Genomic DNA, 115,343 nt, shown 5'->3' on the forward strand with positions numbered 1-115,343 from the left:
GACGCCTTCAATATGCAGATATCTGGCCTGGGCGAATGTATAGCTGGAGAGCGGACGCAGATGCGCGTCATACGTGTGGGTAGAGATCGCAATCGGGTCGGTTCCCGTAACTAAAAGCGAGTGGTACCACCTGTCATCCTCATTTCCAAGCTGGATAACGTCTCCCAATTGGATATTGTCGGCATTTACTACGCTGGCAAATGGGCCGACCGACCGGTTTTGCGTCAGAAACCGATACAAAAACGGGACGCCGCTCCATGCGGCAGATCTGTCACGTGAGTTATTAAAGTACCAGCCGGTATCTTTTTGATAGTTCATAATGCCGCTTCCGGCGTAGATGCACTGGGAAATAAAATTCGTGCAGTCTCCGCCCATGCCGTCGAATGAAAAAAATCTTGGGTTGCGGTCAAACGCCCAGTGTTCCGCATATTGGACAGCGCTGTCACGGCGATAAGGGACAATCGTCATTTTGCTTCCTCCTTCAAATCGTGTTACTGCATCCTACGCAGTTCACTTGACTTTTGCAAGTGATTCGATTAAAATTTGAATAGTACTTTTAGCAAGTTTTAGTAAACGAGTATCATGGATTGTTTATAACTGTACGTGAAGTGGGGAAGCGGGTGAAAATCCCGCGCAGGGACGCTGCTGTGAGTGTGGAGTGAAGGCTTGTGATGCCACTGGGATGTTCTCGGGAAGGCTAGCCCGAGCAGAGAAGCATAAGCCAGAATACCCGTCCGTATGATGCAAGCGAGGCTCTGCGTTTCCCCGGAGCGTTGATTTTTCAGGCATGCAGCCGTTTTTTGTGTTGCATGCCGGCAGGTGAGAAATTTCAGCCATTCGGGAATTGATTCCGAATGGCTTTTTGATTGCGCGGAAGGGGTGTGAGACGCTTTGCCGGACAGATTTGTGGTAAACGGGGGGAAAAAACTGCGCTGCGGTTATACCACCGGCTCATGCGCCGCAGCTGCCGCAAAAGCCGCGGCGCTGATGCTTGCGACAGGTGCGGCGGTAGACCATGTTTCTATCAGAACGCCAAAAGGCGTTTGTCTGCGGCTCGAAGTCGAGGATGCGCACATACACTCTGACAGTGCGAGCTGCGCTGTCCGGAAAGACGGCGGGGATGACATTGACGCAACGGACGGCGCGCTGATTTACGTGAGAGTTTCACTGAACAGCAGCGGAGAAATTTTGGTGGACGGCGGAGAGGGAGTGGGCCGCGTTACGCGTGCGGGCCTTGACCAGCCTGTCGGCGCCGCCGCAATCAACCGCGTTCCAAGGCAGATGATCGTGCAAAGCGTCCGGGAAGTGCTCGCCGGGGCGTTTGGGCAGGACACCCGCCGAGGCGCGGATGTGACGGTATCTGTGCCGCGCGGGAAAGAAATTGCGCGGCAGACGTATAATCCCCGCCTTGGCATCGAGGGCGGAATCTCGATTCTCGGGACGACCGGTATCGTGGAGCCAATGAGCGAAGCGGCTCTGCTTGATACGATCCGAACGGAACTGAACATGCTCAGGGCGGCGTCGGATGCGCCGGTCCTTGTTACGCCGGGCAATTATGGAGAAGAATTTGCGAAGAAGATGCTCGGCCTGAATTTGTCCCGCTCGGTGCTGTGCAGCAACTTTTTGGGCGATACGCTGGACTACGCGGCCTACTTGGGTTTTCAGGGAGTGCTGCTGGTTGGCCATATCGGAAAACTGGTCAAGCTGGCAGGCGGTATCTTTCAAACCCATTCCCGTGCCGCCGATGCAAGGATGGAGATCCTCGCGGCGCACGCGGCGATGGCCGGCGCTCCTCAGACACTGGTGCGGGGGCTGATGGACGCGCCGACAACCGACCGCGCGCTGGAACTCTTAAAACAGCAGGGCCTGGCCGAACCTGTAGTCCGCACCTTGCTTCAAAAAATGGAAGAACATCTGAAACACCGGGCGGGGCAGATGCAGACAGGAGTGATCCTGTTTTCCAGTCAATCCGGCATGCTGGGGCAAACATCCGAAGCGCCGGAACTGCTGAAACAATTCAAAAAGTCGGAGGAACCTGAATGAGTGGTATTTTATACGGTGTGAGCGTAGGGCCGGGAGATCCGGAGCTGATGACTTTGCAGGCGGTCAGGACCCTCAAAACCTGCGATGTGCTTGCAGTCCCGCGCTCCTCCGATGAGAATGACAGGGTGGCTTATGAGATTGCCAGACATGCCGTACCGGAGATCGTTGAATGTGAAGTGGTTGAACTTTACATGCCGATGACGCGCGATCAGGAAGAACTTCGCCGTACCCGCGCGGCTGCTGTGGGGCTCCTGACGGGGCTGCTCTCTGCTGGGAAGAATGTTGCTTTCCTGACTTTGGGAGATAGTTCAATCTATTCGACCTATAACTACCTGCACAACGCTGTAAAGGAACAAGGCTTTACTGCAAAGATGCTGCCCGGCGTCCCCTCCTTCTGCGCGGCGGCAGCCTGTCTGGGGGAGGGGCTGACCCAGCCCCATCTGCCGCTGCATATCCTGCCCGCCTCTTACAGCGGACTGGAAGAAGGGCTGGACTGCCCCGGTACAAAAGTCCTGATGAAAGCCGGAAAATCTCTGCCCGCGGTGATGGAGGAACTGCGTAAACGCGGCCTGCTCTCTCATACCAAAATGGTACAGCGGTGCGGGATGGAAGGCGAGCGGGTGTTCCAGTCGCTGGAAGACGCTGATTTTTCTTCCGACTATTTTTCGATTGTAGTTGTAAAAGATGGGGAGGCACGCTGATGGTACATTTTGTAGGAGCAGGCTGCGGCGCGCCTGATTTGATCACTGTGCGGGGGCAGCAGCTCCTGCGGGAGGCCGACGTCATCATTTACGCGGGTTCGTTGGTAAACCCCGCGCTGCTGGAAAATGCGAAACCCGGCTGTGAAATTTACAACAGTGCGCAAATGACACTGGAACAGGTCATAGATACCATGAGAAAGGCGGAAGCTGACCATAAAACAACCGTCCGCCTGCATACAGGCGACCCCTCCATTTATGGGGCCATCCGGGAACAGATGGACCTGCTGGACGAACTCGCAGTCAGCTGGGACGTCACCCCCGGCGTCAGCTCCTTCTGCGGGGCGGCTGCCTCGCTGGGCGCGGAATATACGCTTCCGGATGTTTCCCAGACCGTGGTTATCACGCGCATGGAGGGCAGGACACCGGTGCCGGAAAAGGAAAAAATCAGAAGCCTGTCTGCGCATCAATCCACTATGGTGGTCTTTTTAAGCGCGGGCATGACGGAGCAGCTCAGCGCACAGCTGATTGAGGGCGGATACAGCCCGGAAACCCCGGCGGCCATCGTCTATAAGGCATCGTGGCCGGATGAAAAGCGGATTCTCTGTACGGTTGCACAGCTTCCGCAAAAAGCAAAAGAACACGGGATTTCCAAAACTGCACTGATTCTGGTGGGGGATTTTTTAGGCAGGAGCTATGGGCGTTCTAAATTGTATGATCCCGCGTTTTCCACCGAATTTAGGGAGGCGGGCCGATGACGGTATCACTGATTGCGTTTTCCAGAAACGGTGCGGCCATTATGGACGCCATAGCCGGCCGCCTGTCCGATCGCGGGGAAACAATATTGGAAGCCTGCCTTCTGCATGGGAATTCAGCCGCGCAGACTTCCCTTCAGGAATGGACAACACATGCGTTCCGCGGGGACGCCGTCATTTTTGTAGGGGCGTGCGGGATTGCGGTCAGGGCGATTGCCCCATTGATTAGGGACAAGCTGGAAGATCCCGCGGTGATTTGTGTGGATGAGCGTGGGCAGTTTGTGATTTCGCTCCTGTCCGGTCATGTCGGCGGGGCGAACGCCTTGGCGGCCACGGTTGCGAAAGCGGTCGGGGGAACGCCGGTCATTACGACCGCCACCGATGTGCAGGGCAGGTTCGCGGTCGATGTTTGGGCGAAGGATTGCGGCCTGCGTCTGTGTGAACGGCAATATGCCAAGGAACTTTCCGCCGCGCTTCTGGATGGCAAAACGGTGGGAGTTTTCAGCGATTTCCTGATCGACGGGAGCCTGCCGGACGGAATGGCCGCCGCGGATTCCGGGGACCTCGGGCTTTGCATCTCCTGGGATACGCGGGTTCAGCCGTTTCTCCATACGCTGCACGCGGTTCCTCAAACGGTGACTGTGGGGGTCGGCTGCCGCAGAAATGTTTCGGCAGAGGCATTTGAACACACTGTTCTTGACTTCCTGAGGCAGAACCGTATCGCGATAGAGGCAGTAGCGTCGCTGGCGACGATCGATCTCAAATCGAATGAGCCGTGTATCCGTGCATTCTGCGAGAAATACCGGCTGCCGCTTGTGACGGCTTCTGCGGAAACGCTGGCGGCTGTCGAAGGGGAGTTTACAGCCTCTGAATTTGTGGGGAAAATTACGGGCGTGGATAATGTCTGTGAGCGGGCCGCAGTGCTTGCCGGGGGAGGTACGCTCCTTTTCCGCAAGCAAAGCCGGGACGCGGTTACCGTGGCGGCTTCGTCACCCGATTGGAGGGTTTGTTTTGAAGGCAAGCCGGAAGGGATCTATCCATGAAAAAAATCTATGTTGTGGGACTTGGGCCGGGCAGACTGGAAGAAATGACCCGGCACGCGATGGCTGCGCTGGAGGAAAGCGAAGTGATTGCAGGCTATGATGTGTATGTCGATCTGATCCGGATACATTTCCCGGGGAAAACGTTTCTTTCCACGCCGATGCGGCAGGAAACCGAACGATGCCGCCTTGCGCTGGAACACGCGGCGGCGGGCGAGACCGTATCGATGGTGTGCAGCGGCGACGCGGGGGTCTATGGGATGGCGGGCCTGATTTATGAAACGGCGCAGCAGTTCCCCCCTGTCGAAATTGAAGTGGTGCCGGGCATTACCGCGGCATGCAGCGGCGCGGCGCTTCTGGGCGCCCCGCTGATTCATGATTTTGCCGTGATCAGCTTAAGCGACCTGCTGACGCCGTGGGAACTGATTGAGCGGCGGCTTGACGCGGCGGGGGCGGCGGATTTTTGTATTTGCCTTTATAATCCGTCAAGCAAAAAACGGCAGGATTATTTAAAAAGGGCCTGTGAGATTCTGCTGCGCCACCGCTCGCCGGATACAATTGCGGGCATTGTGCGCAATATCGGCAGGGAGGGCGAAACCGCACAGGTAACCGCCCTGTCACAGCTCTTAACGATACAGACGGATATGTTTACGACCGTATTTGTTGGAAATTCACAAACCAGAAACATAAACGGAAAGATGGTAACACCAAGGGGTTACCAGGGAGAGTAATCATGCCGAATTTTCTAGTGTTTGCAGGGACTTCCGAGGGCAGACGGATTGTGGAATGGCTGGCAGGCTGCGATGTGCACGTGTGTGCATGCGTGGCGACAGATTACGGGAAAAGCCTGCTGCCGGAGAATGTCGAGGTGCTCGCGGAAAGGCTCGATGAAGAACAGATGACCGCCCTTCTGCAGGCGTTCCAGTTTGACTGCGTCATAGACGCGACCCACCCTTACGCAGCGGTCGCGACAAAGAATATCCGCGCGGCCTGCGCCGCCGCGGATACGCGGTATGTACGGCTGCTCCGGCCCGCCGGAGTGACCGGTGACTGCGTATATGTGGAAAATATACAGCAGGCGGCCGACGTGCTCAACGTGACTACCGGGAAGGTTCTGCTGACAACGGGCAGCAAGGACCTGCATATCTTTACACAGATTCCAAATTATCAGGAACGGATTTTTCCGCGCGTGCTTCCGACGGTGGAATCGATTGAACGCTGCCTTGCGCTGGGCTACCCCGTCAAAAATATCATTGCCATGCAGGGCCCGTTTACAAGGGAAATGAACGGGGCGATGATGCGCCAGATCGGCGCCGGTGTGCTTGTCACAAAAGAGTCGGGGGACGCGGGCGGCATTTCGGAAAAGCTGGGCGCGGTACAGGACGCCGGCGCAATCGCAATTGTGGTGGGACGCCCGCGAGAAGAAACCGGGATGCTGTATGAGGATTTGGTGGAGCTGCTGGCTTATGATTTTGCGCTCCGGCCAAAACCTCGGCCCCAAAGGGAGACGGCGTATTTTCCCGTATTTGTTGACTGGTCAGCCAGCAGAGTTATTTTGTTTGGAGGCAGCGCAAAAGCGGCGCACTGGGCAGCTACCCTGCTGCCGTTCTGCGGCAGCCTGACAGTTGTTTCTCCCCAGACCGTACCCGAGCTGGAAACACTGGAAGCCATCATGATTCGCCGCCCCTACCGGCGCGGGGACTGCGCGGGATACGACATGGTTCTGGCCGCTGCCGACAACCGGGACGTCAACCATGCAATCTACGAAGAATGCACGCTGGAAAACGTACCGGTTCATGTTGCGGACGCGCCGGAAGAATGCAGTTTTCATCTGCCGGAGCTTGTTCGCATGGGGAGTGTTATCGTAGGAATCTCCGCCAGCGGGAAGGATCAGAAACAGGCTAAGGCTCTGATCAAAGAAATTCGTTCGCGGATAGAAGCGGCCACGCCGCAGCCTGAAAAAGAATGAACTGCAGACAGATCAGAGGGGGATTTGCTTGAAAATCTATATGGTTGGCGTCGGCATGGGAAATCCGAAGCTGCTGACAGCCCAGGCGGCGGAAGCCGTTGCTGCAAGTAACTGCCTGATCGGCGCTCAAAGAATGCTGGACTGTTTTCGGGAAAGCCGTGCGCGGAAAATTGCCGCCGCAACCCCTGAAAAAATAGCGGAAGCGATCTTTTCCCAGAAAGAACCGGAGCCGGTAGCAGTGCTGGTGTCAGGGGACTGCGGATTTTACAGCGCAGCAAAGGGCCTTTCGCGGCCGCTTGAATGCGAGGACGTGGAATATCTGCCGGGCATCAGCAGCCTGCAGTATTTCTGCGCAAAACTGCGGATTGCATGGGATGATGTCAAACCGATCAGCCTGCACGCGGGGGAACAGGATTTATTAGGAACGGTAACCACCTCTGAAAAAACATTTGTGCTTTCGGGAGGCAGCCGCAGCGCCCGGGAAATCTGTACCCGCCTGTGTGAAAACGGGTTCGGGGACTGCGCAGTGCATATAGGCGAACGGCTGTCCTATCCGGATGAAACCATCACGAGCGGAACAGCGAAGGCACTTTCTTCTCAGGAATTTGACCCGCTGTCGGTGCTGTTGATTCAGAATGCGGGCGCTTTGCGCAGGCTGCCGCCGGTCACTCACGGGATACCTGACGACCGTTTTTTGCGTGGGGATGTGCCTATGACCAAGGAAGAGGTGCGCGCGGTCTGCATCGCCAAGATGCGCCTTCGGCCGGGGCAGACCGTCTGGGACATCGGGGCGGGTACAGGCTCCGTTTCGGTGGAAATCGCGCGGGTCCTGCCGGGCGGCGTAGTCTATGCGGTGGAAAAAGAGGCGGATGCCATTGCTCTGCTCAAACAGAATCAAATGAAATTTGGCGTCCCCAATCTCAAAATCGTACAGGGGATGGCCCCCTGGGCATTGTCTGACTTGTCCGCACCGGACGCGGTGTTCATCGGCGGAAGTTCAGGGGGAATTTCACCGGTGATCGATTTGGCTTTGCAGAAAAACCCTGCGGCGCGGATTGTTGCGAATGCGATTACGCTGGAAACGGTGGGCGCGGTATTGAATTGTTTTAACCGTCTGGAAATGGAGCAACAGGAGATTGTGCAGCTTTCGGTTGCAAAATCCAAAACGGTGGGTGGCAATCATATGATGATGGGGCAGAACCCCATTTATATCCTCAGCGCGGGAGGAGAACGGCGATGAGCAGGCTTCAGCCGCTGCCAAGGATTCTGTTCGCGGCACCGTCCAGCGCAAGCGGCAAAACAACGGTGACCTGCGCGGTTCTGCGCGCACTGGCAAGGCGCGGCCTGAAAGTGGCCTCGTTTAAGTGCGGACCTGATTATATTGACCCGATGTTCCACCGCAAAAGTGTGGGGACGGCAGTTTCCTCCAATCTGGATTTGTTTTTTTCGGACAGCAATACGGTGAAACGCCTGATGGGGGAACAGGCACGGAATGCCGACCTGGCGGTGCTGGAAGGGGTCATGGGGTATTATGACGGCTTAGCGGGCAAAAGCGTGGAAGCGTCGACCTACGCGGTTGCCGAAGCGACGCAGACTCCGGCTGTGTTGGTGGTCAACTGCCGCGGCCAGTCGGTTTCAATTGCCGCGCTGGTCAAAGGATTTCTGGAATTCCGGAAAGACAGCCGGATTTCAGCAGTCGTTTTTAATCGTCTTTCGCCGATGCTTTATCCGGAACTGAAAGCGCTGGTGGAACAGGAGTGCGGTGTTGCTGTTGCGGGCTTTTTGCCGCCCATGACGGACTGTACCCTCGAAAGCCGGCACTTGGGGCTTGTTACCGCCGATGAAACGGAAGATATCCAAAGGAAGCTTGATTTGCTTGCCGCGCAGGCGGAGAAGACCATAGACCTTGATCTGCTGCTGAAACTGGCGGATTCCGCTCCGGCGCTGGAATACGAAAAGCCCCGAATTCCGCAGCTATCGGAACCGGTGCGCATCGCGGTTGCCGATGACCGTGCCTTCTGCTTCTACTATCAGGACACCCTGCGTCTGCTGGAAGAGGAGGGAGCCGAACTTGTAACGTTCAGCCCGTTAAGGGACAGCGCTTTGCCGGAGCAGATCGGCGGGCTTTATCTGGGCGGCGGATATCCCGAACTTTATGCAAGGCAGCTTTCGGAAAACGCCGCCATGCGGGGTGCTGTCAAACATGCCATAGAGCAGGGAATGCCGACGATTGCGGAATGCGGGGGATTTTTGTATCTGCACCGCACCTTGCAGGACGTGGACGGAATCCCATTTCCGATGGCCGGGGTACTCCCCGCCGACGCATTCAAAACGGAGAAATTGTCTCGCTTTGGCTATGTAACGCTGACAGCGGCGCGGGACAACCTGCTTTGCCTGGCGGGGGAGTTCCTTCCGGCTCACGAGTTTCATTATTGGGACAGCAACAACTGCGGGAATGATTTTACCGCGCAAAAGCCGCTGCGCAATACGAGCTGGAAATGTGTCCATGCAAAAGGGAACCTTTGGGCCGGCTTTCCGCATCTTTACCTTCCCGCTGTGCCAAAGGCGGCTTACCGGTTCCTGAAAGCCGCTGAAACCTATCGAAAGGATCTGCAAAATGACGCTGAATGAACTGACATCACAAATTAAACCGCTGGACATGCGGTACTGCGAAGCGGCCAAACGGCGCTGGGACAGCATTGCAAAACCCCTGAACAGCCTTGGCGCTATGGAACAGATCATCTGCAAAATCGCAGGGATAACCGGCAGTGCGGATGTGGACATCAGCCGCCGCTGTGTAACAGTTTTCTGCGCGGATAACGGCGTTGTGGAAGAAGGCGTCACCCAGACAGGCAGCGAAGTGACGGCAGTTGTCACCGAGAATTTTACAAAAGGCAAAGCCAGCGTCAACGCGATGGCACGGGCCGCTCACTGCGAGGTCATTCCGGTGGATATCGGGGTGGAGCGGGATGTGCATGGGGACGGGCTTTTGATCCATAAAATTTCGCGGGGGACCCAAAACATGGTGCGGGGGCCCGCCATGACCCGTGATCAGGCGATCGAAGCGATTGAATTCGGGGCAAGTCTGGCGAAAAGTTTAAAAGAACAGGGGTTCCAACTGATTCTGACGGGTGAAATGGGCATCGGGAATACGACGACCAGCTCGGCTGTCGCGTCGGTTCTGCTTGGAAAAGCGCCTGCGGAGGTTACGGGGCGGGGAGCCGGGCTGAGCCGGGAAGGCCTCATGCGCAAAATCGCCGCAATTGAAGCCGCGATCGCAAAGAACAAACCGGACCCCGCCGATGCGGTGGATGTGCTTGCCAAGATAGGCGGATACGACCTTGCGGGGCTGTGCGGTATCTTTTTAGGGGGCGCCGCTGTGCGCCTGCCGGTTATGATAGACGGCTTTATCTCCGCAACGGCGGCGCTGGCGGCATCCCGCATCTGTCCTGCGGTTACCGACAGCCTGCTGCCTTCTCACTGCTCCAAAGAACCTGCCTCGGCGATGCTGATGCAGGCACTTGGCCTGCGCCCCTTCCTCTATGCCGACATGTGCCTCGGGGAGGGAACCGGCGCGGTTGCGAGCCTGCCGTTTCTGGATATGGGGCTTGCCGTCTACCGCGAAATGAGCACGTTTGAAGAAATCAAAGTGGAACAATATCAGCCGCTGAATTAGGAGAACAAGATGCTGACACTGGTAACCGGAGGTTCGGCAAGCGGAAAATCCGAATTCGCCGAACAGCTCCTTTTGACATCCAAGGCAAGAAACCGTGTCTATCTGGCTACGATGGACCCCTGCGACAGGGAATGCCAAGCCCGGATTTTACGGCACCGTGCCGCGAGGGCGGGCCGTGGATTTCTGACGATCGAGCGCGCCGTCGGACTTTCCGGGACAGTGCTTCCGGAAGACAGCGCGGTTTTGCTGGAATGCCTTTCAAACCTTGCCGCCAATGAGCTTTTTTCCAAAGCGGGCGCGCACGAGCTGGCGTTTGAAGAAATTACAGGCGGTTTGGACGTTATTTGCGGCCAGGCAAAAGAGATTGTCGTTGTATCAGGTGAGGTGTTTTCGGACGGAGAGCCCTATGACCCGGAAACCCTGCGTTATCTGGAACTGCTGGGCCGCCTGAATGCCGCGATTGCCCAAAGGGCTGACCGGGTGGTGGAAGTGGTCTGTTCCATCCCGGTCTATCATAAGGGGGCAAAACTGTGAAAACATGGTGCCGTTCTTTTGCAGTCGCGTTTGCAATGTATTCCAGGATTCCCATGCCGCAGGTCGAATGGGCACCTCAAAGTATGCGGTATGCGCTTTGCTTTTTTCCCCTCGTCGGGGCGGTGAACGGAGCCCTGCTGTATCTCTGGCTTCTGTTTTGTACCCGTTTGGGTATCTCGCAGGTGACTGCCGCCGCCATAGCAGTGGTTCTGCCGGTTGCCGTGACGGGAGGAATCCATCTGGACGGCTTCTGCGACACGGTTGACGCGCTAGCTTCTCATCAGCCGCCCGCCCGCAAGCTGGAAATTCTCAAAGACCCGCACATCGGGGCATTCGCGCTGATCGGCTGCTGTGTCTATTTTTTATTGCAGTTTGGTCTGTGGGCGGAGTACCGCTTCCGGCCTGAAACTGCGTGGGTGCTGTCGCTTGGGTTTGTGCTGTCCCGCTCGATGAGCGGTTTTTCGGTGGTTACATTTCCTTGCGCGAAGACCAGCGGTCTGGCCGCGGGATTTTCCAATGCCGCGCAGAAAAACGCGGTGCGAGCGGCAATGGCGGGATACGCACTTGTCAGCACAGCTCTAATGCTGTACCTTTCGCCATTTGCCGGCGGTGCGGCAGTTTTGGGTGCTGCTGCGGTTTTTATTTGGTATCAACGCCTGTCGATGAAGGAGTTCGGCGGGATTACGGGCGATCTGGCGGGCTGGTTTTTGCAGGTCTGCGAACTTGTGATGCTGTTCGCGGTCGTCGTCATGGGGGAATGGAAATGAAATTGATTCTTGGGGGCAGGCAGCAGGGAAAGCTGGAACTGGTCAAAGCAGAATATGCCTTAAAACCGGAAGAAGTCTGTGACGGCGCGCTCTGCCCGCTCGACCGGATACCGCAGGCTCGCGCTGTCAACCATCTGCATCGTTTGGTCAGGCGGCTGATGGAGGCGGGGAAAGACCCCGCTGAATGGGTGGAACAGGCTTGCCTGCAAAACCCGGAGATTATTTGGATCACCGATGAAATCGGCTGCGGAATTGTGCCCGTTGACCCTTTGGAACGGGAGTGGCGGGAAACCACCGGCCGCATCTGTTGCAATCTTGCGCAGCGCAGCGACCGAGTGGAACGGGTATTCTGTGGAATACCAACTGTGCTGAAAGGATGACGCGAAAGATGGACATTTACCTGATCCGGCATGCACAAACGCAGGGCAACCTGGAGCGGCGCTATATCGGGCGTACGGATGAGCCGCTGTCCGACGCGGGGATAGCGTGCTTCTGCAACCTTGCGTATCCGGCGGTCAGCCGCGTGATTACGAGTCCGATGAAACGCTGTCTGCAAACCGCTCAGATTTTATACCCGATGCAGGAGCCGGTGATTGAAGAAGATTTCAGGGAATGCGATTTCGGTGATTTTGAAGGGAAAAACCACGCGGAGCTGGAAAACGATCTGGCATATCGCAGTTGGATTGCCGGCGGCGGGACACAGGCTCCGCCGAACGGCGAATCGATGGGGGCGTTTAAGCGCCGCTGCTGCGATGCATTTGCCGCTGCGGTGGAACAGGCGTTTTCGGACCGCTTGCTCGGTATCGCGTTTGTCACGCATGGGGGAACGATTATGGCGATTCTCGAGCGGTTCGCCGTTCCCGCAAGGCCGTTTTATGACTGGCAGATTGAGAACCTCGGCTGCTGGAAAGCAAAGGCATCCGAACCGGAATGGATGGATCGGCATATACTGACAGATTTGGAACGATTTTATGCGGGGGAATAAGCAATGTTTTATGCTGTTTCGGCGGTAGTGCTGGGCTTTTTGCTGGATCTGGCCCTTGGCGATCCGCACTGGCTGCCGCACCCGGTCCGGCTGATCGGCTGGCTGATTGCCCGCCTGGAACAGCTGATCCGCCCCGTGCTGCCGAAAACGCCGCGGGGGGAGCTTCTGGGCGGCATCCTGCTGACACTGATTGTGGTGGGCCTGTCCGGAGGCGTCAGCTGGTGCATGCTCCATTTTGCCGCCGTTTATCTGGGAAAACTGCCCGCGTATCTGCTCGAAGTAGTTATGTGCTACCAGCTCATTGCCGTCAGATCGCTGAAAGCGGAAAGCATGAGGGTTTACCGGGAACTGCAAAAAGGCGACCTTGCTTCCGCGCGAATCGCGGTTTCTATGATCGTGGGGCGGGACACGGAAAAACTATCCCCGGCGGGGGTCGCGAAAGCGGCAGTGGAAACCGTGGCCGAAAACACCTCGGACGGCGTCGCTGCGCCTCTGTTTTATCTTTTGATTGGAGGAGCACCGCTTGGCTTCTGCTATAAAGCAATCAACACGCTGGATTCCATGATCGGCTACCGCAATGAGCAGTATCTCTCTTTCGGGAAGTTTGCAGCGAAACTGGATGACGCGGTGAATTTTATCCCTGCGCGCTTGTGCGCACTGCTGATGATTGCCGCCGCGTTTTTTACCGGGCTGGACGGCCCGGGAGCATTCCGCATCTGGAAGTGCGACCGGAAAAACCATAAAAGCCCCAACAGCGCCCAGACCGAAGCGGCGTGTGCCGGGGCGCTTGGCGTTCAGCTTGCGGGCAATGCCTTTTACGGCGGTGTCCTGTTTGAAAAGCCGACCATCGGGGACGCGCGGCGCATGGTGATTCCGAATGACATCCGGCTCGCCAACCGGCTGATGGTTGTTACCTCCCTGCTGTCACTTGCCGCCTTTTCCCTGATGAAGTTATTGATCATCTTCCTTTTGCACTGATAGGAGAACATTATGACCGATTTCGCTCACGGCGGAGATATTTACGCCTATCCCGATAAACTGCTGGATTTTTCCGCCAATATCAGCCCGCTGGGGCTTCCGGACAGCGTACAATCCGCACTGACTGCTTCCATTGAAAGTTGGTCGGGATATCCCGACCCTTATTGCCGGAAGCTGAAAGCCGCGATTGCCAGACACCATACGATTCCGGAAGCGTATATTACATGCGGCAACGGGGCGGCGGAATTGATCTACAAGGTCGTGCAGGCGCTGAAGCCCCGCCGTGCTCTGGTCACCGCGCCGTCCTTTTCCGAATACCGGCAGGCGCTCTCTCTGATGGGATGCGGGATTCTCGATTATTTTCTGGATGCGAAGGACGGCTTTTGCGTGACGGAGAAGCTGCTGACCGTACTGAACCCGCCGCTGGAACTGCTGATCCTATGCAATCCGAACAACCCTACGGGGCAGACGATGGAACCGGGTCTGCTGAATAAAATCATCAAAACCTGCGCGGAGAAAAAAATTCATATTTTGCTGGATGAATGCTTTATTCCGTTTTTGGAGGATGCGGACGCACATACGAAAATCCCCCTGCTTTCGGAATATCCGAATCTGCTCATTCTGCGGGCGTTCACAAAATTCTACGCGATGGCGGGCCTGCGTTTGGGGTACCTGCTGTGTTCCGATGAAGAGCTGCTTCAAAGAATTTCGGTCTGCGGGCAGCCGTGGAGCGTTTCGGCTCCGGCACAGATCGCGGGCGTGGCGGCGCTGGCGGACAGGGAATATGCGGACAGGCTTCGGCATGTGATTCGAAAGGAACGCGCCTATCTGACCGGTGCCTTAAAACAATTGGGGCTGTGCGTGATCGGATCTCAGGCAAATTATCTGTTCTTTCAATATAATGGAATGAATCATTTGAAGGAACGGCTGCTGAAAGACAAAATCCTGATCCGTTCCTGCGGGAACTATCTTGGGTTGGATCTGGATTTTTACAGGGTGTCGGTCCGGACACATGTAGAGAATCAGCGGCTGATAGAGGCTATTGCAGGAATCATCGGAGAGGAGGGGTAAGAGGATATGGCAAAAACCATTATGGTGCAGGGGACGATGTCCAATGCTGGGAAAAGCCTGCTGGCGGCGGCGCTCTGCCGGATTTTCCGGCAGGACGGCTATTCGGTCGCCCCGTTTAAATCGCAGAACATGGCGCTGAACTCCTATATTACGCGCGAGGGGCTGGAGATGGGGCGCGCGCAGGTCATGCAGGCGCAGGCGGCCGGAATCGAACCGTCTGTGCGGATGAATCCGATTCTGCTCAAGCCGTCCAGTGATACCGGCTCGCAGGTCATTGTAAACGGTGAAGTGTTGGGGAACATGAGCGCCGCCGAATATTTTAAAATGAAAGGCAGTCTTGTCCCGCAGATCATGCAGGCGTTTCACAGCCTTGCGGAACAATATGAGATCCTTGTGCTTGAGGGGGCGGGAAGCCCGGCGGAAATCAATCTGAAAAGCGACGACATTGTCAATATGGGGATGGCGAGGCTGGCCAAAGCTCCGGTCCTGCTTGCGGGGGATATTGACCGTGGGGGCGTTTTCGCGTCCCTTGCCGGCACGATGATGCTGCTGGAACCGGATGAGCGCGCGATGGTAAAGGGACTGGTGATCAATAAGTTTCGCGGAGACAAGGCGATCCTGCAGCCCGGGCTGGATATGATTGCAAAGATTACCGGTGTGCCCGTCCTGGGAGTCATCCCATATCTGCATCTGGATATTGACGATGAAGACAGCCTTTCCGAGCGTTTGGAGAAAACCGACTCTTCGGGACTGGTGGACATCGCGGTCATCCGACTCCCGAGGCTTTCGAATTTTACGGATTTTAACGCGCTTTCCGCAATCAAAGGGGTCTCCGTGCGTTATGTGAAAACGGTTTTTGCATTGAAATCACCGGATTTGATTATCCTGCCCGGCACAAAAAATACAATGGAGGACCTGATGTGGCTGCGGCAGTGCGGGCTGGAGTCCGCAATTCAGAAATTCGCGGCGGCGGGCGGCGCAGTATTCGGCATCTGCGGCGGATTCCAAATGCTTGGCGAAACCCTCAGCGACCCGGAGCATGTGGAACACGGAGGCATCATGAAGGGCATGGGGCTGCTCCCGGTTGCAACTGTCTTTGAACCGCAGAAAACCCGCACCAGAGTGACAGGCTGGTTTGGAAAGATGGAGGGAGTGCTCAAAGGACTTTCAGAAGTTCCAATTGAAGGATATGAGATCCACATGGGCAGGACAGAATGCGCTGACACAATCAGCAGCCTGCTGACCGAGGATGGCGAGACTAAGCAGGACGGCGCTGCTTCCGGTAATATTTACGGAAGCTATGTGCATGGAATTTTTGACCGCCCCGAGAGCGCAAAAGCCCTGGTGATTGCCCTTTGCAAAGCAAGAGGGGTCGATTGGGGCAATCTGGAGACCTTTGATCCGGTTGCTTACAGGGAACAGCAGTACGACCTGCTCGCGCAGTCTGTGAGGGAAAGTTTGGATATGGAAAAAATCTATGAGATTTTGGAGGCGGGTATATGAATCAGGGGCTTGTTCATGTCTACTGCGGAGACGGGAAAGGAAAGACAACCGCGGCAATAGGGCTGGCGGTCCGCGCCGCGGGATGCGGAAAACAGGTGCTGATCGTGCAGTTCCTGAAAGGGCAGGAGACGGGGGAACTCCAATCTCTTGCGCGGATTCCTGAGATCACTGTTTTGCGGGGAAAGGCAAGCAGCAAATTTACTTTTCAGATGGACGAACGGGAATTGCAGCAAACCTACGACCTCAACTCCAAAAATCTTCTGACAGCGGTGGAAACAGCGCGGGAAGGCAAATGCGACCTGCTGATTCTGGACGAAATCCTTGGGGCCTTAAGCTGTGATTTGATCGACAGCGATCTTCTGCGCAGCCTGGTTGAGAAGAAGCCGGAAGCGCTGGAGCTTGTGCTGACCGGACGCAACCCTCCTCGATGGCTGCTTGACCATGCGGATTATGTCACCGAGATGGTAAAGCGCAAGCATCCGTTTGATCAGGGAATACCGGCGCGTAAAGGAATTGAACTGTAAAGGGGAATTGCCATGAAGGTGCAGCTGCAAAATGTGCTTCCGGCCGACATCGAACGGCGCAGTATGGAAATCATCGGGGAACTTCTCTGCGAGCGGGGCATTACGCTGGACCCGGTGCAGGAACCGGTCATCAAGCGGGTCATCCATACAACAGCGGACTTTGACTATGTAGAAAATCTGATCTTTTCACAGGACGCTGTAAGAAAGGCGCAGAAAACCATCCGTGAGGGCGCTTCGATCGTAACGGATACGCAGATGGCAAAATCCGGAATCAATAAGAAGGAGCTTGCACGCTATGGGGGAGAGGTGCTTTGCTTTATGTCGGACGAAGATGTTGCCGTCGCTGCCAGGCAAAACGGGACGACGAGGGCTAGTGCCAGCATGGATAAAGCGCTGTCTGTTGGCAAGCCGCTGATTTTCGCGATCGGGAACGCTCCGACCGCGCTTGTCAGGCTGTATGAACTGATCCAGGAAAAAAAGCTGTTTCCGGAGCTGGTCATTGGGGTGCCGGTCGGGTTCGTCAATGTGGTCGAGTCCAAGGAACTTATTTTGCAGGCTCCCGTACCCCATATCGTGGCGCGCGGGCGCAAAGGCGGCAGCAATGTCGCGGCGGCAATCATGAACGCGATTTTATATAGCATGCAATAAGAAAGCCGGTGTGCAGTCTGCACACCGGCTTTTTGTACGAGAAAATCCCGTGTTAGACGCGGGGTTCCGTGGAGCTTTTGCGATGAAAAAACTCCTTTTGACGATGATGGGTATTTTTTGGAATATCTGAAATAATAAACCTATAGTTCAGAGTTTAAAGGAGACTGCTTATGTCGGATAATACAAAGGATCTTAACGCTTTGTCTGCAAGAGCGGCATATCAGCTTGCAGATGTTGTCAAAACTGTACCGCAGTTTGAATCGATTACTCCAAGATGGCTTTGCAGGCTGATGGAGTTCAAGCCGCTGAAAACGGGTGTGTTTCGGCTGAATAAGGTTACGGAAGGGCATACGCCGCTGGATATGCTGTGCAACCGGACCGGAAATGATAACATTCCGGAAGGATTTGTAGATTATGTTACCAAGCCGCGGGAGTATATTTTAGATTCGATTTCCACGATCATCAATATCAACACGCGGGTATCGGATATCTACAATCATCCGTATGACCAGATTCATGAACAGATTCGATTGGCGGTCGAAAGCATCCATGAAAGACAGGAAAGCCAGTTTATCAATGATGAGGATTACGGGCTATTGCATAATGTTGCGGATTCCCAGCGTCTGAAAGCGCGGGGCGGATTCCCTACGCCGGACGATCTGGATGAGCTGATTACGAAAGTATGGAAAGAACCCTCGTTTTTTCTGGCGCATCCCAAAGCAATCGCCGCGTTCGGACGGGAATGTACAAAGCGTGGGGTCCCTCCCGTAACGGTAACCTTATTTGGATCCCCTTTTATATCCTGGCGTGGGATTCCGTTAATACCGACAGATAAGCTGTTCGTGGATGGGCAAAGAAATCCCGGGAACGGCAAGGGCAAAACGAATATTCTGCTCGTCAGGACGGGCGAAAAGAAACAAGGCGTGATTGGCCTCTATCAAACCGGACTGCAGGGCGAACAGTCTAATGGGCTGTCGGTTCGATTTATGGGAATTGATAACAAAGGAATCGGAATCTATCTGTTATCCCTGTACTGTTCGGCAGCCGTATTGGCGGATGATGCCCTCGCAGTATTGGAAGATGTGGAAATCGGGAATTATTATGACAATGAATAATACTGGATTGTTTGTCAGCGATGAGCAAATCGATGCTTGCGTGGGGGCTTTCAAAGAAAACAATATTGCGGATACAAAACTGATTGAACAAATTGCCAACACGTATTTTTCGGCCTTTAAGACAAGCGGTGAAGGCCCCGACCAGGTGCAGGATGAACTTAGCAATACCATTTCCGCTGTATTTACGCAATCGGGCCTCCTTCCGGAAGGGTGGTCGCTGCCCGATTTATGGAACTCCCGGTATGATATTGATGCAATCCGGGCTGATTTTCCCATCCTGTCCGAAAAGGTAAATGGAAAAGACCTCGTTTGGCTGGATAATGCAGCGACGACACAAAAGCCAAAGTGCGTCATTGACAGGCTCACCTATTTTTATGAGCATGAAAATTCCAACGTCCATCGGGGAGCGCACACACTGGCGGCACGCGCGACAGACGCATATGAAGAAGCACGGGAAAAGATACGGTACTTTCTGAACGCGCCGTCATCATCGGAACTTATATTTTTGCGCGGAGCAACCGAAGCAATCAATTTAATTGCGCAGACATATGGAAAAGCGAATATTGGGGAAGGCGACGAGGTACTGATCTCGTGCCTCGAACATCACGCAAACATCGTTCCGTGGCAGATGTTATGCGCCGAAAAAGGCGCCAGTCTGCGTGTAATTCCGATAGATGAGAGCGGGCAGGTTAATTTGAACGAATATGCTCGGATGCTCGGACCGAAAACAAAGATCGTGTCGCTTGCGCATGTATCGAACGCGCTTGGTACAATTGTGCCGGTTGGAGAGATGATATCCGCCGCCCACCGGTCCGGGGCGAAAGTGGTGGTAGACGGCGCACAGGCAATTTCCCATATCAAGGTGGACGTACAGGCGCTTGACGCTGATTTTTATGTCTTCTCCGGGCATAAGGTTTATGGACCGACCGGGATCGGCGTACTGTACGGAAAATTGGATATCTTAAATCAAATGGCGCCGTATCATGGCGGAGGCAACATGATACGCGATGTTACTTTTGAAAAAACGCAGTATCAGGCCGCCCCGCACCGGTTTGAGGCAGGTACAGGAAATATCGCCGACGCGGTGGCGCTTGGAACTGCGATTGATTATGTTTCCCGGACAGGAATGGATGCCATCCGAGAACATGAACATTCCCTTCTGGAATACGGACAGGAAGAGCTGCTGAAAGTCCCCGGAATAAGGCTGGTCGGCTGTGCTAAACAAAAGACGAGTATTCTTTCTTTTGTCGTACAGGGGATATCCAATGAGAAAATCGGTCAGGCGCTGAATGCGGAGGGCATAGCCGTCCGTGCAGGCCACCATTGTGCTCAACCGGTTTTGAGACGGCTGGGAACAGAAGGCACGGTTCGGGCATCGCTGGGAATGTATAATACAAAAGAAGAAATTGATAAAATGGCCTGGGTTTTAAAAAGTGAACTATCAGGCCGTTTATAAAAGGGCAAACAAATCTGAAAAACAGAAAGGAAAAACCCGCAGAGCAGCTTGTCAAGCCGACCTGCGGGTTTTTCCTTTCGTACTCCAAGAGATAATGAGTTTGCTTACCGAATCTTACGTTTCAATATCGAGATGATCCACCTTGTACTTCCATAGCTTTGAGCGGCAGCGACGGTGCTTACTAACTCCCATCCCTGCAACCCTAACTCATTCAATTCATTCTGAAACACACCTTGGTCGACTTTCCCTCCAAACACTCCTTTGGCGTCAGTAAACAGTGTTTTGTATTCAAATTGCTCCATATTCTCATGCTCCAATCGATATCATTGATAGTGTCAGATTCCGTAATTGGCATATCGTATTGATCATTGCTTTCCGGTTCTCATTACAGGCATATCCGACCGGTGCAAAACTCCCTTTGAAAACGCGAAACAGCCGAATGCGGCAAAGAGCTCCCATAATGCCAGTATCCCGCACCCAAGCAAAACGCCAATGTCGCCGAACATGCTGCCAATGACAATCGCGGCGATCAGGCCGGGCAGCATAATGACCAAAACTGCAATGGTATAAATGACCATCAAAAGCCCGGCGCTGATGTCCGCGCCCGTCCAGCGCAGCGAAAGATAGTTGATGCCCAGGAGCAAAAAGGAAAACAGTACGTAAACCGCGATGGCCGCAACAATCAGCAGAACGGACGCGCCCGTAATAAGTCCCGCAGTGAAGAAGATGAAAATGGCTTCCACCAATACCTTGAACGCGATCTCCACGTTGCTCCAGACGATTTTACGAAAAGAGCTCTCAGGGATCAGATAGATATAATGCACATAAAGCTCCTTCAGGCCCCGTCCCGTCCCGATCAGGAATATCTGCATCCACATCAGAACCTGCAGAAGCGTGATAATCCCCCCGCCTCCGTCCTTCAGCAACAGGGAAAACAAAGCCGCGCCCAATACCGTGATGACGGATGACAGTCCCCAAAGGCCAAGCCGGTTTGCACGGAAGGATTCCCGCAAATGCTTATAAAAAAGGGCGCTTGCTCCCAAACCTCCGATGCCGGTTCTGGAAACCTTCACTTTTTTCGTCGAGGCGGCTTCCGTATTCATGTTCCCTTGGGATATGACACGTTTTTTCTCAAACGCGGTTTCCGTAGCAACCAGCACGTCTTCATAATAATCGGGATTGCTCAGGGCGATATAAAGGATCAGCAGTGCCGCTGAAAGCAGAATTAGCCCGAAAAACAAAAGTCCGTTCCCCACATCGCCGGAAATCAATGAAATGACACCTTCCGACGCCCAGCCCGCCACCGGAGCCCAGGCGATGAAAGGGGAACGCAGCGTGTTTTCCAGCGCCAAAAGCGGATTGCCGGTTTTAAAAAACTGCACGCCGGCATAAACGATCAACGGAAGAAAGACCAGGACGGAAATCACCTTGACCATAAGCTTGCGCGAAGGGTTTCCGTTTGTCAGGCTGTATATCAAAAGCGACAGGATCTGGAGCAGACAGACGGCCAGAATAAATCCGAGCAGTAAAAGCAGCACTGCGTCAAAGCCAATGCCAAAGCTGGTGCCGAGGGAATTGCTTTGGAACAGAATAAAAAAGCCTGCCCCAAATGCCATCTTTGCCATGCGGATGATTCCATACATCAATATCAGGCGGGGGCTGACTGGGGAGACGAACAGGAAATTGACGTCGTTCATGTCGAAAATGACGTCGCCGTTTGACAGCCCCTTTTGTATGGCAATCGCAACAAACAGCAGAGTGAACAAGAAAAAAATGCCCTTGAGCCAGATGATGTCAAGCGTGCTGTCTGCGCTTTGGCGCGTAAACATTGAAAGGATAAGGACCCCGCCGAGCATTGCAATGACAAAGATCCATAATATCAGTTTTGCAGGTTTTCGCAAAAGCTCCAGAAAGCTGTTTTTTACGCTCCTTGCCAGCAGAAAAACGAGGCTGCTCATGACTTGCCCTCCTGGCTGTTACCTTCCGTAATGGCAAAATAAACGTCCTCAAGGCTCTGGTTTGCATCAAGGTCCGCGCGGCGGCAGACGCGTTCTATTCTCCCCTTAACCATAATATAGGTTACATCCCAGTTTTCTTCCATACTTTCGATCATATGGGTGCTGACGAGCAGGGCGCAGCCGCTCTCCCGCAGCTCCGAAATGACCGCTTTCAGCTCGCGGATACCATGCGGGTCAAGGCCGATAAGAGGCTCATCCAAAATAATGGCCTTGGGCTGCGGAAGGAGCGCGCAGCACACGCTTACCTTTTGCTGCATTCCTTTTGAAAGTTCTTTGCCTAACTTCATCTTTTTGTCGTCCAGTTCAAATCTTTGGAGCAGTTTTTCCGCGTTTTCCTCCCAGGTGCTCAGCCGATACGCTTTAGCAATGAATTCAAGATGCTCCGCCACCGTCAGCATCGGGTACAGCACGGGAAACTCCGGCACATACCCCAAAAGCCGCTTTGCCTCTGTTGTATGGTTTTCATACCCGCCGATAGTAACCGAGCCGTCAAAACGCAGAAGTCCGCAAACTGACTTTATCAGAGTTGACTTTCCCGCGCCGTTTGGCCCGAGGAGCACGGCAAGCTCGCCGCTGCCCACCGACAGGGTAATGTTGTCGTTGGCCTTGAACCTGCCGTATTTTTTCGTCATGCCAAGAACATCAATCATAAAATCTCCCTTATCAATCAAGAAAAGTAATTTTTTTATTAGTATAGCACAATTGAACGCCCGAATTCAAATCACTGAGAGCAGAACCGTAAAACGATGCCGGCCGCCAACTTTGAAACCGGTAAAACTCATTGCCGTCCCGAAAAATAAATTGTTTCCTGCTCTATCTTTGCGCCGTCCCGCATATGCCTGTAATAGATGCATCATGTCAGGAGGCGTAGTATGAAAGATTTGATTTCACCGGAACGATTCCGGTCGAATGCTCCTTACCCTGCGGTAACCATTCGCGACGGCGACCAGCGTTATGCCCGGATGATTTCCGATGCCTACACTGGAAAAGGGTCTGAAACGACCGCAATTGCCCAATATAGATTTCACCGGTTACTCCTGAATGAACTGCCGGATATCTATACGGCTTATCAGCATATAGCGGCGACAGAGATGATTCATCAGGATTTACTCGGAAACCTTCTTAAAAATTTGGGCATGGCGCCAAAATTATGCTCGGGAACAGTCAATCAGTTCTGGAGCGGAAAATTTCCCGACTACAGATGTAAATTGCCCGATATTTATGAGGCCGACGCGCAGGGGGAGAGGAACGCCATCGCTCATTACTCCATGTTGGCTGAACGGATCAAAAATGAAAGTATGCAGGCGTTGTTCCGCCGTATCATCCTGGATGAAGAACTTCATCTGTCTTTTTTAAATTCTCTGATTGCTGAATTCAGATAGAATCCCAACCCTTTTTTCGTTCGAAGCACAAAAAATGAGGCGGCGGAACTTCGTACGTACCGCCGCCAACTTAAAAGATCATGTTAGCTGCAACTTTTATCATTTTATAAAATACGCCGGATTAAAAAAGCGGAGATCAACATTTACAAGATCCGAGTAATAAACAAAGCAGCCCGGCGAATTTTGAGCAAACATAAGGGTAGAGCTGTCAACCAGGAGCAGGCTGTGGTTGAACCCGTCACCGCCTGAGTTTCTGGTGTGAACTTGGACAAGGCCGCCGGTTTTGAGCTGTTTAATGGAGTTGACAAGATATCCCCGAAGCCCTTTTTGCTTTTGAAGTATCGCGTAGTTCCAAAAATGCTGAACATTTTCCCATGCGGGTGAGCCTCCTCCTGCCCCCGCATACCATTCGGAAGTCATAAACGAGGGCTCGTTTTCCCCCTCACCGAATCCATTCAAAATACATTGCGAAGTGAAATTGGCGCAATTGCCCATCCAGTCTCCGATGTCATAAAACAAAGGGTTCGGAGATTGACAATAGGCTTTGGCATATTCCGCCGCTTTTGCACCATGATAGGAAAAAGCGCCGTTGGGTATGTCGATTTGATTGTCTGAGGGGATTTCCCGGAACTCTCTGGACAACTCCTCCAGCATTTTCTCTTCAGACGGCAGTTCAAGCTTCGCGTTTCGCCCATATCTGCGCACAGAACCGGGGAAATAATGAAACGTAATGATCCAGAAATCATCGACTTGCTTCAGCCTCATGGTGTGCTGTGCGTTCATTGCAAATACAGGAGGGTAAGCCCGGCTTTTTTCCCCGGTAATCGTAAAATGAATGGTCAGTTCATCTTCATTCGAAATTCCACGGTTTTTCCAGAATTCCATACGGATGTCTTCCGGTTCCTGGTCATAAGTGATTGTATAAGGATATGCCTGCCTTTCAACATAGCAATCATGATTTTCAGCAAGCAGTCTCCTGCGCTGAATCAGTGTTTTTAGCCATACGGCAGAATTTTGATTGGCTGTTATGCTCATGTCCATCAAATGGCTCATGTCGATATAGTCCAAATCTATATATGCTTTATATTGCAGCTCAAAAAATTTTTCAATGGTCTCCTGTGCAGTCAGGCCTGCCGTTTTAATTGCCTGATATGACAGTTCGCTTGGATCGGAGGAACTGCTCATAACAGATGAACCGGCTGATGAGTCGGCGGCGCTTTCTGCACCATGCGGGATCTCATTTTCAGAGGCACATCCTGCGAACAGCAGGCAGAAACATAAAAAACAGATATATTTCATCATGTAAATACCCTCGACGACGTTACAAAATTTTGATAAATACTATTATATCAAAAAGACGTACGTAAGTCATGAATGAAAATTGTCGATTTGATACGATCTTTTATTGTGTTGATTTCTACAATCAATAGCGAACACATGGTATTAAAATAGCCAGACGCGTGATGACGCGTCTGGCAGTATCATCATTTGACTTCTTAAATTTTTACAGCCAGCCTGGCGGCTTCCTCAATGGCATCCACAATTCTCCGCGGTTTTTCCGCATCGCCGATCACATGGAGGGATGGCACTTTTCCTTCCAGCGCGGCCTGAAGCGGGTTGTACGCTTTTGAACCGACCGCCAGAACCACCATATCGTAACCTGAAAGTGTTAGCTCACCGGAACCGGTGGAGCATATCGCGCCGTCGGCGAGGAATTTTTCTACCTTGGTATTGGTGAGAATATCAACACCGCCCTCTTTCAGCGCCCTGAAAACAAAAAACTGAATACTCGGGTGCAGCCCCGCGCCCGCCTGATCCAGCATTTCGACAACGGTTACCTGACGGTTCTGTGTCAGCAGGTATTCCGCGGTTTCAAGCCCGACCAGCCCGCCGCCGACAATCAATACGCGTTTGCCCACCATGACCTGACCATTCAACACATCAACAGCCTGCACGACCGGTATACCTTCGTTGGGGATGGCCGGCGCGGCCGGCGTTGCGCCGGTTACAAGAATTACCTCATCGGGCTTCAGGCCGAGAACAGCCTGCGCATCCGCCTCGGTGCCAAGCCTCATATCGACGCCGTATTTTTTGCACATTGTGGCATAAAAGCGGATTGCCCTGGTCAGTTCATGCTTGAAGGGCGGCACACTTCCGGGGATAACCTGCCCGCCGACCTTTTTATTTTTCTCAAACAGCGTGACCTGATGCCCTCTGGCCGCACAGACCCAGGCGGCCTCCAGACCACCCATGCCGCCGCCAACGACGACGATGTTTTTGGTCTTTTCAGCTTTGTTAATCTGCATGAACCGCTCATGCCCGGTGAAGGGATTGATCATACAGGAAACGCCGTGGTCATTCGGGTCAATACCGGGCGCGCCGTTGCAGCGCGTTAAACAGCCGACACAGGGGGAAATCTCGTCCGCTTTGCCTTCCTGAACCTTGTTGGGAAATTCCGGGTCGGCCAGACACGCCCGCCCGAGCGCAACGAAGTCTGCAATACCGCTTGCGATCACATCCTCCGCCATAACGGGATCGATGATGCGGCCGACGGCAATTACGGGGATATGAACCGCCTGCTTGACTGCCTGCGCTGCATCCAGATTAAATCCCTGTGGTACATTAGCCGGCGGGACCATGTATGGCATGCTGGCGTAAACGCCTGTGGATACATGGATTGCGTCCGCGCCTGCCTCCTCCAGCAGTTTGGCAATCAATACGGTTTCCTTCAGTTTTCTCCCGCTTTCCACCCGCTCGTCACCGCTGATGCGGAAGATAACGGGAAACTCCTTACCGCATTTTTGTTTGATCTTCTGGATCAGCTCTATGGAAAAACGCGCCCTTCCCATCAAATCGCCGCCGTATTCGTCAATGCGCTTGTTGCTGTAGCTGGACATGAACTGCGCGGGCAGGTAACCGTGCGCGCCGTGAATTTCCACGCCATCAAAGCCTGCGGTTTTCGCGCGGAGCGCTCCGTCGCCGAATTTTTCAACAATCTCATGAATCTCATCGACGGTCAGTTCCCGCGGCGGCTCCATATTCACGGGGCATGGGATAGGTGACGGAGCAACCGGCTGCAAACCGGTAAAGTGGGAAGTGGTCTGCCGTCCGGAATGCTGAAGCTGCATGAAAATTTTGCTTTCCTGTGTGTGAATGGCATCCGCCAGCCTTTTAAAGCCGGGGATGCAGTCGTCGGAATAGTTCACGAGTTGCCCGGGAAGCGCCTTTCCCTCCGGTGAAATGGCTGTGAACTCCGTAATCAGCAGACCGAAGCCGCCCTTTGCGCGCGCGGTGTAGTAAGCAATCAATTCATCGCCCACGCTTCCGTCTTCTTGCCCGTGGTGGGAGCCCATGGCGGGCATGATGAAGCGGTTTTTCAGTTCAACCCGACCGATTTTTCCTACGCTTAAAACCTTCTCGTACATACGATACCTCCAATTAGCAGTAATATGAATTACACTATGGCAAACCAATCTACTATATTATGCCATATCATACGTTTCCCATCAAGAAAACAGGGAAACGCTTTCCTTTTTAAGGATTTCCCTATTTGAACGGTTTATCCTTTGAGCAATCTGTACAGTCTGTGCCGAAACTGTGGTTAGAAAAAGCAATCTATGGTATGATGATGGCACTAACAAGTGAAATTTCAGTGGAAAAGAACGCATAATCCCGCGTTAGAATGATCTTCTAAATCGTAAAAGGAGACCGCAGAATATTAGCGGTCTCCTTTCTTCTACTTACATTAATGAAACTGAAAAGTTTAGGCTGTTCTGTCACAAACAGGAACGACTTGTTGAATTAAAGCAGGCAGTCGTGTATAATTCTCTTGTGCCAATAAGCTGAAAGACTTATCCTGCTGTAAAAACAATCTCAATGTGGTTTTACGGGGAAATATAATAAGGTCGTAACCAAAAGGGGGCAAAATGTCATTAAACAAATTTGTATTATGATTAAGCCGGCTTCATCGCTATGCAATTTGAGATGTAAATATTGCTTTTACGCTGATGTAAGCAACCTGCGGCAGATACACAGCTTCGGAGTGATGCAGCCTGCCACTACACAAAAAGTGCTCGAAAACATCTATTGTGATCTGCAGCCGGGTGACCGCATCACTTTTGCCTTTCAGGGCGGGGAGCCGACCTTGGCGGGGCTGGATTATTTCCGTGATTTTGTTTCTCAGGCAGCAAAACAGGACCGTCGTGTGCAGGTAAGCTATGCGCTGCAGACCAACGCGATACTGCTGGATGAAGCGTGGTGTTCGTTTTTAGGGGAAAATCATTTCCTTGTGGGGATTTCTCTGGATATGGCTGCGGTATACCATGACGCAAATCGGGTAGACGCGCAGGGAAAGGGAACTTATAACCGGGTAATAGCGGCAAAGAGAATGCTGGAACAGTACCGCGTGGATTATAATGTGCTTGCTGTGCTTACCTCCAAGTTGGCGCGCCATCCCACGCAGGTATGGAATTATCTGCTGAAAGAACAGATTCATTATGTACAGTTTATTCCCTGTCTGGACGATTTGCAGGAGAGCGGTGCTCCCTATGCACTGACTCCGAAACGGTTTGCGGAATTTTATAAAGGGCTTTTTCCGCTGTGGAAGCGCGCATACGAAAACGGAACTTATATCAGCATCAAGCTGTTTGACGATATCATGAACCTGTTGGCAAGCGGGCAATCTACGGCCTGCGGCATGACCGGAGAATGCCAGCATCAGTTTATAGTGGAGGCAGACGGCGGTGTATATCCCTGCGATTTTTTTGTTCTGGATGAATACAAGCTGGGAAATTTGACTGAAAATACATTGCGTGAACTGTATGAAAGTCGGACAGCGGCAGATTTTATAGGCCGACCGCATAGAAAACCTCAGCTTTGTGCTGACTGCCGTTTCGAGCCAATCTGCCATGGAGGCTGCAAGCGGCAGCAAAGTGCGGTTTGCTGTCAGGGAAAGGATTCCTATTGCGGATATCGTGATTTTCTAGAGGCAGTATGGCCTTCTCTGGCGCAGCTGGCAAACAGAATGAGATAATAAGAGTTAAAAAGAAGTCCCTGTCGTTGCCTTTTTAAACCCGACGGTTGAGGAATATCTTTGCCGCTTAATAGAGGAAAACAACGCTCCGGAAGAACAGTTTGAACGGATGCAGCTGCAGGCATATCGCTAAAGGGGACAGCCGACGGTATTATCCGTCGGCTGTTTTAACATGCGAGCAGATCGCAATCATATCTTTAGCGCTCTGAGTCAGAAATTTATTTTTATGATAAATGATACTGAAATGACGTTTGAAAGAAACATCTTTCAGCTGGAATTTACTGATTTCTTTTCTGTCGAGGCTGTCTTTTACCAGGAGAAACGGCAAAACAGAGATTCCTAAATTGGCCTGTACCGCCTTTATAATGGCCTGCGTACTGATACTTTCCCAGGAAGGGATGATTTCCATGCCGTGTGCGGTTATAACACTGTCAAACAATTCCCGCCCTGCGCTTCCTACTTCCCTTAAGAGGAAAGGCTGGTCATCCAGTTCCCTGATATCAATATCTGTCCTATTGGCAAATGGGTGAACGTTGGAACAGATCATAACCAACTCATCATCATGGAATGTTTGGGTTATGATATAATTGCTGTGAGTAATCCCTTCTATTAAGCCAAGGTCAACTTTATTCTCGTAGACATATTGCTGGATTTTATCTGAATTGTCTATCATTGCTTTTACTTCCATATGCGGATGAAGTTTTTTAAAAGCAGTAACATACTGCGGCAGAAGATAATTGCCGATGGTAATGCTTGCACCGACCCGGATTATGCCGATAGCATCAAAATTTTTGACCTCTTTTTCCAATTCTTCAAATGCTCCGACGATATGGGTGGCATATTGCAAAAAATATTTACCTGTCTCTGTTATATACAGCCTCTTTGCAATCCTGTCGAATAATTTGATCCCATAATAGTTTTCCAACTCCGATATAGCAAGGCTGACAGCGGGCTGTGCAAGGAACAGCTTTTCACCCGCAGCGGTTGCGCTGCCTGTTTCACAAACTGTTACAAAAATCTTTAAATGGCGAAGCGTCATGACAGTCTCCTGTTATATCGAATATATTATGAACTACATAATATAATACTATTTTACTTATATAATTGCAACCGATATACTAAACTATACAGGGAGGATTGATTTTGTGGAGAATAAAGCACATATCTATAGAAAGCTGTTTAGTTCCACTTTGTACTTAAGCACTTTTACCTTTGGCGGAGGATATGTCATTATTTCGCTGATGAAGAAAAAATTTGTGGATGAGTTAAAGTGGATGGAAGAAGAAGAGATGCTGAATCTTGCGGCAATTGCGCAATCTTCTCCCGGAGCGGTTGCTGTGAATGCGTCTATTTTGCTCGGCTATCGTATTGCCGGTATATTGGGAGCTGTGGTTACGATTCTGGGTACCGTGCTTCCGCCTCTGATTATCATTTCAGTGATTTCATTTTTTTATGCGGCCTTCCGTGATAATGCTGTGGTCAATGCGGTTCTGAAAGGAATGCAGTCCGGGGTAGCGGCAGTCATCGCTGATGTGGTATATAGTCTCGGGAAAAATATTTCAAAAGAGAAAGATGTGGTATCTGTCCTTGTGATGATTGTGGCTTTTGCCGCGACCTTTTTCTTCAAAATAAACGTTATGTATATCATTTTATGCTGTGGCTGTATCGGAGCCGCAAAAGTGATCCTGCACGAGAAAAAAGCGAAAAAGGGTGGCCAGGTACAATGATATTTTTAAAACTGTTTTGGAGCTTCTTTCAAGTTGGATTATGCAGTATCGGCGGCGGTTTGGCAGCAATGCCCTTAATTCAAAGCCAGATCGTGGACCTGCACCATTGGCTGACGCTTACAGAGTTTACAGATTTGATCACCATCGCGGAAATGACCCCCGGTCCTATTGCAATTAACTCGGCGACATTCGTCGGGATTCGTATCGCCGGTATTCCCGGGGCGCTAATTGCTACCTTTGGCTGCCTTCTTCCTTCCTGCGCAATCGTTTCGCTGTTGGCTTGGCTCTATTTCAAATATAGCAATTTAACAGTTATACAGGGTATTCTGGCGGGATTGAGACCGGCTGTAGTCGCTTTGATTGCGGCGGCAGGGCTTACCATTTTTATTTTATCTGTCTGGGGCGAACAAGGTATTTCCTGGAATATGGCTTCCATTAATTACACTGCGGTTCTTCTGTTTGCTGCGGCTGTGTTCATTTTGAGAAAGTGGAAGCCGAATCCTATTTTTGTGATGTTGGGTTCGGGAATTGTTGGAGGTGTACTCTATTTATTGATATAGGAGATATTGGAGCACCAGTTAAACCGGGATTTTTTATCTGTAATAGCACTGTCCGGCGATGCACAAGCAACACCGGACAGTGTTTTTTCTGTCTACTTTCTATTGACCAGTTCACTATGCAGGTGGATTTTCTTTGTACAATAAAATATGCAAATTAAAATGGGCAAGGTTGCAGCATTTCGGTAGAATATGGTTGCTACATACAAGTTCAGCGAAAGGAAGACTGCAAATGTGTCCAAGAAGATTGTACACATTTATCCTGGCGGTTCTTAGCTCAAACAATTATCAGGTTATCCCATTGACATGTCTGATGCCTGCAGTAAAATGTAATCAAAGGCTCCTCCGCCGTTTGTATTTTAATCGGTTTTGGTGCCATGTTTCGGCAGGTTTGTGCACTGCGCAAAAGGGAGGAAGCTGGCATCATTGCTGTCGCATGTCTTTGCAAACCCGGAGACAGTCGGACGCAATGTCTGATGCAGGCGAAGCGCCTGGGGCAAAAAGTTTGAAGACAAAGGGGTATTCTGTATGAACGTAATAGAAGCAATGAACGCCCGGCACTCCATCAGGGCATTCCTTTCAACGCCCGTTGAGAAGGAGAAACTGGGTGCCGTATTGGAGGCGGCCGCCCGCACCCCCTCCTGGGCCAACTCGCAGCCGTGGGAGGTATTTGTCGCCACAGGCGACACCTTGGTTAGAATAAAAAACGCTTATCAGCAAAAGTATGCTGGAAAGGTCGCTGCCACGCCGGAAACGCCGCGGCCTACCGGGTGGACGGAGGCTGCGAAAAAACGCCAGCAGCTGCGCCCCGACATGGTGCGCGACTGCGGCGATGCTGCGGAGCAGTTCGGTGCACTCAATCAATCCATGTTCAACGCGCCCGCAGTCATCTATGTTTGCATGGATAAGGTTTTGTCCCATTGGTCGCTCTATGATATCGGCGCGTATGCGCAGAGCCTGATGCTGGCGGCGATGGAGCAGGGCCTTTCCACCATTCCGGCGATAACTCTTGTGCAGTATCCTGACGTATTGCGGCACGAGTTGGAAATTCCCGATAATCTCAAGCTCACGATCGGCATTGCAATCGGGTACGCCGATAAGAACAATAAGATCAACAACTTTGTCAGCGGCAGAAGTTCCGTCGGTGAGACTGTACATTTCTGCGGCTAATGGCTGGGAGATATGCTGTACAATCCCTGTCAGATATCGATATTATCCAACAAAATAAGTTTTGAAGGAGTCTGCTGATAATGGCGAAGCTCTTATATCAGGGGCACGGAAGTTGCCGAATCACCACCCAAAGCGGGACAGTAATCTATCTTGATCCGTATGCGGGGGAAGGTTATGACCGTCCGGCGGATTTGATCCTGATTACACATGAGCATTCGGATCATAATAAAGTGTCGATTGTTACAAAAAAGCCAGGCACTCGCATTATCCGTGCGGCTGACGCGCTGAAAAACGGCGCGTACAGGTCTTTTATAATCGGCGACATAAAGATTGAAGCTGTAGAGGCTTATAATAGCAACCACAGAAAAGACGAGTGCGTCGGTTATATTTTGACGATGGATTTCGTGTCGCTATATGCAGCGGGCGATACTTCAGAGACAGAGCAGATGAAAGACATGAAATCCCGCTGTCTGGATTGGGTACTGTTGCCGATAGACGGGATTTATAATATGGGTGCCGCGGAGGCTTCACGATGCGCAGCTTTAATAGGTGCAAAGCATACCGTTCCGATTCATATGAAGCCAGGAGGGCTTTTCAACAGGTCGGCAGCCGAAGCTTTGCATTCTTCCGGAAGGGTTATCGTTGAGCCGGGGGAAATCATTGAGCTTTAAGCGGATGATACTTGAGGCATCCCTCACGCATGAAGAGTAATCTTGTCGAGGGACCAATTGAGATCCCCGCCATTATCCGCAATACTCATGTCCGCACCGACCACTGTGTTTGGTATGTTGCCAGTGGCACTTGAAGTTGGCTCCGGAACGGAAATGATGCAAGGCATGGCGGTCATTATCATCGGCGGCTTGTTGGCAGGAACAATTCTTACATTGCTTGTATTACCTGGTTTCTGTCTGCTATTTAATAAAAAACAGCGTTCTCAAGAGAAAAGCTTGCTTAATGATTGGGTGATTTTTTAAAGTCCCATCTCCAAAGAAGATGGGACTTTAATATTTTATAGGACATCATGGGGTTTTTAGTCCATTATTAATGGGTTCGTGCTATGGATTGATTATTAATTTGTGCACACTTAAGCAGTGACAAATTAAAACAGATGGCAATCAGACCCGATAAAACGGGCAAGTTCAAAATGCAACACAGGGCAGTGCTGCATTTACTTCGAACCGAAAGTTCTCCGCTTTCAGTTTATGTATCGACTTCTGAGACCTGCCAATTACTCCGGATTCATAAAAGCATAGTCGCGCCATTTGCTTGGCGCACATTTTTTTTGTTTTATGAACGCACGATAAAAAGACGATACGTCCAGATATCCGACTTCAAATGCGATGTCGTTAATCGTTCGGTTGGTATCCAGCATCATCTGACAAGCCTGTTCTATACGAAGTTTTGTGAGATACTGATGTGGAGTAATATGCAGCTGCTGGCGAAATAGTCTCGTAATGTATACCTTTGATAGATGGAAATCACTGGCCATTTGTTCCAGTGTTTGCGAGAACATATAGTGATGGGATAGATAATGTTCCATCTTTCGCAATAGACGCTGAGAGTGAGATCCCGTGTTTTGCGAGTTGTACAATCGAGACAACACTGAAAAAAACAATGCGTTGCAGGCGACTTGATTGCAATAAAAAGACCGCTCAACACTAAACAATTCCTGCAGAACCGGCAGTAGCTGCTCAATCTCTATCCTTCCCTTTAACGGCAGTGCTGCATTGCCGTTCTCAGCGAAGGCACCGTAAAAATGTATGAAGTAATAGGAAGGGGCACGGCTGGCCTCTCTTCCCTCCTGGAATAGACCGCTGCGCTGGATATACCATTGGCCGCGTTGCAAAATAACGCGCCTTCCGTCCTCATAAAAAATCAATTCTCCGTCCAGCATAATGATTAATACATGAAAATTGCATGTCCGGGTGATGTGAACTTCGCCCGGAGAAAAAGTACGTATATTTGTTTTAATAAATTCCGGCAATGTATTCATATCCAATCTAAGTAAGCGCTTATCTTCCATGATACGCCCCCCTCGTTGCTGATTTTATCAAATCGTAAGCAAAATAGCAAGAAACTATTTCGTTTTGGCATTGTTTTTGTACTATTTACACTGTATTTAACCCTCGGTTTTCTATATAATACAGGAAAACATGGATTTAACTGGGGGTCATTTGATGCTGAGGCAGCTTTTCTTTTCGCAATATACATCATCGGAATTATCCGCAACGGGCTGGTTGCGTAAACAGCTGGAGATTCAGGCTCGTGGGCTTGGAGGCAATCTGGATAAAATCTGGCCGGATGTCCGTGACAGCAAATGGGTTGGAGGCAATAAAGAAGGGTGGGAGCGGGTGCCGTATTGGCTGGATGGTTTTATCCCTCTGGCGTGGCTCTTGAACGATGAAAAAATGAAAGCCCGTGCAAAGAAATACATAGATGCCATTTTGCAGGGGCAAAAAGAAGACGGTTGGCTGTGCCCATGTGCTGACGATGACAGGGGACAATACGATATGTGGGCGTTTTTCCTAATCTGCAAGGTACTCGTCGTTTACCATGACTGTACGAGCGACGAACGGATTGAAGGAGCGATCTATCGGGGAATGAAGCAGCTTAACCGACATATCGAACGTCATACATTGTTTAAATGGGCTGCCACACGATGGTACGAGTGTCTGATCCCACTGTTTTGGCTGTATGAGCGCCGACCGGAGTGTTGGATGGAGGACCTCGCATTCAAATTACATGCACAAGGAGTTGATTTTGAAAAAGTATTTACCTTTTGGCGATTTGAACAGCCCTATAAGCGGGATCGTTGGAGTCAGATGACACATGTGGTAAACATTGCCATGTGTCTAAAATCCAAGGCGCTGATTTCCAGATTGACCGGAGAAGATCCCAATGCATTTGCACAAAAAGCGATAAAGATTCTGCTAAAGGATCATGGCATGGCAGTAGGGCACTTCACCGGAGATGAATGTCTTGCCGGCAGATCTCCGCTGCAAGGCTCGGAATTATGCTCCGTTGTAGAGGCGATGTATTCGTACGAGTGGCTTTTGATGCTGACTGGAGACAGCACATGGGCCGAGCGGCTGGAAAATGCGGCCTACAATGCTCTGCCTGCCGCCATTAGCCCGGATATGTGGACACATCAGTATGATCAGATGACAAATCAGATCGAATGCAGCAGATTTGCAGAGGAGACGCGTCCGTTTTTAACCAACTGCGGAGAATCCCACCTGTTTGGGTTAGAACCGGAGTATGGCTGCTGCACCGCTAATTTCAGTCAGGGATGGCCGAAATTTGCACTTTCCACATTTATGCGGGCATCGGACGGCATCGCTGTCGGTGCAATTGCTCCATCTATTCTGCACACAACGTATAATAACGCCTCAGTCGTTGTCGAAAACATTACAGAATATCCGTTCAGGGATGGATATTCTATCCGGATAACCACGGACCGCCCTGTCGTATTTACGTTGCACTTGCGCATCGTATCATTTGCAAAATCCGCTGCCGTGGATGGAAAAAAGATTAAAATTCCAGCGGACGGCTGGTTTCAACTGCGTCAGAATTGGCAAGGAGAACAAACCATATCCATTGCTTTTGAATTTGTGCCGGTTCTCAGCAGCTGGAATGAAGGGCTCCACTGTGTGCGCAGAGGACCGTTACTGTACGCGCTTCCCATAGGGGAACGTTGGGAGCGAAACCAATACATAAAAAATGGAGTTGAGCGAAAGCATCCATACTGCGATTATGAAATATTTCCAACATCCAAATGGAACTATGGATTCGTTGGGGATAAATTCCGATTTGAGCCCTATCCGATTGATGATATTCCATTCAACCCTGATACGCCACCCACCGGATTGTATGCTGATTTGGCGGAAGTTGAGTGGCCGTATGAAAATGGCCATTGTGCATCGCTCCCTACGGGACACACAGCTCTTTCGGCCGCGCACTCCAAACGGTTGATCCCTTATGGCTGTACAAACCTGCGTATGACCGAGATGCCGCTGATTCAGATGGGTGCTGGGATTAAGAATGAAAAGGAGGAATCACAATGAGCCAAAAACCAATTCTCGCTATTTTGCTGGGAGACGCGGCAGGCATTGCTCCGGAACTGGTTGCGAAGCTGCTGGCCAGACGCTACTTTCAGCAGCATTGCAGACCGGTACTGATTGGAGATCACCGGGTACTGGAGATGGGATTCCATCAGGCGAAACAGAGCTCGCCCTACTACTGTGTCGAGAGTGTAGAGGAAATCGACTGGACACAAGACAGCGTCGCATTATTGGATACTGCAGATCTGAACCCGGCAGATATCCGGCTGTGCCAAGTGAATGCCAACTGCGGCGCGGCATGTATCTCGATGATTCGCCGTGCGATTGAGCTATCCAGGCGCAACCAGATTCACGGCATATGTTATGCGCCGCTTAATAAGGCCGCTATGCACCTCGGGGGTAATACCGCAGGCAGTGAACTGGAATTGATCGCACAGCTTTTAGGCCAAAAATCATATGGCGAAATCAATATGCTGGATGATGTGTGGACCACGCGGGTGACCAGCCATATTCCGATTGAACAGATATGCAGCCAGCTGAGCAAGCAGCGGATTCTTGATTCGATTAATCTGGCGCAAAAAACGCTGTTGATGGCGGGTATTGAACGTCCACGGATCGCCGTATGCGCGCTGAATCCGCACGGTGGGGAAGGCGAGCTATTTGGAAGCCAGGAACAGGAGATTATTGAGCCTGCAGTGTCCGCCGCCAGGGAAGCCGGGCTGAATGTGTTTGGCCCGTTTTCGGCAGACACAGTGTTTCACAGAGCGTTTAGCGGCGAGTTTGATGTGGTAGTCACTATGTATCATGACCAGGGCCAAATCGCTATGAAGATGCGCGGCTTTGAACGGGGAATCACCATCTGCGGCGGATTGGATTTGCCGATTACCACCTGTGGTCACGGCACTGCCTATGATATTGCCGGTAAAGGTATTGCGGGAACAGGTTCGTTTGAAAATGCCGTCGCAATGGCCAGCCGGATGGCGCGGCATCTCCAGGCAAAATCCAGTGATTAAATCTTATGTACCAGGAGGAATCGGATATGAGAAAGGTCAACAGCCGTACCATGATTGCGCTGTGCATGGTCATACTGTCCCTGATTTGGCTTTACCTTGGCATCTTCCAATACGGGATTTGGGATGACCGGCACGGTCCGATGCCGGGACTGTTTCCCACCGGAATCGCATCGGTGCTGCTTATTGTCGGCATCATTGGAACTGTTCGAAGTCTGAACGAAAAAAGTGCTGTCTACAAACGTGCTGCATTCGAGGTAATGATTTCCCTTGTTCTGCTTCTGATTGCGTCGTTTACCATTGGAATGCTCCCGTCACTGCTGATATACTTTGTGCTGTGGCAGATTGTAATTGAGAAGTCCTCAAAGCGCACGATCATATTATCTACCCTTGTTGTCAGTGCGATTGTACTGGGGGTATTTGTGTTTTGGCTGAAGGTCCCTTTTGAAAAAGGGATTCTTTACGAACTAATTTTGTATTAGGAGAATATGCGTATGCTAGAGACATTGCAGATGTTGTTCATGGGCTTTTCTGTGGCGACCAGTATCGAAAACATTCTGGCGGCGGCTCTCGGTGCAATACTTGGAATTTTGGTCGGCGCCATGCCCGGAATCGGTTCCTTGGCCGGCTGTGCTCTGCTGTTGCCAATCACTTTCAAGTTTAACCCGGTTACAGCGATTATCATGTTGGGCGCAATTTACTACTCCAACATGTTTGGCGGTGCATACAGTGCTATCCTGATTAATGTTCCAGGGGATTCCCCCGCTATTATGACAGCATTGGACGGCTATCCGCTGGCACGTAAAGGTAAGGCTGGAAAAGCACTGATGACTGCCAATTTTTCCTCGTTTGTCGGCGGTATTATCGGAATGATCATACTGGTCTTTATGGGACCCGCGCTCGCCACACTGGGATTAAAATTCGGCCCCTCAGAAATGGCAGCGTTAATGTTAGTGGCAATGACCTCTATCAGCTGGCTGGTGGGAGAGAATCCTTTAAAAGGCATCGCCGCCACTTGTTTAGGCATGATGATTGCCACCATGGGTGTTGATAAAATATCCGGTAATATGCGTTACGATTTCGGCAACATTTATCTCTTGGGAGGTATCAGTTTCATTCCTCTTGTGATAGGTTTTATCGGGCTGGCCCAGGTATTTGAACTGGCGGAAACCCGCAACGAGAAAGCGCCTATGCCAATTGAGGAAAAGATGGATATTCGAAGTGGCCTTCTCACACGCAAAGAATTTGGCAGAATTTTCAGACCGATTCTGCGCTCCAGCTTACTGGGAACATTCGTCGGCTTTTTACCTGGCGCGGGCGCAACCACCGGTTCCTTCCTCGGCTACGCAATGCAAAAGAAATTCGGCAAAAGTGAAGAAGAATTGGGGACGGGGGCCATCGAGGGTATCGCTGCTTCAGAGGCAGCCAACAACGCTGCCGCCGCAGGGGCATTCGGACCATTACTTTCGTTGGGTATTCCCGGAAGCGGGACCACTGCCGTTCTGCTGGGCGGTTTGATGATGTGGGGGTTGAACCCGGGGCCGATGCTGTTTGCCTCTGAACCGGAGTTTGCCTGGGGCCTGATTGCTTCGCTGTTTATTTCCAACTTGATAGCATTGTTTATTGCCATGGTCAGCATCCCGTGGATGGCGAAAATTATTCGGATACCGGTTGGAGTAATGATTCCAGCAATTATCGCAATCTGTTTTGTGGGTGCATATGCCACTACCAATTCCATGTTCGGTGTTGTAATTATGGTGTTGGGTGGAATTATAGGATATTTGTTCCAGAAAAATGACTATCCTGTGGCTCCGTTGCTATTAGCGTATGTGCTATCCTCCAATCTGGAAATCAATGTCCGCCGTGCACTTGTGATTTCCGAAGGCAGTCTTTCCATTTTCTTTACTAAGCCCATCTCGTTGGTGCTCATGCTGGTCTTTTTTATCATTGTACTTACTCCGATGGTGCGTGGAGCTCTCTCCAAGATGCGGACAAAACAAATATAAGGTTGTAATAGCATGTCCATTTATACAGAAAATTTGGAAACGAGGTTACGTTAAATGAAAAAGATGCTTACGCTAATGCTTGTTCTTTCCATGCTATGCCTGGGTGCCTGTTCCACAGGTGGTTCCCAGTCTCCTGCGCCCAGCACAGCTCCGGCTGACACTGTGTCAGAGACTGGTTCCGGTTCATCAGGCGCGCCCGCATATACCCTCTCAAGAAACGTAGAATTTATGGTCAGTTCCAAAGCGGGTGGAAACAGTGATCTGTTCTCCCGTACAATTGCCGATATTATCACACAAAACGGGTGGGCAAACCAGCCTGTCATCGTTCAGAACAACGAAGACGGCAACGGACAGGTCTCTCGACGCAATGTGTCTGCCAGTAAAACTCCCGATGAATCCCTTCTGTGCCTCAGCAGCGGCGACTTAACCGTAATGGTGACCCTGGGCGGAGGACTTTCGATCGACAATTTTCGTCCTATCGCTATAATGGGTGCTGACAAGCATCTGGTACTGGCGGGTAAAGACGGGCGTTACAAAACCATGCAGGAAGCCATTGAGGCGGCAAAAAACGGAGAACAGGTTACGATTGGCGGAACGCCGGGCGACGAGTTGACAGTTCTGAATATGATGCTGGAAGAACTGGATCTTGTGGACAAATTTGACTTTGTATCGTTTGGCTCTTCCGCTGAAACTGTTACCGCATTGATGGGCGGACACATAGACCTCGGTATGGGCAAACCGGCAGCCGCAAAGGAATACGTGGTTTCCGGTGACATTGTGCCACTGGTCGCATTGAGCACAACCCGTTTTCCGGAACCGTTTGACACCGCACCTACCCTATCTGAGCTGGGATACAACGATGTGGAGTTTCCATTGTATCGTGGTGTTGTGGGCGCGAAAAACATGTCCGATGAGGCCCTGGCTTATTGGGACAATGTAATGGGACAGGTTGCACAAAGTCCGGAATGGAAAGATTATCTGGATAAGAGCCTGTTGATAGGCGAATATAAAAATGCAGCTCAGACCACAGAGGAATATAAGCTTGTTGAGCAGCGTGCTCTGGAGGCGAAATAAACAGGGCATGTCTCTGAAAGAGGCCGGTTTCCGGCCTCTTTTCTGTCTTGCAACCATATTGAATAGGGGAATGGAAATGCATAAAATAAAACAGCCTGAAGTTTTAAGTGCAGCAATTCTGAAGAACTATGCCGGGATTGCTTCCAATCAAGCGTCGCGTCTGCTGGATGAAGCCTATTGCGGATTTGACCGCAAAATTATTGTGCTGGATGATGATCCCACTGGTGTGCAAACGGTTCATGGTGTCAGTGTCTACACAGAGTGGTCGAAAGAGACTATCGAACAGGGTTTCCGAGGACCTGACAGCATGTTTTTTATCCTGACTAACTCCCGCAGCTTCCAACGCGAAGAAACAGAACATGTGCACCGTGTGATTGGTCACACCATTGCGGAAGTTTCCCGTGCAACCGGCAAAAGATATGTCATTGTCAGCCGCGGAGATTCAACGCTGCGGGGACATTATCCGCTGGAGACCGAGGCGTTGCGCAACGCGGTGGAGCAAGTAAATGGAATGACATTTGATGGCGAAATTCTGTGTCCATTTTTCTTGGAGGGCGGGCGTTATACGTTACAGGCTACCCACTATGTACGGGAGGGAGATTGGCTGATTCCTGTTGGTGATACTGAATTTGCCAAAGATGCATCATTTGGGTACAAGTCTTCCAATCTGGTAAATTGGTGCCTGGAGAAATATAAGGGCTCGCTTAAATCCGAACAAATTATATGCATCCCGCTGGAGCTGCTGCAAATCGGAGATGTCGGTGCGGTTACCCGGATGCTGATGCAGGTCAGCGGTTTCGGCAAAGTCATTGTTGACGCTGTGTGCTACAATGATATCAAAGTATTTTGTGCCGGATATCTGGCAGCGCTGAGACAGGGAAAAGAGTTTCTCCTGCGCAGTGCCGCCTCGTTACCGAAAATACTGGGAAGAGTTCCTGATAGGCCGTTGCTGTCAAAGTCGGATTTAGTGGCTGAGGATTGTAAAACCGGCGGAATAATATTAGTAGGTTCTCACGTAGAAAAAACCACGCAACAGCTGGAAGCTTTGAAAAATTGTCAGATACCAATCCATATGATTGAATTTGATCAGCATAGAGTATTGCAGAAAAATGGATTATTGCTGGAAAAGCAAAGGGTTGTAGAAGAAGCCAATCACGCTATTGCGCATGGCGATACCGTCGTCGTTTATACCCGCAGAGAACGCCTTGATATAGACAGCGACAATCCGGATGACCAATTACAAATTTCAGTAGAAATTTCAAATGCACTGACCGGAGTAATTGGTGATTTGCAGGTTAGACCCAGATTTATCATTGCCAAGGGGGGGATAACCTCCAGTGATGTAGGCACTAAAGCACTAAGAGTTAAGAAAGCAATCGCTATGGGTCAGATTTGCCCCGGGGTTCCCGTGTGGATGACTGGAGAAGAAAGTAAGTTTCCAGGCATGCCTTATATTATCTTTCCCGGAAATGTGGGTACCGCCGATACTCTGCGTGAAGCAGTGGAGATCCTCACGAAGAGCAGGGGGGAAGATGAATGCTAATAAACAGCAGGGAGCTTCTTTTGGAATATCGCGCAAAAGGCGCATGTTTGCCTGCTTTTAATATCTGCAATCCAGATATCTATGAAGCAGTAAAAATTTCCTTGCTTCTTGCTATTGTTCGTTCAAACGTATTATAATATCATTATAGACGTTTATGGGGGAGGACGGGAATCATGGATTACATTTCTGTTCAGGATGCGGCCATTAAATGGGGCATCTCGGAGCGCCGCATACAAAAACTGTGTGAGGAAAACCGTATCAAGGGAGCGGTTCGGTTCAGCAGAGTTTGGGCTATTCCAAAGGATGCGGAGAAGCCGGCTGACGGGCGCACTTTGAGAGGAGGTGGACGCGATGGCCGAAAAGCAAAAGAGTGAACGGGTAAGGTCAATACATTATGTACTGACGTTATTTCTCTGTATCGCCGCCGTGACGGGTGTCGGCTGGCTATTCCGGTATTTGCGTTTTCCGGAAACGAACATTGTTGTAGTATATATTTTATCCGTCTTGCTTACCGCACGTCTCACACGGGGGTATACTTACGGCATTGCGTCGTCTGTTATTGCAACCGGTGCTTTCAATTACTTTTTCACAGAACCTTATTTTACTCTTTCGGTTAACGACCCGACTTACCTTATCACATTTGCAATCATGACGTTCACCGCAATCATTACGAGTGCCTTGACCTCAAAGGTCAAACAAAATGCACTGAAAGCGCAGGAACAGGAAATGGAGGCAAGCGCACTCTACCGTCTGACGAACCGTTTGACTGATGCGGCGGACATATCTGATATTGCAAGTATTACGATCAGAACAATCAGTGATATTATGGATTGCCGGGCGGCCTGTTTGTGCTTTGATGAAAACGGGTACCCGGAACAGAGTTTTATTCAACAGCGAAATGCTAACGAACAGGTGCGCCGCAATGTTGACGACAGTGCCGCAATTAAGCACCGTATTGAAAATCTGCGGACAGCGTATGATCTGGGAACAGAGTTCTACGATTGGCCTATTTATGGCAGAGACGCGATCCTTGGAATTCTGCGCATACCAAAAGATACCGCAGTAAAAATGAGTGAGGCCCAAATGCGTCTGCTGCGTTCCATGATAGAAAGCACGGCGCTGGCGATGGATAGGTTTCGCAGCGCACAGGAGCGCATCAAGTCAAGAGAAGCTATTGTGCAGGAACGCTATCGCGGCAATCTGCTTCGCGCTATTTCCCACGATCTGCGCACTCCGCTGTCTGGCATCATGGGAACGAGTGAAATGCTCATGGGAATGACTGACAAAAAAGATAACCGCTATGCCTTGGCTGAGGGTATTTATAAGGATGCTAATTGGCTTCATTCTCTTGTTGAGAATATTTTAAGCCTTACCCGCTTAAATGACGGGAAACTTGTTTTGAATAAACAAATGGAAGCGGTTGAGGAAGTGATAGGTGTTGCGGTGGCGGCAATTGGGAAAAGAACGCCGGAACGTGAAATCGCAGTTCATATTCCTGACGACGTGATGCTTGTCCCGATGGACGCCAAATTGATTGAGCAGGTGCTTGTCAATCTGTTGGACAACGCCGTTAAACATACACCGATGGAAAAGGAAATCAGTATCAACGTAAATGAAGATCGGGAAAAGAACCTTGCCGTATTTTCCGTTATTGATCGCGGCAGTGGAATTGCCGCAGCAGATTTACCACATATTTTTCAAATGTTTTATACAACCCATGGAAAAGAACCGGACGCACAACGCGGTGTCGGTTTGGGACTTGCGATCTGCGAGTCAATCGTAACGGCGCACGGCGGGACGATTGAAGCGCGCAACAGAGGCGACGGTATAGGTGCAGAATTCATATTTACGCTGCCTATGGAGGTGTACGATCATGCAGAATAGAAATGAAAATATTATCGTTGTAGAAGATGACACACAAATACGGAACTTCATCTGCTACGCGCTTAAGCAGGAGGGCTTCCCCTATACAACGGCAGGCACCGCGCAGGACGCGCTTTCGCAGCTTGTTTCCGGGCAGATAGATCTTATGCTGCTTGATCTTGGCTTGCCTGATTTCGACGGTATGGAGGTCATCAAAAAGGTGCGTGAATGGTCTGAAATGCCGATTATCGTCGTATCTGCCCGCGATCAAGATAAGGAAAAGGCAACGGCGCTGGACAATGGCGCGGATGACTATTTGACAAAACCATTCTCTGCAACCGAGTTAATGGCTCGCATCCGTGTTGCGCTTCGTCATTTGTATAAAGTGGGGGGCATTAAAGCGCAGGCGATTCTTTCCGTCGGAGGGCTGACGATAGACTTTGACAAGCGTTTGGTTTATCTTGATGATGCGGAACTGCATGTTACACCTTTGGAGTACAATCTGCTGGCGCTGCTTTTTAAGAATATAGGCAAGGTGCTAACAACAAAGTATATCCTCAAAGAAATCTACGGTGTCGGATACGGTACGGATACGCAGGCTTTACGGGCGCTGATGGCTGGATTACGGCGAAAGATTGAGCAAAATCCGACCAAACCCCGTTATATCCTCACTGAAATCGGTGTCGGGTATAGGCTTGTAGACGAATAAATAACGTATGGTTTAGGCCGCTTCGGGATATTCCCGAGGCGGTTTTTTAGTATTCTCACAGCTTTCTCACAGGAAATCGCGCGCTCTCACACCGAGGTCACGGGATACACGCTAAGATGAGAATGCAAAGATACTTCGGACTTCAGAGGAGGGTTGATCTATGAAAACAGTGGATGCTACTAATTTCAATAAGCGAAAATCCAGAGTTAATACATACAGGAACAGGTCAATGTTTCGATGTCCGTTTGTCACGCTCCTCGTGATTTTCGCCGGTATTCCACTATTAACACTTTCAGTGGTCTTTGTGGTGGTGTATATGATTACATTGCCACTTGGCTTCATGATCGGATATTATTAAGCATTGAAAAGCAAGGAGGCTTTGACCCATGGAAGCGAATGAAATATCTGAAAGTAAAAAAGAACTGAATGAACTTTGCGCTGCCGTCAGGGAGTGCGCCTACACGGGAGAATATCAAAAATGTAAAAACCTTATTTTCGACGCTATGGGAAAACACCCCCACGCGCCGGAACCGCACAACCTGCTTGGTGTGTTGCTTGAAAAGGAAGGCGATCATCTCACGGCAATGAAGCATTTCCGTGCCGCGTGGGCGCTTGACCCGACCTATTTACCGGCACGGCAAAATCTCGACAGCTTCGGGACGTTTTTTTCAAAGGGCAAATACGCTTTTGACGAAAGCGACTGCACGGAAGAAAGACATGAGGAATACACAACCGAACACGATGCGCATGGCATTGGTCATATTGTCAGGGGGGTATAAAGATGGGACTGTTCACGACAAAGAAAACTGCCGATTATACGATCATAATCGGCTGCGGCAGATTAGGTGCTAATCTTGCGAACACACTGTCTGATGGGGGCGGTAATGTTCTGATTATGGATAAAGATAAGGATGCTTTCCGCAAATTGTCACCGTCCTTCGGCGGGCTCGCCGTGGTTGGTGACGGCACGGATTTTGATGCCTTACAGGATGCTCAAATTGGCAAGGCAAGCGTTGTTGTCGTCGTAACGAACAATGACAATGCAAACGTCATGATCGCGCAGCTTGCGCGGGAGGTTTTCAAGGTTAAGCGCGTAATTGCCCGCCTGTACGATCCCGAACGTGAGTATATCTATCATGAATTCGGCATTGACACCATCTGTCCCGCTGTTCTGTCCGCAAAGGAAATAGATAAGATTTTATCTAAAACAAACGAGGCTGCGGGGACGGGTATGGCGGTCTCTGCTTGTGAGGTGGAAGCAAAATGAAAAAGATAGTATTGCTCGTTGGAGGCAGAAGCAAGACCAAATCCCTTGCCATGTCGCTTTTGAAAAGAGGCTATCAGGTTACTGCCATTAACGATACATATGAAGACTGTTTGAAGTTGGCGGAAATAGATAAACTGACCGTTATCAACGGTGACGGAACCAAGCCTTTTGTTTTGGAGGATGCAAGCGCCGGGAGCGCAGATATTGCAATCGCCTTGACATCGAAGGATGAAGACAATCTGGTGATCTGTGAGCTATGCAAGAAACGTTTCTCTGTAGGGAAAACGGTGGCGTTGGTATCGGACCCGAAAAAAACGGACTTTTTCTATAAGATGGGCATTGACAGTGTGGTATGTGCGATTTCTGCCGTGACAAGCATCATTGAACAGCAGGCGTTTGTGGAGGAAATGGCAAACATCGTTCCCATAGGAGAGGGGCGTGTCCAGATCGCCGAAGTGCCTGTTTATGGAAACGCGCCTGTCGTCGGTAAAAAGCTGTGGGAAATTAACCTGCCTAAAGAGGTCATTATTGGATGCATTCTGCGCGGCGACACGACCATGATACCGCGCGGCGATACTAGAATACTAGCGGGCGATATGCTGGTGCTGATTTCCGGCAATGGGCAGGAAATCGCCGCTATCAAGGAATTGACGGGACGGTGATACCAATGAAACGCAGGTTTTCCGATTGTTCAAGCTGCGGAAAGCTCATGCTTCTTGTCGGCGTGCTTGTGGCAATGCCGCTGCTTGTTTTGTTTTTTTATCCCGACGATAGGATTTACGCGTGGTCTTTTGCGGTACCCTCGCTTGGCTCCGTCCTTTTGGGCACTATCATTTGCCTGATCGGAAGACGTGACGCCGACAGCGGCTTTGAATGGCAATCATCCATGCAGCGCAGCAGCTTAACGGTGCTGTTTGCATGGATCTGGGGGATTTTAGTCGGTGCTATTCCGTTTATTATTAGCGGTCAACTTACAGTTCTTCAAGCCTTATTTGAATCAGTCAGCGGTTGGACAACCACCGGCTTGTCCGTCATGGACGTGGCCGTGACGCCGCATATTTTTCTGTTCCATAGGAGTTTCATGCAGTTCTGCGGAGGTCTTGGATTTGTAATGATGATGGTAATGCTTGTTTTGGGGAAACAGTCTATGAACCTGTATAACGCCGAGGGACACCCCGATAAGCTAATGCCTAATCTCAAAAAGACCGCCCAGACAATTTTTGTGATGTACAACAGCTTTCTTGTTGTCGGTATAGCTGCTTATCGATTTGCAGGGATGAAGTTGTTTGATAGCGTTTTGCATACGATGTGCGCCCTCTCCACCGGCGGTTTTTCTACAAGGCTAAACAGCATCGGAGAATATAACAGCTTAGCAATCGAAATCATTACCATTATTTTGATGCTGATAGGAACAACAAATTTCGCTGTATTGCTGCTTTTTACAAAGCGGAAATGGCGGCAGGTTGCCCGTGTGAGCGAAGTTGGATTTATGTTTTTACTGCTTGCCATTTTTGTTCCGCTGACGGCAGTATCATTATCTGCCGGTCTGGGTATGAACATTGGCGAAAGTTTTCGGCGGGCATCGTTTGACGTTGTATCAGCGCTGTCTACAACGGGGTACTCTACCATGAGCTATATGTCGTGGCCGCCGTTTGCAATCGGTGTTCTCATTCTGATGATGCTGATCGGCGGCGGGATCGGCTCTACTGCGGGCGGTATTAAAATGTCCCGTGTTTATATCATGCTGCGGTTGGCACTGCTGAACATACGCAAGAGGCTTTCCCCTTCACGGAAAATCGAGACTCCCTATTATGTCAAAGCGCAGGGCAAAACACCTATTGATGATTCACTTGCATCGGATACCACGGGATTTGTCGTTTGTTATCTTGGTCTGTTCATTGTCGGTGCGCTATTGACGACGATCACCGCAGGTTGCAGCTTAACAGAAGGGATGTTTGAATTTGCTTCCGCGCTTGGCACTGTAGGGCTTTCTATCGGCCTTACAGGCCCGACCACTGGCGCGGGAACGTTGATCATTGAAATGTTCGGGATGATGCTGGGACGGCTTGAAATCTTTATCATATTAATTGGAATCTATTCCGGTATCAGTATTATCAGACAGCATATTAAAACTGGAACCTCGCGAGAGGAAATTTGAGCATAAGCCAATTTCTATTCGGAGACGGGCGTGAATTTTCCAACGCGCTGAGCTTAAAACAAGCCCGTCCTCTGTGGAAGATGGTGGAACTGTCCTGCCTATATCAGATATCCAGTGTTGTGTCGCGGGGGAAAGCCAAATCCAACGGATTTGTGACTCTGCGGTTTGCACTGAAGGATTCTGAAAAGGCGGCCCGGATATGGCGGCTGTAGTTTACGTTATAAAAGTTAAAAACAGGAAGACATGGCGGATAACCGACGTGCCTTCCTGTTTTATTTTCACGGATACGGCTGAATGCGTAAAAACCAGGCTTTGGACAAGGGTATTTGCAATTGAACAACACCCTGTCAAACCGCATATAGTGAAGAAGTTGGCTATTTTGCTTTTATTACGGAAGTTTGATTTTATCAATGGAAATAGGAGGATAGCTCATAAAATTTAAGGGTGGTGCTACCATGAAAATAGTCATACTTTGCGGAGGCAAGGGTACGAGGATGCGCGAGGAGACCGAGTTTCGTCCCAAACCGCTGGTGCGCATTGGGGAAAAACCGATTATCTGGCACATCATGAAACTATATTCCTATTACGGTTTTTACGATTTTGTGCTGTGTGTCGGCTATAAGGGCGATATGATCAAGCATTATTTTATGGAAATGCCATGGCTGAACAATGATTTTACGATTACTACGGGAGTACAATCCAAGGTTCAATTCCACACGGAAAATAATGAAAACTGGAACGTAACCATTGTAGATACCGGGCTGGAAACGCAGACCGGAAAGCGGATCCGGCAGATTGAAAAATATATTGACACTGATGATTTTATGCTGACCTATGGCGACGGGCTCAGCAATGTGAATATTCCGAAACTGTATGAAACGCATAAAAAATCCGGGAAGATTGCGACACTGACAGGGGTGAACCCCAATTCGCCGTTCGGCGTGTTCAAAACGCAGGATGGTGTTGTGACCTCCTTTAAGGAAAAGCCGGTCTTGGAGGATACCATCAACGGGGGATATATGGTACTGAACAAACGGGTATTCGATTATATCCCCGATACCGATTGCTCGTTTGAGCAGGAGCCGCTGCATCGTCTGGCGCTTGACGGCGAGATATCCATTTTTAAGCACGATGGTTTTTGGATGGCGATCGATACCTATAAAGATATCGAAAAGGTCAACGGGCTCTGGAATACGGGGGAATCTCCATGGAAACTGTGGGATTAAATTTTGCCCGGCTGTTTGACGGCGCTTTTTATGGAAAAAAGGTGCTCGTGACAGGAGACACCGGGTTCAAAGGCTCGTGGCTTTCCCTGTGGCTTTATTTGATGGGCGCCCGGGTGTACGGCTACGCGCTTGCACCTGTTTGTGCCGCTGACAATTTTACCCTGTGCGCGCTGGATCAAAAAATAACCGATATACGCGGAGATATCAGGGACCGGGAACACCTGAAAGCGGTGTTTGACACTTATCAGCCGGAACTGGTATTCCATCTCGCCGCCCAGCCGATTGTCCGGCTTTCGTATGAACTTCCGGCTGAGACGCTGGAAACCAACATCATGGGTACCGTGAACGTGCTCGAGTGCATCCGGACATCTGAGAGCGTCCTTGCCGGAGTGATCGTCACTTCAGACAAATGTTACGAAAACAGGGAACAACTCTGGGGTTACCGGGAGGACGACGCCATGGGCGGCTTCGACCCGTACAGCGCCAGCAAGGGCTGCGCCGAGCTGGTGACAGCGGCATACCGGAACTCCTTTCCCCGGAAGGCGCTTTCTTCCGCAAGGGCGGGCAATGTGGTTGGCGGAGGGGATTGGTCGGCGGACAGAATTCTCCCCGACTGCGTACGCGCGTTGGAGAGCGGAAGAGCGGTGGACGTGAGAAATCCGTATGCCGTGCGGCCCTGGCAATTTGTGCTGGAACCCCTATACGGATACCTGCTGCTTGCGTCTAAGCTGCTCAGGGATTCCAAAAAATATGCGGGCGCCTGGAATTTCGGCCCGGAATCCGATTCGATTGTCCCCGTAAAAGAGCTTGTCGAATCGGCAGTCCGGATTTGGGGGAGCGGGAAATGGAACGATCTGTCCGCTAAAGGCGGCGTGCATGAAGCGTCGCTGCTGAATCTTGACTGCACCAAGGCGAAAATCCTGCTGGGATGGAAACCGAGGCTTACTCTGGACGAAACGCTGGAGTGGACACTGGAGTGGTATAAAGCTTATAAAAGCGAAGATGTCTGCCAGCTTTGCGAGAGGCAGATTAAAGACTATTGTTTAAAGGGCCATATGTAATTTTTATGTATGTTAGTGGGAAAGGTTGGCTCGAAGGATGAAATTATCGGATTATATTGCCGAATTTCTAATAAAAAACGGTTGTACCCATGTTTTTGGCTATCAGGGCGGCGCGGTAACTCATATCGTTGATTCGCTGTACCGGTATCCCAAGATCAAATTTGTGGGAACCTATCACGAACAGGCGGCGGCTTTCGCGGCGGAAGGGTATGCGCGTGTAAAAAACAGTATCGGTGTGGCGGTCGCTACCAGCGGCCCCGGCGCGACGAACCTGATTACCGGGATCGGCAGCGCCTATTTCGATTCGGTTCCCTGCCTTTATTTGACGGGGCAGGTGAACACCTATGAGTATAAGGGTGAACTCAAGGTGAGGCAATTAGGCTTCCAGGAAACCGATATTGTAAGCATCGTAAAACCCATTACGAAATATGCGGTTCAGATCACAGATCCTTCTACGATCAGATATGAACTGGAAAAAGCAGTAGCAATCGCGTCATCGGGCAGAAAGGGGCCGGTGCTGCTGGATATCCCCATGGATATTCAGCGTGCGCAGGTAGACGAACCCAGCCTGCCGCCATACCATTTACAGGAGGCGCCGCATAGCGAAATTAACATCGACCGGATTGTGGAGCTGCTCAACGGCTCGCAGCGACCGGTTATCCTTGTGGGGGGCGGCGTCAGGCTGTCGGGCGCAGCGGAGCTTTTCGGCAAGGTTTCCGCCCGGTTTCAAGTTCCTGTCGTCAGCTCGCTGATGGGGCTTGACGCGGCAAGCCGCGCCGGGGACCGTTATTTTGGGATGATCGGTGTTTACGGCAGCCGCTGCGCCAATTTCACAATCGCAAACAGCGACCTGATACTCGCACTCGGCACAAGGCTGGACACGAGACAGACGGGAACAAACCCGGAGAGCTTTGCGCGTGCCGCGAAACTGATCCGGATAGATATCGACTCGGATGAGCTTTCAAGAAAAGTAAAGCCGGACGAATACGCGGTGCGGGCCGATGCCGGGGAGTTTCTTGCGGCGCTTTATGAACATCTTGACCGTGTTTCTGTCTGTCCGCAAGCTTGGCTGGAAAAAGCGCGGGAATATCGAAACAGGTATCCCTCGTTTTCCGAACAGGAGATCACAGATCCGAATTTCGCGGTGGCGAAGCTTTCGGAGCTTATGGATAGGGATACAGTCATTTGCCTGGATGTCGGGCAAAACCAGATGTGGGGCGCGCAGTCGCTGGGACTCGCGGACGGTCGAAGGCTGCTGACTTCCGGAGGGATGGGCTCGATGGGCTTTGCACTGCCCTGTGCAATCGGCGCGTACTACGCCGGAAACCGCAAAACTGTGTATGCGGTTGCGGGCGACGGCGGCATCCAGATGAATGTGCAGGAGCTGGAGCTCCTCAAAAGAAACCGTATACCGGTCAAGGTTATCATCCTGAATAATCGCAGTCTCGGCATGATCCGGCATTTCCAGGAAATGTATTTTGAAAGCCGGTATGTCGCCACCGTTACGGATTACGCCGCCCCGGATTTTTGCAGCCTTGCGAAAGCATACGGCATCGAAAGCATGCGGGTGGAAAACAGCGGGGAGTTTGAAAAAATGAGAAGTCTGCTGGCGGATGCAGAGCCCGCTGTCATCGAGATCATGCTTCCGCAAATAACCCATGTCATTCCCAAGCTCGCGGTGGGCAGGCCGATAGAGGAACAGGAACCGCTGCTGGACCGCGCGGAATTTCTCAGCAATATGCTGATCGAACCATTCGAAGCTGATAATGGGTGAATCAGTGCTTGAAAGAAGGGAACAAAACTGAACAGTTATCAAATGTTTATTGAAAATACCTTCAACAGTTTTAAATGCAAAAGCAGGGAGGATTTTTTGACCTGTATTCCGGTTTATGACGAAAAAGACAAAATCCGCGGCTGGCTGCGGCCGATTACCCTGGATTACCGCGTCACAATGCCGTGGTGTGCACAGCTTCTGGCCGGATGGCGCAATGAAAATCCGTCCATGTCGTCGGAGCGCTTTACGGCCACAACTGCGGGAACTGAACGGTGGCTGGACGAGAAGGTGATCGACAGGAGCGACAGAATCCTGTTTCTAATTGCCACGGTTGACGGGCATAACATTGGGCATATTGGTTTTTCCTCCTTTGACTGGGAGGAAAAAAGCTGTGAGGTGGACGCAGTCCTTCGGGGCGAAAAATCCACGCATCCCGGTCTGATGACCCATGCCATGCGCGCGCTGCTCGATTGGGGCCTTTGGGATTTGCAGATTGAAATGATCCGGCTGCGTGTACTTCCGGACAATTTTCACGCCATCCGTTTTTATAAAAAGAACCATTTTATGATCGAAAGAGAAAACCCGCAGGAGAAATTCACGGTGATGCGGTTCGTGAAAGGCCATGCGGAGAATGCCGTTTATGACGAATAACCACAGTAAAAGCACAGGAGGATTCTATTTTGAAAGAACGAATCAGTGAAAGGGTCCGTAATCTGGAACAATCACAAATACGGAACATGTCGATTGAATGCGATAAAATAGGCGGGATCAATCTCTCGCAGGGGATTTGCAGCCTGCCTCTGCCGCCCGTGTTGGCCGAAGAAGCCAAGGCGGCGATTGATGGCGGCAAAAACCACTATACCAGGTATGATGGAATTAGTGAGCTGCGCGAGGCTCTGGCCGGCAAGCTCGCCGGCTATAATGGGGTACAGGCGAACCCCGAGACGGATATCGTCGTTACTTCCGGTTCGACGGGCGCGTTTTACTGCACGTGCATGGCCCTGCTGAACCCCGGTGACGAGGTGATTTTGTTTGAACCTTACTATGGCTATCATGAATATACGCTGAAAGCGCTTGACATGGTGCCTGTTTATATAAAGTTGACCCCTCCGGAGTGGAGCTTCCAGCCGGAGGAAATCGAACGCGCGGTCACCGCGCACACCAGGGCGATTTTGATCAATACGCCCGCAAATCCCTCCGGCAAGGTCTTTTCCGAAAAAGAGCTCGAGCTGCTGGCGGAAATCTGCATCCGGTACGATCTGCTTGTTTTTACGGATGAAATCTATGAGTATATTGTATACGACGGCTTTTCCCACATCAGCCCCGGAGCATTCAAGAACATTCAGGACAGGGTGGTCACGATATCGGGGTATTCTAAGACGTTCAGCATTACCGGCTGGCGCGTCGGGTATTGCGCCTGCCGTGAGGAGCTTGCCCGGCCCATCGGCTGCGCGAACGATCTTGTTTATGTCTGCGCCCCCTCCCCTTTGCAGGTAGGGGTAAGCCGCGCCATTGCCAGACTGCCGGATAGCTTTTACGGGTCGCTGCGCGGGCAGTATCAAAGAAAAAGGGATCTTCTGTGCGGCGCGCTGCGGGAAGCTTCACTCACCCCGTATGTACCGCAGGGGGCCTATTATGTCCTGGCGGATATCAGCGGAATACCCGGTGACACGAGCAGGGAAAAGGCGATGTATCTGCTGGAGAAAACAGGGGTGGCGGTTGTGCCGGGCAGCGCCTTTTACCGCAGCGGCGGCGAGAATCTGGCAAGGCTCTGCTTTGCGAAAGACGATCAGGAATTGGAGCAAGCCTGCGAAAGGCTTCAAAAGCTAAAATTCCTTTTGTAATATGATAAAATCCGGGCGGTAATGCGTCCGTTTGCAGCACGACCATCCGGGTTTTTCTGAGGAAACAGCATGAATTTTCAGGGAGGGGATCATTTGAAGAAAAGAATCAGTTTTGCCGGGCCGTCCATTACGGAAAAAGAGCTTTCCTATGTGCTGGATGCCGCAAAGAACGGATGGTACGAACATTATGACGATTATACAAAAAGGCTGGAGAGAACCTTCGCCGATTATATAGGTGTCAGATACGCCCTCGCCACCCACTGCTGTACGCAGGCTCTGCATCTCGCGGCGGCGGCATTGGGGCTGGATGAAAACGATGAAGTGATTGTCACCGATTTCAGTTGGGTCGCCACAGCTTATGCGGTGGCTTATACGGGTGCGAAATGTGTATTTGTGGACATCGATCCTGAAACATGGACGATCGATCCGGCATGTATCAGAAAAGCGATCACGAAGAAAACGAAAGCGGTCATGCTGGTGCATACCTTCGGCCATCCCGCCGACATGGATGAAATTATGAAGATCGCGCGGGAATATGGCCTGTTTGTCATCGAGGACGCCGCGCCCGCCGTCGGGGCGGAATATAAGGGCAGGCGTGTGGGTTCCTTTGGGGATGTTTCCTGTTTCAGCTTTCAGGGTGCAAAGATGACGGTGAGCGGGGAGGGCGGCATCCTGCTGACCGATAACGAGGAGGTTTACAGGCGCGCCTGCCTGCTTGCCTCGATGGGCAGGACCGACAGCAAGTCTGTTTTCTGGTCGGATGCGCTGGGCTATCAGTATACCATGGGTAATCTGGCGGCTTCCCTCGCGCTCGCCCAGCTCGAGCGGGTGGATGAGCTGATGGATAAGAAGCGGGAACTGTTTGACGGCTATGATAAACGCCTGAAGGACATTCCGGGAATCCGGATGATTCGAGAAAAAGAAGGCTGCAAAAGCAACTACTGCTATCCGTCCATCCTGCTGGAAAATAAAACGCAGGAACAACGGGACGCCATTCTGGCGGGACTCAAAGCGTGCAATATCCATGCAAGGCCGGGATTTCCGCGTATGAGCCGGTTCCCCGTGTTCGAGCAGCGGTTTGAAAACCCGGTTGCGGCAAGCGTGGAACAAAAGGGCGTTTCTCTGCCGTCCGCGGCGAACCTGACGGACGAGGATGTCGGTTTTGTGTGCGAAACCCTGTTAAGCCTGCTTAAAACCGTGTGATTTGAGGTGCGTTGTTATGAGTTCTGAAAAGCAGTTAAGAGAAGAAATACTCGAAAGAGTCGCCCGGCTTTATGCACTGCGTACACAAAACCAGGCCTTTGTGCCGGGTAAATCCAAGGTGCATTACGCGGGTAGGGTTTTCGATGAAAAAGAGATGCAGGCTATGGTGGACAGCGTGCTGGATTTCTGGCTGACGCTGGGCAGGCGGGGAAACCGGTTTGTCTCGGATTTTCTGGCCATGACAGGCATGAAATACGGGCTCGTGGTGAATTCAGGCTCCTCGGCGAATCTCGTTGCGGTCAGCGCACTGTGTTCTCCGAACATACCCCGTCCAATGGTGCCCGGCGATGAAGTAATCACCACGGCGCTCGCTTTTCCCACGACACTCAACCCAATCCTGCAGAACGGACTGGTTCCTGTGTTCGTCGATGTGGAAGAGGACACCTACAATATAGACGCCTCAAAACTCGAGCAGGCGCTGTCTGAGCGCACGCGCGCGGTGATGTTCGCGCACACGCTGGGCAATCCGGCCCAGATGGATGTAATTATGGAATTTGCGCGCAAATATGATCTTTATGTGATCGAGGACACCTGCGATGCGCTGGATTCTTTTTATAAAGGAAAACGCTGCGGTACCTTCGGCGACCTTTCAACCTACAGTTTCTATGCGGCGCACCATATCACCATGGGCGAGGGCGGGGCTTTGCTCACAAACAGCCCTCAAATTTACAGGCAGGCGCTGTCGATCAGGGACTGGGGCAGGGCCTGTTACTGCCAGACGGGTGAGGAAAATCCGAACGGAGCCTGCGGCCATCGGTTTGACCAGCACTTTGAAGGCCTGCCGGACGGCTATGACCATAAATATGTATACAGCAACATCGGATATAATCTGAAACCTCTTGATATCCAATGTGCGATGGGGGTAGAGCAGCTTAAAAAGCTCCCGGAGTTTACAAAAAAGCGTAAGGAGCATTTCGACAGGCTTTATGACGGCCTGCGAAAGCATGAAGCGTATTTTGTCCTCCCCCGGGCGCTGGAAGGCGCCGAGCCTTCCTGGTTTTCCATGCCGCTTACGGTACGGGACGGCGGCGCCTTTTCCCGGAAGGACATCGTGACGCACCTGGAAAACCGCGGGATCGAGACAAGGATGCTTTTCGCGGGAAATGTGCTCAGGCAGCCTGCCTACCGCCATATCAGACACCGCGTGAGCGGAGGGCTTGTCAATACCGAAAAAGTGTTCAACGGCACGTTTTTTATCGGCGTATATCCCGGCTTGACCGATGAGATGCTCGCGTATGTCATAGATACGATCGATCAATTTATAGCAGGCGTTTAGAAGGCGCTGTTTTAGGAAGGAGAGGACCGGTTTGATGGAAGATACCGAAATTGTCGGCAAAAAGGAAGCTGAAACGCCGCTGGTCAGCGTTGTGGTGCTCGCGTATAACCATCTGGATTATACGAAGCTGTGCATTGAAAGCCTGTACCGGTATACAACCGATGTTGATTTCGAGCTGATTACCGTCAACAACGGTTCGACAGATGGAACAGAGGAATATTTCAACAGTCTGCCCAATGAGAAAAAACTGAACTTTCCCGAAAATATCGGGGTTGACAAGGCGGTGAATCAGGGCTTTCGGATGGCGCAGGGCAAATATACCCTGAACCTGAGTAATGATATTGTTGTTACCAGTCGTTGGCTGAGCAATCTGGTCGCCTGCATGGAATCCGACGATAAAATCGGAATGGTGGTTCCCGTGTGCGGATTCTCATCCAATAACCAGCAGGTCAACCTGTACTACCATACGCTGGAAGAAATGCAGCTTATCGCACAAGTCTACAACAAAAGCAATCCCGATTTGTGGGAGGAACGGATGAAGCTGGTCACCTACACCTGCCTTTTCAGGACGGATGTGCAGAAAGCGATCGGCGGATTCGACGAGGATTTCAACCCCGGTGCCTATGATGACGACGCGATCAGCTTCCGTATACGGAGGATGGGATACAGGCTGATCCTTGCAAAGGATACCTATGTGCACCATTTCGGTTCGGTTACCTTTAACGCCGAATATGCAAAAAACAATCTTGCCCAAAGGAATATGCGACTCTTTATGCAAAAATTCGGCGTGAATTCCTGGGTTGCCAGCATGATCGACTTTCATGTTGTGGATATCGCGGACTACAGCCCGCGGGGAGAGATTTGCATTTTGGGAATCGGAAGCTCCTGCGGGCCCACGCTGCTGCAAATAAAAAACAGGTTCCGGAGTAAGGGTGTGCGGGATGTAAAGCTCTTTTATCTTTCCGACCAGGAAAGCAGCATGCCCGACCTCAGAAGCATTTGCGATACCTGCGTATGCGCTTCCGACAAGGAGCTGGAGGAATACTTCGGGAGCCGGCTTTATGACATTGCGGTTGTGGAGAGCGAAACGGATAAGCTGCAAAATCCCGGACGCTTTTTTGACAGCCTGAGCAGGCTGCTCAAAAAGAATGGGCAGCTTATTTTGACCGCTCCTGCCGCTTTTTACCCAAAGGCGGCGCAGCTTCTGGAGGAACGGGAATTTGTCTTTTCCAAAAGTGCGCGGGAATATTATTATGCCTTTACAAAACAATAATCCGCAAAAATAAAAGGACGCTTTTCCATAAAAAAGTGTCCTTTTATTTTGTACAATAGGGCGGGTTACAATTACGTTGAGGAGAGGGCGTCTTTTACAGCGATGTCGAGGAACCGGGAAACATCCAAATACGAGAAAAGCAAGGAGAGGCGTTATCCGTGAGGGATAATGTCTCTCCTGCTTACTAAACATGTTTTATACAATCCTCCAGCCGAGGGCTTTATCCGGCAATCAGTAAATAAAATCCGAACACGACCATTAAACCATAAACAACTTTGCGGATTACCGGAAAGGTGATTCTTTTAAATATTTTAAAGCCAATGAAAGCTCCGAGAACGATCCCAATCAAAGAGACTCCACAATACTGCGCTATTTGCACATTAAAATTGCCCATTAATAGGTGAAGTATGAGAACTAGGCTGCCGTTTAAAGCAAAATAGCATTGTAAAGTTGCATTATATTCCATTTTATCGTCAGTCGTTGATAGAAAGTAAATCACCATAGGCGGTCCGCCCATATTAAACAATCCGCTTAATATTCCGCTGACAGAACCGATGATTAAGCCGTTTACCGGCGTTTGCCTGACCCGTATTTTTTGATTAAAAAAGATAAAATAAATCGATAGCAATATCAGGATCAACCCTAAAATTCTCCGCATGAAGCCATCTGGGCTGGACATCATAACCGCAACCCCTGCCAAACTGGTGATAGTGGAGGAAATCAGGGGATACAGCATCAGCTTAAAATTAATTTGCCTGCGCAAGTTAAAGGCGAAGCTGGCTACCATAAAAAAGGAACTGATTGCCGTTACCGCCGCCGCATATTTGAGCGGCATCGCTAACGGCATTAATGTCATCGCAATAATAGAAAAGCCAAATCCTGTACATCCCTGTATAAAAGCGGACAGCAGGGTAATGAGGCCAATCATAACAAAGCTGTATCCCATATCGTTTACCTTTCGATCTAAATCAATCACAGCCGCACAAAGAGATTATCATGCCCAGAACATCCGCTTGGCTTTCCCAATAGACGCCTTGCCAATAAAAGATCAACGGCACTACATAATTCCCGCTTTTTTAAAATAGTGCAGTATTTAGCACGGCGGCGCCGTGTACCGATTTGATCACGACGCCACCAATGCAGCCAATGCCTGAAAAGAAAAAGCAACGAGATACAAAAGCCTGTCAGGCCGGCATTTATAGTTTAATCTTTAGCAGGTCAGCCATGAAATCCACAATCCGCAAAACCGTTGGTACCATCGTACGGCTCATCTTTCATGCAAAGATGCACGGAAGCCGTTTTAAAGGTAAGCGGCAGTGCCAGAATATTCGGGTTATCGCCCACATATTTCTTTTTGGCATCCGCCAAAGCCTCTTCAAAAGTTGCTCTGGTTTTTAGCCCCATACCCCGTGCCAGACCGGGCTTCTCGGCGCCGACAATATAAATTGCAGAGGTGTTCTCCTCGGCGATATGCCCGCAGCTCATCATGGAAAATCCATGAAATGGATGAAACGCATTGCAGTACCGATATTGACGGATGTATTCCTCGTCGGTTGCAAAATATTCTCCATAGCGATTCAAGTCGGGCAGCTTGTTCATATAATCGGTTTGGAACATATCATATAGTTTAGGAAGATAGGGCCATAACTCCTCATGAAAATATCCGTTGCAGATAGAAGAACAGATAATCACGCAGTGATCCTTTAAAATACGTTTATGACGTATCACCTGCGCGGATAGTGCCTGCATCATCATGATCGGGTTGGTACCCATGCCGTCGCCGTAATGGAAAAATTGAGGCATGCCAAATACGACGACATCATATTTCTTCTCCGCCCAATTGACATAGGTTCGTTTGTCAGCGGTAATCCATGATTTTGGCTGCATTTCTCTTGCATATCCGCTGTTAATCTCAATTTGACGGGACTTGGTATCCAGGACAGCGTCACAGCAGAAAAATTTCTTGCCCATGCATTGTTCCATATGCTCACCGATCTCGTCAAACTTTGAGCGCATCAGGGAATGTCCGCTGACAGGAGTAAAGTCCTTCCGATGCATAACTTCAGGAACATGATGAGAAGCAATGCAGCGCCAATGTGTAATGCCGGTGGCGCAGTGTTTATAACCGCCTGAATATCCGCCGTATGGGTTTCCCTGCGTGTGACCGATCAAAATTGCCACATCGGAATCATAGACATACTTATTCATCAAAACAGGGTCGCCGCGCTCTGTTGTGCCCAGATCAACCAAATGCTCATAGTCTTCACTGTCGTGGTTGATGATCTGATGCGTAAACCAGAATTCATGAAAGAGTTCCGGACCCAAAACATGAAAGATTTCTTCCTTCGTATTTTTACGGTGCAAGCCGTTAGAGCAAATCAGTAAAATGTCTTTTTTCTCAACGCCTGCTTTATAAAGCTCCTCCAAAATAATCGGAATGGATATTTTACGGTGAGCAGTGGGCTGCTCGCCGCCTTTTACTCTGTCCGGGAAGATAATTGTGACTTTTGAGCCTTTCTTTGCCAGATTGGAAAGCGGCTCCATTCCAATAGGATGCAAAATGGATTCCCTGGTCGCCTCGATCAGCCTGTCTTCAGGAATAAAAGGTGGATCGGGCACTGTCACTCCGGGTATAAATACATCGGTTGTATCCGGCAAATCAGCGGACATGGTACCTTGGCCGTATTCAAATTCCAGTTTCATAACTTTCAATCCTTTCTTAAACAGCTAAGCGCTGTATTGATCCATAATGGATTTAAGCTCGTTCACATAAAAACCGATCTCACCTGAAAAACGGGTAAGTGCAACTAACCCGCCATCAATGGTGTTAATGCCGGAAATCATTGCTGCGTTCTCTTCTTTGAGTCCTCCACCGTAAACAACCGGGATATCGAATCCGAATTGCGTCTTAACGATATCTTTCATCAAAGCGGAGACAAACTGAATATAATCCTTTCCGGGAGGAGTCTTACCGGGACCGATTGCCCAAATCGGTTCATATCCAATCACAATCGCTCTGTCCGGCAAAAATTTAGTGATGCCTTCCAGACCGCGCAATAATTGATCGGACAGTACCTTCTTAATACGAACTTGCTGTTCCTCAAAATCTCCGCCGCCCCGTTCTTCCGCGGTTTCGCCGATACAAAGCAGTACGTCCATGCCCTGCTGCATCGCGGAAAGCACCTCGCGATTGATGATACGGTCAACGGCCGATGAACATTTTTCGCGCGTCGATTGGTTTAGATTCCAGTCGGGCTGGTAGAAACCGATCACTTCCTGCTTATCGCGGCGTTCTTCAGAATGGCCGATGATCGACCAGCGGCAGCCTATCTGATAGGCGCTGGCGGCCGGCAGATTGGAAGTAAACGCACCAAAATTTTTGCCCGGAAGAACATTATCGCGGAAAACGCTTTGGCAGCCGATTTCAAGCCGGCCTCTCCTGTTTTCGGGATAAGACGCAAGGGCCTCCTGTGCTGGAATAATCAAAGCTTCAGGGATGAAATAAACGACATGAATATCTTGTAATAATCCAATGCCCAAATCTATGCTGTCCTGTATCACTTTTCGAATCCAATCTCCCGGATTGTCACAGGGGCAAACACCGCCTTTATCGCGCGGAACGTCAAACCGCTTTAAGTTAACAAATATACTTTTCAAATTCTCAACTCCTTTTAGCGTAACTTTTTCCAGCAATGCATTTATTGGTTAAACCAGGCAAACTCAAGTAAATCCCCGCCGATTAGAGGGCGGCACCACTCCTTGAATTTATCTGTAACTCCACTGCCGTCCTCTGCAATAAACTCCGCCGGTATGGGCCGCTCATGCAGCATGACCTCTTCAATCGGAATTTCAATTACCTGGATAGAATAGGGCGACGAACTGATGCGTTTAAATCCGATCATGACACCCGTTTTGCCCGAAAGAGCGGCTTTGCAGGCCTGCTCTCCTGCCAAAATAGCTTCTTTGCGGTCGACTGAGGATTGATACAAAACAGACGCCCTTCCCAGAATCCCCGGTTTTTCACTTCTGGCTTTGATTCCCAGCCGCTTAATAACCAGCTCCGCCAAATGAGCGCCTACATCTCCAAAATACGTTGATCTGCCGATTTGCATAATCGGGTCGACAATCGGGGAACCATCTGCCTTTTTTAGCCCTTCACTTGCAACGATGACGGCACAGCCATATTTGTTATACAAATCCCTGACATCCTGCAAATAGTTTTCTTCATCAAAAGCGATCTCCGGAAGATAAATCCGATGCGGCCCCGCTTCTACGTCTCCTTTTGACAGCGACGCGGCAGCGGTAATCCAGCCGGCATTTCTGCCCATAGCTTCAATAATACAGACATGAATCGGCATTGAGCGTACATCCTGCGAAATTTCCGCTGTAGCTTGCGCCAAAAATCGGGCTGCGCTGCCGTAACCGGGGCAATGGTCAGTGATAGCGATATCATTATCCACCGTCTTTGGAATGCCGATGACAAAAATATCCTTACCCTGCGCGGCTCGATATATCTTACCGCAGGTATCCATCGTACCGTTTCCGCCGTTAAAAAGCACATAGCGAATATGATGCTTTTTTATAATGGCAATCATTTTCTGATAATCTTCCGTTTCCAGATGGGTACGGGATGTCCCGATTGCCGTTGCGGGCGTTTGTTTCAGCAGTTCAAGTTCGTTCTGCGATACTGTGGAAAAATCGATAAATTTCTCAGCCAGCAGACCTGCCGTTCCGCCAAGCGCCCCGTATACTGTCCCAATTTCATGGTGTTTTCTCGCTTCCATAATAGAACCGTACAGCGAGCAATTGATCACAGTTGTCGGGCCGCCGCCGTGTACAATCAACATATTTCCTTTCATTCCGTCATCTCCTTTTATCAGCAGAGACCTTTCGGTATCTTTCAGCCATTTCATCTAACGACACACGTTCAACCAGCGGGGCTTTTCCAACTGAGCCGAATTCTACAATCAGCGTACCGACCACTTTTTAGTTTTCTTTCGTTTCATTCTGTCATAACAAATACAAAAATTATTTTCGGATAGTTTTCCTATGTAGCTTCTGTCGCATATCCCGCTTCTTGCTGAACAAAAACGATCGATGTTGCTCCATATAGCCAGCGGAAAAGGTTAATTGATCATGCCTTTGAGCTGCTCAACCGCATCTTGAACCAACCGGTTAACCGGCAGGCCTGGTACACCCGCGACAAAAGTATTGCAGTGGCTGACAGGAATCAGGACGCGCTTCGCGTTACTTTGCCCGGCGGCTACCGCCATGCGGGGCGTAATCTCGCCGAATAGGGAATCTGCAATCACAATGCCGATAGGGCCGACAATGATGTCTGCTTGGCGACAACCAACCACAACAGCATTTTCGCCCGTGGCGGCATTATCAGCGCCGGCTTTCAGCATAGCATTCGTTGCCACGCTGTTCGTGCCTATGGCGGTAATTTCCGCGCAAGGGAATGCCGGTTTTATCGCCAAGACTAGTTGTTTGCCAAGCCCGCCGCCCTGACCGTCGATGATTAGAATTTTTATGAAAAGCACCTCTCTTCTAAAAACAATGGAAAACGTTTTGAAACTAAAGCTTTCCAAGCGATAACCATACCCCGCAAGTAGAGAAGCTTATGCTTTCCCCTCAGAACCGGAAAGACGAATGATATTCTTTACATCTTCACACAGCGCGTTGCTCGCATACTGTGAAAGCTTCCACGAATGCCCTTGATGATCAAGATTCCTGAGTGCTTCTTCATAATGCTGTACATATTTGTAGCGGATTTCGGTGCCGAAATTGATTTTTGCTACCCCTAAACCGATTGCTTCTTTCACAATACCTTCGTCCATGCCTGTACACCCGTGCAGGACCAGTGGAATATCGGTAAATTTACGCACCTCGCGCAAAACATCTAATTTGATGTCAGGCTTGCCTTTATAATATCCATGTGCATTTCCGATGCCGATAGCCAGCGTATCGGGCGTGCACATGGATAAAAATTGTTTTACCTGTTCGGGGTCGGCAACATTTTTGTTTTCCTGCACAATCCCATTATCCAGCCGTTGCAGTTCACCAATCTCGGCCTCCACGGGAACTCCGAAGCACTGTGCAACCTCAACAACCTTTTGAGTAAGCGCGGCGTTTTCTTTAATCGGCATTGTGGAGCCGTCAATCATTACGGATGAAAAACCCAGTTTCAATGCTTCCATGCAGATAGGGAATCCATCTCCGTGGTCGAGGTGAATGGAAATGGGTACGGAAACCTTATTTGCACACCACTTTGCAACAGCTACAAACCAGTCATTTCCTGAGTATGCTCCGGTTGAAACATAATGCGCCAAAATGATCGGCGATTGCAGCTCATCTGCCGCCTTGCAGATGCTCATAATGATATCATAATTACCGCCCTGCGTATTAATAGCCGGTATAGCATAGCCTTCGCGTGCGGCTTTATGTATCTGGTCGAGATTGGTTGTTAACATGAAGAACACTCCTTAAATTACACTTTGGCACACTATTGGCTGAATACACTCGAGTGTATTGATAGTATACAACCTGATTTCTGATTCGTCAACACTGTTTTTTATAAAAATAGCCAGAACATAATTTCTTCACAAATTTACTTGTTTTATCATTTTACGGTTGACGCTTCATTCCAGGCATGTGTATAATGATGATAATCCAAACAGGGGAGGCGCTTATATGAATCAGAATAGAAGTACGCCGACGCGCAAAGACGTTGCACAGCTTGCCGGAGTATCAGAGACGATCGTTTCTTATGTGCTGAACAACAATCGGTATGTGGCACAGGAAAAGCGCATCCGGGTTTTGCAGGCGGTAAAGCAGTTGCATTATCACCCCAACACAGTTGCGCGTGCACTGAGGGGCAAAAAAAGCAATCATATTCTTTTTATTGCTGATAATATTTCCAACGAGCATTTCGGAAAAATCGTAGAAGAGATGGATCGTATTGCCTACGACAAAGGCTATTTGATTTCGCTCTTAGCGGATCGCAACGACAGCGAATTTGTAGCGCAGGTAAACAGTCGTTTGGTAGACGGCATTGTAATAAGCTCCACAGGATTTGAAGAAAAGTATGTGATGGATCTTATCCAATCGGAAGTGCCGATGGTACTGCTGATGAACCGTGAATATAACATGGTTGGCAATAAAGCAAGCAGAATTTATACCGGATTACAGCAAGGCGTAAAGGAATGTGTAAAACTCCTTGTTGAAAAGGGACGCCGGAACATTTTATACATTGACAGGGTAAGTCAGCATCATCGGTACAGCACAACAGACGACCTGCGCTATAATGGGTTTTGCACACAGATGGCAGAGTACGGCCTGCCTGTTTCTTCCGAGAATGTTATTTCCGGTTACCGTTCCGAAGAAGAATTATATGTTGGCTTGCAGAATCGTATCCACAATGGACTAAAGGTTGACGGTATCGTTGGACGCAACGACAATCTGGCTTGTGTCGCAATGGCCGCCGTAATGGCATGTGGGCTTAAAGTGCCGCAGGATATTTCTATCATAGGGTTTGACAATTCCCGCATGAGTAATTATGTGAAGCCCACTCTCACGAGCATGGAAATTGATCGGACTGGGATCGCGCGGGCAATTATTACGATGCTGGACGAAATGATTGCCGGGAATCCGCCGTCCGTACAAGCCTTTGACACAAAATTAATTGAGCGGGAAAGCACATAAGCAGCCGTTTTATTTTGAATATCATAAGATATACGGCATAAGCCGCGATAGAGTGTTTTATAAAAACGCTTTCTCTTACAAAAGCGATAAAAACAGGGCAATGCCCACAAAATACACTTAAGTTTAATGGAAATTTTCACAAATGCGCTAAAACTCCATTGACAGACGATTCCAGCATCGTTATAATTTAGAGTATACACACGAGTTTATTGCTACTTTTCAGGAAATTGCTTATTTTAAAACTGTAGTGGCGATTATTTGGAACGGATATACACACGAGTTTATTCGGCGTTCCGGTTTCAGAGCATCATTCGTCTTGACGATTGAAATTCATTAGATTATGGAGGAAACTATGAAAAAGTTACTTGCTTTCGTTCTTGCAACAGTCCTGGCATTTAGCATGGCCGCTTGTGGCGGAAACAGTGCGGCGTCCACGTCCACCTCGACCGCATCGTCTACATCGGCTTCAACTGGTACAGAGGGTGCATCGGCAGCCGAGCAGGAAAATGTAACGCTTCGCTTTTATAACTATGCGCTCTCTGAAACAGCAAAAGCTGACTGGTGGGAAAATACCATTAAAAACTTTGAGGCTGAAAACACTGGGATTGATATTGAAACAGTCACTGTTGACTATAACAGTATGATTTCTACTTTCACCAATGACCTCGCATCAGGCTTATCAGTGGATATGATCTATGGCGAAGTAAACTGGATTCCGGCACTTGTGGAAGGAGGGTTTATTCAGCGTCCGTCACAGGTAATTGATCCTGATTTTTACAACGGTTACTATGATTATGTTTTGAACCAATTCCAATATGATGGCGCTGTTTATGGTGTGCCTCATTACTACACCAATTCTGTTATTTTTGTAAATAAGGATTTGGTCGAAGCCGCCGGCCTTTCTATGGACCAATTTCCAACCACCCTTGATGGTTTAAAACAATGGATTGAACAGTTAAACGAATACTATAAGAATGATGACAGCATTTCAACCATATTTGGTCTGACAACTGCCGAGGTTCCGGCAACAGGCTCGAATATCAATGCGATCTATACTGCATTTGGCGGAACGCTTATCAATGAAGATGGAACGCTGGCGGATATAACTGCAGAACCCAACAAAACCGCAATGACCGAAACGCTTGACTTCTATAAATATCTGATCGGAAACGGTTACACGCAGGAAAATCAGAAGCTTAAGGATTACCGTGCAGCTTTTGGTGCAGGCAACGTGTGTATGTATGTTGACTCCTCATGGGGCTATGCACAGATTGGAGAAGTCGATCCCAACGCGGCAAACTTCACAGCCACAGCAGCGCTTCCCACAAGTATGGGTACAAACGGAAAGGGTTCCTCGCTTGTTGAGTCTCACTGCTTCCTCATTGGCGCTGATCTGTCCGATGCACAAAAGAAAGCTGTAAACCTCTTCGTTCAGTATTGCACCAGAACCGACACAATGCAGGAATATCTCAATAAAATCGGGTTGGCCTTTGTTGCACACGAAGGTATGGCAGACTGCCAGATCTCTCCGATTCTTGATGGTGCTGTAAAGGGTGTTGATAACGTTGTTTATCAGCCGCAGATTGCCCCGATTATCAGCGTGCAGCAGCAGTTAGCTACCACTGTTCTGAATTATACAGTAAATGGTATGAGCGCAGACGATGCGATCGCGGATTATATCAAACAAGCGGATTATTATATCAACCAATAAGCGCGGCTACTGATGATCTCAAAGAAGGGTGGGTGAACATCACCCACCCTTCTTTTTTCGGGGAAGGGGACAGGCAATGCATTCCAGTAAAACGAAAATTGCAGATACGCACAGGTTGGGATTTCTGAATCTGCATTCAAAAAAACAACAGGATATTTTATTTTGCGCAGTTTTATTGCTGCCGGCAATGATTCTCTGCGTTGCATTTATTATTATTCCGATCATTGACTCTGTCATAATGAGCTTTACTACATACAAAATTGGAAATCTTACCAATAATCAACCCGGTGAATGGAATAACTTTGCAAATTATATCAGATTGTGGAATTCCGGCAAGTTACAGTCCGCGACATCGATAACCGTTGCATTTGTAGGCATTACAGTTGCTCTGACTTTTGTGTTCAGCATGACATTGGCGCTGCTTTTAAACACAAAAATTGTCGGTGCACGTTTTCTGCGCAGCATTATGATGATTCCATGGGTAATCCCTACAGTAATTGCAGGTCTGCTTTGGTCATGGATTTACGCAAACCCCTATGGACTGCTGCAGTATCTTATCAGTATGTTCACTCATGGACAGGTGAATAATTTCGCTATTTTGAGCAATCAGGATACGGCTTTATGGGGAATCATCGTTGCTGCCTTATGGAAACAGATTCCGCTGATGACGCTGCTATTGTTGTCGGGCATGCAAAGTATTCCAGATGATATTTTGGAAGCGGCTAAAATCGATGGTGCCGGTTATTTTACGCGGCTGATCCATATCCTGATTCCCTATATGCGCAGCGTAATAGCAGTTACCGTGTCCATGTGTATCATTGAAAACTTTAAACAATACCCGCTGTTTGCAACGCTGACAAACGGAGGCCCTACCGGCGCAACAACTACGTTTGCCGTTCTTTCGTATGATGAAGCTTTCGTGAACTATAACTATGGGTCGGGTGCTGCCGTTACCACCGTGTGGCTGCTGCTCATGATTATTGTGGTGTTCATCTTCAATCGTATTTTTAAGAAAGACGACGCTTGAAGGAGAGGAATTAGCTATGAATACAACGAATCGGCTTTTTGCAAAGCGAAAAGCATTGTGCTTCAGCGGTGAATTTCTAAAGTATTTAGCGATACTTTTCATTTTCTTATTTCTGCTTTTCCCGGTATACTGGATGGTTGTTACTTCTTTAAAGATAAACACAGAATCTTATCGTATGGTGCCCACCTTATGGCCGCAAAACGTTTCTTTTGAAGGCTATCTCACCCTGCTGAAGGATGGGAAATTCTTTGTCTACTATAAAAACAATCTGATAATTTCAGCCTTGGCTGCGGCGATTATTTGTTTTATTTCTGTTTTTGCGGGATATGCGCTCAGCCGTTTCCATTTCAAGTGGAACAAAATTTTATTTGCCGCATTTGCATTTGCACAAATGATGCCTGTGATCAGCCGGTTGATTTCATTGTACACAATATTGCGAAAGCTGAACCTTACGGATACACATCTTGGCCTGGTTCTTGCCATCAGCGCAACGCAGGTGCCTTTTACGGTTTCTTTGATGGCGTCGTTTTTTGACGGAATACCAAGAGATCTGGAGGAGGCTGCGTCGGTAGATGGAAGCAAACGGCTGCAAACCTTATTCCGTATCATTATCCCCCTCGTCGTACCAGGCCTTTTGGCGGTAGGGGTTTATAGTTTCCTAATGACCTGGGATGATTATCTCCATGCAATTACCCTCATTCGTTCCCCTGAATTGTGGACGTTATCTCAGGGGTTGAAACTCACCTATCTGGGCGAAGTGAGTGACTGGCAATTAATTAATTCTGCGTCCACATTAGGTACAGTCCCAATGATATTTGTCTTCTTCTTTTTCCAAAAATATATGATCAAAGGGCTTGTTTCAGGAGCGGTGAAAGGGTAAAGGGTCTGCTGCGCCAGTGAATAAGGCAGATCGTTTCAATATGCATGGCATCCCAGCATATAGATGTTTTTGAATGGGTTGTACAAAAAGCTGAAAAGAGGATTGATTATGAATAAGCTGCTCAAGATTGGATTTATGGTAACAGTATCCGGGCGTTGGCCTCGTGATTTGCCGGAAAAACGGCTGAAAGAATATGGTGAGTGGGTAAATACACAGTTGGCGCATTCCAGTGTCCATAAATTCTCACGCTTAGTGAGTACAAAAGAAGACATGATGGAATGTATTGAGGACTTTAAAAAGAATGAAATAGACGTAGTGATTCTGGTATACGGTGCTTTTACCGGCGATGATATTTGCTGCGGCATCGCGGATGCACTGAAATGCCCGATCATTTTGTGGGCGCCGAGAGAAGAAAAATGGGAGCGCCAGGACCGCCTGTATGCAAATGCATTGTGCAGCGCCACAATGAACGGCGCAAGTCTGATGCGTATTCATGCGCGGTATCATATCGTATACGGCAATAAGGAAGAACCCCGTGTGGCAAAAGAGCTTAGCGATATGATCAGTGCTTATGCGGCTGCGAAAAATATGAATGGCCTTACCTTCGGCCTGTTTGGCTATCGTCCTACGGCGTTTTATAATTGCGCTTTTGATGAGGTCGTGATTCGGCGTACATTTGGCATCAACTTTGAAGAAACGGATCTCAAAGTCGTTTTTGATACCATGGCGGAATTGGACTGGTCAGATGTAGAAGCCGAGATGAAGAAAACAGCCGAAACGTGGGATACGGCAGCGCTTCCAGACGGCCATCTGGAAAACCATGCACGACTTTACCTTGCGCTTAAAAAGCTGTATCCGATGCAGGGTTATGACTATGCCGTAATCAAGTGCTGGCCTGAAATGGGAAACCTGCATACTACGCCGTGCGCGGTGCTCGGCCGTCTCGCGGATGAAGGCATAAACATCGGCTGCGAAGGCGATGTTGACGCAGGTCTGGCAGCCATCACACAGAATATCCTGACGGGTCTGCCCACTTTCATAACAGATTTGATCAACATTGACGAAGAAAATAATACGGTTTCCTTTTGGCATTGTGGAAATGCGGCGCCCAGTCTGCACAATGCTGCCGACGGAGTCACTATGTGCAACCATCCTTTGGCTGGACAAGGCACTGCCTTCTGGTGCGCTTTGAAACCGGGCCCGGTTACAGCAGCACGGTTTACCAATATAGACGGGCAGTATCGTCTGTTTGTTCTGCGCGGTATTGCGCAGCCGACAACCCGCAACACGCGCGGAGCCATGGTAAACGTGAAGGTCAACACGCCTGTTATGGAATTAGTATCCAAAATTGCTGAAAATGGGATGAGCCATCATTACAGTGTGGTATGGCAGGATATTGCCGATCAAATGACCGGCTTGGCAAAAGTACTGAATATTCCTGTAATTGAACTATAACAGCAGCTGATACATTTGCACTTCATTAATAAGCTCCCTTCTTATTGGACAGTGGAAAAAACAAAAACCACTGAAAAATGAGAAGGGAGCATTTTTATATACCGCAATGCGAAGATTGCTTCTGCTCCTGCCGGTATTGGCCGGGCGTCACACCTTCAGTGCTTTTAAATTTCCGCATAAAGTTTGTAAGGTCGTTGTATCCCGCTTTAGTTATAATCTCTTTAATGGGTAAATCGGTATCAATTAACTGCTGTTTAATATGACGGAACCTCAGCTGTGTGAGATAGGAAAGGAAAGGCCGCCCGGTTTCTTCTTTAAATACTTTGCTGATATAGGCATATGAAAGTCCAAATTCTGTTGCAAACCGATCCAAAGAAAGATCATTTTCTTTAAAATGCTCCTGCATATAGTTGATAAGGGCATATTTAATGCTGACCTGCTGCTGCTTCTTGGTTTCATTTTCAACATCAACCAGCCTTTGCAGGATGGTGCAAAGATGCTCTTTCAAAGCCTTCGTTGTGTCCCAACTGGACAACTGTGATATCTCCGTGGCTGAAAGAGGCTGATTGATAGATGCTGCAACTTTTACAACCATATTGATAATATCAAATCTCAGGCACTTCTGAATAAGCATTGATTGTTCCATGTTTTCGATTTTTTCCAAAACATGCAGTACAGAATGAATTGCTATTTCCGCATTACCGTTTTTGATGCTCTGCTCAATTAATGCCTGCTCCGCATACGGATATTGATAGCTTTTCTCGTCATTATGTTCTGGTTTTTCGCCGTAGAGGAAGCAACCATTTGTCTGAGGATTTAATTTTTCGCTCACTGAAACAACCGCTTCCACATAGGAGTTATCAATTTTAAACGCTGAATGATGAATACGCCCGCATCCTATTGAAAAGTTATGCAGATAGAGAGGCGTCAACGCATCATAAATAAGTTCCAAATAGCCAATGCGGTCTCCTTGCTCCCCGTTACAATTGATAATTGCCGCTATTCCGTTATTGTCCTGCAATTGTACCGGATAAAGTTGCGCACTTTCAAGTGCAGTATTTTTCAACTGCTCCATGATTTGTGCAAAAATAATGTCTGATATCGTTAGATCATAAAACATACAAAGAACAACAACAAAATCAGGATAAATAAAATGCAGATCGGCACAGGTCAAATTATAGTTTAACGTTTGTGAATCGTCATTTTCAATCGTGCCGCGCAGCAGACGCCGAAGCACCATTTCCTGCATTAAATTATTCCGGCTGCTCAATTCTGCGGAAATCATTGCGTTTTCCCTGTCGGCTTGTATCATACTGTTGTAATACGAGCGTACGAGAGACAGTGCCGTTAAAACGCTCAAGATCAGCATGATGACAACCAGAATGGTCAGCGTGGCAGCATTGCCTGCATTGCTTTTGTAAAAAATAGTTCGCGGGATAAAAACAGCATAATTTACCCCAGTATTACTGGAAACGCTGCGAAGCAAAATATACCGTTCTCCATTTATATCCAGACTCATGACGCCAGCCTGCACGTTACTTTGCATCAGCTTTTGCATTTGCGTTTCGCTGTATAGATGGGAGGCACTGTTATAAATTGTATTACCGTTGTTATCCATCACAAAAACACAAGCGTTCATATTAGGAAAATACTGTTGAATCATTTTCTCTGCGTAAGACCTCGAAATTAAAAAGCAGACGGTACTGCGCGGGTTTTCGGCAATTTCGGGAACCGGATAAAAGATTGCCGCGCAGTACCTTGTGGAATTGGTGTCATTGCTGATACCAACTAATCGTTTCGACGCAACGCTGTTAAGGCTGAGGTATAAATCAGCCTGTCCCAGCTCAGGTTCATAATCCTCGCTGACAATAAAGTCCTCGTAGGGAAAAAATTTTTGATTCGCATAAATGTTTTTCCCTCCGCGCAGATAAAAAAGCATGGAGACATCTGCTGGAAGATTACTTTCATAAGAACGCAGCAGACCAAAAATTTTTGTTGCCGTATATGTAGTAGGGTCAAAGCTTGCGGCATCCAACGAAACCAGCCGGTCATTTCCCGACATATGCAATGCCGTAGATTGCATCTTTGCACTGAACCAATCGATCTGGGCTCCGGCTTGTGTCAACTGCCCAAGCGCATCTTTTTGTGTAGAAGCGTAACGATTTGACACATCATTATATAATAACAGGATAGCCATGCACAGGATAGGAACAGAGAAAGCAATGAGATATCGCAAAAAATATTTTGCGCTTTTTTTGAATTTCACATCCGTCGTTCCTTTCTGATTTGGAATATGCGGATTTCTTATGATATTGCACTTTTTACGATGGGGCAAAAATTAGCATTATTTTAGTCAAACCCTCAAAATCGCATATTGCACAGCTCGCAAAGGATATGCTACAGTTTGGTTGCAAAGGACGGCTACTTTACTTTGCAGCAGAAATACACACGAGTGTCTATGCCTATTATAATTTATTTTTTAGGAGGATTCAACAAAATGAAAAAATTAATCGCATTATTGTTGACTTTGACGTTTTGTTTGCTTCTTGCGTCATGCGGAACCAAAACAGAGCCAGAGGCAACAGTTCCGCCGGAGGTCAATTCCGCGAGCACGGATTCGGAAGAACCGACAGAGCTTGTATTCTGGACCATGTGGGACGGTGGTGACGTTACTGTTGCCAGTTTGATCTTTGATGAGTACAACCAAACCCATCCAGATGTACACATTGATTTCCAGCAGCAGGATTTTAACCAGTTTGCTACCAAACTTAAAACCGGCATGATGAGCGGACAAGGTCCTGACTTTGCCATTTCCTACATTGGCGGTTTTGTAACCGGTTTGCAGGCTGACGATATGCTTGTGTCCATTAGCGGAGAAGCGGCGCGTCTGGGTGTAAATATTGATTTTGGCGGTTACACACCGGCCGCAATGGAGGCCGCAAAGGTGGACGGCGAATACTATGCGGTTCCCTGCGATAATTTGATCCGTGTTTTGATGTATAATAAAGAATTGCTTGCGGGAACCAGTGTGCTGAACGATGACGGCACTTTAAAGCTGGAGCCTGGATATGACAACTTCATGAACATGCTGGGGACCGCTGCCAAAGAAACAGGCATTGCGGATCCTCTGGCGCTTACCATGCGCCCGCCTCAGCTTGTGCTGGGCTGGCTCACAATGTATGAGCAACTCGGCGGGCATGACTTTATCGATCTTGAAAACCGCACCTGCGTTTTCGATGATGAGATTGCTGTGAAGGCGCTGACTGAATATCAGAAAATTTATGCAGATTACGTTCCGGAAAATCTCGCGCCACCCGCAGATCTGGATATGTTTAAGGCCGGCAAGCTTCCTTTCTATATTGACGGCTCCTGGAACGTAGCGGCTGCCGCAGATGCGCTTGGCGATGCGTTTGGCGTTACCACTTTCCCACAGCTGGGCGAGAAAAATGCACTTGTGACCACAAACCATGCATTCATTATTCCTAAAAATAGTGAAATGAGCGATGCAAAGACAAAAGCGATTCTTGAATTTATTAAATGGTGGGGCGAAAACAATTACAGATGGTCTGAGGCCGGTCATCTGCCCGCTTATATTCCATCTACCGAAACCGAGGAATTTAAGAACATGCCGTGGCCGCAGTACTACAAATCCACTTTAGGTGTGGCCGTGCCCATCTACACGATTCCTAATGCAAATCTGCATCAGATTGCAGAAGTAAGAGATCCCATCCAGCAGGGGATGCTGGGCACAATCACACAGGAAGAAGCGGTCAAACAGGTAAAAGATAATTTGAATCAGCTCCTGCCCAATTTGTAATAGGGACATCGGCTTATAACTTGCTCCGGGAACAACTTCCTGTATGGCGGTTGTTCCCGGTTTTTTATCAAAGGGAGGAGACAAAAAAGTGCAAAAATCGACAACTTTGCCGGTGGCAGGCCGCAGCAGGCACTTTTACAAAGTGAAAGACTCAGCCATTGGCTATTTGTTTTTGCTGCCGTTTTTATTTTTTTATGCTGTGTTTAGTTTATACCCGATGGTGCAGGGATTTGTTATTAGCTTTTTCAAGTGGAATATAACAGGCGCAAAAACCTTTGTTGGGATTGCCAATTACGCCAAACTGTTTCAGGATCCGGTTTTCTGGAAAGCCTTGACGAATACGCTCGTGTATGTCTTTGTCTCGACGCCAATCTTCATGTTGGGTTCTCTCATCTTAGCGTTGATTGTAGATAGTAAAATGCTTCGGGGTAAAACGTTCGTTCGCTCTACGTTTTTTCTTCCTAACATACTTGCCGTATCAATTACAGCTGTAATATGGCTGAATATTTTTCAGCCTTACACGGGGCTTATGAATGCGGCCACACACGCCTTGGGCGTTAAAAATGAAATATTCTGGCTTAGCAACCTCAGCCTTGTATGGCCTTCTATCATTCTGGTAACCTTTTGGTGGAACACAGGGTACTATATGCTCATCTATCTTGCGGGTCTGCAGGAGATCCCTGTCGAGCAGTACGAGGCTGCATCTATTGACGGAGCTACTGGATTTCAGCGTATTTGGCGTATTACCGTACCCTGCCTGAAGCGTACACATTTGCTTGTTCTTTTTCTTCAAGTAATTGCTTCCTTCAAAATATTTGGGCAGGTCTTTTTAATTACGGAAGGAGGCCCCGGCGGCGCAAGCCGGACGCTTCTACAGTACATTTACGAGACGGGATTTACAACTTTCCAAATGGGGCAGGCATCTGCCGCATCTTTTATCCTGCTGGCGATTATCCTTATTGTCTCCTTATTTCAACTTAAAATTATGAATAAGCAGGAGGACTGACAGTGGAAAAAACTAATAAAAAGTTTTATACGGAATGGCTGTTCAATCTGCTTACATATGGACTTTGCATCCTATGGCTTGTTCCGATTGTCTGGATGGCTGTTGTAACATTTAAGCCGGAATCGGTGGATGTTACAAAGGTATCAAACTGGTTTCAGCCTCCGTTTACGCTGGAGAATGTCAAAGCGGTCCTCAATCATCCACAGGCGGATGTATTTCGATGGATTGCGAACAGTGCCATTATTTCCACGATTACCACATGTGGAGTTTTGCTGATATGCACTCTTGCCGCTTTTGCATTTTCACGCATTTCATTTCGAGGAAAAAATATTTTGTTTATAGTTATCATGGCGGGGATGATGATTCCGCGTGAGGCTACACTTGTGCCACTTTACACACTATTCCAAAGTACAGGTATGCTAAACACAAGATTTTCCCTCATTGCGCCTTCTCTTGCTGCGCCGTTTGCTATTATAATACTTAAAAACTTCTTTGACGGATTACCTAATGCGCTTTTTGAAGCGGCCCAAATTGATGGCTGTGGCTGGTTTCGCACATGTTTTGGAATTGCAGCACCGCTATCAAAATCTGCCTTATCATCTTTGGCTATTCTCGTTTTCATGCAGAGCTGGAATGACTTTTTGTGGCCGTTTATTTCGATTACTAAACCAGAACTGGTAACAATCCCTGTCGGGCTTCCGGTTTTCCGTTCACAATATCTTACCGGTATGGGGTTAACTATGGCGGCAGGTGCACTGCTTGCTGCTCCTATTATACTTGTTTTTATTGTTTTTCAAAAGAATATTGTGAAGGGAATTGCTTCTGCAGGCATCAAAGGCTAACAAGTAGCACTAAAACAATTAGTAAAGGCACGCTTGTAGTTGTTTCGCAGAAGCTATTAATAATATCATTTAATCCCAATGAACGATGAACGAAGCAGTCAACGATTAAAGCTTAAACGCAGGGAAAGGATGGACCGATCGGTCTGATTCGCAATCCTGTCTACTATGTGTCCTGCAAAAATACCAAGAAGCTTCTGTTTCTCAAACCAGTCTACACTTTCAGCCTCATCTTGGCCAACCGCTATGGTAGATTTGTGAATGGCTCTGCAAAAATGATAAAAGAATTTGGATCGACAAATACAATAGATACGAAGAAAGTGCGTTTTCAGGATATGGAAACGCACTTTTTAGGTACGATTCGCTTTTTCCAGACCACCGAAACAAGGGCGAAAAGAAACGCTCACCGACCTGCAAAAAATACTGTTTATGTATATCCCCAGAAAATTTTTCCTCCTTGCCCGATAAGAAATCACGATTGATAAGGGCAGATTTTTTTATTATTTTTCAGACACTACTCCAGATTTTACGCCACAATGTGAAAAAGAATGAAAGAGGCTATTGACATGTTGACTATAATTTTACATAATGATATAGTTTAAATGCGATTAGTAAATAGACGTTTTTCGTTTAGTTTCGTTTAACAAACAAGGAAAAGCACGGGGGAAAGGATATGACGATAAGAGAGCTGGCCAAATTGATCGACGTTTCACCGGCTACGATTTCGATCGTTTTGAACAGGAAAAAGGGTGTCAGTGAAGAAACCCGCAAAAGGGTGCTTGAAGCGATAGAAACTCATCACTATATGCCGTCGGTTCAAAAAGTCGGCAAAACAAAAAGCGTGCTTTTGATGAAATACTGCAAAAGCGGTATGTTCGTGGAAGAAAACCAGGGTTTTATTTCTATGATCATCGATTCTATTGAGGAGCAACTGCGCATGGAGCATCTCGGTATGACCATGATGGTGGCAAAAACCGAGCTGAAAGCAGCCTTGAATGCGATCGATTACAGCAAATACTGCGGTATGATCGTCATTGCGACCGAGATCATGGAGGATAGTTACAGTGTGCTGCAAAGTATTCCCATCCCGTTCGTTGTAGTGGACAATACGGTGCCTAATTACGGGTACAACAGCGTTTGTATGAACAATTACGAAAATGTCTGGATGGCGCTGCAATATTGCCGGGAATGCGGCCATACCGAGATTGGCTATCTGGGAAGTATCTCCGACACCGAGAACTTCAAAGCGCGTTGCAAGGCATTCCGGATGTATGTCCCGGAATTCGGATTCCACTTTGATGAAAAATGGGAATTTCGTGTCACCCCAACGATGCTGGGCGCACATGACGATTTTATGAGCATCCTGGAAAAGAAGCCGGAACTGCCCTCCTGCTTTTTTGCGGAGAATGATACCATTGCCCTCGGCGTAATGAAGGCAATGAAGGAGGAGGGGTATAAGATTCCGCGCGATATTTCAATTATTGGGTTTGATGATATTCCCTATGCTTCCATCAGCTCACCGACGCTCACAACGGTACATGTGCAGCGGAACATCATGGGCAAGCAGTCGGTGTTCCAGCTGTTGCAGCTGATGGCGGACCCAAGGTTCAACCCGATAAAAACACGAATCACCGGCCGCCTTATGGTGCGCGACAGCGTAAAAGATCTGCGAAACAGCGAAAATTGAATACCATAAGTTTTAAGATAGCCTAAATCGCTTTTAAGCGATTTAGGCTATCTTCTTTTTGTTTAATAAACATAAAGCTTAATGATGAATTATGTTATTTGTAAAAAAGTGCTCATAGCAATGGACAAATCTACCAAAAAATCAAAAATCATCTGGCTAAAACGGTGAAATAAACTAAATCTTATTGACAAGTTAAGGAAATAGTCGTATTGTTTACCAAACGGAACCTATATGTTCCAACGATTGTTTAATAAACAAAGGAGGAAAAGACGTTTTATGAGGAATTTTAAAAGGATTATCAGCCTGATTATTGTGGCGGCCATGGCGGTCTCGATGCTAACTGCCTGCGGCGGCACCACCGCGTCGCCCGCACCCGCATCCGCACCCTCAACATCTTCACAGGGCAGCTCCGCCCCGGCGGCCCCCACTGCTTCTGCGGATAACCCGGTACAAGGCAAGAAGGTAGCCTACATTATGCTGCTTCCTTCGGCAACCATCTTCCAGATGTGGAAGGATTCCTGCGCAAAGCTGTGTGATTCGCTTGGCGTTCAGTTTGACTTCTTCTTCTGCGATGGCGACTTCAATAAGTGGCAGGATACCATCCGTACTTGTGCATCCGCAGGGTACGACGGTTTGCTGGTCAGCCACGGCAACCAGGATGGTTCCTATGTCTTCCTGAAAGAGATCACGGAACAGTACCCCGACCTGAAGATCGCCACGTTTGATACCCAGTTCTATACTGACGGCGCGTACCAGAAGATTCCCGGCATAACCCAGATGTTCCAGCAGGATCAATCTCTTGTCACCGTTCTGCTGGACCAGATGGTCGAAAAATATGGCGAAGGTGTTCGCCTCATCAAGGTTTGGAGAGGCCCGAACTACAACAGCCCGTTCGATCGCCGCGAAGTAGGCTGGCAAGAGTATGAAAAGGCCGGCAAGATCAAAACTGTCGGAGAGATCCAGCCGCTGCAGGATTCTGTAGATTCTGCCAATACCGTTACTGCGGCTTATCTGCAAAGCGTCAAGCGCGAAGATGTGGACGGCATCATTGCCTACTATGATATGTATGGTCAGGGCGTTTACAATGCGATCATCGAAAATGACAATTTCAACGGCAAAAATGGTGAAGCCCTGCCGATGGCCTCCGTTGATATCGATCCGGTTGACGTAACCAATATGCAGACCAATCCCGAGATCTGGTCCGCGGCAGGCACCACTGACTGGACCATGAACGGCCAGATTGGAATGCGCATTCTGCTGCTGGAGCTGGCTGGCGAGTATGACAAAATCTACGACCCCGCGACAGGTAAGACCGGTGTGGATGTCGTTGAAGTTCCCGGCACTGCCGTTAAAGCAACCGATCTTAAACCGGATTCTACGGTGGAGAACCTCGGAGATGTGGCGGGAGAAACCTATGGAAACCTCGATTATCTGTCCGAAGCGGCATGGATGCCGAAAGAACTGCTTTACAAATAAGGGAAAGGTATAAAAGCAGAGCTTGCTTTTGACGTCAGGATCCAAGGGAATGTGTCTGACACAGGAAACGTCGGGTTTTGCTCCGACGTTTCCTTTTTTAGAACTGACTTTAACTGAAAAGAGGAACTCTATGGACCGAATTAAACTTGAGACGAGGCATATCTCGATAGAATTTCCCGGTGTCAAAGCGCTCGACGACATCAATTTTTCAGTATCAACCGGAGAGATACGCGCAGTCGTCGGAGCCAACGGCGCCGGAAAATCTACTTTGATGAAGGTGCTGGCGGGTGCAAACCCATCCTATACCGGCGAAGTGCTGCTGAACGGTGAAAAAGTCCAACTGAGGACGCCGGTCGATGCAAAAAAGCTTGGGATCCAGATAGTCTATCAAGAAGTGGATACCGCGCTGTATCCTACCTTATCCGTTGCAGAAAACATTGTTCAGAACGATATGCTCATGGGTACAAGCGGATACATTGTAGACTGGAGAAAGGTTTATAAGCAGGGGCGGTCGGCGCTGGACAAATTGCATATCAGCCGCGAGCAGATCGACGAGCACGCACTGGTCCAGAACCTGTCTTTGGCGCAAAAGCAGATGGTGCTTATCGCCAAGGCGCTGCAGGCGCGGTGCAGCTTTTTGATTCTGGATGAACCGACTGCACCGCTGAGCAATACCGAAACCGAAGAGCTGTTCAGGGTTGTCCGTTATTTGCACAAGACGGAGAATATCGCAATTCTTTTCATCTCACACCGCCTGTACGAGATACTGGAGATCTGCGAAAACTATACGGTTATGCGTAATGGTAAGCTGATCGGCAGTGCGCCGGTCATCCCGGAGACGACGACCAAAGAGATCGTGGAAAAGATGCTGGGCCGCAAGTTTGAAGAGAACTTCCCGAAAGAGAAGTGCAACATAGAGGATACGCTGTTTGAGGTGGAGCATCTGTCCGGTGCGGATGGCAAGGTGAAAGACGTTTCGCTGTACGTTAGGAGAGGTGAGATCGTCGGTATCGCCGGTCTGGTCGGCGCGGGGAAATCCGAACTTTGCAAAACGATTTTCGGCGCTTATAAAAAGACTCACGGCAGACTGATGATGAAAGGCAAAGTGTTGAGGATCGCAAGCCCATCCGACGCCGTGAAACAGCGTATGGCCCTGGTGCCGGAAGAGCGCCGCAAAGAGGGCGTGCTGGTCAACGAAAACGTCAGCTTCAACCTGTCTGTCAACTGCCTGTCAAAGTTCTGCATCGCTTCTTTTATTAATAACAGGCGGGTAAACGAGAACGCCAGAGCCTATGTGGCGGACTTGGGGATCACAACCCCGTCCATCAGGCAGATGGTCCGCAACCTTTCGGGCGGGAACCAGCAGAAGGTGGCCGTGGGCAAATGGCTCGCGTCAGATTGCGACCTCTACATCTTCGACGAACCGACCAAGGGCGTCGACGTCGGCGCAAAGCAGGATATTTTCCATTTGATCAATGAGATCGCAAAGCAGGGGAACGGTGTGATCTATGCTTCCTGCGAAAATTCAGAGCTTTTATCCCTGACGGATCGAATGTATGTGATGTACAACGGAGCAGTAATGGCGGAATTGGAAACCGCAAAAACAACAGAAGACGAGATCATGAACTATTCTGTTGGCGGTAGGGTCGATCAGTGCCTGAATGTATAAACGGGAGGAATAGGGTAGTTATGATTAAGCAAAAAAATTCAATACAGAGTGTGACAAAATTTCTGGTAAACTGGGCGGCAGTTTTGTCCCTCATCGCCTGCTTTATCGCATTCTCGGCCATCAAGGGCAGTGCCTTCATGTCAGGCAGCAATATGGTCAATATTTTACGGGCAATGGCAATCAATACCGTGTTTGGCATTGCGGCTACCATGACCATGGCACCGGACGGCTTTGATATGTCCGCCGGCACGCTGGCAAGCTGCTCTGCGTATGTATTCGTGTCCTCCTACCTCTGGTTTGGGCAGTCGCTGGGCATGTCCATCATCATCTGCATCCTGGTCACGTTGCTGATGTACCAGCTCACGATGTTCTTAATTCTGATCTGCAAGATTCCCGACATGCTGGCGACCTGCGCGCTGATGTTCGTACATCAGGGCCTGGGCCAGTGGTATATCGGCGGCGGCGCGGTTTCTACCGGTATGAAGGCCCCCTGGGGCGCGGCCCCGGTGCGTACCACCCTGTCAGATTCCTTTTCCGCCGTCGGCCGCGCGCCTTGGATTATCATCATCATGCTGGGCTGTGTGCTGGTGGCGTATCTGTTTTTGAACTTTACCAAGCACGGCCGGTACCTGTATGCTATGGGCGGAAACCGTGAGGCGGCCAAACTCTCCGGTATCAATGTTAAAAAGTATCGTTATCTGGCCGGCATGCTTACAGCTGTATTCATTGCCATCGGTGGCATTCTGGTCGCATCCCGCGGCAGCTCGGCCCAGGTTATGTGCTGTGACAACTACCTGATGCCTTCTCTGGCGGCGGTCTTTGTCGGCCGTACTGTGGGCGGCGCGGAAAAACCCAACGCGCTCGGCACCATGATCGGCTCGATGCTGGTTTCTACTCTGGAGAACGGCCTTACCATCTGTGCCGTGCCGTTCTATGTATTGCCCGCAGTGAAAGGTGCAGTGCTGGCGCTTGCGCTGGTCGCAGCTTATGCATCCAAAAAAGAGAATTGAGGAGGAATGAACGATGTCCCGCTTTGATCATTATTTTCAGATGAATGTATGCGACGTGATTGAATATACGCTTGAAAAAGTCAGGGAGATTGATTGGGACCTCGGTTCGATGGAAGCGATCGTGCCGAAATCTCACGGCAACCTGAACTATGTCTACCGGGTCTGGGATGGAAAGGGCCATTCCATCTATATCAAACAGGCGGGTACCGAGACCCGAATCTCCAAGGATATGAAGCCGTCTACCGACCGCAACCGTCTGGAGTCCGAAATTATCATGTTGGAAGACAAATTTGCGCCCGGCATGGTGCCCCATATTTACTTCTTTGATACTGTCATGTGCGCCTGCGGCATGGAGGACTGCTCAGATTATGTCGTGATGCGCGACGCTATGTTACAGCATGAGATCTTTCCGCGGTTTGCGGATGACATTTCCACTTTTATGGTTGAGACTCTGCTGCTGAGCAGCGATGTGGTGATGGATCACAAGGAGAAAAAAGAGCTGATCCGCAAATTTATTTCTCCGGACCTTTGCGATATCACCGAAAAGCTGGTTTTAATGGAGCCGTACAACGACCTGAATCACCGCAACAATGTATTTGCACCCAATGCGGATTTTGTAAAAAAAGAGCTCTACTCCGACGAGAAGCTGCATCTTGAGGTGGCAAAGCTGAAATTCAAATTTATGACCGAGGCGCAGGCGCTGATGCACGGCGACCTGCATACCGGCTCCATCTTTATCCGGCAGGATGCCACCAAGGTGTTTGATTCCGAGTTTGGCACCTATGCACCGATGGGCTATGACGTGGGCAACGTGGTGGCCAACCTGATCTTTGCCTATGACAATGGCCTTGCGGCGGGTGCGGCGGCGTTTTGCGACTGGATTCTGAAGACCATCGAAAAGACGATCGATCTTTTTATCGGGAAATTCAGCGAGCGGTTCGACGAAGCCGTCACCGAACCGATGGCAAAGGTTCCGGGGTTCAAAGAGTGGTATCTGGAAGGCATCCTCAACGACACCGCCGGTTACGCCGGGACCGAGCTGCACCGCAGAACGGTGGGCATGGCAAACGTCGTGGATGTCACCACGATCGCCGACGAGAAGAAACGCCTGCTGGCAGAACGGATCAACATCTTTGCGGGAAAAGACTACATCATGCATCAAAGTTCCTTCCGCACGGGCGCTGATTTTACTGCGGCGGTGAAAAAGGCGAAAGAAGCGGCAGAAAGGACGCTTTGACCTTTGCTGCGGCAGGTGACAGGGTCCAATATCAAACGAAGGGGATAGATGATTATGACGGTGGATGATTTTTTCGACAAGGTCATTACGGTTCGTATGGCACAAGATAAAAGCGCGGTGGACATTATAGACCAGACGCTGCTGCCCGGCACGATCAAAAGGATCGAAATCCGGACGAAAGAGGAGGTCTGGGATGCGATCAAAAAGCTGAAAGTACGCGGCGCACCTGCTATCGGCGTTGCCGCCGCTTACGGTATCGCGCTGCTGGCTTCGCAGATCGATGAAAACAGCTACGATGCGTTTTATGCAAAATTCCGGGAGCTGAAAGACTATCTCGCGTCGTCGAGGCCGACAGCGGTCAACCTGTTTTGGGCGCTGAACCGCATGGAGGATACTGTCCAGAGAAACCAGAACAAAACAATTCCAGAGATCAAGGAGATTCTGTTTGTTGAGGTAGAAAAAATCCGCGAAGAAGACGTGCAGATCAGCAGGAACATCGGCGAGATCGGCTTTAGGCTTTTGAAAGAGCTGAAAAAAGACGGTCGCGAGATTGGTATTCTGACCCACTGCAATGCAGGCACGCTGGCAACGGCAAAGTACGGCACGGCGACCGCCCCGATGTACCTTGCGCTCGAAAAGGGCTGGGCCGGCACCGATATGCATGTCTACTGCGACGAGACGAGACCGCTTTTGCAGGGGGCCAGACTGACCTCGTTTGAACTGTACAATGCCGGCATCACCACCACCCTGCAGTGTGACAATATGGCCTCCATTTTAATGAAATCGAAAAAAATTGACATCATCTTTGTCGGTTGTGACCGGGTTGCGAAAAACGGCGATGCCGCCAACAAGATCGGCACCAGCGGCGTTGCTATTCTTGCAAAGCACTACGGCATCCCGTTCTATGTCTGCGCGCCCAGTTCTACCATTGACCTTGCGACTCCGACCGGCGAGGAGATTCCAATTGAGATGCGCGACCCCGACGAAGTGACTGAGATGTGGTATAAAGAGCGCATGGCGCCAAAAGGCATCGGGGTTTTTAACCCGGCTTTTGATGTGACGGATCATTCCCTGATCACCGGCATCATTACGGAAAAGGGCATGTGCCACTCACCGTTCGACCAGGCGTTTGCAGCCCTTGGCATCGGGAGGTGAGCGCATGCTGAAAGGAATTCCGGCCTGTGTTTCTCCGGAGCTGCTGAAGGTACTGCACGAGATGGGCCACGGGGACACCATCGTGATCGGCGACGCCAATTTTCCCGCAGCCGCGATGGCCGAAGCGAAAAACCATGTCAACATCCGCTGTGACGGCCATCGCGCGACAGAAATGCTGGAAGGCATTTTGCAGCTGCTTCCACTGGATGAATTTGTGCCCCGGCCGGTTACCATTATGGATAAGATGGAAATGCACCGCGACCTTGACTGTCCGGTATGGGACGAATTCAAAGATATTGTGGCAAAGTATGATACGCGCGGAGCGGATGCGGTGGGCTTTCTGGATCGGTTCGCATTTTACGAAGCGGCCAAAGATGCCTATGCAGTGGTATCCACTACGGAAACGGCTTTCTATGCCTGCATTATTCTGAGAAAAGGCTGCCTTTGACCTTGTATTGAAATGACGGCCGATCATAAAAAGGAGACAAATTATGCTTGAAGAGTTGAAAAAACAAGTCGTGCGGGTGGCCAAAGAAGCGGACCGGCTTGGTATGTGCAAACATAAATCCGGCAATTTCAGCATCTATGACCCCGCCACCGGCTATGTGGTTGTCACACCCAGCGGCGTGGCAAGAGAAGTACTTACTCCTGAACATATCTGCGTGATGGACCTCGATGCCAACGTCATCAAATGGAATCAAATAAACAAACCCTCCAGCGAAACACTGATGCACCTTTCGATCTACCGGGAGCGGAAAGATGTAAGGGCTGTGGTGCATACCCATGCACGCTATTCCACGGCGTTTGCAGTCCTGAACAAGTCGATCCCTCCTATCGTATACGAATTTTCCTACATCGGAAAATGCGGCACGATCCCCGTTGCGCCGTATGGCCGGCCGGGCACTGCGGATCTTGCGGAAAAGGTGGCAAAAACCTTGAAAAATACCGATTGCTGCCTGATGGAAAGCCACGGCGCGATCGCCGTCGGTGACGATATTGACGACGCCTTTATCAAGGCTCAATACATAGAAGAGGTAGCAGAGCTGTACTACATTGCGCTTGCTGTCCGCAATGGGCAGGAACCGCCGATCCTTGCGGAGGAAGAGTTGGCAAAGTGGGCTTATCCGAAAGAAATCAAGTTTTAAGCGTCCCGGGTCAGGCGGCGGTACCGCGCAGCATCTGCTGCACAGGGTCCGGCGGCCTGTATCCCCAAAGCCGCGTGAAAGGCAAAGGAGGATCAACAATGAAAAAATTGATCAATGCACCGGAAAACTACACCGATGATATGCTCCGCGGGATCTACGCCGCGCACCCGAGCATGGTGAAATATGTAAATAATGATCTGCGCTGCTATTGTACGGCGCGCAAAAAGTCCGGAAAGGTCGCCATCATCACCGGGGGCGGCACCGGGCACCTGCCTCTGTTTCTTGGCTATGTAGGTGAAAACCTGCTGGACGGCTGCGGTGTGGGCGGAGTGTTCCAGTCCCCTTCGAGCGAACAGATTTATCATGTGGCGAAAGAGGTGGAAGCGGGCGCCGGCGTGCTGTTTTTGTACGGTAACTACACCGGCGATATTATGAACTTTGATATGGCGGCTGAGATGCTGGATATGGACGATATCGCGTCCCAAAGTATCGTAGGCGCGGATGATGTGCTTTCCAATAAAAATACGCATGCCCGCCGCGGTGTAGCCGGGATTTTCTTTCTGTACAAATGTGCCGGCGCAAAAGCAGCCGAGATGGGCAGCCTGGACGAAGTACTGGCGGCCGCGCAAAAGGCAAAAGAGAACACCCGTACTGTCGGCTTTGCCCTGACCCCCTGTGTCATTCCTGAACTGGGTCATTCCAATTTCACGCTTGCAGAGAATGAGATGGCGTTCGGCATGGGCATCCACGGAGAGCCGGGGGTATGGAACGGCCCCGTTAAAACGGCAGAAGAACTGGCAAAAGAATCCCTGGAAGAGATTTTGGCTGATATGCCGCTTGCTGCTGGGGAAGAGGTCTGCGTCCTCATCAACGGGCTCGGCGCCACCAGCCAGGAGGAGCTGTATATCCTTTCCGGCAGTGTGCGGCACATTCTCGACAGAAGGGGTGTTCGTACCTACCGCACTTTTGTAGGAGAATATGCCACCAGCATGGAGATGGCAGGCGCGTCGATCTCAGTTTGCCGCATGGCGGATAAAGAAATGAAAGAGTGGATCGATATGCCGGCCCACACACCGTTTTATACGCAGGTTTAAACCACAGCGCGGGAGAGGAGATGCAAGGTGGTGGACCGCATAAGTTATGAACAACTCGCGGATTTTTTTAAAGGAGTTGCAGAGATTTTTGCAGAAAAAAAAGAAGAACTTTGCGAAATGGACGCAAAGATGGGAGATGGCGATCTTGGGCTTACGATGCAGAAAGGGTTCAGTGCGCTTCCTCGACTGATTTTGGAAAACGGAGCATCCGGAGATATCGGTAAAACGCTTCGCAAGGCCGGCATGAAAATGGCGAGCCTCGTTCCTTCCACCATGGGTACGCTGATGTCCAGCGGCATTATGGAAGGCGGTAAGGCGGTCGGCGAAACGGCAGAGATGGGGCCGAAAGAGCTGTCTGCATTTTTGACCGGCTTTGCGGCGGGTATCCAAAAAAGAGGAAAATGTCAACCCGGCGACCGCACGATACTGGATGCTGTGGATACCGGAGCAAAAAAGGCAGAACAGGCGTACGCCGCCGGGGCATCTCTTGCCGGCGTTATGCAGGCGGCGGTGCAGGGCGCGGAAGAGGGTGTTGAGGCAACCAAAGAGATGTTGCCCAAATACGGAAAAGCCGCAGTGTTTTCCGCCAAGGCAAAAGGAGTTCCCGATCAGGGCGCGATGGCAGGCAAATATCTGTTTGAAGGCTTGGCGAGGTACTTTGCATGAAAATTTTAAATTTCGGCTCACTCAATATTGATCACGTCTACCGGGTAGACCATTTTGTGCGGAAAGGTGAGACGATTTCCTCCAAATCCCTGACGCTGTTTTGCGGCGGCAAAGGCCTTAATCAGTCGGTCGCGCTCGGGCGCGCCGGTGTCGAGGTCTGGCATGCCGGGAGCATCGGAAAAGACGGGAAAATCCTTCTTGATATGCTGGCATCTGCGAATGTGGATAGTTCCTGTGTTGCGGTACTGGAAGAGGTTAGAACCGGGAACGCGATCATTCAGAACGACTCTGAAGGAGACAACTGCATCATCCTGTACGGCGGGGCGAACCGGCAGATCACAAAGCGGCAGGTGGATGAAACCCTTGCGGGTTTTTCTGCCGGAGATTTTTTGGTGCTGCAAAATGAGATCAACGAGCTGGCCTACATTGTGCAGAGGGCGTATGAAAAAGGGATGAAGATTGTTCTGAATCCTTCACCGATGGACGAAAAAGTGCTTGAGGTGAATTTGAAACTCATAGATTGGTTTGTTTTAAACGAAATCGAGGCAGGCCAGCTTACCGGAAGTACCAACCTGAAAAGCGATAAGCTGATTTCGCTGCTGCGGGACAAATTTCCACAAGCAAAAATCGTGTTGACTTTAGGGACACTGGGTTCCTGCTATGCCGATGCGGAACGGGTCGTCACTCAAGGTATCTACCCGGTAAAAACAGTCGACACTACTGCGGCGGGGGACACGTTTACAGGTTACTTTCTGGCAGGGGTCGTGCAGGGGCGCAGCGTAGAAGAATCCTTAGATCTCGCGGCAAGAGCATCGGCGATCGCAGTTTCGCGTTTAGGTGCAGCACACTCTATCCCCGCGATGGAAGAAGTTCTGAATGATAGAGCGTATGACCTACTATCATAAAGCCGTAATACCTTGATGTAGCAATCTGACAAAACTTCATAGCCAATAGACCTCATCTTATTTTTTATATACGAAGCAGGCTTTATTATAAGCCTGCTATTTTTATGCCCTTTTTCATTTCTTAATAGTCCAAGAGTGCAATTATACAGCCCTAATGTATTTTGAGACACTTCGATTGATTCGGATTTTTTCATGGTTAATCAGATCATATTTTGATTTTAACCCTTTAACAGTCATATCGAATTTTGGCTTCGATACGATCAATGCCTCAGATGTCGAAAATTTTAACCGACGTTTTTCCAGGGGCTTCCCATAAATGCAATTACACGCATATTTGTTCTCACCTTTATTTCTTGTTCAAATGTATCGGTCTGCATATACAACATCAACTTTTATTCAGATTTGGGCTGCAGCCGGCTGAAGGCTCTTATCCATTACATACAATTTTTTAAAAACGGTATGCCGCCCGATGAAATGTCTGGAAGGAATGGGCCTTGCCGGAGATTGTGCGATTGTTACGAATGGCCGCTTTTCCGGTTCAAACCGGGGCTTATTTGTGGGACACATCTCGCCCGAAGCTTACGAGGGCGGTCCGCTTGCGCTGGTGAAAGACGGCGATAAAATCACCATCGATCTGCCAAACCGTGACTTGCATCTGCATGTGGACGGACAGGAATTGAAGCGGCGTAAAGATGTATGGGTACCTCCGGAAAAGGAACTATTGAACGGTTATCTGAAAACCTATTGCAAAATAAGCAAATCGGCTGCGGAAGGCGCGGTCGTAGAATAGGAGAAATGTAAAATGGCAATCAAATGGAACAATGATAGAGCGCTGTTCGACATGATGCGAAAAGAGCTGTATTCCTCAGTCGTTGGCGATATCTTGGATAAAATGGGCAGGCTGCACCAGTTCCTGCCATGGCGAATCCAGCCGCTCGCGGAAGATATGGTGGTAGCGGGACGCGCAATGCCGGTATTGGAGGCAGATACATTTGAGGAATTATCCGATGGGCAAAACCCAATTTTGAAAAAACCGTTTGGACTGATGCTGGAGGCTCTGGATGATTTGAAAGAAAGTGAAGTGTATATTTGCACAGGCGCCTCCCCTTGCTATGCACTGGTGGGCGAACTCATGTGTACGCGGATGCAGGTCCTTAAAGCATCAGGCGCTGTGGTCAATGGATTCCACCGCGATACAAAGGGTATTTTAAATCTGGGATTTCCGTGTTTTTCCTATGGCCGCTATGCACAGGACCAGGCACCGCGCGGAAAAGTCATTGATTTCCGCGTACCGATTGAGATAGAAGGAGTCCGGGTGGTACCGGGTGATATCGTATTCGGCGACTTAGATGGGGTAGTCATTGTCCCGCAGGATATTGAAGAGGAAGTGATTCAGCGCGCCTATGCAAAAGCAACCGGAGAAAAAATGGTGGCGGAAGCGATTCTCAGCGGGATGGGGGCAAAGGAATCTTTTGATCAATATGGCATTCTGTAGTATCGTGTTTCCTATACGTTTCCGAACCGGTAACGGATAAAACGGCGGAATGTCTCCCCAGAGTGCAGCAGCGGCAGATCGTTGCCCAGCAGGCGGGGGGCATCCGGTACGAACTGCGGCTCAAAAGCCAGTGCGCATCCTGGCACAGCGGAGCTGCCGTTTGCCAGCGTTACGCCGGTGCCCAGAAAACCGCCGGAATAGAATACAAGGCACGGCGCATCCGTTTCCAGTGTCAGCTGCCGCCCACTGGCAGGGTTTGCCAGTACGGCGGCAGGCGAACCGACCAGTTCGAATGCATTGTTGTAGCCGCGCGCATTGGATAAATCCTGAGAACCGTTTTCCATAGCCTGCAAAAGGGTGCGCGGAGACCGAAAATCGAACGCGGTACCCTGCACCGGCTTGAGGCATACCGGAAGATGCTGCGCATCGTTATACCATACCCGCTGCGCGTTTATTGTCAGAATGTGATCATAAGCGGGACGTGTAAAATCACCCGAGAGATTCCAGTAGATATGGCTGGTGGGGTTTATAAAGGTATCGGCGTCCGTTTTCATGCAAAATTCGATAGAAAGCGAATCCCCCACAAGCTTATACGTAACGGTAAGGACGCGGTTACCGGGCAGCCCGCAGGCACCGTCTGCAAGGTGTCCCTCCAGTACTGCACTGTCCGTGTCGGTTCGACGAATATCCCAGATGGTATGCCCCAGCGTTTCCGACCCGCTGTGCAGGCAGTTTGCGCCTTCGTTACATGGCATCGAATACATGCAGCCATGGATGGGCACGCGCCCGCCGCTTATCCGCCCCGCGACAGGGGCGACAATTGCACCGGCAAACACGGAAGGGGCTGTGCAGGAAAGCACAATATTTTCGAAAACCCCAGTTCGATCAGGTGTGTATAAAGCAGTCAGAGCCGCTCCTTCTGGACTCAGTTCCGCCGTTATTCCTGAGCCGCTATGCAGGCGCAATCGATGGTTATTTTTATCCGCGTATCTTTTTTTCATTTCAGATTCCCTCATCAGTATTGTTTTACTTTCAAAGAAAAGTTTATTATGTTTGGTGTGTTATGACAACAAAATAAATTTAAAAAGCAATTTTTTGGAATATATGCGCAAATTTTAAAAAACAAAATCCCGTAGATTCTGATAAAATAGAGGTCAAGAGAAACTAGGCATACAAAATTTTTTTAAATATCTGCAACAGGGAGGATTTCAGGAAAAGGAGGAAACGTGCATGGGCAATGTGCTGGAATTCCAACACATCTCAAAATACTTTCCGGGTGTTAAGGCTTTGCATGATATTTGTTTTAAGGCATACAGCGGGGAAGTGCTGGCCTTTCTGGGAGAAAACGGTGCGGGCAAGTCGACTCTGCTCAAAGTTTTGAACGGCGACTACCAGCCGGAGGAAGGAAACTATCTGCTGAACGGTGAGGAAAAGCATTTTCGCACCCCACACGAAGCGATCGAGGCAGGTATCAGCGTGATCTATCAGGAACGGCAGATTTTATTGGAACTGAGCGTTGCTGAAAATATTTATCTGGGCCGGATGCCCACAAAGCGGGCCGGCATTATTGACATACGCAAAGCAAATGCGATGGCACAGCGGATTATTGATGATTTTGGTTTGCAGATCAAGCCGACCACAAAGGTAAAAGATTTAAGCATCGCCTACCAGCAGATGGTGGAAATCATGAAGGCTTACAGCCGGGATAACTTGAAAGTAATCTGTTTCGACGAGCCGACCGCCAGCCTTTCAGACTCCGAGATTGAAAGTCTGTTTGCCATCATCAAAAAGCTGAAGTCGGAGGATAAGATCATCCTGTACGTGTCTCACCGTATGAATGAGATTCAGCAAATCACCGATAAGGCGGCCATCTTTAAAGACGGGTGTTATGTGGATACGGTGGCGACTGGCAAGGTGCCCGAGAGCATGATGATTAAAATGATGGTCGGACGTGACCTGGGTGACATTTATGCAAACCTTGACCGCGACAAGGACATCGGAGATGTGCTGCTGGATGTTCAGGGCGTGTCATCGGATTTCGTAAAGGAAAATTCTTTTCAGCTTCATGCGGGAGAAATTTTAGGTTTTTCGGGGCTTGTCGGCGCAGGCCGTACCGAGCTGATGCGTGCCATTATCGGAGCCGATAAGCTCCGCACCGGAAGGATTCTGCTTGGAGGAAAGGAACTCGTGAATAAATCGCCCAAGGATGCCATGCGCAACGGGATCGTTCTGGTTCCGGAAGACCGTAAGCTGCAGGGTATTCTTGCAAACCTTTCGGTTTCCGGTAACATCAACATCTCACTGCTCGACCAAAACGCCAACCGTTTTGGTATCTTAAGCACAAAGAAGGAGGCAGCCGCGGCAGCGCAGGGTATTCGCGATTTTCATATCAAAACGCCGGACGCGGAAAAAAAGATTGTAGAGCTCTCCGGGGGAAATCAGCAAAAATGTATTGTGGCGCGCTGGCTGGCCACGAATCCAAAGGTCCTGATTTTGGATGAGCCTACAAAGGGCATTGATGTGGGCGCAAAAGCGGAATTTTACCAGATGATCTGCACGTTTGCGAAACGGGGGCTGGGTGTAATCCTCATCTCATCGGAATTGCCGGAAGTCATAGGTCTTTCGGACCGCATTATTGTTATGAAATCGCTTCGTATCGTGGATGAGGTATCCCGCGGGGAAGCTACGGAAGACAGGCTTTTGAGCCTCGGAATGATAGGAGAGAAAGCAGAATGAAACACAGTGCTGCGGCTAACCCGGCCAAAGGGAAAAAAGACAGTATTTTCGAACTTGTCACCAATGTAGTCGGCGGCGATAAGCTGGTGCTGATTGCGGCTATCGTCGTCGTATTCATCGTCTTCACATCCATCAATAAAAATTTTCTCAGCTGGACCAACGTGATCAATCTGTTTGTGGCGGCTTCCCTGGTAGGTCTGGTGGCTATCGGCCACACCTATCTGATTATCGCGGGGCAGAACGATCTGTCTCCCGGCTCGCTGGCCGCGATGTCCGGTGTGCTGGCAGCCCTGCTCGTCAGCTGGGGGGTGCCTTTATGGATTTCGGTTATCATTACGCTTGTTGTTGGAGCGGGTGTCGGTCTGTTTAACGCGTGGATGGTCAATACGATCAAGCTCGAAGCGTTCATCGCAACACTTGTCACCCAATCGATCGTGCGCGGTGTGGCCTACATACTTTGCGGCGGCAAGCCGGTAGCAATCAGTGACCCTGTATTTATCTATTTGGGCAAAGTGCGCTTCCTCAGGATTCCGCTGTCCGTATGGATTACAATTCTTTCTGTAGTCTTTTTCGGCTTCATCCTGGCAAAGACAAAATTCGGCCGCAGCATTTATGCAATTGGCGGCAACAAGGACGCTGCGCGTCTGGCGGGATTAAACCCGCAGCGTATTGTTGCAATCTGCTTTGTGATGATGGGTGTTTTGTGCGGAATCGGCGGCATTATCTTTGCAGCCCGTATGAATTCAGGCCAGCCCGCGGCCAACGTAAACCTTGAGTTTGATGCGATCACTGCCGTTATTCTGGGCGGCGTGTCCTTTACGGGCGGCGTAGGCAGTATGGGCGGTACTGTGCTGGGTATCATACTGATCCAGGCTTTCAATACCGGCCTGATTATGGTCAACGTGCCTACTTTCTGGCAGTATGTAGCGCGCGGCGCACTGCTGCTGTTCGCACTTACATCCGACTACCTGCGCAAACGCAACCGCACCAGAGAGCTGCTGGCAGCCAGCATGAAAAACGCATAATACGTTTCAAACCGGCGTCCGCCGGATGAATAAAATGCAACAAAATTGAAGAGTTTGGAGGAACATTACATGAAAAAGATTTTGGCAATCGCACTGTCGTTAACGCTATGCCTCCCCGCATTTGCGGCATGCAGCACTGATAGTTCTCCCTCCCCGGCTGCCCCCGCGTCTTCAACTTCCGAGCCTGCTCCTGAATCCGGCGGGGAAGCCCAGGACTCGAAAACGGGCGGCGTCATCTATGGCATTTATAAGGCCGGCGACCAGACCTGGTTTATCGACGAAGGGGACGCCGCCAAGAAAGCCGCCGAGGACGCCGGCTATACCTTTACTTATGTAGATGCGAAAATGAGCCCTGAAGAATATCTGAAGGCGATTGACAACGCGATAGCGAATAATGCCGCCGGCGTTGTGACCTGCATCCCCGACCAGACGATGTCCCAGGCGGTTGCGGACAAGATGCTGGAAGCCGGTATCCCTGTTGTTGCCGCGGATGACGCGCTGGAAGTAAACGGCGAGAAAATTGCGCCATGGGTAGGCATTAATGCTTATAAGATTGGGGAAGCAAACGGCGAATGGATTGCAAACTATGCCAAGGAAAACTCCCTTGTGGGCAAAGAGGACGTTGGCCTGCTTCTTATGACGATGGATACGGTTTCGTCCTGCGTGCCCCGCGCTGAAGGCGAATATGACAAATTTACGGAGCTGTGCCCGGACTTTGACACTTCCAGAATCTTCAAGGCTGACTATGACGGAACCACTGATAAGGGAAATACGGCCGCAGCAGCCGTAATCACCGCGCATCCTGAAATTAAGACCTGGCTTGTAACGGGCGCGAACGAGGAAGGCTGCGTGGGTGCTGTCCGTGCGCTGGAGAGCGCCGGTCTGGACGCCAACGCCTGCGTAGTTGGCCTGGGCGCCTATATGGCAAAGGATGAATTCAAAAAAGAGGGCGGCTCCTGCATGAAGGCTTCCGCGTATTTCTCTGCCGAATCCGTCGGCGCGGGTTCCATTCAGGTCCTGCTCGATGTGATCGGCGGCAAAGAGCCTGCTTTGGAGACCGCTGTGGATGCGGTGGTTGTAACTCCCGAAAACTATAAAGAAGTCATGGGCAAATATGCGGAATAAGTGACTCTGTTTCTTAAAAACACACCGCCCGGAAAATACCGGACGGTGTGCTTTTTCTTACAGACAGGGAAAGTCCGCCGCCTAGGAGGCGGACTTTCGAAAGTTCAGCGGCGTTGTGCCTACTAAACGCTTAAACGTGGTGCAAAAGCTGGATTCACTGCAAAATCCGCATTTATAGGTGATCTCTTTGATTGCCATACCTGTTGTTTTCAGATAAAATTTTGCCGCGTTTACGCGCGTAATGATGAGATATTCGTGCGGAGTATAGCCGATTTCTTTTTTAAATTGACGCGTGAAATAATAGGGGCTCAGAGAAGCGCGTTTTGCAAGTTCGTTGAGTGAAAGCGGCAGGTGCAGGTTTTCTGTGATGTAGGTAAGCAATTCCTCCGGGATTACGGAAGTCTGCTGGGGGGCGACTGTGTTATGTGTAAGAAAATCAGTCAGCGCATTGACAATATATTTATTGGCCATAGGCTCGCTGCCCTGCCCTTCCGCGTGGTACATCATATATAATTTTTCCAGGTTGTATTGTGTAGTCTGCGGGTCCGGCGGAAGCAGTACCACGCAGTTTTCCCCCTTCGTAATGGCGTCAAAATAAATCCGGGACATGACACCGTCAAAATGCACCCAAAAGATTTCCCAGCCCTTGCGGGTCCCGTAGCGGTGCGGCGCATAGCAGTCGAGCAAAAAAATGTTTCCGGCCTCGACCGCTTGCTCCAGTTTCCCGCTCACAACATAGCCGCTGCCGCGCACCACATATAAAAGCAGAAAACTGTTGTAACTGTTGCGGTCTACAACATAACTGCTGTCGCAAATATAGTGGCCGGTGCAAAGCGGATAAAAATACAGGTTGCGTGCAATTTCACTTTGCGTCTGAAAATAGAGGTTCGATGCAGGCAGTACACCCTGACTGTGAACTTTCAAACAGTACCCTTCTTCCATGCAAGGCAATTTATATAAAAATATTTCCGTACAGATTATAACATCTGTTTAGTTTTCTTGTCAATTGAACGACCTTTATAAAATACAAATCGCAATTTTTATAAATATCTTGGCAATAACAAATAACTAAGCACGCATCCGGAATGTTATAATCAAACCATAATAAGCTACAGAGGAGGTTTGACAATGAAACATATTCCCGGGCAGGTTGAGGTGTGTCGCGAAAACATCACCATTCCCACCTATGGAGTGGGTAAACCGGATAAAAATCCAATGTTTTTAGAAAAGCGGGTTTATCAGGGCAGCTCCGGCAAGGTATATCCTTATCCCGTTATCGATAAAATACTTGATGAAAAAGAGGACAAAACTTACAATGCCGTTTGGCTGGAAAACGATTATCTGCGTGTGATGATTCTTCCGGAACTGGGCGGACGTATCCAGCGCGCGTATGACAAGACCAACGGCTACGACTTCGTATATTATAACGAGGTCATTAAACCGGCGCTTGTGGGGCTCACAGGGCCGTGGGTCTCGGGCGGCATTGAGTTCAACTGGCCGCAGCACCACCGGCCGACAACTTTCGCTCCCACAGACTGCGTACTGCGTGAGAATGCCGACGGCAGCAAGACCGTGCAGGTGAGCGAAGTTGATCAGATGTACGGTACAAAAGGCATGGCATCATTTACGCTGTACCCGGACAGAGCCTACATAGAAATCAAGGGCCAGCTGTATAACCGCACCAACCTGCCGCAGACGTTTCTGTGGTGGGCAAACCCGGCGGTAGCTGTGAATGATGATACGCAGTCCATCTTTCCGCCTGACGTTCACGCGGTCATGGACCACGGCAAGAGAGATGTTTCAAAATTCCCGATTGCTACCGGTGTATATTACAAACACAATTATGGGGCAGGGGTGGATATCTCACGCTATAAAAATATCCCTGTACCCACATCGTATATGGCATATCACTCGGATTATGATTTCGTGGGCGGCTATGACCACAGGCTGGAGGCCGGAATCCTGCATGTCGCGGACCATCATATTTCGCCCGGAAAGAAACAATGGACATGGGGCTGCGGTGATTTCGGAAAAGCATGGGACCGCAACCTTACGGATGAAAATGGCCCCTATATCGAGCTGATGACCGGGATGTTCACGGATAACCAGCCAGACTTCACATGGCTCAAACCATTCGAGGAAAAAACATTTACCCAGTATTTCATGCCCTACAAAAAAGCCGCGAATGTCAAAAATGCCAGCACCGAAGTGGTATTAAACCTCGAGGTGGAGAATGGGCAGGCACGTGTGTGCGTCTACGCGACATCACGTTATGAAAACGCGCGCGTCACGCTTGTAGATAACCAAACGCATTATCTGGACCGTACACTGACACTTTCGCCTGTAAATGTGCTGTGCGAAGCAGTGCCGCTGCCGGAAGGTATAACGCCGGAGAACCTTACGCTGTCGGTATACGACGCAGGCGGCCGCCTCATGCTGAACTATAAACCTGTGAAGGAAAAAATTGAAAAACAGCCTGAACCCGCGCAGGCCGCGAAGGACCCCTGCGACATTGCCACCTGCGAGGAACTGTATCTGACAGGGCTTCATATTGAACAATATCGCCACGCGACCTGCCTCCCGGATGGTTATTATCTGGAAGGCCTGCGCCGCGACCCGGGAGATATCCGGTTGAATACGGCTTATGGATTACTGCTTTTGCGCCGGGGCCTGTTTAGAGACGCAGAGAAGCATTTCCGGAAAGCAACCGAGCGCCTTACATGGAAAAACCCGAACCCGTACGACAGTGAAGCATTTTTCAACCTTGGGCTTGCGCTGCTGTATCAGGAGCGGGACGACAAGGCGTTTGATGCATTTTATAAGGCGGCATGGTCAGCGGCACAGCAGGAAACAGCCTTCTACTATCTGGCGGCCATCGCTTGCAGGCGCGGAAACTACGACGAGGCGCTTGCGCATGTCGACCGTTCCCTGGTAAAGAATGCGCATAACCTTAAAGCCCTTGGCCTGCGGGCATCATTGCTCAGACTGATGGGCCGCGTGGACGAGGCAAAGCAGCAACTGCGTAAAAATTTAGTTCTGGATACGTTTGACTACCGCTCCCGTCTTGAGCTGGAGGAGATGGACGGCGTATCGCACGACGATACGCTTGCTCTGATGGGAGACCGCGCCAGCAGCTTTATCGAGTGCGCTATTGACTATGCGGATGCGGGTTTGTACAAAGACGTAAGGAACGTACTGCGCCTGTGCAAAAACGATTCCCCGATGCTTAAATATTACGAGGCTTTCTATTACGTGAAATCCGGCGGTGAAACCGGGCTGTCAGAAATACTTGCGCAGGCCGCGGCACGCAGCCCGCTGTATTGTTTCCCCAACCGGCTGGAAGATATTGCGGTGCTGACTTTCGCGCTGGAACTGAATCAGCAGGACGCGAAAGCCCCCTACTATCTCGGATGTTTGTTCTACGATAAACGGCGTTATCAGGAAGCACAGCGCTTGTGGGAACTTTCCGTGAAAATTGACGGCCGCTTTCCAACGGTGTGGCGTAATCTGGCGCTTACCTATTACAACAACTGCGGTGACCCGATTAAAGCGAAAAACGCGATGGAAAAGGCATTTGCGCTGGATACGGGCGACGCACGGATTTTTCTTGAGCTGGATCAGCTGTACAAAAAGCTGGGAATGCCGCCTGAGGGACGCTTAAAACAGTTTGAAACATATCAGGAAACCTTCCTCCGGCGTGACGACCTTTATACGGAATATGTGACGCTGCTCAATCTGCTTGGCCGCCATGAGCAGGCGTACTCCCTGCTCATGCAGCGAAAGTTCCACCCATGGGAGGGTGGGGAAGGCAAAGTTACCAAGCAATATACCGTCGCACTGACTCAAATGGCATATCAGGCTCTTTCTGCCGGTGATGCTGCCAAGGCGAAAGCACTGTTGGAAAAAGCGCTCGTATTCCCGGAAAACTTAGGTGAGGGCAAACTGGAGGGAGCAAAGGATAACGATATCTATTACGCACTGGGCCTTGCGGAAAGCGTACTGGAAAATGCTGAAGCTGCCCGGATAAATTTCGAGCGTGCGGCCGTGGGTGACGAGGAACCCGCAAGCATGATGTTCTACAATGATCAGCCTGCAGATATGATTTTGTATCAGGGGCTTGCCAACCGTGCGCTGGGACGTGAAGACGCAGCGAAAGCTCGGTTCCATAAGCTGGTCGACTATGGTGAAAAACACCTGTTCGATACTATAAAAATTGATTATTTTGCTGTTTCACTTCCGGAACTGCAGCTCTTTAACGAGGACCTGACACGCCGAAACCGGGCATACTGTTATTACCTGATGGGTCTCGGCAGTTATGGGCTTGGGGACAAAACGCGGGCGATGGATTACTATGAAAAAACACTTGCCATTGACTGCGCGCATTTGGGCGCAATTATGGAAACCCGAAACCTTCAGAATTTAAGTGAGTAAACAGAAAGCCGCCTGTATGAGAAATCACCTGGGAAAGAGCATCGCCATGCGTCATCCATTCCAGCCTTTTTTCAGCTCTTGGCATTCCCGCTTGGTGCCAGTCCTCTTTTCCATGTAGACACAGTATACACCACCATCATAACAAATGCCCGTGAAATGTTTATTTCACGGGCATTTGTTTAGTCTCTGTATTAACAGGTTCCAGGTATCTTGCCACCTGGAACAAATAGAAAACAACCATGCCAAATCGAATAGCGTGTCTTTCACAAAGACAATGTGCTATAATAACCTTATCGTGATGATTATCCGAAGAATATTTAATAGTTTCTCCCGAACAGATTTAACGTATATTTTACGAGGAAGCGTCAATGTATAAAATATTAATCGTGGAAGATGATCCTGTCATTTCAAAGGAAGTGGCCCGTGGGCTGACAAAATGGGGATATGAGGCAAAAGAGGCCACAAATTTTTCGAAAGTCCTGACCGAGTTTGTGGATTTTGATCCTCATTTGGTGCTGATGGATATCTCGCTTCCGTTTTACAACGGATATCATTGGTGTCAGGAAATCCGGCGCGTTTCAAAGGTTCCGATTATGTTTCTTTCTTCCGCCTGCGAAAAAATGAACATTATTATGGCAGTCAATATGGGAGGTGACGATTTTGTCACCAAGCCTTTTGATATGGACATGCTGTCGGCAAAAATTCAGGCACTTTTGCGGCGCTCGTATGATTTTCAGCTTCACACTGCCGTTGTAGAACACAAGGGTGCCATTCTGAACCTTTCCGATGGCACTCTGGTATATGATGGAAAAAAGATTGAGCTAACCCGCAATGAATTTCGAATGCTTCAACTGTTCTTTGAAAATAAAGGTATTACCGTTTCGCGGGAATCCCTTATGAAGCGCCTGTGGGAAAGTGACTGCTTTATTGATGACAATACCCTCACCGTCAATATCACACGGCTCCGAAAGAAGCTGGAAGATGCAGGTCTTTCCAATTTTATCAGCACGAAAAAAGGGGTCGGGTATCTTTTGGAGGATGGTTATGAGCAAACATAATGGTTTGCAGCTATTGTTGAAATGGATAGTTTTTCGTTGCAAATTTTTGCTGGCAGTGACAAGCGGAAGCATCTTGTTTGTTATTCTGTCGCTATTGTCGCATGTAGATGCTCGTCCATCCGTATATGGAGCTGGTTTGTGTCTGTTTGTAACATTGATTTGGAGTATTTATGATTTTATAAAATTCACACATAAGAGCAGTCAGCTTGCCCGCATGCTTCATTATTCTCAAACTGCACTTGAGCCGCTTCCTGACCCCTTTGACTTTATCGAAGAGCAGTACCAGCAGTTGATCATGGAATTATATCATGACCTGACGGCCAAAATTTCAGAAGAAGAAAAGATCAAAAGCGACCGGGAAGATTACTATACCCTTTGGGTACATCAAATAAAGACTCCTATTTCAGCACTGCGGCTTCTCCTGCACTCGGATGACCTGCAAAAAAATGCTTTTGCTATGGAGCAGGAACTGTTTAAAATTGAGCAATATGCAGAAATGGTGCTCCAGTATCTGCGGCTGGAGAGCCTGTCCTGCGACCTTCTTTTGCAGGAATATTCCCTGTACACACTGGTAAAGCAAGCTGTGAAGAAATATGCCGGTGCCTTTATCAGCAGGGGTTTGTCTTTGAATCTGGCGGAATTCGGCTTTTTTGTTATTACCGACGAAAAATGGCTGTGCTTCGTGCTGGAGCAGCTCCTGTCCAACAGCGTAAAATATACCTTTAAGGGAGGCGTGAATATTTGCATGGATCCTGAAAGTGACCGCACGCTGCTCATCACGGATACGGGTATAGGCATCAGGGAGGAAGATCTTCCGCGCGTTTTCGACCGCGGCTTCACCGGTTATAATGGCCGTATGGACAGGGTATCCACGGGAATCGGACTTTACCTGTGCAAGCGCGTGACGGACCGTCTGGGTATCACGCTCCACATTTCCTCCAAATGCAACAAGGGCACCCAGTACCGCATTTATTTTCCACCCACACCCGGCGCCTTACAAAAATGAAAGGTTCAGCCTCTGATTGTAAGCCAAAGTTAAGGCAGAAATTCCTATGCTTTGCTATACTTAAAACCAGAACGGCAAAGGAGGAATTTGCACTTGACGCTTCTTGAAGTAAAAAATTTAAAAAAAGTATACGCGACTCGGTTTGCCGGGAACACTGTGCAAGCGCTGGAAAATGTGAGCTTTTCGGTAGAAAACGGAGAATATGTAGCCATCATGGGCGAATCCGGCTCGGGAAAAACAACTTTGCTTAATCTCCTTGCTTCTCTGGATAAGCCAACCAGCGGGGAAATTTATCTTGAGGGAAAGGCCTTTTCAACGATTAAACCTAAGGCACTCTGCGCTTTTCGCCGGGATAATCTGGGCTTTGTTTTTCAAGACTTCAATTTGCTGGACAGTTTTTCGTTGCAGGATAACATTGTGCTGCCGCTGGTGCTGCAAGGTGCCCATTATAACGAGATGCTCCAACGGCTGAGCGGATTAGCTGAACAGCTGGGCATTGCGGAAATTTTGCAGAAATATCCCTATGAGGTATCCGGGGGACAAAAACAGCGAGCGGCAGCAGCGCGGGCCCTGATTACCAGTCCGAAACTGGTTTTAGCAGATGAACCAACAGGTGCGCTTGATTCTAAAGCCGCGTCGCAGCTGCTGAATCTGTTTTCCGATATCAACCGACAGGGCCAGACCATCGTGATGGTTACACACAGCGTGCAGGCTGCCAGCCATGCCAAACGTGTGCTTTTTATTAAGCACGGCAGCCTCTTCAACCAAATCTATCGGGGCGAAAAGTCATATGATGCAATGTTCCGCATGATTTCCGATACGTTGTCCATCCTGCAGGCGGGAGGCGGCAGTCATGCATAAAGCCTGTATTCTTCCGCGGCTGGCGTTTAACAGCATTAAAAAAAGTGCGCCTTCTTATCTTCCGTACATTTTTGCAACATCGTTTGCCGTATCGGTATTTTTCATTTTCAGTTCGATTGTCAGCAATCCGATGATTCAGAATATGCCGCATGCGGGCTATCTTTCGATGCTGATGCAGATTGGCAAGGTGCTTTTGGGATTGGTCCTGATTCCCTTCTGTTTTTACACAAATAGCTTTTTGATGAAGCGGCGCAGAAGGGAAATCGGCCTTTACAGCCTTTTGGGGCTTGAAAAGTGCCACATCGGTTTTATTATCGCTGCGGAAACGGTGATGGTATATCTTGCGTCCGTTATTCTTGGAATTGTGACTGCGCTGGTTTTTTCGCGGCTTATTTTTTTGCTGCTGCTCAACATTACCAAGCTCCCGATAGATGTCCGGTTTACAGCCGATCCTTCCTGCTATATCGGGACTGCCGCCTTTTTCGGAAGCGTTTTTCTGCTCAATCTGTTGATTAATTTGATTCAGATCTCGAAAACCAATCCAGTCGAGTTGTTTCGAAGCGCGCGGCATGGCGAAAAGCAGCCAAAACGCTTATGGCCTTCCGCTTTGCTGGGCGCAGCCGCTCTGGGCGGCGGCTATTATCTCGCGGTCAATTTTAAACTGGACAGCTATTTTCTGCTGACGATTTTCGGGGCCATTCTGCTGGTTTTGATCGGCACCTACTGCCTGTTTGCTTCGGGGATGATTGCTTTGCTGCGCCTGCTCAAAAAGAACCGTAATTTTTACTATAATAAGAAAAATTTTGTTACGGTATCTGGGATGCTCTACCGGATGCGCAAAAATGCCGCGAGCCTGTCCAACATATGCATATTCAGCACAATGGTCATCATAACACTGGTGTGCACGGTTTCTCTGTTTAAAGGGCTGGACAACATTGCGGATTATAGCTATCCCTTCGATGTGGACATCCGCTTTGTCAATGGGCAGTTCACCCAAAGGGAGGCGCTGCAGGAAGAAATTCTGGCACAGGCACAAACTCAAAATGTTGCTGTTTCCGATCTGATCGGGTTTGAATATATGAGCATGCGCCTTACAAATCGCGGCGACGCTTTTGTACCGGCGGAGGACACAGATGGTTACGGCCACAGCTATACTGTTCGCGTTTTAAGGCTGTCCGACTATAACCGGATTGAAAATGTACAGGAGTCCCTGGACGATGGCGAGCTTCTGTTTTTCAGCACCGGCGCGAACTCAGGCTATCAGGAGCTTTCGCTTGCGGGAAAAACCTACAAGGTCAAGAAAGAGCTGGAATCCCTGTGCTTTGAAACAAAAGAGCCAAAAGCTCCAATGGAAAGCTACTATTTGGTGGTGCCAGATGAAAAAGAGCAGGCGTATCTTTATGATACGATGAATCGCACGGAAGACCAGTGGGTTTACACCGTCCGCTTTAACCTGAGCGGAAAGCAGGAAAACCAGGAACAATTTCTTGCAAATATCAGTCAGGGAACGGCGCAGATGCCGGGCTTTAGCTGGTTTGACAGCCGCATTGAAGGCGAGCAAGAGGATGCGGCAATTCTGGGCGGGCTGCTCTTTCTCGGGATTTTTTTCGGGATTATTTTTATGGTATGCCTGATTATGATCATGTACTATAAGCAACTGTCAGAAGGTTTTGAAGACAAAACCAATTTCGATGTCATGCAGCAGGTGGGAATGAGCCAGCCTGAGGTAAAGTCGGCGATACGCAGGCAAATATTAACAGTCTTTTTCCTGCCGCTATTGATGGCGCTGCTGCATACTGTTATCGCCATAGGGCCGATAGAAACGCTGCTGAACACACTGAACCTGTTTAACCGCAGGTTGGTTATATTCAGCGCGGTTGGCGTCTCTGCTATGTTTGCCGCTGTTTATAGCTTAAGCTATCATATGACAGCGAAAGCCTATTATCGGATTGTTCACCGCTGATTGAAGAGCCTTGGATAAGACATGTTCAATGTCAAAAATGCACCCGTATGCTGCGGTACTGGCTTTATAGTAACAGACAGGTTCAGGGGTATTGCCCCCAATTATTAGACAGTACGATATGCTGGACTTGCCGATGGTTCCATTGCCAGAAACACAAGGATCAATGAGTATGGGTCAAAAGAGCGTGAGAAAAACGAACTGAAAACCCTCTGCAAGTATTTGCTTGCAGAGGGTTTTGCAGGGAATGCGGTCTTTTACGTTACCGAAAATCATTTAAATGGACATCTTTTTTGTACTGTTTTGGTGTCACACCATATTTTTCCTTGAAAACGCTAATAAAATGAGAAATATTTTCATATCCCAGATCGAAAGCCGTATCTGTAACACTTTCATGCATAATGATCTTTTTGGCTTTCTCCATTTTAATATTTGTAAGGTATTCTTTCGGACTGATGCCGGTAATTTTTTTAAAGTATTGGCAGAAGTTTGCCTCCGACATGTTCATCTCCTGCGAAATTTGTTTAATGCTAATTGCCGTCATGCATTCATCGTTCATATATTTGATTGCCTTGTTGACTGGATTGTCAGGTTCGGAGTTTACTAACTGGTGTACGCCCTTTATTTTCAAAAGATTATAAACAAGTTCCTGAGCGTATAAATCCAAAATATATTTTATATCCTTGTCTTTAGTAATAAGTAACGCGTTTATTTTATTAAGAATATCCTTAAATTCGACATTTTCCTGTGAGCATAAAATCTGATTTTTGACCAGTAAATCATAATCGATATCATAATTAATGCTCACATTTTCACTGACTTGTTTGATTAGCGAGTCATTGAGTTCGAAAACGAGTGCTTTTGTAGGCTTATCTATTGTCATATGAATATTCGAATTAGGAGGAATCAATAAAAACTGATGGGTGTCATAATGAAATGAATCTGATTGATTGGCTAATATTTGTTTTTCACCTTCAAGAATTGTGCATAGTCTTGTATATTCATAAGATTTATAAGAATCGGAATATTTTTGGGGGAAATCGTAATACAGTATCCTTAAATAATTTGTCTCCATTCTGTCGGATAACTCAAGCTCTCTGTTGAAATTATGCAACATAAAGACACCCCTGAAACGAATATAGCACGAATTTATATATATTACAATCGAGTTCATTGAAAAAGTTGATAGTTTTTTTAATTATTGGTTAGAATTTTTGTTATATTTAGTATATGGTTATTGTAAAGAAAGTCCATCTGTATAAAATCAATAAAAAATAAGATCAATTTTGTCGTACAAAATTTGCATAGTTCTCTATTTTTTATTTTTCAAAAGGAGATGATACTTTTCTGTTTTTTAGACCATTAGGACGGAGGAGGCGAATAAAAAGCAAATCTAACAGCATCGAGAAGTCTTTCAACAGCCGGTATTTTAATATTTTATAAAGGAGGAACAATTATGGCAAACATCATTGATGAGAACTACAAACTATTTATTGATGGTAAATGGGTGGACGGCAAGGATGGTAAAACGTTTAAAGCTTATAACCCGTCAAACGGGGAGCTGTTAGCTACCTGTGTTGACGCAGGAAAAGAGGATGTAGATCTTGCTGTTAAAGCCTCATGGAAAGCCTTCGAGAGCTGGAAAAATGTCAGCCCCAAGGATCGTTCCCTCATGCTGTTGAAAATTGCGGACCTTATCGATGAGAATACGGATAAACTGGCCATGGTGGAAACACTTGATAACGGCAAGCCGATTCGTGAAACCATGGCAATTGATGTTCCTCTTAGCTCCGACCATTTCCGCTATTTCGCAGGTGCCATCAGGGCAGACGAAGGGGAAGCGGTTATGATTGATAAAGACACCTTGAGTATCATTTTAAGAGAGCCTTTGGGTGTTGTAGGTCAAATCGTACCATGGAACTTTCCGCTTCTAATGGCCGCATGGAAACTCGCTCCTGCTTTGGCAGCCGGAAACTGCATCGTTTTCAAACCTTCGTCCACAACATCCCTGAGTGTCCTTGAACTTGTTAAACTGATGAGTCAGGTTTTACCTGCGGGAGTTGTGAATATTATTACCGGCAGAGGATCTGTTTCAGGCAACTATATGCTGGAGCATGATGGGTTTAGAAAACTTGCTTTCACCGGTTCAACAGATATCGGCTATACGGTTGCTGAAGCGGCGGCAAAGAAGATCATTCCGTCAACGCTTGAATTAGGAGGAAAATCAGCAAACATATATTTCCCGGATGCTCCGTGGGAAAAGGCAATCGAAGGTCTGCAAATGGGCATACTGTTCAATCAGGGACAGGTCTGCTGCGCAGGCTCAAGGGCGTTTGTACATGAGTCAATCTATGATCAATTCCTTGCTGAAGCGGTCAAAGCTTTCGAAAACGTTAAAGTGGGTCTGCCGTGGGAGAAAGACACCATTATGGGTTCGCAAGTCAACGAGGGCCAGTTGAAACAGATTTTGGAATATGTTGAAATCGGCAAAAATGAAGGTGCCAGAGTTGCTACAGGCGGCTATAGAATCACGGAAAATGGGCTGGATAAAGGCTGCTTCATGAAACCGACGATTTTGGCGGATGTTGATAACAAGATGAGGGTCGCGCAGGAAGAAATTTTTGGACCGGTAGTTTGCTTTATCAAGTTCAAGGATGAAGAGGAAGTCATTAACATGGCGAATGACAGTGAATACGGCCTTGGCGGAGCGGTATGGACTAAGGATATTAACCGTGCCTTCCGTGTTGCCAGAGGAGTAGAGACCGGCAGAATGTGGGTGAATAACTATAATAACCTGCCTGCTCATGCGCCTTTTGGAGGCTATAAGAAATCGGGTATCGGCCGCGAGACACATAAAGTCATTCTTGATCACTATACACAGATGAAGAACATCTATATTAGTCTCACTGAAAATAAATTCGGTCTTTATTGATTCACTCGGTTGTCGCTATTGGCCATGATGCAGGGCAACCTGCATCATGGCTTTCCTATATTCAATACCACGCGACATGAAATAGAGAGGGCGACCGGATCGAAAGTTTTTTATTGACGGACTGAACGGAAAGAAGGGAATGACTTTATGTACCAGATTATCAAGAAGGTGGTTTTAACTCCAAGCATAAAGCTGATGGAAGTTGATGCGCCTGATATTGCTCGAAAAGTTGAGCCGGGGCAATTCATTATCCTTAGAATCCACGAAGGCGGTGAGAGAATACCACTGACGGTTGCCGATTTTGACCGGGAAAAAGGTACAGTTACAATCATATTCCAGGAGATTGGCAAGACTACGCTGATGCTGGGAACCCTTGAAGAGGGAGAGTGCATCCTGGATTTTGTAGGGCCATTGGGCGTGCCGTCCAACTTTGAAGGCGTGAAGAAAGCCGCTGTGATCGGGGGCGGGCTTGGCACTGCAATTGCCTATCCGCAGGCTAAAAAGCTGCATGGGATGGGGGTAATGGTGGATACGATTGTCGGTTTCCGCAACAAGGATATGATTATTTTTGAAAAGGAAATCGCACAGGTGAGCGACAGACTCTTTGTAACGACCGACGATGGGTCCAACGGCCGTAAAGGATTTGTATCGGATGTTTTGAGAATATTGATTGAAGATGGAAATAAATATGATTTGGTTGTCGCGATCGGCCCGCTGATTATGATGAAGGTCGTCAGTAATCTTACCAGAGAGTACGGAATAAAAACCATTGTCAGTATGAATCCTGTTATGATAGATGGAACGGGAATGTGCGGCGGATGCCGGGTCACGGTGGGCGGAAAAACAAAATTTGCTTGTGTAGACGGGCCCGATTTTGACGGGCATGAAGTGGATTTCGATGAGGCCATGAGACGACAGTCCATATATAAGAATGAGGAAAAGATTTCTCTTGAACAACATCTTTGCCGACTGGGAGGTGTGCTGAATGCCTAACATGTCTTTCAATAAAGCACCTATGCCCGAACAAGATCCACGGGAAAGAAGCCGGAATTTTTCCGAGGTGTCTATGGGATATACCGAAACTCTTGCAAAATCGGAGGCTTTAAGATGCCTTCAGTGCAAGGGCAGCCCCTGTATGCAGGGATGTCCGGTAAATGTCAGAATTCCGGAATTTATCAACCTTGTAGCCGAAGGAAGCTATGAAGAAGCCTATCAAGTAATCAGGGACACCAATAGTCTGCCTGCCATATGCGGAAGGGTATGCCCTCAGGAAACGCAATGCGAACAGTATTGCGTCCGGGGGAAAAAGGGCGAGCCGGTTGGCATTGGAAGACTTGAAAGATTTGTTGCGGACTGGCACATGGCTCATGTCCAAGACACGGTCGGTGCTGTAAAGAAATCCGGAAAGAAAGTTGCTGTAATCGGGTCCGGCCCTTCCGGACTGACCTGTGCCGGTGATCTTGCAAAAAAAGGCTACGATGTAACCGTATTTGAAGCGTTTCATGCTCCGGGCGGCGTTTTGATGTATGGTATTCCTGAGTTCAGGCTTCCAAAAGCACTGGTACTGAAAGAAATTGAAACCGTAAAACAGCTCGGGGTTCAGTTTGAAATGAATATGGTCGTAGGCAGAATCCATTCGCTGGATGAGTTGACAGAGGCTGGTTATGAAGCAATCTTTATTGGCACAGGTGCCGGCTTACCTTCGTTTATGGGCATTCCCGGTGAAAACCTGAATGGGGTTTATTCGGCAAATGAATTTTTAACCAGGGTAAATCTTATGAAGGCGTATCAATTTCCAGAGAGCGATACACCTATAAAAAGAGGGAAAAATGTTGCTGTTATCGGCGGGGGGAATGTTGCAATGGACTCTGCCAGATGTGCCAAGCGGCTTGGCGCCGATCATGTTTATATTATCTACAGGCGCTCAGAAGTTGAACTCCCCGCAAGGCGTGAAGAAGTCCACCACGCAAAAGAGGAAGGAATCCAATTTAAATTGCTGACAAATCCGATTAGAATTCTCGGTACGGAAAAAGGCTGGGTCAATTGTATTGAATGTGTAAGCATGGAACTTGGTGAGCCTGATGTATCCGGCAGAAGAAGACCGATTGAAGTGAAAGGTTCGGAGCACTCTTTTGATGTCGACATTGTCATTATTGCCATTGGGACAAGTCCGAATCCCTTGATTAAGATGACTACACCGGGACTTAACACTCAAAAGTGGGGAGGAATTATCGTTAATGAAGAGACCGGAGCAACGAGCAGAGAAGGTGTATATGCCGGGGGAGACGCGGTTACAGGAGCCGCAACCGTGATTTTAGCGATGGGAGCAGGCAAAAAGGCTGCGACCGCAATTGATGAATTTATCAAAAATAAATCCGGCAGATAACTGTACATCGTTTAGTTATTTGTAGTAAAATTCACAAAAAAACCGTTTGAGCTCGCTGCATATGCGAGTTCAGGCGGTTTTTCGTTATCGCGTGACGTCGTCATTGGATGGATTCGCAGCATTATAAAGAATATTACAAAGGACGTATATATTACTGCGGAAAATAAGGGCACCATGAGAAACGGTATGCACCGGATTATATCACAAGAGAATTCCAAAGAGTGCTTAAAAATGGCCATCTTCCCCAATTGAGGTTCCATGATCTTCGTCACAGTACGGCCAACATTTTATATGATAAAGTCTGAAGCTTAAAAGATATTCAAGAGTGGTTGGGACATGCAGATTTTTTTCATAGTTAAGATGCGGATAAAAAGAATTCAGGACACATTTGTTAGCGCTGGTAGACATTTATGTTGGAACTACCGGAAAAGAAGAAAAAGTAAAACCCGCAGAACAGCTTGATAAGCTAATCTACGGGTTTTACTTTTGGTGGCAGGCGTGTTTACCTCCACTGAGTCCGCTGCAATTGCCTGTGTATATGCGCTAATTATTACCTTTGCAGTCTACCATGAAATCTCAATCAGGGAAATGATCCCGATTATGAAGCGCAGTATTAAAACCTTGGCAATGGTTATGGCGCTGATTGGGATATCTTCCGCATTTGGTTGGGTAGTTTCTTATCTGCAGATTCCTGCAAAAATGTCTGGATTGCTTCTAAGCATTTCGTCCAATAAAATAATAATTTTACTGATTATTAATCTGATGCTTTTGATTTTGGGTACAATGATGGACATGATTTGCAGTATCCTACTTGTAACCCCCATTCTATTGCCTGTGGTAACAGCATTAGGCATAGGCCCAATCCAGCTGGGCATTATCATGATTCTAAATTTAGGAATAGGCCTGATTACTCCACCTGTCGGTGTACTGTTATTTGTGTGCAGCGCGACCTCAAAACGGTCCATAGAACAATTGACAAAGGCTATGCTACCTCATTAGAGGTGTCATAATATGCGATTATGGTTTTTGAGACTTTTCATACCGTTATCCATAAAAATGGTCATAGCTGAATTTTTGCGTCAATGTCTTATAAAATATGCAACGGTCTGCTCAACCTAGTCGGGAGCGTTCGTCAATCTTATGGATGATGCTACGAATATGTTTACCCATAGCCTCGCAGGCGCGGTCTGCATCGCGGCCAATTAGGGCTTCATAAATACGCCGGTGATGCAAATCCGTGCCGTCCAATGTAAGGTCCAAATCAAAATATTCCGCAATGGCAGCAAAGCAGTATTTCTTTACCACATACATGGACTGTATGAGCAAATCGCTTTTGGAGGCTTCTGCGATCGCCAGATGGAAATCAAAGTCAAATGCAGGGTAGTTCTGCAAATCATGATTATTCTGTTCACAGATATGCATTTTTTCTTCGATCAGGCATAAGTCATTCGCCGTAGCCCGCATAGCGGCGTAACGTGCTGCAGTAGACTCGATACTCTCACGGAATTCCAAAATTTTGGCCACATCGGTTTTTCCAGTAAAGAGATAGGGAATCAGGAAATCGATGTATAAGGCGACACCTGTACCCTTTACATAATTGCCGTCACCTCGCCGTGTTTCCAAAATGCCCAGCATGTTGAGATTGGTAATGGCGGAGCGCACGGTATGGCGGCTTACGCCGAGCATTTCTTTGAGCTCGTTTTCCGACGGAATTTTTTCGCCTTGTTTCCAAGTACCGTCCATCACCTTACCCAAGAGAGTATCAAAAGTGGCTTGGCTTACATTCACTTTTGGAATTTTTAAAATATCGGAAGTAGAAAATTGATTTTCCGGCATTAGCCTGACACGCTCCCACCTAAGATTCTATATTTGTAAGCGTACCAGCTCCACGTATGGAGAAGTCCACCGCCCCAAAATATAAGTATATGTTATTGTAGGGAATATTTGTAAAAGGAAAAATCTTTTACGATATTTATTATACTTCAAAAAAAGTGGATGTCAAACAAGATACAAGCAGATTTTTAAAAAAATATTTTTATGATATAAAAAGCGATCGATTTTTAGTTTAAAATGTCTATATTGACAATAAAATGCCTTGTGTTATAATTTACTTGTTGGACAAGCAACATCAATCAATGACGCATTTGCAGCAAATAGCTCAAAAGCGATTTTTAAAGGGATAACACAAATGCTGATAGGACATTGATAAGGAGTGTAAAAAATGAGAAAATTGAAGCTATCTAAAACCGAGCTGCAAGTCACGCCCCTTTGTTTGGGAACTGTGAATTATGATTCCACCCTGTCAAAGGTGGATGCAAAACATCAGATGTCCCAATATCTGGAACTGGGCGGAAATTTCATCGATACCGCTCATGTGTACGGTGACTGGAATCCGGGTTTGCTGTGCCGCAGTGAGCATACGATCGGCGAATGGTTTGCCGAGACGGGCAACCGGCAAAAAGTCGTGCTCGCCACGAAGGGCGCTCACCCAGACTGGTTGAACATGTCTGTGCCGCGGGTGAAGGCCGAAGATATCGCCAAAGATCTGGATGAGAGCCTTCACTATTTACAAACAGATTATATCGATCTGTACTTTTTGCATCGAGATGACCCTTCAGTGCCGGTGAGCGAGATTGTGGATTGTCTGGAAGATGCTATGAAGGTTGGAAAGATCCGGTATTACGGCTGTTCCAATTGGTCCTTGGAGAGACTGAGAGAAGCAAACACCTATGCCGCTCAAACTGGTAAGCAGGGCTTTATATGCAATCAGTTGATGTGGAGCCTCGCCGATATCAACTTTGACAATCTGGCAGACAAGACGTTTGTCCTGATGGACGGGAAAACACACCGCTACCACGCGGAAAATAATTTAAACGCCATGGCGTATATGTCGATTGCGAAAGGCTATTTCACCCGCAAAGCCGCGGGTGAGCAACTGCCTGCCAGTGTCACGGATGTGTATGACAGCGAGAGCAATTTCCACATTTTTGAAGAGTTGATACATCTGGCAAAAGAGACCGATTATTCCATCAACGATCTTTCACTGTTGTACATCATAGCGAACCAGGCGTTCCCGGCCGTGCCCATTGCCTCTTTTGACAATGACAATCAGCTGAAACAAGCCATGGACTGCTGCAACAAGCCTGTCCCCGTGGAACTGTGCAAACTGCTGGGCAGCTATAAAAAATTTGTGTACCGGACAAATTAAAATCTGACGAAAGGCTGAGGTGAATTATGGAAGACAGAAATTTGACCCAGGCGTACGAACATGCGAAAGAAGTATACGGCGGGCTTGGCGTGGATGTGGAAAAGGCGATGGCTTTAGCCGACGGTATAGCCATCTCCATGCATAGCTGGCAGGGAGACGATTTAATCGGCTTTGACGGCTCGCAGGAATTGAGCGGCGGTATCGCCTCTACGGGCAACTACATAGGCCGCGCGCGTACGCTGCCCGAACTGCTGGCCGACCTGGACGAGGCCATGGGTATGATACCGGGCAAGCTGAAAGTGAGCGTGCATGCCTGCCAGGCCGATCTGGGCGGAAAAAAGATCGGGCGCGATGCCTATACGGTGCAGCATTTTTCCGGCTGGATCGACTGGGCTAAGGAACGGAAGATCGGTCTGGACTTTAATCCCACCTTTTTTTCCAGCCCGCAGATGGACGGTGATTTTTCGCTTTCCTCTTTTGATGACAATAAAAGGAAATTTTGGATAGAACATGGTAAGCGCTGTCGTGAAATCGGGGAGGCGTTTGGGCGGATGCTGGGTATCCGCAGTTTGGTCAACTACTGGATGCCCGACGGCTATAAGGATATCCCCGCCGACACTGCCGCCCGGCGTGAACTGATGGTGCAGTCGCTTGATGAGATTTTCAGCGCGCCGATGGATAAAACCTGCGTAGCCGAAGCGTTGGAGAGCAAGCTGTTCGGCCTGGGTCTGGAAAGCTACACAGCGGCCAGCCATGAATTCTCTTTGGGCTATGCCATAACCAGGAAAAAAATCTACACCATGGACGCGGGCCACTTCCATCCGACCGAGCGTATCAGCGCAAAGTTCAGCGCCGTTTTGCAGTATCTGGATGAGATTTTGCTTCACGTAAGCCGCGGCGTCCGTTGGGATTCGGACCATGTGGTTATTTGGGACGAAGAACTGCAGAGCATGATGAATGAGATCATTTTCAACGGCTATCCCGACCGTGTCAATATTGGGCTCGATTTTTTCGACGCATCCATCAACCGCATTGCATGCTGGGTAATCGGTACGCGAAACACCCGCAAAGCGCTGCTTTCCGCGGCGCTGAACCCCATCCATCTGGCGAAAGACGCAGAGCGGCGGGGTGATTATACCGCGCGGCTGGCCTACCTGGAAGAGGCGAAAACACTGCCGTTCAGCGCGGTGTGGGATTATTACTGCGCCCGGCAGGGCGTGCCTGTGGGTACGGAATGGATTGCCCGCATGAAGCAATATGAAAAAGTCGTGCTGTCAACCCGCGGATGAGGTGAGAAAAATGGAACAGACTGCAAAAACAGAATGGGTCATTCCGGATATGTATTGGCCTGAGATAACCTCCGGCAGGAATTATGTGAGCCATGAATCCGTATGCGTGCTCAACACCGGCGAGCGCGACTGCGAAGTGCGCATAACTTTATACTATGAAGACAGCGACCCCGTAGTGTTGCAGCCGGCGCGGTGCGACGCAATGCGTACACACCACATCCGGATGGACCGGATACGGGACATGACTGGCGCCCCTGTGCGCAAGGGCGTACCTTACGCGGCACGGGTGCTGTGTAGCGTGCCGGTGACCGTACAGTACACCAGGGTGGACACCTCTGAAAGCACGAATGCCATTATGACGACTATGGCCCGCTGAAAAAAATAGAAAGGCGGCCGTGGCACAGTGGGCGCGTTGCGGAAAGAAGACGCGGAATGAATAAAAATGTGAAACAGTATATGGGTTCCCTGATGCTGTCCGTCGTCGCGACAGCCATTACTTCCGGCACGCTGGCCGTCATGCTCAACGATATCATCCGAAGCTATTCTCTCAAAGGAGTGGAAGAGGGGTTGATGAGCAGCCTGGTGAGCGCGGGCGCCCTTACCGCGCTGCTGGGAACCATTATCCTGCAGGGGCGGGTACGGAAGACCCAGTGGATCATCGGCGGCGGCCTGCTGATGTCATTGATGCTGATGATAAAGGGCGCATCGGTACCCTTCGGCATGTTTCTGACAGCCTGTTTTGCCATGGGTCTGGGGCTGGGCGTGACGGACTCCTGCCAAAGTGCATTCCTGGCGGACCTGACACCCAGCGGTTCGGCAAAATACATGGGTGCCCTGCACGGCGTGTTTGGCATCGGCAGTTTTTTGACGCCCACCATCCTTCACAGGCTGTTGGGGGTTCTGCCCTGGCACAGCGTTTACATTTTGCAGGGGACGTTTTGCCTTGTGCTGATCCTTCAATTCGCGCTGGCGACGGGCACGCTGGGCAGGCAGATTCCGGTGGCGGCATACCGGGAGCAGAAATTCGATCGGCAAAGCTTTGAGCGCTTTTTCAAAAATAAATATTTTCTTCTTTTGCTGTGGTCCCTGTTTTTCGGCGCGGCGGGGCAAAGCGGCGTAATTGTGTGGACACTGCGCTACGTTTCTGTCTATTTGGGCAGTCCGGCAATTGCTACAGTGTGTCTGTCACTGTTTTGGGTTACCAGTACGCTTAGCCGTTTTGCGGCCCCTCATCTTCCGCTCAGCCCCAGTCGCATCCTGGCTTACGGCGCGTTTATTTCGGCGGTGGTGTGGGGCGCGGCTATTGGCATCAGCACGCCGCTGTTCGTTTGTTTTGCTTGCTGCCTGGCGGGGCTTGCCAGCGGGGCGTGCATGCCCATGTCGCTGCATGAAGGCGCTACGATCTGTCCGGGCAATACGGGCGTTCCTACCAGTGTGCTGATGATTGTAAAAACGGTAGCCCAGGCCGTGGCGCCGCTGGCGGTTGCATATGCCATGTCACTGTGGGGCATGCGGAATGCCATGTTCGTGACAGCAGTGTTCTTTGCGTTGAACGGAACGGCGGCCTTTGCGATGGGTAACCGGCAGACTACTTGAAAGAAGCGGATGGGGGTTGTTCCATCCATAAACTGTTTTTTAAAATCCGAAGAACGAAAAGGAGGATTCGTAGGTGTAAGCTTTTAAAAAACAGAACAAATAATAAACGAAAAGGAGATCATTCAATGAAAAAGAAAGCATTATCGATGTTGTTGGCAACTGCCATACTCTTAAGCCTGGCGGGTTGTGGCGGCAGTGCGGCCCCGGCGTCTAAATCGAGTTCCGTTTCACAAGAAGAATCCTCTTCTACAGCCGCTTCAACGGACACTTCGGCGGCGTCCGGCGAAGTCGTTATGGTCGGTACGGAGGGCAGTATCTCTGCTGAGAAATTTGGCTATGAGGTGATTCCCAACAGGAAATACACCATTGCGGTGGTAACAAAGAGCGCAGCCATTCCCGTGTGGGAGTCACACATCATCGCAGCACAGAAGGCCGGCGAGGAGATTGGCGTGGAAGTGCTTGATTACTCGCCTACAAAAGCTGATAACGTGGAAGAGCAAAAGCGTATTTTGGAGGACCTGATCACCACCGGTGTGGACGCCGTGGTGTTGGCGCCTGCGAATACGGAAGCGGTGAAAGGCCCCGTGCAGGACCTGATCGATGCGGGTATTCCCGTCATTTATGACAATACCATGGGCCCGTCCGATGTGGATTATCTCACTTATGTAGGGATCGACAACGAACTGGTGGGCCGGA

At 49.2% G+C, this 115,343-nt stretch carries 107 protein-coding genes and 1 riboswitch (2 of these 108 running past the window's edge); of the genes, 88 read left to right on the top strand and 19 right to left on the bottom strand.

Features of this window, described 5'->3' with window-relative positions:
- On the bottom strand, positions 1-468 hold the 5' portion of the coding sequence (locus C1A10_RS15810) for an amidase domain-containing protein (RefSeq protein WP_101911168.1). The gene continues 12 nt to the left of window position 1, outside the view; 468 of the gene's 480 nt are visible here — the first part of the coding sequence; the start codon lies at positions 466-468; its stop codon lies beyond the left edge, outside the window.
- Positions 469-567: 99 nt separating this feature from the next.
- Positions 568-752: riboswitch (cobalamin riboswitch) on the top strand.
- Positions 753-891: 139 nt separating this feature from the next.
- Between C1A10_RS15810 and cbiD the strand changes: the two genes are divergently transcribed.
- The 20 genes from cbiD to C1A10_RS15910 all read left to right on the top strand — a co-directional run bounded on the left by cbiD (position 892) and on the right by C1A10_RS15910 (position 19,762).
- On the top strand, positions 892-2,043 hold the full coding sequence (gene cbiD / locus C1A10_RS15815) for a cobalt-precorrin-5B (C(1))-methyltransferase CbiD (protein ID WP_101911169.1): 1,152 nt from the start codon (positions 892-894) through the stop codon (positions 2,041-2,043).
- Positions 2,040-2,744, top strand: a complete 705-nt coding sequence (gene cobI / locus C1A10_RS15820) for a precorrin-2 C(20)-methyltransferase (protein WP_101911170.1) — start codon at positions 2,040-2,042, stop codon at positions 2,742-2,744. The genes cbiD and cobI overlap by 4 nt, the downstream gene beginning before the upstream one ends.
- On the top strand, positions 2,744-3,499 hold the full coding sequence (cobM, locus tag C1A10_RS15825; protein ID WP_101911171.1) for a precorrin-4 C(11)-methyltransferase: 756 nt from the start codon (positions 2,744-2,746) through the stop codon (positions 3,497-3,499). Before cobI ends, cobM begins: the two co-directional genes overlap by 1 nt.
- Positions 3,496-4,539 carry a cobalt-precorrin 5A hydrolase gene (locus C1A10_RS15830; protein ID WP_101911172.1) on the top strand — a complete coding sequence of 348 codons (1,044 nt, stop codon included), beginning with the start codon at positions 3,496-3,498 and terminating at the stop codon, positions 4,537-4,539. The genes cobM and C1A10_RS15830 overlap by 4 nt, the downstream gene beginning before the upstream one ends.
- On the top strand, positions 4,536-5,267 hold the full coding sequence (gene cobJ / locus C1A10_RS15835; RefSeq protein WP_101911173.1) for a precorrin-3B C(17)-methyltransferase: 732 nt from the start codon (positions 4,536-4,538) through the stop codon (positions 5,265-5,267). The genes C1A10_RS15830 and cobJ overlap by 4 nt, the downstream gene beginning before the upstream one ends.
- Positions 5,268-5,269: 2 nt before the next feature.
- Positions 5,270-6,505, top strand: a complete 1,236-nt coding sequence (gene cobK / locus C1A10_RS15840) for a precorrin-6A reductase (protein ID WP_101911174.1) — start codon at positions 5,270-5,272, stop codon at positions 6,503-6,505.
- Positions 6,506-6,533: 28 nt separating this feature from the next.
- A complete protein-coding gene (gene cbiE, locus C1A10_RS15845; protein WP_101911175.1) occupies positions 6,534-7,745 on the top strand; it encodes a precorrin-6y C5,15-methyltransferase (decarboxylating) subunit CbiE in 1,212 nt (403 codons plus the stop codon).
- Positions 7,742-9,136: a cobyrinic acid a,c-diamide synthase CobB gene (locus tag C1A10_RS15850; protein WP_101911176.1), complete on the top strand. Its 1,395-nt coding sequence runs from the start codon at positions 7,742-7,744 to the stop codon at positions 9,134-9,136. The genes cbiE and C1A10_RS15850 overlap by 4 nt, the downstream gene beginning before the upstream one ends.
- Positions 9,123-10,181, top strand: a complete 1,059-nt coding sequence (gene cobT, locus C1A10_RS15855; protein WP_101911177.1) for a nicotinate-nucleotide--dimethylbenzimidazole phosphoribosyltransferase — start codon at positions 9,123-9,125, stop codon at positions 10,179-10,181. The genes C1A10_RS15850 and cobT overlap by 14 nt, the downstream gene beginning before the upstream one ends.
- A gap of 9 nt (positions 10,182-10,190) precedes the next feature.
- A complete protein-coding gene (locus tag C1A10_RS15860; RefSeq protein ID WP_101911178.1) occupies positions 10,191-10,715 on the top strand; it encodes a bifunctional adenosylcobinamide kinase/adenosylcobinamide-phosphate guanylyltransferase in 525 nt (174 codons plus the stop codon).
- A complete protein-coding gene (locus C1A10_RS15865) occupies positions 10,712-11,482 on the top strand; it encodes an adenosylcobinamide-GDP ribazoletransferase (protein WP_242968956.1) in 771 nt (256 codons plus the stop codon). The genes C1A10_RS15860 and C1A10_RS15865 overlap by 4 nt, the downstream gene beginning before the upstream one ends.
- The gene (locus C1A10_RS15870) at positions 11,479-11,862 is read left to right on the top strand and encodes a bifunctional adenosylcobinamide kinase/adenosylcobinamide-phosphate guanylyltransferase (RefSeq protein ID WP_180951179.1); all 384 of its coding nucleotides are present in this window, start codon (positions 11,479-11,481) and stop codon (positions 11,860-11,862) included. Before C1A10_RS15865 ends, C1A10_RS15870 begins: the two co-directional genes overlap by 4 nt.
- Before the next feature lie 8 nt (positions 11,863-11,870).
- Entirely contained in the window at positions 11,871-12,467 is a 597-nt protein-coding gene (locus C1A10_RS15875; RefSeq protein ID WP_101911180.1) for a histidine phosphatase family protein, read from the top strand.
- A 3-nt stretch (positions 12,468-12,470) separates the two neighbouring features.
- Positions 12,471-13,445, top strand: a complete 975-nt coding sequence (cbiB, locus tag C1A10_RS15880) for an adenosylcobinamide-phosphate synthase CbiB (protein ID WP_101911181.1) — start codon at positions 12,471-12,473, stop codon at positions 13,443-13,445.
- Between the two features lie 12 nt (positions 13,446-13,457).
- The gene (gene cobD, locus C1A10_RS15885; protein WP_101911182.1) at positions 13,458-14,516 is read left to right on the top strand and encodes a threonine-phosphate decarboxylase CobD; all 1,059 of its coding nucleotides are present in this window, start codon (positions 13,458-13,460) and stop codon (positions 14,514-14,516) included.
- A gap of 6 nt (positions 14,517-14,522) precedes the next feature.
- Positions 14,523-16,019, top strand: a complete 1,497-nt coding sequence (locus C1A10_RS15890; RefSeq protein ID WP_101911183.1) for a cobyric acid synthase — start codon at positions 14,523-14,525, stop codon at positions 16,017-16,019.
- The gene (locus C1A10_RS15895) at positions 16,016-16,543 is read left to right on the top strand and encodes a cob(I)yrinic acid a,c-diamide adenosyltransferase (RefSeq protein ID WP_101911184.1); all 528 of its coding nucleotides are present in this window, start codon (positions 16,016-16,018) and stop codon (positions 16,541-16,543) included. The genes C1A10_RS15890 and C1A10_RS15895 overlap by 4 nt, the downstream gene beginning before the upstream one ends.
- A gap of 12 nt (positions 16,544-16,555) precedes the next feature.
- Positions 16,556-17,191, top strand: a complete 636-nt coding sequence (locus tag C1A10_RS15900; RefSeq protein ID WP_101911185.1) for a precorrin-8X methylmutase — start codon at positions 16,556-16,558, stop codon at positions 17,189-17,191.
- Between the two features lie 170 nt (positions 17,192-17,361).
- Entirely contained in the window at positions 17,362-18,306 is a 945-nt protein-coding gene (locus C1A10_RS15905) for a family 2A encapsulin nanocompartment shell protein (protein ID WP_101911186.1), read from the top strand.
- Complete coding sequence (locus C1A10_RS15910; protein ID WP_242968957.1) at positions 18,293-19,762, top strand: cysteine desulfurase; 1,470 nt, start codon at positions 18,293-18,295, stop codon at positions 19,760-19,762. Before C1A10_RS15905 ends, C1A10_RS15910 begins: the two co-directional genes overlap by 14 nt.
- A gap of 104 nt (positions 19,763-19,866) precedes the next feature.
- Here the strand turns inward: C1A10_RS15910 and C1A10_RS15915 are convergent, their stop codons facing one another.
- From C1A10_RS15915 to C1A10_RS15925, 3 genes are all read right to left on the bottom strand, one after another.
- Complete coding sequence (locus C1A10_RS15915) at positions 19,867-20,064, bottom strand: DUF4177 domain-containing protein (RefSeq protein ID WP_101911188.1); 198 nt, start codon at positions 20,062-20,064, stop codon at positions 19,867-19,869.
- 63 nt (positions 20,065-20,127) lie between these two features.
- Complete coding sequence (locus C1A10_RS15920; protein WP_101911189.1) at positions 20,128-21,720, bottom strand: putative ABC exporter domain-containing protein; 1,593 nt, start codon at positions 21,718-21,720, stop codon at positions 20,128-20,130.
- Positions 21,717-22,430 carry an ABC transporter ATP-binding protein gene (locus C1A10_RS15925; protein ID WP_101911190.1) on the bottom strand — a complete coding sequence of 238 codons (714 nt, stop codon included), beginning with the start codon at positions 22,428-22,430 and terminating at the stop codon, positions 21,717-21,719. The genes C1A10_RS15920 and C1A10_RS15925 overlap by 4 nt, the downstream gene beginning before the upstream one ends.
- 222 nt (positions 22,431-22,652) lie before the next feature.
- Here C1A10_RS15925 and C1A10_RS15930 point away from each other — a divergent pair, with 222 nt between their 5' ends.
- The gene (locus C1A10_RS15930; RefSeq protein ID WP_180951180.1) at positions 22,653-23,162 is read left to right on the top strand and encodes a ferritin family protein; all 510 of its coding nucleotides are present in this window, start codon (positions 22,653-22,655) and stop codon (positions 23,160-23,162) included.
- A gap of 99 nt (positions 23,163-23,261) precedes the next feature.
- Here the strand turns inward: C1A10_RS15930 and C1A10_RS15935 are convergent, their stop codons facing one another.
- Together C1A10_RS15935 and C1A10_RS15940 are read right to left on the bottom strand one after the other, a co-directional pair.
- A complete protein-coding gene (locus C1A10_RS15935; protein ID WP_101911192.1) occupies positions 23,262-24,464 on the bottom strand; it encodes an amidase domain-containing protein in 1,203 nt (400 codons plus the stop codon).
- Between the two features lie 194 nt (positions 24,465-24,658).
- Positions 24,659-26,587 carry an oxidoreductase gene (locus tag C1A10_RS15940; RefSeq protein ID WP_101911193.1) on the bottom strand — a complete coding sequence of 643 codons (1,929 nt, stop codon included), beginning with the start codon at positions 26,585-26,587 and terminating at the stop codon, positions 24,659-24,661.
- Between the two features lie 524 nt (positions 26,588-27,111).
- On the opposite strand from C1A10_RS15940, the gene C1A10_RS15945 reads away from it, so the two are divergent.
- Positions 27,112-28,194 carry a radical SAM/SPASM domain-containing protein gene (locus C1A10_RS15945; protein WP_242968958.1) on the top strand — a complete coding sequence of 361 codons (1,083 nt, stop codon included), beginning with the start codon at positions 27,112-27,114 and terminating at the stop codon, positions 28,192-28,194.
- A gap of 151 nt (positions 28,195-28,345) precedes the next feature.
- Here the strand turns inward: C1A10_RS15945 and C1A10_RS15950 are convergent, their stop codons facing one another.
- Complete coding sequence (locus tag C1A10_RS15950; protein WP_101911195.1) at positions 28,346-29,233, bottom strand: LysR family transcriptional regulator; 888 nt, start codon at positions 29,231-29,233, stop codon at positions 28,346-28,348.
- Positions 29,234-29,339: 106 nt separating this feature from the next.
- Between C1A10_RS15950 and C1A10_RS15955 the strand changes: the two genes are divergently transcribed.
- The 5 genes from C1A10_RS15955 (at position 29,340) to C1A10_RS15975 (ending at position 32,622) form a co-directional block, all read left to right on the top strand.
- Positions 29,340-29,921, top strand: coding sequence for a chromate transporter (locus C1A10_RS15955; protein WP_101911196.1), 582 nt, complete (start codon positions 29,340-29,342; stop codon positions 29,919-29,921).
- A complete protein-coding gene (locus C1A10_RS15960; protein ID WP_101911197.1) occupies positions 29,918-30,481 on the top strand; it encodes a chromate transporter in 564 nt (187 codons plus the stop codon). The genes C1A10_RS15955 and C1A10_RS15960 overlap by 4 nt, the downstream gene beginning before the upstream one ends.
- A gap of 525 nt (positions 30,482-31,006) precedes the next feature.
- On the top strand, positions 31,007-31,648 hold the full coding sequence (locus C1A10_RS15965; RefSeq protein WP_101911198.1) for a nitroreductase: 642 nt from the start codon (positions 31,007-31,009) through the stop codon (positions 31,646-31,648).
- 80 nt (positions 31,649-31,728) lie between these two features.
- Positions 31,729-32,319 carry an MBL fold metallo-hydrolase gene (locus C1A10_RS15970; protein WP_101911199.1) on the top strand — a complete coding sequence of 197 codons (591 nt, stop codon included), beginning with the start codon at positions 31,729-31,731 and terminating at the stop codon, positions 32,317-32,319.
- A gap of 57 nt (positions 32,320-32,376) precedes the next feature.
- A complete protein-coding gene (locus tag C1A10_RS15975; RefSeq protein WP_278309141.1) occupies positions 32,377-32,622 on the top strand; it encodes an efflux RND transporter permease subunit in 246 nt (81 codons plus the stop codon).
- A 254-nt stretch (positions 32,623-32,876) separates the two neighbouring features.
- Here C1A10_RS15975 and C1A10_RS15980 read toward each other — a convergent pair whose 3' ends face one another.
- Positions 32,877-33,671, bottom strand: coding sequence for a helix-turn-helix transcriptional regulator (locus C1A10_RS15980; protein ID WP_101911201.1), 795 nt, complete (start codon positions 33,669-33,671; stop codon positions 32,877-32,879).
- 154 nt (positions 33,672-33,825) lie between these two features.
- On the opposite strand from C1A10_RS15980, the gene C1A10_RS15985 reads away from it, so the two are divergent.
- From C1A10_RS15985 to C1A10_RS16100, 23 genes are all read left to right on the top strand, one after another.
- Positions 33,826-35,712: a beta-L-arabinofuranosidase domain-containing protein gene (locus tag C1A10_RS15985; protein WP_180951181.1), complete on the top strand. Its 1,887-nt coding sequence runs from the start codon at positions 33,826-33,828 to the stop codon at positions 35,710-35,712.
- Complete coding sequence (locus C1A10_RS15990) at positions 35,709-36,722, top strand: PdxA family dehydrogenase (RefSeq protein ID WP_101911203.1); 1,014 nt, start codon at positions 35,709-35,711, stop codon at positions 36,720-36,722. The genes C1A10_RS15985 and C1A10_RS15990 overlap by 4 nt, the downstream gene beginning before the upstream one ends.
- A gap of 26 nt (positions 36,723-36,748) precedes the next feature.
- Complete coding sequence (locus C1A10_RS15995; RefSeq protein ID WP_180951182.1) at positions 36,749-37,201, top strand: tripartite tricarboxylate transporter TctB family protein; 453 nt, start codon at positions 36,749-36,751, stop codon at positions 37,199-37,201.
- A 12-nt stretch (positions 37,202-37,213) separates the two neighbouring features.
- The gene (locus tag C1A10_RS16000) at positions 37,214-38,725 is read left to right on the top strand and encodes a tripartite tricarboxylate transporter permease (RefSeq protein WP_101911205.1); all 1,512 of its coding nucleotides are present in this window, start codon (positions 37,214-37,216) and stop codon (positions 38,723-38,725) included.
- A 54-nt stretch (positions 38,726-38,779) separates the two neighbouring features.
- A complete protein-coding gene (locus C1A10_RS16005; protein WP_101911206.1) occupies positions 38,780-39,799 on the top strand; it encodes a tripartite tricarboxylate transporter substrate binding protein in 1,020 nt (339 codons plus the stop codon).
- 76 nt (positions 39,800-39,875) lie between these two features.
- Complete coding sequence (locus tag C1A10_RS16010) at positions 39,876-41,342, top strand: four-carbon acid sugar kinase family protein (RefSeq protein ID WP_101911709.1); 1,467 nt, start codon at positions 39,876-39,878, stop codon at positions 41,340-41,342.
- Positions 41,336-41,479 carry a hypothetical protein gene (locus C1A10_RS18600; RefSeq protein WP_180951183.1) on the top strand — a complete coding sequence of 48 codons (144 nt, stop codon included), beginning with the start codon at positions 41,336-41,338 and terminating at the stop codon, positions 41,477-41,479. The genes C1A10_RS16010 and C1A10_RS18600 overlap by 7 nt, the downstream gene beginning before the upstream one ends.
- A gap of 36 nt (positions 41,480-41,515) precedes the next feature.
- Positions 41,516-41,716: a DNA-binding protein gene (locus tag C1A10_RS16015; RefSeq protein WP_101911207.1), complete on the top strand. Its 201-nt coding sequence runs from the start codon at positions 41,516-41,518 to the stop codon at positions 41,714-41,716.
- A complete protein-coding gene (locus tag C1A10_RS16020) occupies positions 41,694-43,226 on the top strand; it encodes a DUF4118 domain-containing protein (protein WP_101911208.1) in 1,533 nt (510 codons plus the stop codon). Before C1A10_RS16015 ends, C1A10_RS16020 begins: the two co-directional genes overlap by 23 nt.
- Positions 43,216-43,914, top strand: coding sequence for a response regulator (locus C1A10_RS16025; protein WP_101911209.1), 699 nt, complete (start codon positions 43,216-43,218; stop codon positions 43,912-43,914). The genes C1A10_RS16020 and C1A10_RS16025 overlap by 11 nt, the downstream gene beginning before the upstream one ends.
- Positions 43,915-44,300: 386 nt before the next feature.
- The gene (locus C1A10_RS16035) at positions 44,301-44,693 is read left to right on the top strand and encodes a hypothetical protein (protein WP_101911211.1); all 393 of its coding nucleotides are present in this window, start codon (positions 44,301-44,303) and stop codon (positions 44,691-44,693) included.
- Between the two features lie 2 nt (positions 44,694-44,695).
- Positions 44,696-45,181, top strand: a complete 486-nt coding sequence (locus tag C1A10_RS16040; RefSeq protein ID WP_101911212.1) for a potassium channel family protein — start codon at positions 44,696-44,698, stop codon at positions 45,179-45,181.
- On the top strand, positions 45,178-45,843 hold the full coding sequence (locus C1A10_RS16045; protein ID WP_101911213.1) for a potassium channel family protein: 666 nt from the start codon (positions 45,178-45,180) through the stop codon (positions 45,841-45,843). Before C1A10_RS16040 ends, C1A10_RS16045 begins: the two co-directional genes overlap by 4 nt.
- Before the next feature lie 5 nt (positions 45,844-45,848).
- Entirely contained in the window at positions 45,849-47,339 is a 1,491-nt protein-coding gene (locus tag C1A10_RS16050) for a TrkH family potassium uptake protein (RefSeq protein WP_101911214.1), read from the top strand.
- Entirely contained in the window at positions 47,336-47,551 is a 216-nt protein-coding gene (locus tag C1A10_RS16055; protein WP_101911215.1) for a hypothetical protein, read from the top strand. The genes C1A10_RS16050 and C1A10_RS16055 overlap by 4 nt, the downstream gene beginning before the upstream one ends.
- Positions 47,552-47,794: 243 nt before the next feature.
- Positions 47,795-48,565 carry a glucose-1-phosphate cytidylyltransferase gene (gene rfbF, locus C1A10_RS16065; RefSeq protein ID WP_101911217.1) on the top strand — a complete coding sequence of 257 codons (771 nt, stop codon included), beginning with the start codon at positions 47,795-47,797 and terminating at the stop codon, positions 48,563-48,565.
- The gene (gene rfbG, locus C1A10_RS16070; RefSeq protein ID WP_207654734.1) at positions 48,547-49,626 is read left to right on the top strand and encodes a CDP-glucose 4,6-dehydratase; all 1,080 of its coding nucleotides are present in this window, start codon (positions 48,547-48,549) and stop codon (positions 49,624-49,626) included. The genes rfbF and rfbG overlap by 19 nt, the downstream gene beginning before the upstream one ends.
- Positions 49,627-49,663: 37 nt before the next feature.
- Positions 49,664-51,400 carry a thiamine pyrophosphate-binding protein gene (locus C1A10_RS16075; protein ID WP_101911218.1) on the top strand — a complete coding sequence of 579 codons (1,737 nt, stop codon included), beginning with the start codon at positions 49,664-49,666 and terminating at the stop codon, positions 51,398-51,400.
- A 96-nt stretch (positions 51,401-51,496) separates the two neighbouring features.
- Positions 51,497-52,051 carry a GNAT family N-acetyltransferase gene (locus tag C1A10_RS16080; RefSeq protein ID WP_180951184.1) on the top strand — a complete coding sequence of 185 codons (555 nt, stop codon included), beginning with the start codon at positions 51,497-51,499 and terminating at the stop codon, positions 52,049-52,051.
- A 29-nt stretch (positions 52,052-52,080) separates the two neighbouring features.
- Positions 52,081-53,244 carry a pyridoxal phosphate-dependent aminotransferase gene (locus C1A10_RS16085; protein ID WP_180951185.1) on the top strand — a complete coding sequence of 388 codons (1,164 nt, stop codon included), beginning with the start codon at positions 52,081-52,083 and terminating at the stop codon, positions 53,242-53,244.
- A 93-nt stretch (positions 53,245-53,337) separates the two neighbouring features.
- Complete coding sequence (locus C1A10_RS16090) at positions 53,338-54,447, top strand: DegT/DnrJ/EryC1/StrS family aminotransferase (RefSeq protein ID WP_207654735.1); 1,110 nt, start codon at positions 53,338-53,340, stop codon at positions 54,445-54,447.
- 16 nt (positions 54,448-54,463) lie between these two features.
- Positions 54,464-55,783 (top strand): lipopolysaccharide biosynthesis protein RfbH, encoded by a 1,320-nt coding sequence (rfbH, locus tag C1A10_RS16095; RefSeq protein WP_101911221.1) that lies wholly within the window; start codon positions 54,464-54,466, stop codon positions 55,781-55,783.
- A 34-nt stretch (positions 55,784-55,817) separates the two neighbouring features.
- Positions 55,818-57,056, top strand: a complete 1,239-nt coding sequence (locus tag C1A10_RS16100) for a glycosyltransferase family 2 protein (protein ID WP_101911222.1) — start codon at positions 55,818-55,820, stop codon at positions 57,054-57,056.
- 220 nt (positions 57,057-57,276) lie between these two features.
- On the opposite strand, the gene C1A10_RS16105 is transcribed toward C1A10_RS16100, so the two are convergent.
- The 6 genes from C1A10_RS16105 to C1A10_RS16130 all read right to left on the bottom strand — a co-directional run bounded on the left by C1A10_RS16105 (position 57,277) and on the right by C1A10_RS16130 (position 63,529).
- Positions 57,277-58,002 (bottom strand): sulfite exporter TauE/SafE family protein, encoded by a 726-nt coding sequence (locus tag C1A10_RS16105; protein ID WP_101911223.1) that lies wholly within the window; start codon positions 58,000-58,002, stop codon positions 57,277-57,279.
- Between the two features lie 272 nt (positions 58,003-58,274).
- Positions 58,275-59,759: a lactate racemase domain-containing protein gene (locus C1A10_RS16110; RefSeq protein WP_101911224.1), complete on the bottom strand. Its 1,485-nt coding sequence runs from the start codon at positions 59,757-59,759 to the stop codon at positions 58,275-58,277.
- Between the two features lie 24 nt (positions 59,760-59,783).
- Positions 59,784-60,713 carry a triose-phosphate isomerase gene (locus tag C1A10_RS16115; protein WP_101911225.1) on the bottom strand — a complete coding sequence of 310 codons (930 nt, stop codon included), beginning with the start codon at positions 60,711-60,713 and terminating at the stop codon, positions 59,784-59,786.
- Positions 60,714-60,754: 41 nt separating this feature from the next.
- Complete coding sequence (locus tag C1A10_RS16120) at positions 60,755-61,915, bottom strand: diphosphate--fructose-6-phosphate 1-phosphotransferase (RefSeq protein WP_101911226.1); 1,161 nt, start codon at positions 61,913-61,915, stop codon at positions 60,755-60,757.
- A gap of 267 nt (positions 61,916-62,182) precedes the next feature.
- Positions 62,183-62,590, bottom strand: a complete 408-nt coding sequence (locus C1A10_RS16125; RefSeq protein WP_101911713.1) for a DUF3842 family protein — start codon at positions 62,588-62,590, stop codon at positions 62,183-62,185.
- Between the two features lie 87 nt (positions 62,591-62,677).
- Positions 62,678-63,529 (bottom strand): class II fructose-bisphosphate aldolase, encoded by an 852-nt coding sequence (locus C1A10_RS16130; protein ID WP_101911227.1) that lies wholly within the window; start codon positions 63,527-63,529, stop codon positions 62,678-62,680.
- Between the two features lie 220 nt (positions 63,530-63,749).
- Between C1A10_RS16130 and C1A10_RS16135 the strand changes: the two genes are divergently transcribed.
- From C1A10_RS16135 to C1A10_RS16155, 5 genes are all read left to right on the top strand, one after another.
- Positions 63,750-64,760 carry a LacI family DNA-binding transcriptional regulator gene (locus C1A10_RS16135; RefSeq protein ID WP_101911228.1) on the top strand — a complete coding sequence of 337 codons (1,011 nt, stop codon included), beginning with the start codon at positions 63,750-63,752 and terminating at the stop codon, positions 64,758-64,760.
- Between the two features lie 352 nt (positions 64,761-65,112).
- The gene (locus C1A10_RS16140) at positions 65,113-66,471 is read left to right on the top strand and encodes an ABC transporter substrate-binding protein (RefSeq protein ID WP_180951186.1); all 1,359 of its coding nucleotides are present in this window, start codon (positions 65,113-65,115) and stop codon (positions 66,469-66,471) included.
- A gap of 76 nt (positions 66,472-66,547) precedes the next feature.
- Positions 66,548-67,498 (top strand): carbohydrate ABC transporter permease, encoded by a 951-nt coding sequence (locus C1A10_RS16145; RefSeq protein WP_101911230.1) that lies wholly within the window; start codon positions 66,548-66,550, stop codon positions 67,496-67,498.
- Between the two features lie 16 nt (positions 67,499-67,514).
- Positions 67,515-68,378, top strand: a complete 864-nt coding sequence (locus tag C1A10_RS16150) for a carbohydrate ABC transporter permease (protein ID WP_101911231.1) — start codon at positions 67,515-67,517, stop codon at positions 68,376-68,378.
- 108 nt (positions 68,379-68,486) lie between these two features.
- Positions 68,487-69,833, top strand: a complete 1,347-nt coding sequence (locus tag C1A10_RS16155; protein ID WP_101911232.1) for an L-fucose/L-arabinose isomerase family protein — start codon at positions 68,487-68,489, stop codon at positions 69,831-69,833.
- Positions 69,834-69,927: 94 nt separating this feature from the next.
- Here the strand turns inward: C1A10_RS16155 and C1A10_RS16160 are convergent, their stop codons facing one another.
- Entirely contained in the window at positions 69,928-72,099 is a 2,172-nt protein-coding gene (locus C1A10_RS16160; RefSeq protein ID WP_145997753.1) for an AraC family transcriptional regulator, read from the bottom strand.
- Positions 72,100-72,330: 231 nt separating this feature from the next.
- Between C1A10_RS16160 and C1A10_RS16165 the strand changes: the two genes are divergently transcribed.
- The 16 genes from C1A10_RS16165 to C1A10_RS16240 all read left to right on the top strand — a co-directional run bounded on the left by C1A10_RS16165 (position 72,331) and on the right by C1A10_RS16240 (position 89,034).
- The gene (locus C1A10_RS16165; protein ID WP_180951187.1) at positions 72,331-73,650 is read left to right on the top strand and encodes an extracellular solute-binding protein; all 1,320 of its coding nucleotides are present in this window, start codon (positions 72,331-72,333) and stop codon (positions 73,648-73,650) included.
- Between the two features lie 43 nt (positions 73,651-73,693).
- Complete coding sequence (locus C1A10_RS16170; protein WP_101911235.1) at positions 73,694-74,656, top strand: carbohydrate ABC transporter permease; 963 nt, start codon at positions 73,694-73,696, stop codon at positions 74,654-74,656.
- Positions 74,657-74,658: 2 nt separating this feature from the next.
- Positions 74,659-75,498 (top strand): carbohydrate ABC transporter permease, encoded by an 840-nt coding sequence (locus tag C1A10_RS16175; protein WP_101911236.1) that lies wholly within the window; start codon positions 74,659-74,661, stop codon positions 75,496-75,498.
- Positions 75,499-76,168: 670 nt separating this feature from the next.
- Positions 76,169-77,182 (top strand): LacI family DNA-binding transcriptional regulator, encoded by a 1,014-nt coding sequence (locus C1A10_RS16180; RefSeq protein WP_101911237.1) that lies wholly within the window; start codon positions 76,169-76,171, stop codon positions 77,180-77,182.
- A gap of 276 nt (positions 77,183-77,458) precedes the next feature.
- Positions 77,459-78,658: a substrate-binding domain-containing protein gene (locus C1A10_RS16185; RefSeq protein WP_101911238.1), complete on the top strand. Its 1,200-nt coding sequence runs from the start codon at positions 77,459-77,461 to the stop codon at positions 78,656-78,658.
- Between the two features lie 130 nt (positions 78,659-78,788).
- Entirely contained in the window at positions 78,789-80,327 is a 1,539-nt protein-coding gene (locus C1A10_RS16190; protein WP_101911239.1) for a sugar ABC transporter ATP-binding protein, read from the top strand.
- Positions 80,328-80,347: 20 nt separating this feature from the next.
- Positions 80,348-81,337, top strand: coding sequence for an ABC transporter permease (locus C1A10_RS16195; RefSeq protein ID WP_101911240.1), 990 nt, complete (start codon positions 80,348-80,350; stop codon positions 81,335-81,337).
- A 13-nt stretch (positions 81,338-81,350) separates the two neighbouring features.
- Entirely contained in the window at positions 81,351-82,574 is a 1,224-nt protein-coding gene (gene mtnK / locus C1A10_RS16200; RefSeq protein WP_101911241.1) for an S-methyl-5-thioribose kinase, read from the top strand.
- A gap of 48 nt (positions 82,575-82,622) precedes the next feature.
- Positions 82,623-83,729 carry an S-methyl-5-thioribose-1-phosphate isomerase gene (mtnA, locus tag C1A10_RS16205; protein WP_341456931.1) on the top strand — a complete coding sequence of 369 codons (1,107 nt, stop codon included), beginning with the start codon at positions 82,623-82,625 and terminating at the stop codon, positions 83,727-83,729.
- A gap of 4 nt (positions 83,730-83,733) precedes the next feature.
- Entirely contained in the window at positions 83,734-84,177 is a 444-nt protein-coding gene (locus C1A10_RS16210; protein WP_101911243.1) for an RbsD/FucU family protein, read from the top strand.
- A 43-nt stretch (positions 84,178-84,220) separates the two neighbouring features.
- Positions 84,221-84,874, top strand: a complete 654-nt coding sequence (locus C1A10_RS16215; RefSeq protein ID WP_101911244.1) for a class II aldolase/adducin family protein — start codon at positions 84,221-84,223, stop codon at positions 84,872-84,874.
- Positions 84,875-84,972: 98 nt separating this feature from the next.
- Positions 84,973-85,968: a dihydroxyacetone kinase subunit DhaK gene (locus C1A10_RS16220; RefSeq protein WP_101911245.1), complete on the top strand. Its 996-nt coding sequence runs from the start codon at positions 84,973-84,975 to the stop codon at positions 85,966-85,968.
- Between the two features lie 30 nt (positions 85,969-85,998).
- Positions 85,999-86,634, top strand: a complete 636-nt coding sequence (locus C1A10_RS16225) for a dihydroxyacetone kinase subunit L (RefSeq protein WP_101911714.1) — start codon at positions 85,999-86,001, stop codon at positions 86,632-86,634.
- Positions 86,631-87,539 (top strand): ribokinase, encoded by a 909-nt coding sequence (locus tag C1A10_RS16230; protein WP_101911246.1) that lies wholly within the window; start codon positions 86,631-86,633, stop codon positions 87,537-87,539. Before C1A10_RS16225 ends, C1A10_RS16230 begins: the two co-directional genes overlap by 4 nt.
- A 469-nt stretch (positions 87,540-88,008) precedes the next feature.
- On the top strand, positions 88,009-88,329 hold the full coding sequence (locus C1A10_RS16235) for a dihydroxy-acid dehydratase domain-containing protein (RefSeq protein WP_101911247.1): 321 nt from the start codon (positions 88,009-88,011) through the stop codon (positions 88,327-88,329).
- 12 nt (positions 88,330-88,341) lie between these two features.
- The gene (locus C1A10_RS16240; RefSeq protein WP_101911248.1) at positions 88,342-89,034 is read left to right on the top strand and encodes an RraA family protein; all 693 of its coding nucleotides are present in this window, start codon (positions 88,342-88,344) and stop codon (positions 89,032-89,034) included.
- A gap of 11 nt (positions 89,035-89,045) precedes the next feature.
- Here the strand turns inward: C1A10_RS16240 and C1A10_RS16245 are convergent, their stop codons facing one another.
- Entirely contained in the window at positions 89,046-90,035 is a 990-nt protein-coding gene (locus C1A10_RS16245) for an aldose epimerase family protein (protein ID WP_180951188.1), read from the bottom strand.
- Between the two features lie 229 nt (positions 90,036-90,264).
- Here C1A10_RS16245 and C1A10_RS16250 point away from each other — a divergent pair, with 229 nt between their 5' ends.
- The 3 genes from C1A10_RS16250 to C1A10_RS16260 all read left to right on the top strand — a co-directional run bounded on the left by C1A10_RS16250 (position 90,265) and on the right by C1A10_RS16260 (position 93,920).
- Positions 90,265-91,770: a sugar ABC transporter ATP-binding protein gene (locus C1A10_RS16250; RefSeq protein WP_101911250.1), complete on the top strand. Its 1,506-nt coding sequence runs from the start codon at positions 90,265-90,267 to the stop codon at positions 91,768-91,770.
- Positions 91,767-92,795, top strand: a complete 1,029-nt coding sequence (locus C1A10_RS16255) for an ABC transporter permease (protein WP_101911251.1) — start codon at positions 91,767-91,769, stop codon at positions 92,793-92,795. The genes C1A10_RS16250 and C1A10_RS16255 overlap by 4 nt, the downstream gene beginning before the upstream one ends.
- A gap of 69 nt (positions 92,796-92,864) precedes the next feature.
- The gene (locus C1A10_RS16260) at positions 92,865-93,920 is read left to right on the top strand and encodes a substrate-binding domain-containing protein (RefSeq protein WP_101911252.1); all 1,056 of its coding nucleotides are present in this window, start codon (positions 92,865-92,867) and stop codon (positions 93,918-93,920) included.
- A gap of 81 nt (positions 93,921-94,001) precedes the next feature.
- Here the strand turns inward: C1A10_RS16260 and C1A10_RS16265 are convergent, their stop codons facing one another.
- Positions 94,002-94,844, bottom strand: coding sequence for an AraC family transcriptional regulator (locus C1A10_RS16265; protein WP_180951189.1), 843 nt, complete (start codon positions 94,842-94,844; stop codon positions 94,002-94,004).
- 204 nt (positions 94,845-95,048) lie between these two features.
- Between C1A10_RS16265 and C1A10_RS16270 the strand changes: the two genes are divergently transcribed.
- The 5 genes from C1A10_RS16270 (at position 95,049) to C1A10_RS16290 (ending at position 103,239) form a co-directional block, all read left to right on the top strand.
- Entirely contained in the window at positions 95,049-98,351 is a 3,303-nt protein-coding gene (locus C1A10_RS16270; protein WP_101911254.1) for a DUF5107 domain-containing protein, read from the top strand.
- A 368-nt stretch (positions 98,352-98,719) separates the two neighbouring features.
- The gene (locus tag C1A10_RS16275; RefSeq protein WP_101911255.1) at positions 98,720-99,409 is read left to right on the top strand and encodes a response regulator transcription factor; all 690 of its coding nucleotides are present in this window, start codon (positions 98,720-98,722) and stop codon (positions 99,407-99,409) included.
- Positions 99,410-99,623: 214 nt separating this feature from the next.
- Positions 99,624-100,415 carry a sensor histidine kinase gene (locus tag C1A10_RS16280; RefSeq protein WP_242968960.1) on the top strand — a complete coding sequence of 264 codons (792 nt, stop codon included), beginning with the start codon at positions 99,624-99,626 and terminating at the stop codon, positions 100,413-100,415.
- Between the two features lie 93 nt (positions 100,416-100,508).
- A complete protein-coding gene (locus C1A10_RS16285) occupies positions 100,509-101,276 on the top strand; it encodes an ABC transporter ATP-binding protein (RefSeq protein ID WP_101911256.1) in 768 nt (255 codons plus the stop codon).
- A complete protein-coding gene (locus C1A10_RS16290; protein WP_101911257.1) occupies positions 101,269-103,239 on the top strand; it encodes an ABC transporter permease in 1,971 nt (656 codons plus the stop codon). The genes C1A10_RS16285 and C1A10_RS16290 overlap by 8 nt, the downstream gene beginning before the upstream one ends.
- A 259-nt stretch (positions 103,240-103,498) precedes the next feature.
- Here C1A10_RS16290 and C1A10_RS16295 read toward each other — a convergent pair whose 3' ends face one another.
- Positions 103,499-104,353 carry a helix-turn-helix domain-containing protein gene (locus tag C1A10_RS16295; protein ID WP_180951190.1) on the bottom strand — a complete coding sequence of 285 codons (855 nt, stop codon included), beginning with the start codon at positions 104,351-104,353 and terminating at the stop codon, positions 103,499-103,501.
- 339 nt (positions 104,354-104,692) lie between these two features.
- Between C1A10_RS16295 and C1A10_RS16300 the strand changes: the two genes are divergently transcribed.
- The 4 genes from C1A10_RS16300 to C1A10_RS16315 all read left to right on the top strand — a co-directional run bounded on the left by C1A10_RS16300 (position 104,693) and on the right by C1A10_RS16315 (position 109,553).
- Positions 104,693-106,168, top strand: a complete 1,476-nt coding sequence (locus tag C1A10_RS16300; RefSeq protein WP_101911259.1) for an aldehyde dehydrogenase family protein — start codon at positions 104,693-104,695, stop codon at positions 106,166-106,168.
- Between the two features lie 147 nt (positions 106,169-106,315).
- Positions 106,316-107,161 (top strand): sulfide/dihydroorotate dehydrogenase-like FAD/NAD-binding protein, encoded by an 846-nt coding sequence (locus C1A10_RS16305; protein WP_101911260.1) that lies wholly within the window; start codon positions 106,316-106,318, stop codon positions 107,159-107,161.
- Positions 107,154-108,554, top strand: a complete 1,401-nt coding sequence (gene gltA / locus C1A10_RS16310) for an NADPH-dependent glutamate synthase (protein ID WP_101911261.1) — start codon at positions 107,154-107,156, stop codon at positions 108,552-108,554. The genes C1A10_RS16305 and gltA overlap by 8 nt, the downstream gene beginning before the upstream one ends.
- 489 nt (positions 108,555-109,043) lie before the next feature.
- Entirely contained in the window at positions 109,044-109,553 is a 510-nt protein-coding gene (locus C1A10_RS16315; RefSeq protein WP_242968989.1) for a TRAP transporter large permease subunit, read from the top strand.
- Between the two features lie 111 nt (positions 109,554-109,664).
- On the opposite strand, the gene C1A10_RS16320 is transcribed toward C1A10_RS16315, so the two are convergent.
- The gene (locus C1A10_RS16320; protein WP_101911263.1) at positions 109,665-110,390 is read right to left on the bottom strand and encodes a FadR/GntR family transcriptional regulator; all 726 of its coding nucleotides are present in this window, start codon (positions 110,388-110,390) and stop codon (positions 109,665-109,667) included.
- 385 nt (positions 110,391-110,775) lie between these two features.
- Here C1A10_RS16320 and C1A10_RS16325 point away from each other — a divergent pair, with 385 nt between their 5' ends.
- The 5 genes from C1A10_RS16325 to C1A10_RS16345 form a co-directional block, all read left to right on the top strand.
- Complete coding sequence (locus C1A10_RS16325; RefSeq protein WP_101911264.1) at positions 110,776-111,762, top strand: aldo/keto reductase; 987 nt, start codon at positions 110,776-110,778, stop codon at positions 111,760-111,762.
- Between the two features lie 26 nt (positions 111,763-111,788).
- Positions 111,789-113,051 (top strand): L-rhamnose isomerase, encoded by a 1,263-nt coding sequence (locus C1A10_RS16330; RefSeq protein WP_101911265.1) that lies wholly within the window; start codon positions 111,789-111,791, stop codon positions 113,049-113,051.
- 10 nt (positions 113,052-113,061) lie between these two features.
- On the top strand, positions 113,062-113,427 hold the full coding sequence (locus C1A10_RS16335) for a sensory rhodopsin transducer (protein WP_101911266.1): 366 nt from the start codon (positions 113,062-113,064) through the stop codon (positions 113,425-113,427).
- 56 nt (positions 113,428-113,483) lie between these two features.
- Positions 113,484-114,647, top strand: coding sequence for an MFS transporter (locus C1A10_RS16340; protein WP_101911267.1), 1,164 nt, complete (start codon positions 113,484-113,486; stop codon positions 114,645-114,647).
- 125 nt (positions 114,648-114,772) lie between these two features.
- Positions 114,773-115,343: the 5' portion of a sugar ABC transporter substrate-binding protein gene (locus tag C1A10_RS16345; protein WP_101911268.1), read on the top strand. 536 nt of this gene lie beyond the right edge of the window; 571 of the gene's 1,107 nt are visible here — the first part of the coding sequence; it begins with the start codon at positions 114,773-114,775; its stop codon lies beyond the right edge, outside the window.

Source organism: Marasmitruncus massiliensis (genome assembly GCF_900186535.1).
In the GTDB taxonomy this organism is placed as follows: Bacteria; Bacillota; Clostridia; order Oscillospirales; family Ruminococcaceae; genus Anaerotruncus; species Anaerotruncus massiliensis_A.

What these genes read in the sequence shown, in the direction of transcription:
- cobI (WP_101911170.1), top strand. Translation starts at nt 2,040, where the DNA reads ATGAGTGGTATTTTATACGGTGTGAGCGTAGGGCCGGGAGATCCGGAG.
- cobM (WP_101911171.1), top strand. Translation starts at nt 2,744, where the DNA reads ATGGTACATTTTGTAGGAGCAGGCTGCGGCGCGCCTGATTTGATCACT.
- C1A10_RS15830 (WP_101911172.1), top strand. Translation starts at nt 3,496, where the DNA reads ATGACGGTATCACTGATTGCGTTTTCCAGAAACGGTGCGGCCATTATG.
- cobJ (WP_101911173.1), top strand. Translation starts at nt 4,536, where the DNA reads ATGAAAAAAATCTATGTTGTGGGACTTGGGCCGGGCAGACTGGAAGAA.
- cobK (WP_101911174.1), top strand. Translation starts at nt 5,270, where the DNA reads ATGCCGAATTTTCTAGTGTTTGCAGGGACTTCCGAGGGCAGACGGATT.
- C1A10_RS15850 (WP_101911176.1), top strand. Translation starts at nt 7,742, where the DNA reads ATGAGCAGGCTTCAGCCGCTGCCAAGGATTCTGTTCGCGGCACCGTCC.
- cobT (WP_101911177.1), top strand. Translation starts at nt 9,123, where the DNA reads ATGACGCTGAATGAACTGACATCACAAATTAAACCGCTGGACATGCGG.
- C1A10_RS15860 (WP_101911178.1), top strand. Translation starts at nt 10,191, where the DNA reads ATGCTGACACTGGTAACCGGAGGTTCGGCAAGCGGAAAATCCGAATTC.
- C1A10_RS15870 (WP_180951179.1), top strand. Translation starts at nt 11,479, where the DNA reads ATGAAATTGATTCTTGGGGGCAGGCAGCAGGGAAAGCTGGAACTGGTC.
- C1A10_RS15875 (WP_101911180.1), top strand. Translation starts at nt 11,871, where the DNA reads ATGGACATTTACCTGATCCGGCATGCACAAACGCAGGGCAACCTGGAG.
- cbiB (WP_101911181.1), top strand. Translation starts at nt 12,471, where the DNA reads ATGTTTTATGCTGTTTCGGCGGTAGTGCTGGGCTTTTTGCTGGATCTG.
- cobD (WP_101911182.1), top strand. Translation starts at nt 13,458, where the DNA reads ATGACCGATTTCGCTCACGGCGGAGATATTTACGCCTATCCCGATAAA.
- C1A10_RS15890 (WP_101911183.1), top strand. Translation starts at nt 14,523, where the DNA reads ATGGCAAAAACCATTATGGTGCAGGGGACGATGTCCAATGCTGGGAAA.
- C1A10_RS15895 (WP_101911184.1), top strand. Translation starts at nt 16,016, where the DNA reads ATGAATCAGGGGCTTGTTCATGTCTACTGCGGAGACGGGAAAGGAAAG.
- C1A10_RS15900 (WP_101911185.1), top strand. Translation starts at nt 16,556, where the DNA reads ATGAAGGTGCAGCTGCAAAATGTGCTTCCGGCCGACATCGAACGGCGC.
- C1A10_RS15905 (WP_101911186.1), top strand. Translation starts at nt 17,362, where the DNA reads ATGTCGGATAATACAAAGGATCTTAACGCTTTGTCTGCAAGAGCGGCA.
- C1A10_RS15910 (WP_242968957.1), top strand. Translation starts at nt 18,293, where the DNA reads ATGACAATGAATAATACTGGATTGTTTGTCAGCGATGAGCAAATCGAT.
- C1A10_RS15915 (WP_101911188.1), bottom strand. Translation starts at nt 20,064, where the DNA reads ATGGAGCAATTTGAATACAAAACACTGTTTACTGACGCCAAAGGAGTG.
- C1A10_RS15920 (WP_101911189.1), bottom strand. Translation starts at nt 21,720, where the DNA reads ATGAGCAGCCTCGTTTTTCTGCTGGCAAGGAGCGTAAAAAACAGCTTT.
- C1A10_RS15925 (WP_101911190.1), bottom strand. Translation starts at nt 22,430, where the DNA reads ATGATTGATGTTCTTGGCATGACGAAAAAATACGGCAGGTTCAAGGCC.
- C1A10_RS15930 (WP_180951180.1), top strand. Translation starts at nt 22,653, where the DNA reads ATGAAAGATTTGATTTCACCGGAACGATTCCGGTCGAATGCTCCTTAC.
- C1A10_RS15935 (WP_101911192.1), bottom strand. Translation starts at nt 24,464, where the DNA reads ATGATGAAATATATCTGTTTTTTATGTTTCTGCCTGCTGTTCGCAGGA.
- C1A10_RS15940 (WP_101911193.1), bottom strand. Translation starts at nt 26,587, where the DNA reads ATGTACGAGAAGGTTTTAAGCGTAGGAAAAATCGGTCGGGTTGAACTG.
- C1A10_RS15945 (WP_242968958.1), top strand. Translation starts at nt 27,112, where the DNA reads ATGATTAAGCCGGCTTCATCGCTATGCAATTTGAGATGTAAATATTGC.
- C1A10_RS15950 (WP_101911195.1), bottom strand. Translation starts at nt 29,233, where the DNA reads ATGACGCTTCGCCATTTAAAGATTTTTGTAACAGTTTGTGAAACAGGC.
- C1A10_RS15960 (WP_101911197.1), top strand. Translation starts at nt 29,918, where the DNA reads ATGATATTTTTAAAACTGTTTTGGAGCTTCTTTCAAGTTGGATTATGC.
- C1A10_RS15965 (WP_101911198.1), top strand. Translation starts at nt 31,007, where the DNA reads ATGAACGTAATAGAAGCAATGAACGCCCGGCACTCCATCAGGGCATTC.
- C1A10_RS15970 (WP_101911199.1), top strand. Translation starts at nt 31,729, where the DNA reads ATGGCGAAGCTCTTATATCAGGGGCACGGAAGTTGCCGAATCACCACC.
- C1A10_RS15980 (WP_101911201.1), bottom strand. Translation starts at nt 33,671, where the DNA reads ATGGAAGATAAGCGCTTACTTAGATTGGATATGAATACATTGCCGGAA.
- C1A10_RS15985 (WP_180951181.1), top strand. Translation starts at nt 33,826, where the DNA reads ATGCTGAGGCAGCTTTTCTTTTCGCAATATACATCATCGGAATTATCC.
- C1A10_RS15990 (WP_101911203.1), top strand. Translation starts at nt 35,709, where the DNA reads ATGAGCCAAAAACCAATTCTCGCTATTTTGCTGGGAGACGCGGCAGGC.
- C1A10_RS15995 (WP_180951182.1), top strand. Translation starts at nt 36,749, where the DNA reads ATGAGAAAGGTCAACAGCCGTACCATGATTGCGCTGTGCATGGTCATA.
- C1A10_RS16000 (WP_101911205.1), top strand. Translation starts at nt 37,214, where the DNA reads ATGCTAGAGACATTGCAGATGTTGTTCATGGGCTTTTCTGTGGCGACC.
- C1A10_RS16005 (WP_101911206.1), top strand. Translation starts at nt 38,780, where the DNA reads ATGAAAAAGATGCTTACGCTAATGCTTGTTCTTTCCATGCTATGCCTG.
- C1A10_RS16010 (WP_101911709.1), top strand. Translation starts at nt 39,876, where the DNA reads ATGCATAAAATAAAACAGCCTGAAGTTTTAAGTGCAGCAATTCTGAAG.
- C1A10_RS18600 (WP_180951183.1), top strand. Translation starts at nt 41,336, where the DNA reads ATGCTAATAAACAGCAGGGAGCTTCTTTTGGAATATCGCGCAAAAGGC.
- C1A10_RS16015 (WP_101911207.1), top strand. Translation starts at nt 41,516, where the DNA reads ATGGATTACATTTCTGTTCAGGATGCGGCCATTAAATGGGGCATCTCG.
- C1A10_RS16020 (WP_101911208.1), top strand. Translation starts at nt 41,694, where the DNA reads ATGGCCGAAAAGCAAAAGAGTGAACGGGTAAGGTCAATACATTATGTA.
- C1A10_RS16025 (WP_101911209.1), top strand. Translation starts at nt 43,216, where the DNA reads ATGCAGAATAGAAATGAAAATATTATCGTTGTAGAAGATGACACACAA.
- C1A10_RS16035 (WP_101911211.1), top strand. Translation starts at nt 44,301, where the DNA reads ATGGAAGCGAATGAAATATCTGAAAGTAAAAAAGAACTGAATGAACTT.
- C1A10_RS16040 (WP_101911212.1), top strand. Translation starts at nt 44,696, where the DNA reads ATGGGACTGTTCACGACAAAGAAAACTGCCGATTATACGATCATAATC.
- C1A10_RS16045 (WP_101911213.1), top strand. Translation starts at nt 45,178, where the DNA reads ATGAAAAAGATAGTATTGCTCGTTGGAGGCAGAAGCAAGACCAAATCC.
- C1A10_RS16050 (WP_101911214.1), top strand. Translation starts at nt 45,849, where the DNA reads ATGAAACGCAGGTTTTCCGATTGTTCAAGCTGCGGAAAGCTCATGCTT.
- rfbF (WP_101911217.1), top strand. Translation starts at nt 47,795, where the DNA reads ATGAAAATAGTCATACTTTGCGGAGGCAAGGGTACGAGGATGCGCGAG.
- rfbG (WP_207654734.1), top strand. Translation starts at nt 48,547, where the DNA reads ATGGAAACTGTGGGATTAAATTTTGCCCGGCTGTTTGACGGCGCTTTT.
- C1A10_RS16075 (WP_101911218.1), top strand. Translation starts at nt 49,664, where the DNA reads ATGAAATTATCGGATTATATTGCCGAATTTCTAATAAAAAACGGTTGT.
- rfbH (WP_101911221.1), top strand. Translation starts at nt 54,464, where the DNA reads ATGAGTTCTGAAAAGCAGTTAAGAGAAGAAATACTCGAAAGAGTCGCC.
- C1A10_RS16100 (WP_101911222.1), top strand. Translation starts at nt 55,818, where the DNA reads ATGGAAGATACCGAAATTGTCGGCAAAAAGGAAGCTGAAACGCCGCTG.
- C1A10_RS16105 (WP_101911223.1), bottom strand. Translation starts at nt 58,002, where the DNA reads ATGGGATACAGCTTTGTTATGATTGGCCTCATTACCCTGCTGTCCGCT.
- C1A10_RS16110 (WP_101911224.1), bottom strand. Translation starts at nt 59,759, where the DNA reads ATGAAACTGGAATTTGAATACGGCCAAGGTACCATGTCCGCTGATTTG.
- C1A10_RS16120 (WP_101911226.1), bottom strand. Translation starts at nt 61,915, where the DNA reads ATGAAAGGAAATATGTTGATTGTACACGGCGGCGGCCCGACAACTGTG.
- C1A10_RS16130 (WP_101911227.1), bottom strand. Translation starts at nt 63,529, where the DNA reads ATGTTAACAACCAATCTCGACCAGATACATAAAGCCGCACGCGAAGGC.
- C1A10_RS16135 (WP_101911228.1), top strand. Translation starts at nt 63,750, where the DNA reads ATGAATCAGAATAGAAGTACGCCGACGCGCAAAGACGTTGCACAGCTT.
- C1A10_RS16140 (WP_180951186.1), top strand. Translation starts at nt 65,113, where the DNA reads ATGAAAAAGTTACTTGCTTTCGTTCTTGCAACAGTCCTGGCATTTAGC.
- C1A10_RS16145 (WP_101911230.1), top strand. Translation starts at nt 66,548, where the DNA reads ATGCATTCCAGTAAAACGAAAATTGCAGATACGCACAGGTTGGGATTT.
- C1A10_RS16150 (WP_101911231.1), top strand. Translation starts at nt 67,515, where the DNA reads ATGAATACAACGAATCGGCTTTTTGCAAAGCGAAAAGCATTGTGCTTC.
- C1A10_RS16155 (WP_101911232.1), top strand. Translation starts at nt 68,487, where the DNA reads ATGAATAAGCTGCTCAAGATTGGATTTATGGTAACAGTATCCGGGCGT.
- C1A10_RS16165 (WP_180951187.1), top strand. Translation starts at nt 72,331, where the DNA reads ATGAAAAAATTAATCGCATTATTGTTGACTTTGACGTTTTGTTTGCTT.
- C1A10_RS16170 (WP_101911235.1), top strand. Translation starts at nt 73,694, where the DNA reads ATGGCGGTTGTTCCCGGTTTTTTATCAAAGGGAGGAGACAAAAAAGTG.
- C1A10_RS16180 (WP_101911237.1), top strand. Translation starts at nt 76,169, where the DNA reads ATGACGATAAGAGAGCTGGCCAAATTGATCGACGTTTCACCGGCTACG.
- C1A10_RS16185 (WP_101911238.1), top strand. Translation starts at nt 77,459, where the DNA reads ATGAGGAATTTTAAAAGGATTATCAGCCTGATTATTGTGGCGGCCATG.
- C1A10_RS16190 (WP_101911239.1), top strand. Translation starts at nt 78,789, where the DNA reads ATGGACCGAATTAAACTTGAGACGAGGCATATCTCGATAGAATTTCCC.
- C1A10_RS16195 (WP_101911240.1), top strand. Translation starts at nt 80,348, where the DNA reads ATGATTAAGCAAAAAAATTCAATACAGAGTGTGACAAAATTTCTGGTA.
- mtnK (WP_101911241.1), top strand. Translation starts at nt 81,351, where the DNA reads ATGTCCCGCTTTGATCATTATTTTCAGATGAATGTATGCGACGTGATT.
- mtnA (WP_341456931.1), top strand. Translation starts at nt 82,623, where the DNA reads ATGATTATGACGGTGGATGATTTTTTCGACAAGGTCATTACGGTTCGT.
- C1A10_RS16210 (WP_101911243.1), top strand. Translation starts at nt 83,734, where the DNA reads ATGCTGAAAGGAATTCCGGCCTGTGTTTCTCCGGAGCTGCTGAAGGTA.
- C1A10_RS16215 (WP_101911244.1), top strand. Translation starts at nt 84,221, where the DNA reads ATGCTTGAAGAGTTGAAAAAACAAGTCGTGCGGGTGGCCAAAGAAGCG.
- C1A10_RS16220 (WP_101911245.1), top strand. Translation starts at nt 84,973, where the DNA reads ATGAAAAAATTGATCAATGCACCGGAAAACTACACCGATGATATGCTC.
- C1A10_RS16230 (WP_101911246.1), top strand. Translation starts at nt 86,631, where the DNA reads ATGAAAATTTTAAATTTCGGCTCACTCAATATTGATCACGTCTACCGG.
- C1A10_RS16235 (WP_101911247.1), top strand. Translation starts at nt 88,009, where the DNA reads ATGAAATGTCTGGAAGGAATGGGCCTTGCCGGAGATTGTGCGATTGTT.
- C1A10_RS16240 (WP_101911248.1), top strand. Translation starts at nt 88,342, where the DNA reads ATGGCAATCAAATGGAACAATGATAGAGCGCTGTTCGACATGATGCGA.
- C1A10_RS16245 (WP_180951188.1), bottom strand. Translation starts at nt 90,035, where the DNA reads ATGAAAAAAAGATACGCGGATAAAAATAACCATCGATTGCGCCTGCAT.
- C1A10_RS16250 (WP_101911250.1), top strand. Translation starts at nt 90,265, where the DNA reads ATGGGCAATGTGCTGGAATTCCAACACATCTCAAAATACTTTCCGGGT.
- C1A10_RS16255 (WP_101911251.1), top strand. Translation starts at nt 91,767, where the DNA reads ATGAAACACAGTGCTGCGGCTAACCCGGCCAAAGGGAAAAAAGACAGT.
- C1A10_RS16260 (WP_101911252.1), top strand. Translation starts at nt 92,865, where the DNA reads ATGAAAAAGATTTTGGCAATCGCACTGTCGTTAACGCTATGCCTCCCC.
- C1A10_RS16270 (WP_101911254.1), top strand. Translation starts at nt 95,049, where the DNA reads ATGAAACATATTCCCGGGCAGGTTGAGGTGTGTCGCGAAAACATCACC.
- C1A10_RS16275 (WP_101911255.1), top strand. Translation starts at nt 98,720, where the DNA reads ATGTATAAAATATTAATCGTGGAAGATGATCCTGTCATTTCAAAGGAA.
- C1A10_RS16280 (WP_242968960.1), top strand. Translation starts at nt 99,624, where the DNA reads ATGCTTCATTATTCTCAAACTGCACTTGAGCCGCTTCCTGACCCCTTT.
- C1A10_RS16290 (WP_101911257.1), top strand. Translation starts at nt 101,269, where the DNA reads ATGCATAAAGCCTGTATTCTTCCGCGGCTGGCGTTTAACAGCATTAAA.
- C1A10_RS16295 (WP_180951190.1), bottom strand. Translation starts at nt 104,353, where the DNA reads ATGTTGCATAATTTCAACAGAGAGCTTGAGTTATCCGACAGAATGGAG.
- C1A10_RS16300 (WP_101911259.1), top strand. Translation starts at nt 104,693, where the DNA reads ATGGCAAACATCATTGATGAGAACTACAAACTATTTATTGATGGTAAA.
- C1A10_RS16305 (WP_101911260.1), top strand. Translation starts at nt 106,316, where the DNA reads ATGTACCAGATTATCAAGAAGGTGGTTTTAACTCCAAGCATAAAGCTG.
- gltA (WP_101911261.1), top strand. Translation starts at nt 107,154, where the DNA reads ATGCCTAACATGTCTTTCAATAAAGCACCTATGCCCGAACAAGATCCA.
- C1A10_RS16320 (WP_101911263.1), bottom strand. Translation starts at nt 110,390, where the DNA reads ATGCCGGAAAATCAATTTTCTACTTCCGATATTTTAAAAATTCCAAAA.
- C1A10_RS16325 (WP_101911264.1), top strand. Translation starts at nt 110,776, where the DNA reads ATGAGAAAATTGAAGCTATCTAAAACCGAGCTGCAAGTCACGCCCCTT.
- C1A10_RS16330 (WP_101911265.1), top strand. Translation starts at nt 111,789, where the DNA reads ATGGAAGACAGAAATTTGACCCAGGCGTACGAACATGCGAAAGAAGTA.
- C1A10_RS16335 (WP_101911266.1), top strand. Translation starts at nt 113,062, where the DNA reads ATGGAACAGACTGCAAAAACAGAATGGGTCATTCCGGATATGTATTGG.
- C1A10_RS16340 (WP_101911267.1), top strand. Translation starts at nt 113,484, where the DNA reads ATGAATAAAAATGTGAAACAGTATATGGGTTCCCTGATGCTGTCCGTC.